We start from the raw sequence: 112,414 nt of genomic DNA on the forward strand, positions 1-112,414 counted from the left end.
GCGTTCGGCGCCGCGCGCCACGTCCACGAAGAAGGGGTTGCCCATGTCGAGGACGAGGAGGGACATGATCCGGCTGCGTCCGGCACGCAGTTGACGCGCCGACTCGCTGCGTACGTATCCGAGCCGCTCTATGACGGACAGGACCCGGCGCCGGGTCTCCTCGGAGACCATGTCGGGCCGGTTGATCACATTCGACACGGTGCCGACGGACACCCCGGCGTGCTTCGCCACGTCCTTGATGCCGACCATGTGTGCCACGTGCTCCGTCCTGCCGCGAGGGCGGCCCGCTCCGGGCCGAGTGTGTCAGGGTATGCCGCCCCGGGCACCTCCGGGGCGGCATGTCATCCGAGGTGGAACACCTCTTCGAGGGGACGCATGGCGGCATCCGGTGCGGAGCCGTCGAGCGCCTCGAAGAATTCGGCCATCTCGCGCTGCCAGCGGGCGTTGACGTCGGTCGCGTCCATGGCGGCGCGGGCGCGGTCGAAGTCCTCGGTCTCCAGATAGCCGACGAGCAGCCCGTCGTCCCGCAGGAAGAGCGAGTAGTTGCCCCACCCGGCTCCGCTGAGCGCGTCGAGCATGGCGGGCCACACATCGGCGTGGCGCTCCCGGTACTCCTCGACGCGGTCGGCGCGGACCTTCAGCAGGAAACAGACGCGCTGCACGGCTTGGCCTCTCGGAACGTGAACGCTCAGAACTTGAACTGGTCGATGTTGTCCTTGGTGAACACCGTCGGCGCGCCCAGATCGATGACGCCCTTGTCGCCGATGGTGAAGCTGCCGAGGTCACCGGCCTTGAAGGTCTCGCCCTTGGCACCCGTGATCTGCCCGGACTTCAGCGCGACGGCGGCGTGCGCGGCGAGGGCGCCGAGCTTCGCCGGGTCCCACAGCTCGAAGCCCTCGACGGTGCCGTTCTTGACGTACTGGCGCATGTCGTTGGGCGTACCGAGACCGGTCAGCTTGACCTTGCCCTTGTACTTGGAGCCCGCCAGGTACTGGGCCGCCGCCTTGATGCCGACGGTGGTGGGCGAGATGATCCCGGCGAGCTTCGGGAACTCCTGGAGAAGGCCCTGCGTCTGCTGGAAGGACTGCTGGGCGTCGTCGTTGCCGTAGGCGGTCTTGACCAGCTTCATGTCCTTGTACTGGGGCTTCTTCAGCTCGTCCTTCATGAACTCGATCCAGGTGTTCTGGTTCGTCGCCGTCTGCGCGGCGGACAGGATCGCGATCTCGCCCTTGTAGCCGAGCTGCTTGCCGAGCAGTTCCACCTGGGTGCGGCCCAGGGCCTCGGCGCTGGCCTGCGAGACGAACACGTCACGGCACTCGGGGTTGGTGTCCGAGTCGTAGGTGACGACCTTGATGCCGTTCTTCATGGCCTGCTTGAGCGCGGTGCACAGGGCGCCGGGGTCCTGCGCGGACACGGCCATCGCGTCGACCTGCTGCTGGGTGAGCGTGTTGACGTAGGAGACCTGGCCCGAGGTGTCCGTAGCGCTGTTGGGGCCCGTCTCCTTGTAGGTGGAGCCGAGGTCCTTCAGCGCCTGCTCGCCGCCCTTGTCGGCGACCGTGAAGTACGGGTTGTTGACCTGCTTGGGCAGGAAGGCGACCGTCAGGCCCTTCTTGGTGGCCGCGTTCGGGTCGGCCTTCACATCGGACGTCTTGGCGGTGTCCTCCCCCTTGGAGGAGTTCTTGGTGGTGCCGCCGCACGCGGTGGCGGCGAGGGCGAGGGAGGTCACCGCGGCGAGCGCCGCGCAGGAGCGGCGGAGAGCGGGAGAGAACATCGTCGGTCCCTTTCGAACTGTGCGTTGAGGGTGGTGGCAGGGCAGGGGGGCTACGGGTGACGCGGGTGGTGCCGTGGGGTCAGGGGACGGGAGCGGTGGCCTGGTGGCCCTCTCCCTTGACGGGGCCGCCGCCGGCCCTGCGGCCGGCGCGTGCCGTGCTGATCTGCCGGGCGACGCGCGGCCCGAGGACCGAGACGACGAGCAGGACGCCGGTGACGACGATCTGCGACTGGGCGGAGACGTTGAGCAGGCTCATAGCGTTCTGGAGGGCGCCGAGGAGGAACACTCCGGCGATGGCGCCGCCGAGCGTGCCCTTGCCGCCGTCGAAGTCGATGCCGCCGAGCAGGACGGCCGCGACGACGGACAGTTCGAGCCCGGTGGCGTTGTCGTAGCGGGCCGAGGCGTAGTGCAGGGCCCAGAAGACGCCGGTGAGCGAGGCCATCAGCCCGGTGGCGACGAACAGCCACAGCTTGTGCCGCTTGACGCGGATCCCGGCGAACCGGGCGGCCTCCTCGTTGGCGCCGATGGCGAACAGGGAGCGGCCGAACGGCGTGGCGTGCAGCACGACCACGGCGATGGCGAGCAGCACCAGGAAGGGCAGCAGGGCGTACGGGAGGAAGGTGTCCCCGATCCGGCCCGCCGCGAAGTCCAGGTACTGGGTGGGGAAGTCGGTGACCGCGTCGGAGCCGAGGACGATCTGCGCGATGCCCCGGTAGGCGGCCATGGTGCCGATGGTGACGGCGAGCGAGGGCAGCCCGAGGCGGGTCACCAGGAGGCCGTTGACCAGGCCGCAGACCACGCCGAGCAGCAGACAGATCGGGATGATCGTCTCGATGGACAGGCCCGCGTTCCACAGGGAGCCCATGACGGCGCCGGAGAGTCCGGCCGTGGAGGCGACGGACAGGTCGATCTCGCCGGAGACCACGAGCAGCGTCATCGGCAGGGCGATCAGCGCGATCGGCAGGGTGTTGCCGATGAGGAACGACAGGTTGAGCGCGTTCCCGAAGCCGTCCACGAAGGAGAACGACATCAGGAGCAGTACCACCAGGAGGACCCCGACGGCCGTGTCCCAGCGCAGTGGGAGGGAACGGCGGGCGAGCGGCGCTGAGGTGTCAGCCATGGCGGGCGTTCCTCTTCTTCAGGGCCTTGGCGACGCGCAGGGCGACGATCCGGTCGACGGCGATGGCGAGTACGAGCAGCACACCGTTGATGGCGAGGACCCAGACCGAGCTGACGCCGAGCGCGGGCAGCACGCTGTTGATCGAGGTCAGCAGGAGGGCGCCGAGCGCGGCCCCGTAGACGCTGCCGGAGCCGCCGGTGAAGACGACACCGCCGACGACGACGGCGCTGACGACGGTCAGTTCGTAGCCGGTGCCGGTCGAGGAGTCGACGTTCCCGAAGCGGGCGAGGTAGAGGGCGCCCGCGAGTCCGGCGAGCGCGCCGCAGGCCGTGTAGGCGGCGAGGATGCGCTTGCGGACGGGGATACCCGCGAGGCGCGCGGCCTCCGGGTTGGAGCCCAGCGCGTACAGCTCGCGTCCGCCGCCGAACTGCCGCAGGTAGTACGCGGTGGCGGCGACGACGGCCGCGGCGATGAGTGCGAGATAGGGCACCGCGGAGATCCCGCCGGAGCCGAAGTCGACGAAGCCGCCGGGCAGGTCGGACGCGGTGATCTGGCGGGAGCCGACCCAGATCGAGTCGATGCCCCGGATGATGTAGAGGGTGCCGAGGGTGACGACGAGGGCGGGGACCTGGCCGAGGCTGACGAGCGCGCCGTTCAGGAGGCCGCAGCCGATGCCGAGCGCGACGGCGATGACGATCGCGACGACGCCGTTGCCGCCGCCCTGGAGGTAGGTGCCCGCGGCGAAGGCGCTGATACCGAGTGTGGAGCCGACGGACAGGTCGACGTTCTTGGTGATCACCACGAGGGCCTGCCCGGTGGCGACCAGGACCAGGATGGTGGCGTTGAGGAGCAGGTCCTTGATGCCCTGCTCGGACAGGAATTCGCTGTTGCCGGCCTGGGTGACGCCGATCATCACCAGGAAGACCAGCAGGATGGCGAGTTCCCGCATCTTGAAGACCCGGTCCACGAGCCGGGTACCGCCGGCCTTCTCGGGGTCGACGGCGGGCGCCGCGGGGCGTTCGGTGACGGTCACGCGGCCCTCCCGTGGTCGCGTCCGGTGGCAGCGGCCATGACGGACTCCTCGGTGGCGTCGGCGCGGGGTATCTCGGCGGTGAGGCGGCCCTCGTGCATGACGAGGACGCGGTCGGCCATGCCGAGGATCTCGGGCAGGTCGGAGGAGATCATCAGGACGGCGACGCCGTCGGCGGCCAGGCCCGACAGGAGCCGGTGCACCTCGGCCTTGGTGCCGACGTCGATGCCGCGCGTGGGCTCGTCCACGATCAGGACCGTGGGTCCGGTGGCCAGCCACTTGGCGAGGACGACCTTCTGCTGATTACCGCCGGACAGGGTGCCGACGGCGTCCGCGATGCGGGCGTACTTGACCTGGAGGCGCACCGCCCAGTCCAGGGAGCGGCTGCGTTCGGCGCGGCGGTCCATGAGGCCCGCGCGGACGGTGCTGCGCAGCCCGGTGAGCCCGATGTTCCGCTCGATGGACATGTCCATCACGAGGCCCTGGGCGCGCCGGTCCTCGGGGACGAGGGCGAGCCCCGCGGCCATCGCGGTGCTGGGCGCGCCGTTGACGAGCGGGCGGCCGTCGACCTCGACGGTGCCGGCGTCCCAGCGGTCGACGCCGAAGACGGCCCGCGCGACCTCGCTGCGCCCGGCGCCGACGAGTCCCGCGAGCCCGACGATCTCGCCGCGCCGCACCTCGAACGACACATCCGTGAAGACGCCCTCACGGGTCAACCGGCGCACGCTCAGGGCGACTTCACCGATCTCGGTGGCCTGCTTGGGGTACAGCTCGTCCAGCTCGCGGCCGACCATGCGGCGTACGAGATCGTCCTCGGTGAGCCCGTCCAGGGGCTCGCTGGCGATCAGGGCGCCGTCGCGTAGCGTGGTGACGCGCTGGCACAGCTCGAAGATCTCCTCCAGACGGTGCGAGATGAACAGCACCGCCGCGCCCTGGGCGCGCAGGGTCCGTACGACGCCGAAGAGGCGGGCGACCTCGCTGCCGGTGAGGGCGGCGGTCGGCTCGTCCATGATCAGGACGCGGGCGTCGAACGAGAGGGCCTTGGCGATCTCGACGATCTGCTGGTCGGCGATGGACAGTCCGCGCGCGGGCTGCTCCGGGTCCAGGTCGACGCCGAGCCGCGCGAAGAGGGCGGCAGCGGCGGCGCGTACGGCCTTGTGGTCGACGCGGCCCAGGGAGCGGCGGGGCTGGCGGCCCATGAAGATGTTCTCGGCGACGGACAGGTCCGGGAAGAGCGTCGGCTCCTGGTAGATCACGGCGATTCCGGCGTCGCGGGCGTCGGCGGGGCCGTGCAGGACGGCCGGCTCGCCGTCGAGCAGGACGGTGCCGGTGTCCGGGCGGTACACGCCGGCCAGGGTCTTGATGAGTGTCGACTTGCCGGCGCCGTTCTCACCCGCGAGGGCGTGTGCCTCCCCCGCGTACAGCCGCAGGGACACGTCCCGGAGCGCGCGCACGGCGCCGAAGGATTTGCTCACCCCCCGGAGCGCGAGGACCGGAGCGGTGTCCGGTTCCGACTGGGTCATGAGGCTGCTCCCGCTGACGAAGAGATGAAATGTTTCAATCGAGTTGCCGGGAAGCTAACCGTGGGCCGGAACCACGTCAAGGGGTTCCGCTCGCCAAATTCCAGAAAGACCGCAAGTGCGGGCTGGGGTCTTGACGTCGGGGCCGAGTCGCGCAAGGGTGCCGGTTGTTCGATTGAATCGTTTTCAGAGGTGGCCTCATGCCAGACCTGTCGGCCGTGAAGTCGGCGCTCGCGACCCAGCGGATCGAGACACCCTCCTGGGCGTACGGGAACTCCGGCACCCGGTTCAAGGTGTTCACGCAGCCCGGGGTTCCGCGCGACCCACGCGAGAAGCTCGACGACGCGGCCCGTGTCCACGAGTTCACCGGCGTGGCGCCGAGCGTGGCGCTGCACATCCCGTGGGACCGATTGGAGAGCGAGGACAGTTACGGCGCGCTCGCCGCGTACGCGGCCGACCGCGGCCTGCGGCTCGGCGCGATCAACTCCAATGTGTTCCAGGACGACGACTACAAGCTGGGCTCGGTCACCAACCCCGACCCGGCGATCCGGCGCAAGGCGCTCGGGCATCTCCTGGAGTGCGTCGACGTCATGGACGCCACGGGCTCGCGCGATCTCAAGCTGTGGTTCTCGGACGGCACCAACTATCCGGGCCAGGACGACCTCCGCGACCGTCAGGACCGGCTCGCCGAGGCACTCGCCGCGGTCTACGAGCGGCTGGGTGAGGGGCAGCGGATGCTCCTGGAGTACAAGCTCTTCGAGCCCGCGTTCTACGCCACCGACGTGCCCGACTGGGGCACGGCGTACGCGCACTGCCTCAAACTCGGCCCGAAGGCGCAGGTCGTCGTGGACACCGGGCACCACGCGCCCGGCACCAACATCGAGTTCATCGTGGCGACGCTGCTGCGCGAGGGCAAGCTCGGCGCCTTCGACTTCAACTCCCGCTTCTACGCGGACGACGACCTGATGGTCGGCGCCGCCGATCCCTTCCAGCTGTTCCGGATCATGTACGAGGTGGTGCGCGGCGGCGGGTTCACCGACGACACCGCCTTCATGCTCGATCAGTGCCACAACATCGAGGCAAAGATCCCCGCGATCATCCGCTCGGTGATGAACGTCCAGGAGGCGACCGCGAAGGCGCTGCTCGTGGACGCGGACGCGCTGCGCGACGCGCAGTCGACCGGCGACGTGCTGGCCGCGAACGCGGTGGTGATGGACGCGTACAACACCGATGTCCGGCCGCTGCTCGCCGAACTGCGCGAGGAGTCGGGGCTGGCCCCCGACCCGATGGCCGCCTATCGGGCGTCGGGCTGGCAGGAGCGGATCGTGGCGGAGCGGGTCGGCGGCGAGCAGGCCGGATGGGGAGCGTGAGCGGGATGACGGGGAGCGGAACGGCAGGGAGTGACAGCGGGATGACGAAGCGTCAGAATCCAGTGCCGGGTGAGCTGTTGGACCGCTCGCACCGGCTCGGGGCGGACCCCCGCAACACCAACTACGCGGGCGGCAACACCTCCGCGAAGGGCTCCGAGCCCGACCCGGTCACAGGCACCGACATCGACCTGATGTGGGTCAAGGGCTCCGGCGGCGACCTCGGCACACTCACCGAGGCGGGTCTCGCCGTGCTGCGTCTGGACCGGCTGCGCGCCCTGAAGGACGTGTACCCGGGTGTGGCGCGTGAGGACGAAATGGTCGCGGCCTTCGACTACTGCCTGCACGGCAAGGGCGGCGCCGCTCCCTCCATCGACACGGCGATGCACGGCCTGGTGGACGCCGCGCATGTCGACCATCTGCATCCCGACTCCGGTATCGCGCTGGCCTGCGCGGCCGACGGCGAGCGGCTGACCGCCGAGTGCTTCGGCGACACCGTGGTGTGGGTGCCCTGGCGCCGCCCCGGCTTCCAACTCGGCCTGGACATCGCCGCGGTGAAGGAGGCTCACCCCGAGGCGATCGGCTGTGTGCTCGGCGGTCATGGCATCACCGCCTGGGGCGACACCTCCGCCGCGTGCGAGCGTAACGCCCTGCACATCATCCGCACCGCCGAGACGTTCCTCGCCGAGCGAGGCAGGCCGGAGCCGTTCGGCCCGGTCGTCGCGGGGTACGAGCCGCTGCCCGATGACGAGCGCCGGGCACGGGCCGCCGCGCTCGGGCCCGTGGTCCGGGGTCTCGCCTCGCAGGACAGGCCGCAGGTCGGCCACTTCACGGACTCCGACGTGGTCCTCGACTTCGTCGCGCGCGCCGAACACCCGCGCCTCGCGGCCCTCGGCACCTCCTGCCCCGACCACTTCCTGCGCACCAAGGTCAGGCCGCTGGTCCTGGATCTGCCGCCGACGGCGCCCCTGGAGGAGACGGTCGCACGGCTGCGGGAACTGCACGAGGAGTACCGGACGGAGTACGCCGCCTACTACTCGCGGCACGCCGACGCGGACTCGCCCGCGATGCGCGGCGCCGACCCGGCGATCGTCCTGGTGCCGGGCGTCGGCATGTTCAGCTTCGGCAAGGACAAGCAGACCGCGCGGGTCGCCGGTGAGTTCTACGTCAACGCGATCAACGTGATGCGGGGCGCCGAGGCCGTGTCCTCGTACGCGCCGATCGAGGAGTCGGAGAAGTTCCGTATCGAGTACTGGGCCCTGGAGGAGGCGAAGCTGCGGCGGATGCCGGCGCCGCGTCCGCTGGCCACCCGGGTGGCGCTGGTGACCGGGGCGGGCTCCGGGATCGGGCGGGCCATCGCGCACCGGCTGGTCGCGGAGGGCGCGTGTGTCGTCGTCGCCGACCGGGACGCGGCGACCGCCGAGAGTGTCGCGAAGGAACTGGGCGGCCCGGACAAGGCGGTGGCCGTCACGGTCGATGTGACGAGCGAGGACGAGATCGCGGCGGCGTTCCGTACCGCGCTGCTCGCCTTCGGCGGGGTCGACCTGGTCGTGAACAACGCCGGAATCTCCATCTCCAAGCCGCTGTTGGAGACGACCGCGCGGGACTGGGACCTCCAGCACGACATCATGGCGCGCGGTTCGTTCCTGGTGTCCCGGGAGGCCGCGCGGATCATGTGCGCCCAGGGCATGGGCGGCGACCTGGTGTACATCGCATCGAAGAACGCGGTGTTCGCCGGGCCCAACAACATCGCCTACTCTGCGACCAAGGCGGACCAGGCCCATCAAGTACGCCTGCTCGCGGCCGAGTTGGGAGAGCACGGCATCCGGGTCAACGGTGTCAACCCGGACGGTGTGGTGCGCGGCTCCGGCATCTTCGCCGGCGGCTGGGGCGCGCAGCGCGCCGCGGTGTACGGCGTGCAGGAGGACCAGCTCGGCGAGTTCTACGCCCGGCGCACCCTGCTGAAGCGCGAGGTGCTGCCGGAGCACGTGGCCAACGCGGTGTTCGCGCTGACCGGCGGCGACCTGTCGCACACGACGGGCCTGCACGTCCCGGTCGACGCGGGTGTGGCCGCCGCGTTCCTGCGATGACGGCTCAGCCACCGACCCGCACCACGAAGCCGGCCGCCGCATCGGCGGCCGGCACCTTCGCCGCCGTGGACCTCGGGGCGTCCAGCGGCCGGGTGATCGTCGGCCGGGTGGGGCCCGGGACACTGCGGCTCACCGAGGCCCACCGGTTCCGCAACCGGCCCGTACGCGTCGCCGAGGGACTGCGGTGGGACGTGCTCGGGCTGTACGCGGGTGTCCTCGACGGGCTGCGCGCGGCGGGCCAGGTCGACTCGGTCGGCGTGGACAGCTGGGCCGTCGACTACGGCCTGCTGGACGCCGACGGCGCCCTGCTCGGCAATCCGGTGCACTACCGCGACGCCCGCACCGAGGGCGTCGCCGAGCAGGTGTGGGCGACGGTCCCGGCGGCCGAGCTGTATGCCGCGACAGGCATCCAGTACGTGCCCTTCAACACCGTGTACCAGTTGGCGGCGGCTCGTGGAACCCGTCAACTGGCCGCCGCCGAAAGCCTGTTGCTGATCCCCGACCTGATCACGTACTGGCTGACCGGCGAGGCGGGCACCGAGCTGACCAACGCGTCGACGACCCAGCTGATCGACCCGCGCACCCGCGACTGGGCGCACGGCGTCGCGGCCCGACTCGGCGTCGACCTCGGCCTGTTCCCGCCGCTGCGGCAGCCGGGCGAACGGGCCGGGCTGCTGCTCCCCCGCGTCCTCCAGGAGACCGGGCTCGACGGGCCGGTCGCCGTGACGACGGTCGCCTCGCACGACACGGCGTCCGCCGTCGCCGCCGTCCCGGCCGCCGACGGTGAGCGCTTCGCGTACATCTGCACCGGCACCTGGTCCCTCGCGGGCCTGGAGCTGGACGCGCCCGTGCTGACCGAGGCGAGCCGGGCCGCCAACTTCACCAATGAGCTGGGGATCGACGGCACGGTCCGCTATCTGCGCAACATCATGGGCCTGTGGCTGCTCCAGGAGTGCCTGCGGGAGTGGGGCGAACCGGAGTTGGCGCCACTGCTGCGGGCCGCGGCGGACATACCGGCACTCCGCTCCGTCGTGGACGCCGGGGATCCCGGTTTCCTGGCACCCGGCCGCATGCCGGAACGGATCGCGGAGGCGTGCCGCGCGTCGGGACAGCCGGTGCCGGACGGCCCGGCCGAGACGACCCGGTGCATCCTCGACTCACTCGCCCTCGCGCATCGCCGCGCGGTCGAGGAGGCCCAGTCGCTCGCCGGCCACCCGGTCGACGTGGTGCACATCGTCGGCGGCGGCGCCCGTAACGCACTCCTGTGCCAACTCACCGCCGACGCCTGCGGATTGCCGGTGGTAGCGGGCCCGGCCGAGGCCGCCGCACTCGGCAACGTCCTCGTCCAGGCCCGCACCCACGGCACCCTGAGCCCGGACCGCACGACACTGAGACAACTCGTAGCCGACACCCAGGAGGTACACCGCTACGAGCCAAGGAACACCAGGACCCACTGGCAAGAGGCGGAATCCCGAATCACCTGACCAAAAAGGGCAGGCACCGAAAGAACGACCGACGCCCCGCACCCGCACACCACAAGGCCGCCGTGGACGCCACCGCGCACCCGCACACGACAAGCCCAGAAACCGGCAGCCGCCGACGCACCACCGCCCACCACAAGGCCAGAAACGGGCAGCCGACGACGCACGCCCGCCCACCACATGGGCGGGCGGGTGGGATCACCCCGCTCCGAGGAGAGGAGCCGCTACGACCCGAAGGGCGGCACCGGCCGCCGGGCACGCGGCAGCGTCCCTCGTCAGCCGACCAGAGGCACGCGGCCGACGACGCAGCGTCACACACCACACGGGCGGGCGGGTGGGATCACCCCGCACCAAGGAGACGGCACCCCAGATCTCCCGGTCAGCCCGCCGCAAGGCGTACTCTGCATCCATCCGATGACTGATGAGGAGGAACCAGCGATGCGTGTCGCCCTGTTCCTGACCTGTGTCAACGACACGCTCTATCCCGATACGGGCCGTGCCGTGGTGAAACTGCTGGCCAGACTGGGGGTCGAGGTCGAGTTCCCGAGTGCCCAGACCTGCTGCGGACAGGCCCACTACAACACGGGTTATCGGCATCAGGCGGAGCCCATGGCCCGTCATTTCTCCGATGTTTTCGGTGAATACGACGCGATCGTGACTCCGTCGGGTTCCTGCGGGGCGATGGTGCGGGAGCTGTATCCGAGGCTGGGCGAGCGGGCCCGCGCGGAGGGCCGGGGCGACACCCTGGCGACGGCACTGGCCCCGGTGGTGCCGAAGACGTACGAGTTGACGGAGTTCCTGGTGGACGTCCTGGGCGTGACGGACGTGGGCGCGTGCTACCCGCACACGGTCACGTACCACCCGACCTGTCACGGGCTGCGCTCGCTCGGCCTCGGGGACCGTCCGACGCGGCTACTGCGGGCGGTGAAGGGACTGGAACTCCTGGAGCTGCCCGGCGCCGACGAGTGCTGTGGCTTCGGCGGCACCTTCGCCATGAAGAACTCCGATGTCTCCGCCGCGATGGGCGCCGACAAGGTGCGCAACGCCGCCTCCACGGGCGCCGATGTGCTGTGCGCCGCGGACAACTCCTGCCTCATGCACATCGGCGGCACCATGACCCGGCTGCACACGGCCCAACGCCCCGTCCACATCGCGGAGATCCTGGCGAGCACGGAAGAGGAGCCCCTGGCATGAGCGGGACCTTCGTCGGGATGCCGGCGTTCCCGGTGGCCGCGCACGACGCCGTACGCGACGAGACGCTGCGCGGCAATCTGCGGCACGCCACCCACACCATCCGCGACAAGCGGGCCCGCGCGGTCGCCGAACTCGACGACTGGGACCGGCTGCGCGAGGCGGGCAAGCAGATCAAGGACCACACGCTCCGCCATCTCGACCGGTATCTCGTCCAGTTGGAGGAGTCGGTGACCCGCGCGGGCGGCGTCGTGCACTGGGCGGCCGACGCGGACGAGGCGAACCGGATCGTCACCCGCCTGGTCAAGGAGACCGGCGAGAGCGAGGTCGTGAAGGTCAAGTCGATGGCCACGCAGGAGATCGGCCTCAACGAGGCGCTGGAGGCCGAGGGCATCCACGCGTACGAGACGGACCTCGCGGAGCTGATCGTGCAGCTCGGCAAGGACCGCCCGTCGCACATCCTGGTTCCCGCGATCCACCGCAACCGTGGCGAGATCCGGGACATCTTCGCGCGCGAGATGGGCGCGTGGGGCCGCCCGGCGCCGGACGGTCTCACGGACACGCCGGCCGAGCTGGCGGAGGCCGCGCGGCTGCATCTGCGGGAGAAGTTCCTGCGCGCCAAGGTCGGCATCTCCGGCGCCAACTTCATGGTCGCCGAGACGGGCACCCTGGTCGTGGTGGAGTCCGAGGGCAACGGCCGGATGTGCCTGACGCTCCCCGAGACACTGATCTCCGTCGTCGGCATCGAGAAGATCGTGCCGACCTGGCGCGACCTGGAGGTCTTCCTCCAGACCCTCCCCCGCTCCTCGACCGCCGAGCGGATGAACCCGTACACCTCGATGTGGACCGGCACCACGGACGCCGGGACCGCCGACGGGCCGCGCGTCTTCCATCTCGTGCTCCTCGACAACGGCCGCACCGACACCCTCGCCGACGAGGTCGGCCGCCAGGCCCTGCGCTGCATCCGCTGCTCGGCGTGTCTCAATGTGTGCCCGGTGTACGAGCGGGCGGGCGGCCACGCGTACGGCTCGGTGTACCCCGGGCCCATCGGGGCGATCCTCAGCCCCCAACTCCGGGGCACGGCAAGCGAGATCGACGCGTCGCTGCCGTACGCGTCCTCACTGTGCGGCGCCTGCTACGAGGTGTGCCCGGTCGCCATCGACATCCCCGAGGTGCTGGTACGACTGCGGGAGCGGGTCGTCCAGGGCGGTCCGGTGACGCTGCACGGCGCCAAGGTCACGCTGAAGCCGGCGAAGGGCCACGCGGCCGAGCGGGCCGCGATGCGCGCCGCGGGCTGGACCTTCGACCATCCGGGCGCCCTGCGCGCGGGCCAGCGCCTGGCCTCACGTACCCGCCGCTTCCATCCGCGACGGCTGCCCGGTCCCGGCAAGGCGTGGAGCGCGACCCGCGATCTGCCGAAGGTGCCGCCCGAGTCGTTCCGCGACTGGTGGCGACGGACCGACGGCGGAAAGAAGGAGACGCGATGAGCAGCAGGGACCTGATCCTCGGCCGGGTACGCCGCGCCCTCGCCGACGCCCCGCCCGACGCGACCCCGTACGAGGAGGCGGTCGACCGGAGCTATCTGCGGGAGCACGGGCGGCGGACGCCCGCCCAGACCGTCGATCTGCTCGCCGAGAACCTGGCGGACTACCGGGCGATCGTGCACCGCGTGGACGCCGGGGAGCTGCCGATGCTGATCATGCGGCTGCTGGCCGAGCGGGGTTCGGCGTCCGTCCTCGTACCGCCGGGACTGCCGCAGGGGTGGATGGCCGCCGCCGATCCGACCCTGGTGCACGACCGGGCGGTCAGTACCGCACGGTCCCTTGACGAGGTCGACAGCGTGGTCACGGGCTGCGCGCTCGCGATCGCCGAGACCGGCACGATCGTCCTGGACGGCGGTCCCGATCAGGGCCGCCGCAGGATCACCCTGATCCCCGACCACCACATCTGTGTCGTACGGGTCCCGGACCAGGTGGTCGCTTCGGTGCCGGCCGCGATGGAGCGGATCGACCCGGTCCGGCCGCTCACCTGGATCTCGGGCCCGTCGGCGACCAGCGACATCGAACTCGACCGGGTCGAGGGCGTGCACGGTCCGCGCACCCTGGAGGTGGTGCTGGTGAGCGGCGACTGACGGACCCGGCTAGCGTGAGGTCATGATCCGGTTCGAGCAGGTGAGCAAGCGCTATCCGGACGGCACGACCGCCGTGGACGACCTCTCCTTCGAGGTCGGCGAGGGTGAGCTGGTCACACTGGTCGGCCCCTCCGGCTGCGGCAAGACGACCACCATGATGATGGTGAACCGTCTCATCGAGCCGACCGGCGGCCGGATCTTCGTGGACGGCGAGGACATCGCGAAGGTCGACCCGGTCCGGCTGCGCCGCCGTATCGGCTACGTCATCCAGCAGGTGGGCCTCTTCCCGCACCGGACCGTCCTCGACAACACCGCGACGGTGCCCTCGCTCGTCGGCTGGAAGAAGGCGAAGGCCAGGGCGCGGGCCGCCGAACTCCTCGACCTGGTCGGCCTGGACCCCAAGACGTTCGGGTCCCGCTACCCCGACCAGCTTTCCGGCGGCCAGCAGCAGCGGGTCGGTGTGGCGCGGGCGCTCGCCGCCGATCCGCCGGTGCTGCTGATGGACGAGCCGTTCGGCGCGGTCGACCCCGTGGTGCGGGAGCAGTTGCAGGACGAGTTCCTGCGGATGCAGGCCGCCGTACGCAAGACGGTTCTGCTGGTCACTCACGACATCGAGGAGGCCGTCCGGCTCGGCGACCGCATCGCCGTGTACGGGCAGGGCCGTATCGAGCAGTACGACACACCGGGCGCCGTACTCGGGAACCCGGCGACCCCGTACGTCGCCGGGTTCGTGGGCGCCGACCGGGGTCTCAAACGCCTGTCGGTGACCGAGATCGAGCCGGCCGACCTGGAGCAGCCGTCCGTCCTCCGGGTCGACGCGTCCGCCGCCGACGCCGTCGCGCGACTGCGGGAAGAGCATGCGCGCTGGGCGGTGGTCCTCGACGAGCACGGCGATCTGCACGGCTGGGTCGGCATCGACGAGGTGACCCTCGCTGGGCCCGACGGCACGGTCGGCGAACTGGCGCACCGGATGAACGCGTGGGTTCCCGTGGGGGCGCCGCTCAAGCAGGCGTTCGGGGTGATGTTGCAGCATGACGCCGGGTGGGTCGCCGTGATCGACGGCGCGCGCTTTCTCGGGGTCCTGACTCCGGCGAAGTTGCATGAGGCGTTGCGGCGGTCGGTGGACGCGGACGCACAGGGCGTTTCCCGGGACGAGGTCCGATTCGACTCGGTGTCAGATGCGTAGCTGGTCAGATCAAGCCCTTGTTCTTCAAATACGTGCGGGCCACGTCCTCCGGTAGGCGGCGCCAGCTGTCGATCTGTTCGTTCAGGGAGGCCAGGTCCTGGGTGGTGAGGACCTTGTTGAGGGTGTCGAGGGTGCTGGTGACCCGTTCGCTGCCCGCGCGGGAGCGGTTGACGACGGGGACGATGTAGTCCGCGTTCTGGAGGTGCTTGTCGTCGGCGAGCAGGACCAGGTCGAAATCCGAGAGCGTGGCGTCGGTGGTCGTGGTGAGCACCATCTGGTCCTGGCCGCGCTGCACGGCCTGCTTCGCCTGGGTGGTACCGACGCCCTTCGGGTCGATCCCGGTGATGTCGATGCCGTACACCTTCCTCAGGCCCGGCTCGCAGTAAGGGCGCTGCACGCATTCGTCGCCCGCCGCGAGCCGCACCTTGAGGCCGGACTTCCCCAGGTCGCTGAGGGTTTTGAGGTGGTGCTGCTCGGCGTAGGAGGCGGCCACGGCGAAGGCGTTCTGGTCGACGGCACGGCCCGGGTCGAGGACGGTCAGGCCCCGGGGCGTGGCGAGCTTACGCAGGGCGGTCATCGTGGTGTTCAGGTCGGGTGAGCCGACCGGCGCCGCGTGGGGTCCGTTGGTCTTGGTGTTGAGCCAGTCCGCGAAGGTGGCGGCGTACTCCGGGACGACGTCGATCTGCCCGGATTCCAGGGCGGGTTCGTAGAGTTCGCGGTTGGACACGGTCAGCAGGTCGGTGCGGTAGCCGGCCTTGCCGAGGAGCAGCGCGTACATCTGCGCGAGGACGTCACTCTCGGTGAATCCGGCGGATCCGATGGTCAGATGCTTGCTGTCGCCGGGCGGGGCGGTGACGTTGCCTCGGGTCTCCAGGGACGGTCCGGTGGCGCAGCCGCAGGCCAGGCAGAGGAGTGCGGCCAGCGGAGCCACCGCGCGGCGCTTCATCCGGCCCTGCTGCGGCGGACCAGGCCGGGTACGACCCGCTCGGTGATCTCGAAGACCGCCTCGACGAGCAGGGCGAACACGGCGACGAGGAACGCGCCCGCGACCACCTGCGGCGTACTGGCCAGATTGAACCCGGCCGTGATGATCCGGCCCAGTCCGCCGCCGCCCGCCAGCGCGGCGATGGTGGCCGTCGCGACGAGTTGCACGGCGGCGATGCGGACGCCGTTGAGTACGAGCGGCATCGCGAGGGGAAGTTCGACGCGCCACAGCATCTGCCCGCCGGTCATGCCCATCCCGCGCGCGGCACCGACCACGCTGCGGTCGACCTCGCGCATGCCGACGTACGCGTTGGTGAGCAGAGGGGGTACGGCGAACAGGACCAGGGCGACGACGGTGGGCCCTTCGCCGTACTGCCCGAGCGGGGTGAGGAGCAGCAGTACGAGGACGGCGAAGGTGGGTACGGCCCGGCCGATGTTGGAGATGTTCACGGCGAGCGCGCCGCCCTTGCCGAGATGGCCGAGGACCAGGGCGACGGGCAGGGCGATGAGGCAGCTGATGATCAGGCAGACGACGGTGAGTACGAGGTGTTGGACCAGCCGGTGCCAGATGCCGTCGTCGCCGGCCCAGTGCGCGGGGTCGGTGAGCCAGTGCCAGGCGTCGGTCACGGTCGTCACGCGCGGGCCGCCCTCGTCCAGGGGGTGAGGAGGCGCTGTACGCCGAGCAGCACCAGGTCGGCCACCACGGCGATGATCACGCACAGGACGGACGCGGTGAGGACCTGGGCCTTGAAGTAGGTGTTCATGCCCGCGTAGATGAGGTTGCCGAGCCCGCCGAAGCCGACGATCGCGCCGACGGTGACCAGGGAGACGGCGGAGACGGTGGCGATCCGCAGTCCGGCCATGGCGGCGGGCAGGGCGAGGGGCAGTTCCACGGTGAGCAGCATCCTGACGGGCCCGTATCCCATGCCGCGGGCGGCCTGCCGGGTGTCCTCGGGGACGGCGCGCAGGCCGGCGAGGATGTTCCGCACCAGCAGGGTCAGCGAGTACAGCACGAGGCCCGCGACGACGAGCGACGCGGAGAGACCGTACGCCGGCAGCAGCAGCGAGAACATCGCGAGCGAGGGGATCGTGTAGAGGATCGTCGTGATCGCGAGGACCGGTCCGGCGGCCCACCCCCAGCGGCGCGCGGCGACGGCCAGCGGTACCGCGAGGACGAGGGCGATCAGCACGGCGAGGAACGTGAGCTGGAGATGCTGGACGACGGCGTCCGCGAGGATGTTGCGGCGGGTGGTCAGATACGCGCCGCAGATCCAGTCATTGCGCGCGAGGCAGTCGTCCGGGGGCGCGGTCACCCGTCCATTGCACCGGGTGGCGACGGGGGACGGCGCGTTGTGGTGACCCGTACGGGCGGTTTCCCGGCCGGCAAGGCAGGGATGGCACCGTTGTCAGCGAGTGCCGCCCAGGCGCAGCGCCGACTCCTGCTCCGGCTCCCCGTGCCGTCCGGCCGCCCAGAGGGAGCGGACGTGGTCCAGATGGCGAGGGGCTGTGCGATGGGGTCAGGCGGGCTGTCGTCCCGGATCAGGCCGGCTGTCCGCTCGGCAGCAGGGACACGGTCCGCAGCGCGGTGCAGAAGTCCAGCGGGTGGCCGTCGGGCACGTCCGCGAGGAGTACGGGATCGACGTACCAGCCGGTGGATCCGGCATCGCCCGTGCCGGGGGTGCCGTCGCCGGCGAGCAGGGCCGCCCCGGCCGGCTGCCAAGGCCACGGAACCGGCCTCGTAAGCCCTTGATGAACCCCTTCGTGCGGGCCCAGTCATGGGGAGGGCGGGGACCCGCGTCGCCGTCGACCACGGATCCCCGCCCCCGCTCACCTCAGGGCCTCCCGCCCTGTCAGTACTCGGACTTGACGGTCACCCCCGAGAAGTCGGTGACCCCGGCGAGGCTGATGTAGTGCCAGCCCGACGCGGGGCCGTTCACGGTCAGCGTCTCGGCGTTGCCGGAGCCGGTGGACCGGCTGGTGTACGAACTCGTCGTGGCCCAGCCGCTGTTGCTGTAGTAGAGGTCGGCGTTGCCGGCGCCGCCGGTCGTGGTGACCTTGAACTGCTGGACCCCGGCCGGCAGATACACGTAAAGATAGGAGTAGTTGCCCGGCGTCCCGGACACGCCGGATCGCTGGCAGTTGCGGTCGAGTTGACGTACGTCGGCGCCGGTGCACCCGGGGAGGTTGGTGCCTCCGCCGCCGACGGTGACGCTCTGGGTGGCCGTGCCGGTGGCGCCCTTGTCGTCGGTGACGGTGAGCTTGACGGTGTAGGTGCCGGCCGTGGTGTACGTCTTCGACGGGTTGGCCGCGGTGGACGTACCGCCGTCGCCGAAGTTCCAGGAGCGTGACGCGATGGTGCCGTCGGAGTCGGTGGACGCATCGGTGAAGGAGGCGGTCAGACCACTGACGGCCGCGCTGAACGAGGCGGTCGGCGGCTGATTGCCCGGCGGGTTGGTGGAGCCCCCGCAGTTCCCGGCGGCGCAGGCCGCGAGCCAGGTGTACCAGTCGCTGTCGTAGCGCGAGCCGATGGTGCCGGTGAGATAGCTGCGGGCCGCGCTCCAGTTGCCCGCGCGGTAGTACCCGAGCACGGTCGCCATGTCATTGGGGTGCGACTGGAGCATGTACCGCACGGCGAGATAGCCCCACCGGTATATCCGGGTGGTGTCATGGCTGTACGTGGTGTCGAACAGCGTGCTCAACGCATAGGTGCGGCGCCCGGCTTCGGTGATCGCGGCGTCATAGGTGACGTTGCGGTACGAGTAGGACACGTACTCGGCGAAGCCCTCGATCCACCAGATGGTCGGCGTGGTGACATTGGCGTTGAAGTCGCCGTACATGTCGAACCGGCCGTCCAGGTAATGCGTGTACTCGTGGTTGAGATTCCAGATCTCGAATGTCGGCTGCCACTCGGCCTCGTACGCGATGAACCGTGGCTGGTTCCCGGTGGCGGACGGGTCGCCTTCGAGATACATGCCGCCGTTGTTCGTGTCGATGCCGAACATCGCGCCGGCGTAGGTCTGGTAGTCGGTGCTGGAGTTGAACGCCACGACTTCCAGCATGGTGTTGCGGTCGCCGGAGACCGGGCCGCTGTCCTTGACGATGCCGTGGAAGTAGGCGTCCTGGTTGGCGAGGCCGGCGCAGGTCGCCGAGAGCTGGGCGGCCGTCATCTCCTGTGCGCGGACCCGAAGACTGGAGCTACAGGTGTGATTGATCGGAAGCACCTCGGCCGCCAGGCGGTTCTGGAGGTCACAGGTGCCGTAGAGGGAGCAGTTGGCCTTGTCGTAGTAGTCGGTCATCTCGGCGACGCCGACCCACAGGGGGGCGGTGCGGCCGGAGATGGAGGTCTGGTTCAGCAGCCCGATGACCAGGGGGCGGACCTTGCCGAACATCGCGCTGTGCTGGAGGAAACGGCCGAGCTCACGGCCCGCGTTGGAGACGAGATAACCCTGGTCGGTGCCGAGCAGCGCGGTGTGCGAGGACGCGAAGCCGTACACCGTGTCGGTGATGCTCGGGTCGGACTGCACGGCGGTGACGAACTCGGGCACCTGGTGGCCCCGGAACAGCACCGTGTACACGTTGTTCACCGCGTTGAGCATCCACCACGACGCGTTGTACGAGCTGTCATAGCCGTTCAACAGCCGCTTCACGACGTAGAGATAGCGGGCGTTCTCCTCGGCGCTGTCGATCAGCGTGACCGCTTCGGACAGGGTCTCGCCGTTGGCGTCGCTGACGTCCTGCGCGTGGGAGCCGGCGAAGAACGCGTCCAGGCCGGACCGGATGGCCGTCTTCAGGGTCGGGCCGTAGGTGCCGACGGTCGACGCGTTGTACCAGTGCACGTAGTAGCCCGCCCGCAGATAGAGCACGAGCTGCGGCATCCCGGTGGAACTGTTGCCCGGATAGGCCGCCGAGCCGTCGCGCAGGGCGTAGGCGACGCTGACCATCTGTGCCTCACGGAAGGCGTTGTACGCGTCGCCGCCGGTGAGGTTGAAGAGGGTGTTGACGCAGTCGGTGGTCGACGCCTTGATCTGCTGGACGAGTGCGGCGCCGGTCCGGCTGGTGAAGTCGGCGGCGCTACAGGCGGCGCCCTCGGCCTTGGTCGAACTCCCGTGGGCGGACTGGCCGTTGATCGTCCGGGATGCCTTCATCGAGGGGCTGAGGCGTGGCGCCGGTAACGCCGGGTCGTCGTAGTCCCGCTTGAGCGCGTTCTTCGTCGAGGGCAGCGGGGGACGGTCCTTGGGCTTCAGTGGGGTCTTGCGGATGTGCTCGGGGTCGTCGCCGCGGGGGTCGACCACGGAGGGCGCCGGCGGCGCCTTCATCGGGGTCGCCGCACCGGACGCCTTGCCGCTGACCGAACTCAGGGGGCTCGCATGGCCCGGCGCCGCGAACACGCCGATTCCCAGACACAACGCCAGTGCCATGACGAGGAGTTTGACGACGGATGGTCGTCGTACCTTCGGTCTCACTTTCCGCCTCCAGCGGGGATGGGGGGAGCCGCGCCGAGGCGCGACCCGGTGAGGGTGTGGTCGCGCACGAGGGCTGATGAACCGGAGAGTTCGCCCTGAGTTCACCCTTGACATGCCCATGCGTGCGCCATGCGACATGTACAATGGCACACATCACATGCCGCTGGAACCCGGGATACGAGATTTCCCGGCACCCCGAGATCGAGGGGCCTGGACGGGGTGACCCGCACACGCCCGCCACCTGGGAATCGAATTAATCTCGCCGTCACATTGCGGGCACCCGGGACGAAATCCCCCGTTCACACTTGACGGATCACATACCTCGACTTCATAGTTCCTTTACGTTCATTGGGCAGGCTTTTCCGGGCTTTACCGCCACATTCAGACACAGGAGCCTGCATCGAGCAGGAAACGAGGATGTGGAAGCTGTGAAGCGCCTGCGGCCCTGTTCCGGGCGATGCGCCGCGCGTGACGGATAGCGGGCCGCGCGTGACGGACAGCGGGATGCGCATGACGGACAGCGGGATGCGTGTGACGGACGGCGAGAGATGACCGCTCCCCCGTCGGGCATTTCTTGACCATCACTCATCTTCCGCCGCAGCACGTCCATTTCGCCGTATCGCCGCCTTTCACCCGCGCGATCGGCTCTCTCCCTTTCTCGATCCCGATCTCCCTCTCCCTTTCACATGCGCCAGGTAGGAGCAGGCATGCCGTCACGCGTCACGTCACTCGGGGGGCGTCTGCTGCCCGGCCGCATACGCGAGCAGCGCGCGGTGGAGCGCGCTGCCGTCCGGGACGCCGCCAAGGAGCGTAGGCGCGACGAGCGGATCGCCGAGCGGCGGCGTGACCTGCTGGCGTCGGACTACACCGTGCGGACCCTGACGGTCGACGGGCACACCTTCTACGGCCGACAGGTGCGTAGCTTCACGGCAGCCGGCGCGTCGGCCCACAACCTGGGCCTGGTGACCGACGCGCTGGCCCACGCCGGAATCGACTACTTCCTGGTACCGGGCCGCTCACTCAACCGGCATGTAGTGGGCGTCCGCCGCACCGACCGCAAGGACCTGCTGGCCGCGTTGCGCTCGCTGTACGGATCGGCGCCCCTGTACGCGCTGAGGACGGGCGGTGACCGGCTGCCCACCGACGCCGTCCTCTACGCCGACGGCGCCCTGCCCACCACGCTCAAGCGCCAGTCCGTCATCCGCTTCGGCGAGATACTGCTCGGTCCTGACGGCCAACTGCTCTCGGATCTCACCTACGGCTGCGATGTCGAGTTCTGGCGCGACGGCCAGGCACTCCTCGACGACGAGGAGCACGGCGCCGATCACCTGAGGGCCCTGCGCCACCAGGCGCCGCCCTCCGTTCTCGCCGAGTCCCTGGTCGCACCCCGCCCGAACCCGGTGACCGACGTACTGCCCACCAAGGCGCTCACCACCGCGGTCCGCACGATCGAGGGACGCGCCCACCCGACGTACGAAGATCTCTTCCGGCCCCGGGTCGACGTCTCGGACATCCCCCTCGACGTCGTGTACACCTGGGTCGACGGCGGCGACCCCGAACTCGCCGCGCGCCGCCAGGCGTTCCGGAACTCCGGCGGGATGCCGCGCATTCACGGCCGCGAGTCGGGCGCCTCCCGCTACACCAGCCATGACGAGCTGAAGTACTCACTGCGGTCCCTGGAGACATTCGCCCCGTTCGTCCGCAACGTCTACATCGTCACGGACGGTCAGAGACCCCCCTGGCTGAACACCGACGCCGCCGGTATCCAGATCGTGGACCACAAGGACATCTTCGCCGACGTCAACGCGCTGCCGGTCTTCAACTCCCATGCGATCGGCACCCAGTTGCACCACATAGAGGGCCTGTCGGAGCGGTACCTCTACTTCAACGACGACGTGCTCCTCGGCCGCCCGGTCACCCCCGATCACTTCTTCCACTCCAACGGCATCGCGAAGCTCCCCTTCTCACCGTCCCAACTCGGCCTGGGATCCCCGCACCCCGACGAGCCCGCGCCCAACTCCGCGGGCAAGAACGTGCGGGAGCTGCTGCTCGGGACCCACGGACGGTTCACCACGAACAAGTTCATGCACACCCCGCACCCCCAACTCCGCTCGGTCATGGCCGAGTTGGAGGAGCGATTCGCGGAGGACATCGCACGCACCAGCCGGTCCCGGTTCCGGGCCGTGACCGACATCGCGATGGGTGCGTCGCTGCATCACCACTACGCGTATCTGACCGGCCGTGGCGTCCCCGGCAAGTACAAGCTGCGGTACGTCGACATCGCCCGGCCCGACGCCGAAGAGCGACTCGCCGATCTCTCCACCACACGCCGTTTCGACTTCATCTGCCTCAACGACGTCAACACCCCCGAGGACGAGAAGGAACGCGTCAGAGCCCGACTGCACGCCTTCCTTGAGTCGTACTTCCCGTTCCCCAGCCGGTACGAGCGCTGAGCGGTCAGGTCCGGTCGCCGGTCCCCAGGTCGGGGACCGGTGTGTGGCCCCCGGGGGCGGTCCGCGCACCGGTGTGCTCGTCGCGCGCGGGGGCGAGTGCGCCGGCCAGTGTGGCGGCCACGACCAGGAAGGCCAGGACGACCGTCATCGTGAGGCGCAGGCCGATATGGCCCGCGAGAAATCCGAGGGCGGGCGGGCCGACCAGGAACGCGACGTAACCGGCGGTGGCGACGGCCGCCACACGCGTCGCCGCGTCGTGCGGGTGGTCGCCCGCGGCGGACATTGTCACCGGGAATCCGAGCGACGCGCCGAGGCCCCACAGCACCGTCGCGGCCCCGGCGACCAGCGGACTGGGCGAGACGATGACCAGCGTCAGTCCGACCACGGCGACCAGCGCGCTGACGCGGACGACATGGACCCGACCGAACCGTTCCAGGAGTGGGCCGCCGGTGAATCGGCCGACGGTCATCGCCGAGGCGAAGGCAAGGAAGGTCAGGGACCCGGCGGTGGCGCTGACGTGATGTCCGTCGACCATCAGCAGCGGCAGCCAGTCGTTGGCGGCCCCTTCCGCGAAGGCCATCGCCAGGACGATCAGCCCGATGCAGACGAGCCGCCGGTCCCGCCACACCCGCGCCTGGCGACGCCAACCGCCCTTGTCCCGCTCGCTGTCGCGGTCGGCGGTGGCGTCCTTCCCGGTACCGGCCGGGATCGCCAGGACGGCCCACACCGCCGCCACCGTGATCAGTACCGCGACGGCCGACAGATGCCACCCGACCGGAAACCTGGCCGCCGTCAGCCCCATACCCAGCAGCGCGCCGAAGACCGTGCCCAGGCTGAAACACCCGTGGAGCACGGGGAGTACGGGCCGTTCGACGATCCGCTCGACGGCGGCGCCCTCGATGTTGAACGCCACCTCGGCCAGCCCGAGACCCGCGCCGAACAGCGCCAGACCACCGAACACTCCCGCGGCCAGCGACAGACTCGTGGCGCCCGCGACGACGAGCAGACCGGCCACGATCAGGGCGGCACCGGCACTGATCGCCACCCTGCCCCCGTGCCGCCGGACGACCTGGCCCGAGAGCGTGACTCCGACCATCGACCCCGTGGAGAGCCCGAACAGCACCAGACCCATGGCGCCCGTGGACACCTCAAGACCGTCCCGGACGGCGGGGGTCCGCGCCACCCAGGACGCCATGCCCGTACCGGCCGCCAGCATGAAGAGGAACAGGGCGGCACGCCAACGGCGAGTGGCAGCATCCATCACAGCGGGGCCTCAGCAGACGAGTCGGGACTACGGATCGGGAACGCGAGGGCACGGCAGCACTGGGGAATGTACGACCGTACGCCTTGAGTGTACGATCGTACGCGTGAAGGACTACTTCGCGGGAGACCCCCGTACCCAGCACGAGCGGATGCTCGCCGGAGACCTGTACATCTCGGACGACCCCGACATCGCCAAGGCGCAGCAGCGGGCGGTGCGGCTGGCGGCCGAGTACCAGACCCGCTACGCACAGGACGCCGAGGCCGCGCAGCCCGTCGTCCGGGAGCTGATCGGAAAACTGGGCGCGGGAGCCCACATCAGGCCGCCGCTGTTCGTGGACTACGGTTCCTACATCACCGTCGGCGACGACACTTTCATCAACTTCAACCTCACCGCGCTCGATGTGGCCCCCATCACCATCGGCCGTGACTGCCAGATCGGTCCGAACGTGCAGTTGCTGACGCCGACCCACCCGGTGGAGCCCCAGCCGCGCCGGGACAAACTGGAGGCGGCGAAGCCGATCACGATCGGCGACAATGTGTGGCTCGGCGGCGGAGCGATCGTGCTGGCCGGGGTGACCATCGGGGACAACAGCGTCGTCGGCGCGGGAGCGGTCGTCACCAAGGACATCCCCGCGAATGTGGTCGCCGTGGGCAATCCGGCCCGGGTCGTCCGCTCGATCTGACCCCTCCAGGAGGCAAGCACACCGTGGCGACCGGACGGACCGATCCCGAGCGGCGGGAACGCATCATCACCGCCACGCTCGACCTCATCGCGGAGGAGGGCGTCGCGGGCACCTCGCACCGCAAGGTCGCCGCTCGCGCCGGTGTGCCCCTGGGTTCGATGACGTATCACTTCGACGGGATGGACGAGTTGCTGCGGGAGGCGTTCACGCGGTTCTCCAGCGGCATCGTCGCCGTGTTCGAGGAGCGGCTCGGCGCCGCCTCGACGCCCGACGAGGCACGGGAGGCGGTCGCGGACCTCGTCCACCATCTGTCCAGCGGCAATCAACGGGAACTCGTCCTCACCCACGAGCTGTACACCCTCGCGGCCCGCAAGCCCGCGTTCCGGGAACTCACCCGGGAGTGGATGGGCCGCAGCCGCCGGGCTCTCGAATGGCACTTCGACCCGGCGACGGCACGCCAACTCGACGCGCTGATCGAAGGGTTGTCGATCCACCGCGCCCTGGAAACGAAACCCCACGACCGTGCCTTGACCCTGGAAGCCGTCACCCGCATCACCACCGCCCGCACCACCTGAGGGACGGCCCCTCCCCCTACGCCTGACCGGCGCCCGACCTGACCAGGGCGCCGGTCAGGTCCCCTCTCTCTCCTCGGAAGCGCACGCCGCCTTCCCCTCGCGCGCCGGTCCGGGCAGGATCGGGACCATGGATCAGGGGGTTGCCGCGGTGTGGGCCGCGGGGGTGGCCGGATTCGCCAGCGCGGCGGGGGTAGTTGTCGGTGCGGGGCTCGCCGGCCGGTCGGCGCAGAGACAGGTCACCGCGCAGGGATCGGTCGACAGCGCACGCCGCGTGGAGGACCACCGCCGTCAGGGCTACGCGAGGTTTCACGAGCGGATGAACGAGGCGATATTGGCCATTGACGAGTGGGAGCGAGCGATCCGGCATCCGGCGGCACCCCCGTCCGCCGACGCCGAATCCGCCGGCCACACGACATGGCACGCCGCATTCGCCTGCACCTTCGAAATACGGACGTGCGGGCCGGCCGAGGCGGCCGATTTCGCGAACTGGGTCTGTATGGCCCTCCGGGAGTCCCGCCTCGCACTCGCCGGACTCCGGTCGGCGCCCGACGCGATCACGGACCCCGACTCCCCCGCCAGCCGCGCCTGGGAAGAGAGCGGGCTCAGGGTCACCTCCTGGTACGCGATGTTCTCGGACGCGACCCGCCGCGCGGTGAACGAGGCCGGCGCCCAGGGTCGCTGACGAGGTCTGACGAGGGAGCCCGGCGCGCGGTACCCGGGTGCCGCTGATCCGGGCTGTCATAGGCTCGCGGTATGGCGAGATGGAGACGCTCACTGGCGGAAGGGTTCTGGGCCCTGGATCGGGCCCTCGGCGGTCGGCTGCCCCCGACTCGTCTCCAGAAGTGGGTGGCCCGGCATCCGGTCGGTGCCGGACTGTGCGCGGGCGTACCCTTCGCGCTCTTCCTCTTGGCGCTGTCCCCCGAGGACGAGCCCTACGACGTGGTGTTCGCCATCCTGTTCGGGCTCGCGATGAGTGTTGTCTTCGGCCTGACCGCCCTCGCCGAGCGCTTCCGTCAGCGTCGGCTCGCCCGTCCGGAGACCGGGAACGGCTCGTGACCGGCGGTCGGCCAACTCGCCCAACGCGTGGACGAGTTGTCGCCGAACAGTCGTCACGAAAGGGAACTGCGTGACGGGAGTGGCGGGGTGACGGGACGTCAGTCCTTCTTCTCGCCCAGTCGTTCGACGAGGTCCTGAGCCTTTTCCACGCCGCTGTCGATCTTGTCGCTGTACTTGCCGCCGGTCTTGTCGTCGATGAAGTCACCGGCCTTCTCAAGGCCCTCGGTGATTTTCTCGCCGTGCTCCTCCGCGATCTCCTCGGCCTTTTCCTTGAGGTTCTTCAGATGCTCCAACATGTGTTTCCTCTTCAGCGGGGGGTACGTCAGGCCCGGGACACCGTGTGCCCCGGGCCGTTCCGTTCCATGATCCCATGCTGACCGGAACCGCGGGCTCAGACGATGAGAGCCTCCCTGATCAGCTGTACCGGGTGCCAGGCGTCGCGCCAGGTGCCGTGGTAGATCTGTTGGCGGCAGGAGACACCCGTGGCGACGATCACCGTGTCCGCGGGTTCCGCCTCGACCGCGGGGAACAGTCGGTCGTCGCCGACCGTCATGGAGACGTCGTAGTGCTCCGACTCGAAGCCGAACGAGCCGGCCATTCCGCAGCAGCCCGCGTCCAGTTCGACCACGTCCACGCCGGGGATGCGGCTCAATAGCGCGATGGTGGCGGCGGTGCCGACCTCGGCCTTCTGATGGCAGTGACCGTGGTACAGCAGCCGTCGTCCGGCCGGCCAGGCGGCGTCACTCAGGCGGATACGGCCGTCGTCAATGGCCTCCACCAACAACTCCTCGACCTGCCGTACCCCCATCTGCCGGGTAACCCAATGCTGTTGTTCGTCAGTTCCTTCGTCTTCAACGCGCTGCTCTGTGTCGTGGTGTTCTTCCTGTTCGGCGGAAGGAAACTCATCGGGCGCCGGGCCGACGACATCGATGAAGCTCTCGCCGGCAATGCGGGTGATGGCGGTGCGGGAACGGGAGGTTCGGGCGCAGGGGGCGCGGGCGACCTCCCGAAGGCCCGTCCCCAACGTGGCGGGGGCGCCGAGGTCCCGGTGGGCGGTCCGGTCGCCCTTCAGACCGCGACGACGGCGACGACGGCGGCGACCACCGCGACGACCTTCTTGTCCGACCCCACGGAAGCCGACGGCGACCCGTCCGCCCTCCGTCTCAACCGGGTCCGGGTCCTCACCCTGATCGGACTCCTCAGCCTGGTCGTCGGGGCGCTGTTCTTCGACCTGAACGTGGGACTGCTCGCGCTGACCGTGACGGTCGTACTGTCGCTGCTCTCCCCCGAGTCCGCGAAGGGAGCCGTGGACCGCTGCGCCTGGTCGACCGTGCTGCTCGTCTGCGGGATCGTCACCTTCGTCAGCATGATGGAACGTATCGGGACCATCGACTGTCTCGGCGAGAGCGTCGCCGACATCGGCGCCCCGCTGCTCGGAGCGCTGCTGATCTGCTGCATCGGCGCGGTGGTCTCCGCCTTCGCGTCGACCACGGGCATCCTCGGGGCACTCATCCCGCTGGCCGTGCCGTTCCTGCTGGGCGGTGAGGTCGGCGCGGTCGGGATGGTGATCGCCCTGGCCATCTCCTCGTCGGTGGTCGACTCGTCGCCCATCTCCACCAGCGGCGCCCTGGTCACCGCCAACGCCCCGGAGGACCAACGCGATGCGGTCTTCAGGCGGTTGATGACCTGGGGGCTCAGCATGGCCGTGACAGCGCCACTGGTGACCTGGGTGATCTTCGTGGTGCCCGGCTGGCTCCGAGCAAGTCCGGTAGGCCGACGGGGGCGCCCGGCGGTCGGGCGCCCCACTCGTCCGGGTCAGTGAGCCCGCAGGGCCCGTACCGCCAGACGTGCCACCGTGCCGATCGCCGCGTCGGCCGCGGGCTGCCGAGCCGCCGCGCGGGCCGCGCGGGTGAAGACGGCGACCGCGTACCGGCCGCCGTCGGGGTACTCCACCACCCCGGCCTCGTGGCGCAACGTCGGCAGGGTGCCGGTCTTGCCGTACACCCGGACGTCGTCGTACGGGAATCCGGCGGCGAGCCGGTGCGGCCAGACCTGGAGTCCGAGGACGGCGCGCAACTCCCGTGCCCGGTCCGGTGAACACGCCTCGTCGCGCCAGAGCGCCGTGAGCAGCCGGGTCATGTCCCGGGGGGTGCTGTGGTTGGCGCGGGCCGGGTCGAGGACGCGCAGCCGGGCGAGCAGCGCCGGGTCGGACCTGAGCCGGGCCTCGTCGCCACCGCAGTCCTCGTCGACGGCGGCGATGAGATCCCGCATCGTGTGCACCGCGACCGTCCTGCGCAGGCCGATGGCGCGCATCGCGTCGTTGACCGCGGCGAGTCCGACCCGGTCGAAGAGCAGATCGGCGGCGGTGTTGTCGCTCACCGTCAGCGCCATCGCGAGGAGATCCCGCACCGACATCCGTACCGGACCGCTCAGCATCGCCAGACCGGTGGGCCCCGGGGTGCGGTCACCGGGGAGCGACTCCACCTGCGCGTCGAGGTCGAGACGTCCCTCGTCGGCGAGCCGCTGCACGGTGACCGCCAGACACAGCTTGTGCACACTGGCCGTGCTCACCGGCGTTTCCGCGCCGACCGCGACCTCGGCGCGGGTGCCGGTGCCGGCGTCGATGTCCACCGCGTGCATCCAGCCGGTGACCCCGGCATCGGCGAACACGGTCCGGATACGGGCCCGGACACCGGACATGCCCGGGTGGGCCGCCTCCGCCGCGTTCGGGCCGACCGCCTCATCCATGCCGGCCGCCTCCGCCCCGCTCATATCGTGTAGCCGTAGGCCGGGTGTGGCCGGGCGGTGCGCCGCGCCACGGCCGTCTCCATCACCGGGACCATTCCTCCTCGTTCGGTGAGCACACTCTCCACCACCTCGGCGAAAAGGCGTACCACTGGGTCGTCCTGCCGTCCCCGCAACCAGGCCGTGGACACCTGTTCCAGCAGGGGTTCGCCCTCCAGGGGGTGCCAGACCGTGCCGGGCGGCAGTTTGCGGTCCCGCGACGCGAACGTCACGGCCGTCCCGGACATGACCATGCCGTCCACGAACTCGGGGTCCTGACCGGCGATCACCGAGCCGGGTTCGAAGCCGTGCCGCCGGCAGACCGCGAGGGTCTCCGCGTGCAGGGCGGGCGCCGACTGCTGCGGGAACAGCACCAGGTCGAGGCCGCTGAGCGAGGCAAGCCACACCGGCGCACCCGTACCCGTGCCCTCGCCCTCGCCCAGATCCGGTCCGTCACCGTCGCCGTCGGGATTCCCGGGCCTCGGTCCCCGGGGCAACAGCACACCGTACGGACGGCACAGGACCTCGCCGAGGCCGAGTCCCGCCACGTCCACGGGATGCCGCACCACGCCCACGTCCAGGGTCTCCGCCCGCAGTTCGGCGAGCTGCACCTCGGCACCCAGCTCGCGCAGAGCCAGCCGTACGCCGGGCGACCGCTCCCGGAACTGGCCGACCAGGGCCGCGACGACCGCACTGCCCAGCTCCGGCGGAACGGCCGCCCGGAGCACACCCGCCGCACCGCTGCGCACCCGTGCGGCGACCCCGAGCAGGGCGTCCGCCTGGGCGATCAGGGGCCGTGCCTCGGCGAGCAGCAGCCGTCCGCCCTCGGTCAGTTCGACGCCCCGGCTGGTGCGGTCGAAGAGGCGCACGCCCAGCTCCCGTTCCAGCCGCTGGATGCGCTGCGAGAGCGAGGGCTGGGCCAGCCCGAGCCGGGCCGCCGCCCGTCCGAAGTGTCTTTCTTCTGTAACAGTGACGAAGTACCGGACATGCTTCACCAGGTCCACAGCCAGCAATGATAGCCATTCGGCTATCGGTTACGTCCACATAGGACTCTTGGCTCCGCAGCGCACCGGCCTGCTGGGGTGAACCCATGTCCGACTACACCCCAAACCCCGGGCCCCCGCACACCGACCCCGCTGATCGCGGTTACGACCCGATACCTCCCGTACGCCGTCGGCGGCGTCTGCTGCCCGCCGTGATCGCGCTGGCCGTCCTGGGCGGGGGCGGGTACGGCGCGTGGAGCCTGTTCGGTGGCTCCGACAAGAAGACCGACGAGCGGGCCGCCGCGGCCGACGCCTTCCTCAGCGCGTGGGCGGCGGGCGACGCCGACCTGGCCGGGCGGCACACCGACGCACCGGCCGCCGCGACCGCCCGGCTCACCGCGCTCGCCAAGGACGTGCCCACCGGCAAGGTGTCCTTCACCCGCGGTGACGCCACCGAGAAGGGCGACTACGCCTTCCGTGCCACATTCCGCCTCAAGGGCGGCAGCACCTGGACCTACGCGTCGTCGGCGCCGGTGATCCGCAAGGACGGGCGGTGGGTGGTCCGTTGGAGTCCGGCCGTCATGCACCCCCGTCTCACCGAGGGCAGCGCACTCGCCCTGCGCGAGGACACCGACAACCGCGGGGACGTCCAGGCCGCCGACGGCACCCCGCTGGACGGCCTCGCCCCGGCCCTGGTGGGCACCCCCGGCAAGAGCGGTCTCCAGTACCGCTACGACAAACAGCTCGCCGGGGCGCCCGCGGACTCGGTCGCCATCGTCGGCACCAGCAGCGGACGCACCCTCGCCACCCTGCACACCGCCGACGGCACCCCCGGCAAGCCGGTCCGTACGACGCTGGAACCCGGCGTTCAGCGGGCCGCCGAGAAGGCGCTGCGCGGGATGGACAAGAACGCCGCGATCGTCGCCGTACGGCCGAGCACCGGGGAGATACTCGCCGCCGCCGACAACCCGCCGACCGGCGAGAACCGTTCCCTGCGCGGCCGTTACGCGGCGGGCTCCGACTTCAAGGTGGTCACCGCGGCGGCGCTGATCAAGAAGGGGATACGGCAGAACACGCCGGTGCCGTGTCCTCGCTACGAGCGGGTGAACGGCCAGAGCTTCGAGAACCAGGACCTGTTCTCGCTTCCCGCCGGTTCGACCTTCCGGGACGGATTCGCCCGGTCCTGCAACACCGGCATCATCGGGCTGCGGGACCGGCTGGACAACAACAGCCTGACGGAGGCCGCCGGACTGTTCGGCATCGGCCCGGAGTGGAGCGTCGGCGCGACAACGTTCGACGGGTCCGTGCCGCCCACCACGAGCGAGAACGACAAGGCCGCCGCGATGATCGGGCAGGGCCGGGTCGAGGCGAGCCCACTGGTGATGGCGTCGGTCGCCGCGACCGTGAAGGACGGGACCTTCCGCCAACCGGTCCTGGTGGAGGACGCGGTGAAGAACCGCGCGAAGCCCACAGCGCCGCTCGACTCCGCCACCGCGAGCGAACTGCGGTCCCTGATGCGGGCGGTGGTCACCGAGGGGTCGGGCAAGGCGCTGCGCGGGATGTCCGGCGAGCCGGGCGCCAAGACGGGCACCGCCGAGTACGGCACCGAGTCCCCGCCGCGCACCCATGCCTGGTTCATCGGCTTCCGGGGCGATCTGGCGTTCTCGGTGCTCATCGAGGACGGCGGCTCGGGCGGCGCGGACGCGGGTCCCGTGGCCGCCGCGTTCCTCAAGGGGGCGGCGGCGAGCGGCTGATGAGGGGCCGGGTCAGTGCAGAGTCGACTCCTCCGGGGCGACCACCTGGTCGACCATGCGCTGGATCTTCGCCGTGGGCAGGGCGACCGCGAGGGCCCAGTAGTAGATGCCGAGGCTGAAGACCGCGACCGCCACCATGTCCCACCACAGCGGGAACCAGGGATGCTTGAGCGGTCCGAAGTCGCTGGCGTAGACGATGAGTCCCATGCCGATCAGATAGACAGGGAGCCACTGGGCGGCGCGCAGGTCGAGTTGGGGTTGGATCGGGTTCATCTTGAACACACGGTTCGCGATGAGGACGACATAGCCGATGAGGATCGCGATGCCCAGTTTCCAGTCGGTGGTCCAACCCGACCACAGGATCAGGAAGTTGGCGACGACGAACGCCAGCGGGGACATCCATCTGCCGCCGGGCAGCCGGTACGGCCGTTCGGTGTCCGGCAGCCGGCGCCGGAACACACCGAACGACAGGGGCGCGCCCGCATACATCAGCACGCTGGCGCTGGTGATCAGCCCGACGAGGGAGCGCCAGCTCGGGAAGGGCAGGAAGCAGATACAGCCGATGACGAAGGCGACGACGAGGCCGGCCCAGGGCACCCCGCGCCGGTTGGTCGACTCGAAGGCCGACGGCACATAGCCGTTGCGGCTGAGTCCGTAGGAGACGCGGGAGGCGCCGGTGATGTAGATCAGGCCGGTGCCGCCCGGTGAGATGACCGCGTCGAGGTAGAGGATCGTGGCCAGCCAGCCCAGGCTGATGAGGGTGGCGACCTGTGCGAACGGGCCGGTGAGTGTGTTGAAGGCGGCGGTCGCCCAGGTGCCCTGGATCTGCGAGGCGGGCAGCGCGGCGAGGAACACGACCTGGAGCAGGATGTAGATGATCACGCCGATCACGATGGAGCCGATCACGGCCCGGGGGATGTCGCGTTTCGGGTTGGCGCTCTCACCGGCCAGTTGGTCGGCCTGTTCGAAGCCGAGCAGGGCGAAGATGATGCCGCTGGTGGAGACCGCGGAGAGGATGCCCTTGGCACCGTAGGGGTCGAATCCATTGGCGGCGGTGAAGTTGCTGCCGTGGAACTGGGCGATGGCGAACACGAAGATCGTCAGCAGCGGGACGCCGACCTTCCACCAGGTCGCCACGCTGTTGGTGCGGGCCAGCAGACGGATGCTGAGGAAGTTGATGGCGGTGATCACCGCCATCAACAGGACGGCGACGATGATTCCGGACGCGGTCAGGACATGCTGGCCGCCCTGTGTCTTCAGCCAGCCGTTCGCCCAGGAGTAATGCTGGCCGTACGTGATCATCGCCAGCACCTCGATCGGTGCCACGGTGGCCGCCTGGAGCCAGGAGAACCAGCCGAACGACGCTCCGGCGGCGCCGCCGAACGCGTAGTGCGGGAAGCGGGCCGTGCCACCTGACACGGGGTACATTCCGCCCAACTCAGCGTGGACCAGGGCCAGGATGAGGATCGCGATGCCGCCGATGCCCCAGGAGATGATCGCGGCGGGCCCGGCCACACCGAGCGCGCCCTGCGCTCCGAACAGCCATCCCGAGCCGATGATCGAACCCTCCGAGGCCCAGATGAGCCCGATGAACCCGACCTCGCGCCGCAGGCCCGGACGCCCGGCGCGCGACGGGGGCGCGGGGGGCGTGGAGGGCGCCGTTTCGGAAATGCCCATGGCCCTCACCCCTCCACCAGAGGGGACGTACCATCACAAGTCTCTCAAATTGACATACTATACGCCGTCGGACCGCGCCGCCCTGCTCAGATGTTCAGCGAGCGCGGCGTTGGCCCTGGCACTGGCGACGTCGGTGGCGCCGGCGGTCGGTGAGGTCGCGGACCTGGCGCCCCAGGCCAACAGATGCCGACGGCGTGACCAAGGGTCCTGGAGGTCGCACACATCGAGCGGCTGCCCGGGGTCGATGGCGCGACGGGGCACGACGGCGAGCCCGACGCCGGCCGCCGCGAGAGCGACGACGGTGCCGAGGTGGGCGACGCTGGTGCGGTACCGCGCCACCGGAGCGTGCGGGCCGAGGTTCTTCTCGATCCACCGTCGTAGCGAGGAGTCGGCGTCGAGCCCGACAAGCGGGTGCTCGGCGACCTCGCTGTACATCAGCGCGGTACGCCCCGCGAGGATCCCGCCGGCCTGGCCGATCACCACGAGGGAGTCGTCACCGAGCGGTTCCGTGTCGAGGCCGCCGCCCATTTCCTCGTCGTCGATCACGATCCCGAGGTCCGCCTCACCGTCGGCGAGCATCCGTACGGTCCGTGGGGTGCGGCTTTCGGAGACCGCCACGTCGACGTCGGGATGCGCGGCGAGAAACGTGACCAGGGCCCGCGGCACCAGTCGGTGCAGCGCGGACCCACCGCACAGCAGGGTCAGCGGAGCGGCCGGGGACCGGGTGTAGCCGGCGACGGCGCCTTCGAGCCATGCCGTCTGCGCGAGGACCTCGCGCGCGTGGCGGGCCAGTGTCGTGCCCGCCGGGGTGGGTCGCACGCCCCGGCGGCCACGGATCAGCAGGGTCACACCGGCGTGGTGCTCCAGCGAGCGCACCCGGGCGCTGGCCGACGGCAAACTCAGATGCATCCTGCGGGCTCCCGCGGTGATCGAACCCTCCGCCACGATGTGGAGGTAGAGCCGCAGGTCGTCCAGGTCGTAGCGCACGCGTCCGAGCGTAGGGCACACACGTGACCTCAGCCTATGGCACAGCCTTAGCCTCGCTACGCCGATGACGCATTGTGGGCCCACGGGTCACGGGGCGATGCTCGGCGGGTGTCCGAGATCCTGCTCGTCCTCCTCGCCGGTGTCGCGGCCGGAGCGCTGAACGCCGTGGGCGGTGGCGGCACGTTCGTGGCGCTGCCCGCCCTGGTCGCGGTCGGCCTGTCCCCCGTGACCGCGAACGCGTCGTCGACGGTCGCCCTCGCGCCCGGGGCGCTCGCCGGTGCATGGGTCTACCGGCGCCAACTCGCCCCGGTCGGGACGACGTCCACGGGTTCACTCACCGCGATCAGCGTGGTCGGCGGTGGGCTCGGTGCCGGACTGGTCCTGTTGTTGCCCGCGGTGTCGTTCGCCGCCGCGGTGCCCTGGCTGCTCGCGTTCGCCACGCTGATCCTCGCCTTCGGGCGCCGCGTCTCGCGTGCGGTGGGCGAGGCGACGGGCCGCTCGGTCGGCATGAGTTCCCGAGCGGTGCTGATCGCCCAGTTTCCGCTCGCGGTGTACGGCGGATACTTCGGCGGTGCCGTAGGCATCATAATGCTGGCCCTGTGGAGCATCGGCCTCGGCCTCGACACCGCGGCGAGCAACCCGATGCGGATCGCCCAGCTCGCGGCCATCTGCCTGAGCGCCTCCGTACTGTTCCTCGTCGCGTCGGACGCGCTGGACTCGCCGCTCTTCCTCACCACGCTGCTGGCCGGAGCGGTGACCGGTGGCTTCGCCGGCGCCCACGTGGCGCTCCGACTTCCCGCGCGGCTGCTGCGGGGCGTGGTCCTGACCACCGCCGTGACCATGACCGTCCTGTATTTCCTGCGCGGGTGAGGGTGGCCGACATGCCCGAACATGACACCGACCCGTCCGAAGAAGACACCGGACCGCCGGCCGGACCGTACACGGACGCGACCCGGGCCAGGGTGGTGGCGTCCTACGAGGCGTGCGAGCTGGCCGAACTCGCCCGCGCCGCCGTCCCCATCGGCGCACACGAACTCAACCCCGACGGCACCGTCCGTTCCGCGGGCTCCCTACTCACCGACGCGGCACACGTACTCGCGGCAGCGCACCGGTTCTTCGAGGCCGCAGCCGTGTACGAGCGGCTGGGTGGCGCCGACTGGGAGTGCGTCGGTGACGTCCTGGACGTATCGGCGCACACGGCGCGGGAACGCTTCGCGCCCGCCGAGGCCCGCTTCCGCGCGGAGCCGCACTCCCCCATGGCCACGCGTGAGGGGAACGGGTGGCGGGCCCACCTGGCGAGGGAACCCCTGGAAGCGGCGCTCGACCTCGACGACTGGGTACGGCGCCACGCGGACGGCGACACCGACCTCGGCGTCGCACCGGTGTCGGGCGGCCTGGTCCGCCAAGCGCCCCGGTGACGGACAGGGCTCTCACTCGCCGCGGTCTTCGGCGAGGGTGTGCGCCACCAGCGCGTTGGCGTGGCCGTGCCCCAGACCGTGTTCCGTCTTGAGCCAGTTCACGATGTCCATGTGCTTGGTCAGCGGTGAGCTGCGGATGAGGTCCTTCCACTCGGCTATGGGGCGGCCGTACTTCTTCTCGATCGAGGGGAAGTAACTGGCGGGGCCCTTCACGGGTGACGTCATGGCGCGGTGTCCCAACTGAACGGTTTCGGGTACTGAACGGTTTCGGGTACTGGACGGTTTGATACTGCATCGGAACTGGACGGTTCGGTACCGCGCATCGGACTGGACGGTGACCGCTCACCCACCCGGACCGGCACGGCTCAGGGGCCCGTGACCCGTGGGTCGGCGAATACCGCGCCACGTCGAATCCGAGTACGTCACTTCCGCCTGTCGCAGTTCCATCCGGTCAACGTATCTTTCGCGTCCCGCACGTCATGAGGCCGGTCGGCCGAGGGCGAGGGCGATGATCGCGTGCCAGTCCACGGGTGGAGCGGCGCCCGCGGTGCCGGGTCGGTGTCTGGGCACCAGGACGCGCAGGGCGCGCGGGCGGATGGTGCAGGTGACGGGCGTCGGCAGGTTGAGCGCTTCGCCGTCGACGGCGACCGGGATGGTCTCCGCGTCGGAGGCGAGGGTGATCCGGGGAGCCGTCAGGACGTGCAGGGCCGCCGCGCGGCTGCCACGCAGGGCGACCTCCGCCGCCTGGGCCGCGGTGGTCACCCGGACCGCGACGACCCCGAGGGTCCCGCGATCGAGCCGGGGTCTGCGGCCACCGGCCGTCATCGGTTCGGGGCGCGCATAGGGGTTGTTGCTGACCAGTACCGCTTGCTGGGTCTCCAGCCGGGTGCGGTCCGTACGGGCATGGAGCGCGGAGCCGGAGTATCCGAGCAGGAGGTCGGGCAGGACGTCCAGTGCGGTGTCGGCCTTGGCGTCGCGGTATTCGGGGCGCTGCACGATCTGCGCGTAGACCCCGAACGAGACCGTGTTGACGAAGGCCCGCCCGTCGACCATGCCCAGGTCGACACGGAGTTCCTCGCCGTCGGTCAGCGCGTCCAGGCAGCGGGACGGGTCGTCGCGGTCCAGTCCCAGGTCCATGGCGAAGTGGTTCCTGGTGCCCGCGGAGACGACCAGGAAGGGCACTCCGTGCTCGGCCGCCACCTGGGCGACCCGGGCCTGGGTGCCGTCGCCGCCCGCGACCCCGAGCAGATCCGCGCCGCCGGCCACGGCCTGGCGTGCGATCTCCGCGACGTCCGTCTCGACCGAGGTGTCCAGGAGCACCACCCGCGCGCCCAGTGCCTCGGCCTTCTCCACCAGCCCGAAGCGGCCGACCTTTCCGCCGCCGGACTTCGGGTTCATGATCAGTACGGGGTGCCCGGGGGGCGCCGACGCGACAGCCCGTATGCCGTGCTGCCGTACCCGGCCGAGTGCCGCCCGCATGCACGCCACCGCCGCGGCCAGCAGGAGGACCGAGATCAGGGCGGCCGACCACAGGTTCGCCCAGGCGTAGAGGACGACGACGCCCGCCGGCGCCGCCAGTGCCAGCAGGGCGGCGGCGACGCGTACCGCGCCACGGCGCGAGAGCACCCACCAGATCCCGGCCGCCGTGACCGCGAGGCCCGCCATCCCGGCGGGCAGGATCAGCAGACCGCCGAGCCCGCTCACGGCCAGCAGCGCCACCACGGCGGCCAGTACGCAGACGAGTGCGAGGCGGGCGAGGAAGCGGGCCTGCGCCTGCGCGCGGGAATCCGTCGAACCCACCACGCCCGCTCCTTCCGCCACGACCGGCGATGCCCCCACACCGCATGATGCGCTGCGGGGCCCGCCCCGGGCCGCCGACCTGCGCGGATGTACGCCTTACGGACGGGACTCACCGGTCATACGGACGGGACCTCACTCGGCGAGGGGCCGGTCACACGGCTGGGTCCGGGTCCGGATCCGGGTCCTCATCGGTCGAGAGGGTGGGACGGTGCGGCCTGAAGGCGTCGGAGACCCATGTACTCGACGTCGGCGAAGGCCGCGACGACCAGTGCTCCGACGACCATGAAGGTGGTACCGAGGCCGGTGAGCGGTACGACGCCCGTGAAGGTGAGGACGAGCATCGCGACACAGGACAGGGTGTTGCCGATGACGACGGTCGCGCCGAGGCGCGGCGGGATACGGGGATAGCCGGCGATGAGGGCGAGCGCGGCGGCGCCGCCGAGCATGGCGATCCCGAACGGGATCGACCACGTCGTCGGCAGTCCGAGCGGGTCGCTGAGCCACTCGCCGCCGACGAGCATGATCAAGCCGAAGGCGGCGGTGCACCAACTGTCGACGCGCAGGCTGGTGCGGAGCAGGTCGGACGCGGCGGTGCCGGTGGCCTGGTGCTGGGCGGTCGTGGCGGTGACGGACATACGGGCCTCCTTGATCACGGGGGTCCCGGGTGGGTCCACCGGGGTCCCGGGCCGGGGATCGCGTGCCCGGCCCTGGGGAGACGGTGACATCGCCGGGGTCACGGGCTCAATGACCTCCGAGGTCATGGTCCAGGTGATCAAGGGCCGGTTATTCTCGCGGACATGGATGCGCAAGGGCCGTCGCGGGTGGGTGCTCTGCTACGGGACTGGCGTCGGCGCCGCAGGTTCAGCCAACTCGACCTCGCCCTTCTGGCGGACACCTCCGCGCGCCATCTGTCCTGCGTGGAGACCGGCCGCGCACATCCGAGCCGAACGATGCTGCTCCGTCTGTCGGCCGCCCTCGACATTCCGCTGCGGGAGCGCAACACCTTGCTGCTGGCCGCCGGCTACGCGCCCGCGTACCGGGAGAGCAGTCTCGACGACGCTTACATGGCGTCGGTCCGTTCCGCGCTCGACGCGATGCTGACGGCGCACGAGCCGTATCCCGCCGTCGTGATCGACCGCTGCTGGAACATACTCACCGGCAACCGGGCCATGGCCCTGCTCATGGACGGCATACCGCCGGGTCTCCTCGATCCGCGGCCGAACGTGTACCGGCTGACCCTGCACCCCGACGGGCTGGCGTCACGGCTGGCGAATCTCGGCGAGGTCCGTGCGCTCGCCCTCGAACGGCTGCTCCGCCAGGTCAACGCCACCGGGGACGAGGAGCTGCGGGCGCTGTACGAGGAAGTGCGCGGCTACCCGGTCCACGACGACCGGGAGAAGGTCCCCGAAGATTCGGAGCGGGCCGAAGCCGACGTACCGGCGGTGGCGCCGAGCCCGATCGAGGTGCCGCTGAGAATCACCACACCGATCGGCGAGCTGTCGATGTTCAGCACGATGGCGACCTTCGGCGCCCCGGCCGATGTGACGCTGTCGGAACTGGCGATCGAGCTGTTCTACCCGCTGGACGAGTTCACGACGAAGGTCCTGCACATGCTCGCCGCGGCGCCCGGCCCGGAGGGGCCGGGCGGAGATCCGGTCCTGTGACGGGCGTGACGGGCGTGACGGGCGTGAAGCGCGTCACGGCCGGGGCCACGGCCGGCCGGCGAGGCGTTCGATGTCCATGTTGAAGCGCCGCAGGTAGGACGCGAAGGCGGCGATGTCCTCGTCCGCCCAGTCGGCCATGACACGGTTCAGGCTGTCCACCATGTGCTCGCGTTCCACGTCGAGAATGCGCGCGCCCTCGTCCGTGATGCGGAACTTACGGGCCATGCCCCCCTCGGGGTCCGGGATGCGCTCCACCAGGCCCGCGCGCATGGCCGCCGCGGTCTGCCGGTTGAGGGTGGACGCGTCGAGGTTGAACGCCTCGCTGAGTTCCCCGATGGACATGGGGCCCTGGATACGGATGCGGCTCAGCAGGATGTAGGCGCTGCGCTCCAGGGTGCTGCCCTGGGGCCGGCCCCCTTGGTGATGCGCGAGACCGTGCCGGCTGAGCAGCATCTGCTCGTACTCCAGATCATGGGTGGGCCTGGCCATGCGTGTGCTGCCTCCTACGTCGCGCCATGGGGCGCCGCCGTGCGGTCGCCGGCGCCCTGTGCCTATCCTCCCACAGCCATATGCATCCCCCACATAATATGTACGTTACATAGCGCGTGTACGATGCACATCGATACTTCGTGACGCACCTCGTTACTTCGCACAGACACTCCGAGGAGTCCCCTGATGGACGCCCCCCAGCCGTCGGCCCGTGCCGGCGGCGTGGTCGCCACACTGGCATTCGCCGGTACCACCGCAGCGATCATGCAGACCTTGGTCACTCCGCTCATCGCGGAGCTGCCAAAGATCCTGAACACCACGTCATCGAACGCCACTTGGGTGATCACCGTCACGCTCCTCGTGGCCGCGGTCTGTGTGCCGGTCACCGGGCGCCTCGGCGATCTGCTCGGCAAGCGCCGCATGCTGATCGCGTGTTCGGTCCCGCTCATCGCGGGCTCCGTGGTGTGCGCGCTCTCGTCCTCGGTCGTCCCGATGATCGTCGGGCGCGGCCTCCAGGGCATGGGGATGGGCATGGTGCCGCTGGGCATCGCCCTCCTGCGGGACGTGGTGCCACAGGAGAAGCTCAGCTCCTCGATCGCCCTGGTCAGCGCCTCCATGGGCATCGGTGGCGGTCTCGGTCTGCCCATCGCCGCCGCCGTCGCCCAGTACACCGACTGGCGTGTGCTGTTCTGGGGCTCCGCCGTGCTGGCCGTCGTGATCGCCGCACTGATCTGGTTCCTCATCCCGGATGTCCCGGCGAGCGCGAAGGGTCAGCGTTTCGACGTGCCCGGCGCGGTCGGCCTCGGTATCGGCCTGGTCTGTCTGCTGCTAGCCGTCTCCAAGGGAGCGGACTGGGGCTGGGGTTCGGCGACGACGCTGGTCCTGTTCGTCGGCGCCGCGGTCGTCCTGCTGAGCTGGGGCTGGTGGGAGACCCGCACCCGGGACCCGCTGATCGACCTGCGCACCACCGCTCGGCCGCGTGTGCTGTTCACCAACGTCGCCTCGGTCTTCGTCGGCTTCGGTATGTACGCCAGCATGCTGGTCATGCCGCAGTTGCTCCAGTTCCCCGAGGCCACCGGCTACGGCCTGGGACAGTCGATGCTCGCGGCGGGTCTGTGGATGGCTCCCGGCGGCATCATGATGATGGTCGTCTCCCCGCTCGGCGGGAAGCTCACGGACGCCCGGGGCCCGAAGTTCACGCTGATCTGCGGGATCCTGGTGATGGCCGCCGGATACGGGCTGTCGCTCGCCCTGATGAGTTCCGCGTGGGGCATCATGCTGGTCACCATGGTCATCAGCAGCGGTGTCGGCCTCGCCTACGGTGCGATGCCCGCGCTCATCATGAGTTCCGTGCCGCGCTCGGAGACCGCCGCCGCGAACGGCTTCAACACCCTCATGCGGTCGCTGGGCACCTCGATCGGTGCCGCGGTCGTCGGCGTGGTCCTCGCCCAGATGACCACCACCATGGGCGGCTTCAGTTTCGCCTCGGAGGCCGGTTTCCGTACCGCTCTGACGGTGGGTGGCTGTGTCGCGGTCGTCGCCGCGCTGATCGCGGCCGTCATCCCGGCGGTACGCACCACCACCGGCACCGACGCGGACTTCGAGCCCGCCCCGAAGGACAAAGCGACAGCGAAGGCCACGAGCTGACGTCCCCGATCGTCATGTGTGAAGCCCCGGGAGTGTCACAACGACCCTCCGGGGCTTCACACATGACGCGACGTCAACTACGTAGGGAGAACGCGCCTAACTCGCCCGCCACATGAGCGGCTTGACCTTCTCGCCCTCACCCTCGCTCTCTCCCTCGAAGGACACCATCGCCGGGTGGTCGCCCTTCGGGAGGAGGTGGATGGTGCAGAGGCTGAGCGTGGAGTTCGGCTGGAGGCGCGTGTTGGGGATGCTGCCTCGGCACTTGTCGATGCCCTCGCCTTCGCCGGGGCGAGAGAAGGACAGGTCGAGCAGGGACAGCGGTCGTACATCGAGGCCCCCGGCGCTGCGTACGCCCACGCCGTCGTCCATGACGGGGAGAAGCTTCCGCGTACCGGCGTTGCGGTACTCGATGGTCACGTACCACGGGACCATCTTGTTCTGTGTGTCGCTCAGTTCGTAGTCGCCCAGGTCGGCGAGGCTTCCCGCGCGCACACTCTTCGGGGTGACGCGGATGGGGACGGCTTCGCCCTTGGTGGTGACGTCCTCCGACGACGAGTCGGCGGTCGTGCCCGCGGGCAGCAGGTCGCCGTCGTCGCCCTTGCCGTCGCCGACCTTCCACAGGAGGGTGTCGCCGCCCTCGTCCGCGTAGGCGACGGTGGCGGCCTGTCCCTTGGGCAGCATCACGAGTTGGCACACGGTGGCCGAGCCGCCCGCGGCGACGGAGGCGGGAGCGGCCTTGTCACAGTTGTCCGGCAGGCCCGAACTCGATGCGGTGGCAAGGGGGTTGGAGTTCCAGAGGGAGATCGCCTTGCCCGGTGTGCCGTCCGCGAGGGTGACCGTGAAGTTCGACTCCGGATCCGGTCGACTCAGGCCCGCCGAACCGGTGTTGGTGTACCGGACGGTCAGGTAGTGCGGGACCATGCCCTTGAGGTCGCCGTCCAGCTGTACGTGTTCCAGATCTGCGGCCGTACCCCGCGCGAGGCGCTCGGGCGCGATCTTCAGCCGATACGTTCCGTCCGGCCCGGTCCATGTCGCCTGTCGTACGGCCGACTCGACCCGTAGTGCCTCGGCCGCGGCCGGCTTGCCCGACCCCTTGCCCGAACCGCCACCCGTGTCCCCGCCCGAGCCACCGGCCCCCGAGCCGCACGCCGTCACCGCCAACGCGAGCACTCCAACTCCCGCGAATCCCATCGTCATTCCGCGCCTACGCATCCGCACCCCCGTGCCACTTCCCTGTTCTTCTGTTCATCGTTACGTTCGCAACGCGATCACTTTACGTGCACGCCGGCGCCGCCCTGGAAGAGCCTGTCGAGGTGGTGGGTCAGGACACCGGCGGCGGAGTCCGGGCCGCGCTGCCCGGTGAGGACACTGGTCCCCAGCCCGGCCGCCATGGCGAGCAGACTGATCGCCTCCGTCCGTACGTCCATGCCGGGTTCGGTGAGACCGGCGTCCCTGGCCTTGAGGAGCAGGTCGGTCAGGACGTCCTCGGCGGCATCGGGCCTCTTGAGGAAGGGCTGCGCGGCGAGCGCCTCGTCCGTCACGGCGAGGAGGGCGTACGAGGTGTAGACGAGATGGAAGGTACGGCTCTCCTCGTCGCTGGGCAACGACGTCCACAGCAGCGCCTCAATCGTCTCGCGGGGCCCCGGATCGTCCCCGGCGGCGCGCAGCCGGACGGCGACCCGCTCACCGAACTCCTCGGCCAGTTGCTGGAGCCCGTAGAGCAGCAGCTTCTCCTTGGTCTCGAAGTAGTACTGCACCAACCGGAGGGACACCCCTGCCTCCGCCGCCACATCGCGCATCCCCACTGCGTGCAGTCCGCGCCGCCCCGCGACCCTGATCAGGGCCTGGGCGATCTCGGTGCGCCGTTCGTCATGGTCCACGCGCTTGGGCATCGGCCGCTCTCCGCCTGTCGGTACGTCCGGTCCACCCTGGCCGGACAGCTTGATGATACGCCCGTACCATCAACATGGTACGTTCGTATCATCAAAACGCCCCACTCCAGGAGGTGGCCCACCGTGCCCGAAGCCACGACCCCTGACCGCGCCGCGGCCGACATCGGCCGCTATGTCAACGACACCTTGCGCGACCGGTACTTCGCGGCCTGCGACGCGGTCTACGCGCTGGGCGCCCCCATCCGTGCGGAACTCGACGTGGAAACGACCTTCGGGACGACACACGTCTACCGGTACGGCCCCGCGGACCCCGCCGCCGCGTCCCGCACCCCGGTCGTCCTGGTGCACGGAGCGGGCAGTTGCTCCGCCATGTGGTACCCGAACACCGCCGCGCTCAGCGCCGAACGCCCCGTCTACGCGATCGACACCCCCGGCGACCCGGGCCGCAGTGTGCAGCGCGCTCCCATCCACCAGCCCGAACGTGCCGCCCAGTGGCTGGACGAGACACTCGCCGGCCTCGGTCTCGACCGCGTCCACCTCATCGGCTCCTCCTACGGCGGCTGGCTCGTGCTGAACCAGGCACATCGCGGACCCGAACGCCTGGCCTCGGTCACACCGCTCGACCCCGGCGGGCTGGAGAAAGTGGGGCTGCGCTTCTACGTCTGGATCTTCGCCGGCCTCTTCGCCACCTTCGCCCCCAAGGCCCTGCGCCCGCGCCTGGCGGCCTGGCTGGAGCAACCGGTGCTCGTCGTACCGGAGTTGCGCACGATGATCAGGTCCGCCGTCCGCGCCTTCCGCATCCGCCGCCCGGCTCCGCTACCGCTCACCGACGACGAACTGCGCACCATCCGCACACCACTGCACCTCCTGTTCGGCAAGCGGAGCCTTCTCGTGCACCCGCAGCGGCAGATGGAGCGCGTTCCGCGGCTGATTCCTGGCGTCCGCGCCGAGATCGTCGCCCAGACGGGCCACGGCCCGCAGATCGACCACGCCGACTACGTCAACGACCGGATGCTGAAGTTCCTGGACACGATCGACGGCACGACACAGCAGTCCGGGAGCACCTCGGACAAACCCTGAACACCGACTCCGGAACTCGGCCACCACTGCTCGCGTACCCCCGACACATATCCGACTCCTGTGCCGTGATCACCGCGCGCGGACCTGCTGATCGCTCGCCGTCCCGCGAAGGCGCGGGCAGCCCGGAGTCGCTGTGTCTGTCCGGTACGGGTGTGCCGGTCTACGGTTCCGTCGCGGTGGCGGAGATCCCCTGTCTGGTCAAGCGGAACGACCCGAAGCGGCAGGCCCTCCAGCCGAGCCAGGGTCTGTTCCCCAAGCCGGCGCTGTCCGGCGGCGGAAACATTCCGGCGCAGGTGGCGCTCGGCATCCTCGCCCAGGAGTCGAACTTCAAGCAGGCGTCCTGGCACTCGGTGAACGGCACGGCGGGCAATCCGCTCCACGCCGACTGGTTCGGCAACGGTGCGAGCATCCACACCTACCCGGACCGTGGCAAATCGGATTGCGGTTACGGTATCGGCCAGGTCACCACCGGCATGTCCGACATGCATCCGGAGCAGTTCAACGCGACCGAGGCCGGGGCGATCGCCACCGACTACACGGCGAACCTCGCGGCCGGTACGGAGATCCTCGCCGAGAAGTGGAACCAGCTCGGCGCGCTGGGGATGACCGCCAACAGCGGCGTCTACACCGACCCGAACAACAAGCGGGGCCTCGGCTACTTCAACAACCCGGCCAACCCGAGCTATTCGCCGGACCGGGACGGCAGCGCGGTGCCGCTTCCGGGTTCTCGGCGAAGCCCTCGTCCTGCCGCCGGACGAGACCGCCGTACATCCTTCGATGCAGCCCTACCATGCGGCCATGACGATCACATATGAGTGGCGCGGTGACTTCGACAACGCGTCCGTCAACGCGCTGCACGCGGAGGCGTTCGATCACGCCCCGATGCCCATCGACTGGCACACACAGGTGCGTCGTCACAGCCTCGGCTGGGTCACCGCTCACCAGGACGGCAGGCTCGTCGGGTTTGTCAACGTCGCCTGGGACGGCGGCGTCCATGCCTTCCTTCTCGACACGATGGTCGCGCGGGACCTGCGTAAGGCCGGTGTCGGGACCGAACTGGTGAGCACCGCGACGCAAGGAGCCCGATCGGCGAACTGTGAGTGGCTGCACGTCGATTTCGATGAGCATCTGCGCCCTTTCTACTTCGACGCCTGTGGCTTCGAAGCGACGGACGCGGGACTCATCGCCCTCCGCTGAACCCAGGCCCTCGTGACCCGGCTCAGCCCGCGAACGCCGTGGCCGGCAGGCCCACCGCGTCCACACGGTCGAAGGCGAAGACGGATCCGGCGGGGTCGTCGTCGGCGAGGTCGAGTCCTTCGCGGGCCGACGTGACGTACAGGACGTCGAGACCGGGGCCGCCGAACGTGCAGGACGACGGCTGATGCACCGGCAGCGGCAGTTCACCGAGCACGTCCCCGTCCGGAGAGATCCGCACGACGCGGTCGCCGCCCCACAGCGCCACCCAGAGACATCCCGCCGCGTCGACGGTGAGTCCGTCCGGCATACCCGCGTGACCGGGCGTCCGGAACAGTGTGCGCCGCCGGGTGAGTCCGCTGCCCTCGGGGTCGGCGTCGAAGGCGTAGATCTCGCCCGCCATGGAGTCGGCGAGGTAGAAGGTGTGTCCGTCCGGGCTCCAGCCGAGCCCGTTGGGCAGGGTCAGTCCCTCCAGGACGACGCGGCTCGTCCAGTCGGGCATCAGGACGTGCAGCGCTCCCTTGCCGTGGTGGAAGTCCATCGTGGTGCTGCCGGCCCAAAGGCGCCCGTACTGGTCGCATTTCGCGTCGTTCATGCGCTCACTGTCCAACAGGATCGCTCGCCGTACGGTCATGCTTCCCTCGGTGTCGACGGACGCGAATCCCTCGGACGTCGCGGCGACGAACCCTCCGCCGCGTCGTGGTACGGCGGCGCCGACCTGCGTCGGCAGCGCGAGACTGCTGGTCCGACCGGTGACCGGGTCGCCGGTGTGGAGGTGTCCGGCGGGGATGTCCACCCAGTGCAGACGGCGGGCCCCGGCATCCCATACGGGTCCTTCGGCGACCCGGGCCTTGCCGGGGAACACGATCTGGGGTCCCGTGGACGCGGCGGCGGCACTCATTCGGGAAGCACCACAGCGGCGTTGGCGAGCAGTCCGCCGTCGACGGGCAGCGAGACACCGGTGATGAAGCTCGCGCGGTCACCGGCCAGGAAGGCGATCGCTTCGGCGACCTCGTCGGGGCGCGCCACCCGTCCCATCGGGTGCATCCGCCCCCAGGACTCGACCAGTGTCCGCGTGCCCTCGTCGCTGCCGTCGGAGAAGGCGCGGGCCGATGCCCGCAGCATCGGGGTGTCCACCGAAGCGGGGCAGACCGTGTTGGCTCTGATCCCGTTCTTCGCCTCGTCGATCGCGATCGATCGTGCGAGCGCGGTGAGCGCGCCTTTGCTGGTGGTGTAGGCGGCGACGGCGGCCTGGGTGACGAATGCCTGGACGGACGAGACGATCACGATCGAGCCCGCTCCACGGGAACGCAGGTGCGGCACAGCGTATTTGACGGCGTGAAAGGTGCCGGTGAGATTGACCGCGAGTACCTCGTTCCATTCATCGGCGCTCGTCTCCGCCGCCGTACCGTAGCGCTGGATTCCGGCAGCGGCGACGAGGATGTCGAGTCCGCCGTGCTGGCTGACGACGTCCGCGACGAGTCGGGCGACGGCGGTCTCGTCGGTGACGTCGACCTCGGCGTCTTCGACACCCGGAACCGGGGTGTCGGTGCCCTGCTTCGGTGGGACACCGGCGGCCACGACCGTCGCACCGCGCGCCGACAGCAACTGGGCTGTCGCGCGTCCGATGCCGCTCAGTCCACCGGTGACCAGCGCGACCTTGCCGTCGAACTCCGCCACTGTCCACTCCCCTTGCTCTGTTCACGGACCTCGGGCCGAGCGGGCGCGGAGGCGGCTGGGATGCGCGGTTCCGGTGGGACGGTCACCGCTTCGGACGGGCCGGGCGGTTGCGTTCCGGTGGCGCGGACGTCACTCTAAAACAACGTTGTCTCAACCGCTAGGGTGAGCGCGTTCAGCACGCTCGGGCCGCTCCGGGCGGACGTGTGACGGGCAGTTGTGCCGAGCAGTGGGGAGAAGAGCGCGTGACCGCAGAGTGGATCCGTTGGCCCGCCAATGTCCTGGCCCGGTACGGCGGCCGACCCGTGGCGTTCGGCGGCGACTACAACCCCGAGCAGTGGGACGAGAGCGTGTGGCCCGAGGACGCGCGCCTGATGCGCGAGGCCGGGGTCAACCTCGTCACGGTCGGTGTCTTCTCCTGGTCGACGCTGCAACCGGCGCCCGACCGTTGGAACTTCGGCTGGCTCGACCGCGTACTCGACCTGCTGCACACGCACGACATCGCGGTCGATCTCGCCACGGCCACCGCGTCACCCCCGCCGTGGCTCACCACTCGGTTTCCGGAGGTCATGGCTGTCGACCGGGACGGGCGGACGATGGCGCAGGGTGGACGTCAGGCATGGTCGCCCTCGTCCGAGGTCTACCGCGAGCAATCACTGGTGCTGGTCGAGAAGTTGGCGGAACGCTACGGCGAACACCCCGCTCTCGCGCTGTGGCACGTCTCCAACGAACTCGGCGGTCACAACTCGCGGTGCTACGACGAGGCCAGTGCCGTGGCCTTCCGGAGCTGGCTCAAGGAGCGGTACAAAGACTCACTCGACGAGTTGAACGCCGCGTGGACGACGAGCGCCTGGAGCCAGACCTACTCGGCGTGGGAGCAGATCCAGCCGCCGCGGGTGACGTTCACCGACTCGAACCCCACCCAGGTGCTGGACTTCGACCGGTTCAGCTCCGATCAACTGCGGGCACAACTACGGGCGGAGACCGCCGTGTTGCGGCGGATCACGCCGACGGTGCCGATCACCACGAATCTGGTGTTGTTCGACGCGGGCAAGAACATGAACTACAGCTCGTGGACCGACGACATGGATCTCATCGCGAGCGACCACTATTTGCGACCGGCCCCGGACGCCCATGTCGAGCTGGCGTTCTCGGCCGACCGGGCGCGCGGTCTGGCGCGGGGGAACTCATGGCTGCTGATGGAGACGGCCGTGGGTGCCACGAGCTGGCGTCCCGTCAATCCCGCGAAGCGGCCGGGACAGCTCCGGCGGGACGTGCTCTCGCATCTCGCGCGTGGATCCGACGGGATCTGCTTCTTCCAGTGGCGGGCCGCGCAGGCGGGCGCCGAACGGTTCCATTCCGCGATGCTTCCGCACGCCGGGCCCGACAGCCGGATGTTCCGCGAAGTGTCCTCGCTCGGCCGCGAGTTGGCGTCCTGTTCCGACGCGCTCGGAAGCAGGGTGGTCGCGGACTGCGCGGTGCTGTTCTCCGAGGAGGCGTGGTGGGCGGCCGACCGCGATTCCCATCCGCACAACGGCCTCTCGTACATGGAGAGCGCCCTTGATTGGTACAGGAGTCTGCGCGCCGCGGGCATCACCGCCGATGTCGTACCTCCGTCGGCCGATCTGTCGGAGTACCGGCTGATCATCGTGCCCATGCTCTACCTGGTGTCCGACCAGGACGCGGCCCGTATCGCCGCCGCCGCCCAGGCGGGGGCGACCGTCCTGGTCACGTACTTCTCCGGCATCGTCGATCCGCTCGACCGGGTGCGGCTCGGCGGGTATCCGGGGGCGTTCCGTGAACTCCTCGGCGTACGGGTGGAGGAGTTCGCGCCGCTCCTTGAAGCGGACCACGTGGAGGTCGAAGGGGTGACGGGGCCCGCCCGGGTCTCGACCTGGCACGAGGAGATCGACCTCACGGACGCGGAGGCCATGGCCCGATATGTCGGCGGCGACTTCGCGGGCGCGCCGGCGGTCACCCGCGCGGCCCGGGGCGAGGGCGAAGCCTGGTACGTGGGCGTGGAGTTGGACGAGGAGGCCCGTACGCGTCTGGTGGGTGTGCTCGCGCAGCGGTCCGGGGTGACGGCCGTGCCGCGCGACGGCGGACTCGACGTGGTGACGCGCCGCTCGGCCGATCACGACTACGTCTTCCTCATCAACCACGGCGACACCGAGACCACCGTGCCCGGATCGGGAACCGACCTGCTGGACGGGTCCGTTCACCGGGGAGAGGTCACTGTCCCCGGAGGCGGGGCACGGATCGTCAAGCGGGCCCGCTGACAGGGGGCGGAGTACGAACAGAGGGTGAGGAACAGGTGGCGGAGTACGATCGATCGGCAGCAGTCGTCGGCTGGAGACCACGGTGGCGCGCAACCCCACGATGAACGACGTCGCTCGCGAAGCACGGGTCAGCCTGAAGACCGTCTCGCGTCACGTCAACGGGGCGACGAACATCGATCCCGAACTCGCGGCACGGATCGGTGCGGCGATCGTGAAGCTGGGATACCGCCGCAATCTCTCGGCGGCGAGTATCCGGCCCGGTCGGACGAGCAAGACCATCGGCCTGGTCATCAGCGACCTCGCGAACCCCTACTACTCGTCGCTCGCCCGAGCCGTAGAGAGTGTGGCCGACGCGGCGGGCTATCTCGTCACCATCGCCAGTTCCAACGAGGAAGGGCCGCGCCACGACCGTCTGATGGACCGGCTCATGGAGCAGCGGGTGGACGGCGTGATCGTCGTCCCGCCCCGGCATGCCGCCCGCGACTGGTCCGAGGTCGCGCTGCCCATCCCTCCGCTGGTCTTCCTGGACCGGCCCGCGTCGTTCGCCGACGCCGACACCGTGCTCGCCGACAACGCGGGCGGGGCCCGTGCGGCCACGCTCGCGCTGTCCGGCGCCGGTGCGCGGCGCATCGCCTTTGTCGGTGACTCGCCCGACATCCACACGATGCGCGAACGGCACGCCGGATACGCCACGGCGCTCGCCGAGGCCGGGCTGGGCGCCGGCGACTCGCTCACGATCACGACGGCGCACACCCGGGAGCAGGCGGAACGCGCGGTCGGCGCGTTGCTGCGTGACGACGCGGCGGACGCCGTGTTCGCGGCCAACAACCGTGCCACGATCGGTGCGTTGCTCGCGTTCCAGGAGGCGGGTCGACGGCTGCCCCTCGTCGGCTTCGACGACTTCGAGACGTCGTTGCTCGGCAACCCCCCGGTGTCGGTGGTGAGTCAGGACGTCGAGCTGATGGGGCGCACCGCCGCCGAGTCGGTACTCGCCCGCCTGGGCGGCGACACATCGGCCTTCGCCACGCATGTGTTGCCCACGCGGCTCATCCTCAGGGGATCCGAGAAGCCGGAGCAGTGACCCCCGGTATCACCCGGACCCCCGACGTCACCGGACGCCCGGCAGACCTCCCGTATTGTCGTCGCGCTCGTCCAACCCCAGTCCGTTCAGGACGCCTTGCAGGTACCCGATCGCGTGGGCCCGGCCCCGGCTGCAGTACGCCTCGGACGATATGTCGCCCCAGGTGTCCAGGTCCCCGATCATGGCCGGTACGTGGTCGTCGATGAGGAATCCGTCGAACCCGGAGTCGTGGAGCCGGCGGATCACGCGGGCCGGGTTGAAGTTGCCCTCGCCGAGGAAGCATTCGCTGAAGGCCGGCACCGTGCCCTGGACGTCCCGGAAATGGACGTAGAAGATGGCCGGTCCCAGAAGATCGATGACCTTGTTGACGCTCTCCTCACCGTCCATCTCCGACACCGTTCCCAGGCAGAGGTTCAGCCCCCATGACGGGCTGCCGCCCGCTTGCCCGTGGGCCCGCCCGATGGCGTCCGGGGAGGTGAAGATCCGCGCTATGCCGCCCAGGGGCTCGGCCGTGGGCGGATCGTCGGGGTGCAGTGCGAGCCGCACCCCGACCTCTTCGGCGACGGGCAGCACGGCGTCGAGGAAGTACTGATGGTTCGCCCACATCTGCTCGGCCGTGATCGGCTCGTCCACCGGATGGTCCGGGGTCAGCCGGTACCCGGCGAGCGCGTTGCCGGCGCCGATGTCCGCCAGGTCGAAGGCGGTGACCTTGGCGCCGCCGCGTCCCGCGGCGGCCATGTCGGTGCGCCAGACGTAGGTGGCGAGGAAGTTGTAGCCGAGCAGGTCGATTCCGACGGCGGCGAGGTTGCGGATGGTCCTGCGGTAGTTCTCGATCTGCTCGTCGCGGCCCGGCAGACCGCGTTGGATCTTCCAGAAGTGGGCGAGCGGAACGTTTTCGAGGCCGTCGATCCTCAGTCCGTCGGCGTCACAGCGGTCCCGGAGCGCCCGCAGTTCGGCCAGGCTCCAGAAGCCGTCGACTCCGGGCAGCAGGTCCGGGGTGTGCAACTGCACGCCGGACAGGCCGAGTTGATGGGCGAAGGTCGCTATCCGTGCGTCGTACGTGTCGACATGGCCGAGGGAGATGCGTACGGTCATGCCTGGCCGACCCGTGGTCGCCGCCGGACGGACCCGTCGGTCTCGAACTCCATGACATCGCCTTTCTTCGGATGGGAGAAACGGCCGGACAACGCGACGCCTTCGGGCGTGCCGGTGTGGATGACATCGCCCGGTGCGAGGGCGGTGCTCTTGATCATGGTGATCCGTTCCTGGTGAGGGCCCTCAGCCGGCCATCAGGCCGCCGTCCACGACCAGTTCGGTGCCGGTGATGAACGCGGCCTCGTCGGAGGCGAGGTAGACGGCCGCCGCCGCGACCTCGGCGGGTGTGCCGAGGCGCCCCATCGGCTGTCTGGCGACCAGGTGGGCGCGGGCCTGTTCCGGGTCGTCGGCCGCCGCGAGGAGCCGCCCCACCCAGGGCGAGTCGACGGTCCCGGGACAGATGCTGTTGCACCGCACACCGGTGCCCGCGTACTGCACGGCGACCTGGCGGGTGAAGGCGATCACCGCGCCCTTGCTGGCGCAGTACGCGGCACGGTCCTTCAGCCCGACAAGACCGGCCACGGACGCGGTGTTGATGACGACCCCGTACCGCTGGGCGAGCATGTGCGGCAGCGCGAACTTCGTACCGAGGAACACACCACGGCTGTTGACCGCGAAGGTGTGCTCCCATTCCTCGACGGTGCAGGCGATCGCGTCGGTCGTCGAGGACGCTCCGGCGTTGTTGCACAGGACATGCAGTGCGCCGGTCTCGGAGACCGTACGGGACACCGCCGCCGCGAAGGAGTCGGGATCGGTCACGTCCACCGCGAGAGGGGTGCTGCCGTCCGGCACACCGGCGGGGTCGAGATCCGCCGCGTACACCGTCGCCCCTTCGTCCAGGAATCGGCGGGTCATCTCATGACCGATGCCCGAACCCGCGCCTGTGACGAGTACCGTCCGCCCGTCGAATCTGCTCACGTGGTGACGTCCCTTTCCGGAACCATGTGTCCGTGTGTCGTGTGTGTCGTGTGTGTCGTGTGTCCGTGTGGTCAGTCGGTGAAGTAGCCCGGGTACTCGGAGCGCAGCTCGGGGCCGCGTTCCAGGGCGCGTCGGGCGTGCCGGCTGATCAGGGCGCGACCGGCCGGGAGATCCGCCTCCTCCAGCGCGTCCACGATCAGCCGGTGCTCGTCGATCAGTTCACGCATCGCGGGGGCGCCGGGCAGGGACAGCCGCCGGAGCCGGTCGAGTTGCAGCTTCATCCGCTGTACGGCCTGCCACGCTCCGGGGTAGCCGCTGAGCGTGAAGATCTCGGTGTGCAGCGCCTCGTCGGCGGTGAAGAAGGCGTCGTAGTCCTCGGTGCGGTAGCAGTGTTCCTGCCGTTCCAGCAGTTCGCGCAGGACGGTGACGTCCGGCTTCGGACCGGCGCAGACGACCTCGAAGGCCGCGACCTCCAGGCTCTCGCGGACGAAGCGCGCCTCTTCCACGTCCCGCAGACGGATCAACCCCACGCGGGTGCCCACTTGGGGCACGACATGCACGAGTCCCGCGTCGACCAGCCGCGCGAGTGCCTCGCGTACCGGAGTGCGGCTGACGTGCAGTCGCGTGGCGAGATCCGTCTCGGACAGCGAGGCTCCGGGGGCGAGCCTCAGTTCACGGATCGCGGAGACCAACTCGTCGTAGACGCGGTCGGACGTCCGTGCCCGCACGCCGTCCCGGGTGATCGGGGACAGCCTCGGATCGCCCTGGACCGGTGCCCGGTCGGGGCCGGGTGAGGGAGGAGGGGGAGGAGGGGGATTCACGAAATGATCGTTGCATGCCAGGCACTTGTATGCAAGTATCCCGCCGTTACCACGACCCCCCATGGATCGATCGTCGCGTCCCGGCGCATCCGCCCATCGCGCCCGCTCCCCCGGACTCGGCAACGGACCGTGCGGCTCGCGATCGGGAACGCACCGAAGCAGTTCAACGGCGTCAAGAGCAGCCGTACAAACAGGAATTGAGAGGCAGTCATGGTCATGCGCAGGGCGAGACTCGCCGGGGCGGCCCTTCTGGCCGCCGCCGGCATCATGCTGACCGGGTGCGGTGGCGGTAACACCGAGGCAAGCGACACCAGCGGCCCGGCGAACATCACCTTCTGGGGATGGGCGGAGGGTTACGAGAAGTCCGTCGAGCTCTGGAACAAGTCACACCCCGACATCCAGGTGAAATACGAGAGCATCACCAACGGTGGCGCGGGCGGCTACGACAAGATGTTCACGGCCGCGAAGGCGGGCAAGGCTCCGTGCCTGGCGCAGATCGGCTACGAGAGCTTTTCAAGTTTCCTGGCCGCAGGGGTCCTTCAGGACATCAGCGAGCATGTGAAGCCGCAGCGGGACGAGTTCGCCGACTGGGTGTGGGGCAATGTCGGCGTCAACGGCAAGGCGTACGGTGTGCCGGTCGACACCGCGCCGATGGCCATGTTCTACCGCGCCGATCTCTTCAAGGACGCGAAGATCGCCGTCCCGAAGACCTGGGACGAGTTCACCGCTGCCGCCGCGAAGGTGAAGGCCGCTGATCCGTCGGCGCGCATCATGAACCTCCCCACCGACCCGTACCTCTACGCCGGGTTCGCCTGGCAGGGCGACGCTCCCTGGTTCGGGGTCAAGGGTGACGCGTGGTCCGTCTCGCTCGACAGTTCCGCCAACACCACGGTCGCCGACTACTGGCAGGGGCTCTTCGACAAGCAACTCGTCTCCTCCTACCCGGCGTTCGACGCGGCGCTGTACTCCGCGTGGAGCAAGGGCGAGGTCTGGTCCGAGGTCGGTCCTGTCTGGTCGGCGTCCCTCATCAGGGACAACGCCGGCGGCTCCGCGGGCAAGTGGGCTGTCGCGCCCATGCCCCGGTGGGGCAGCACGGACGCGGTCGGCAACTCGGGTGGTTCTGCCACGGCCGTGATGAAGGACTGCGACCGGCCGAAGGAGGCCACCGAGTTCGCTCTGTGGATGTCGACCCATGACGATTCGGTGTCCAACCTGATCGCATCGGCCGCCATCCTTCCGGCCTCCAAGTCCGGGCTCGCCAACAGCGCGCTGGACGCTCCGCAGAGCTACTACGGCGACCAGCCCATCTACCAGACGTTCCGTGAGGAAGCGGCCAAGGTGAACGACAGCTGGCGGTGGGGGCCGGTCATGTCGACCACGGCCACGGCGCTCGGTGACGGTCTGGGCAAGGTGCACACCAAGAAGTCGACCTTCGCGGACGCACTCGCGGGTGCCCAGAAGGGCACGGTCGACGCGCTGCGCGCCCAGGGATTCTCGGTGAGCAAGTAGCACGTAGCTCCTCGCGGGGGCCGTGAGCCGCACGACCCCCGCGCATCGGCAGCTCCGTACGCACTTCCCCGAACACACATCCCCGCACCCGCATTTCCGCACCCGCAACTCCGCACCGCCACAAAAGAGGTGACCGTGTCTCCCGTGACGATTCGGCGGCGCCGAATCCGCGAGCTTCGGCGAGCCGCGCCATTCGTTCTGCCGTTCCTCCTGCTCTTCGTCGTCGTCTACCTGGTACCCACCGCGTACTCCGTCGGCCAGAGCCTCTTCACCGTGAAACGCTCCGGACTCGGCCTCGGCGGGTCCGAGACCGTCTTCGCGGGCTTCGACAACTACGTCCGGGTCTTCCAGGACGGGGACTTCATCGCGTCCCTCGGCCGGGTGGCCTTCGTCGGTGTCGTCCAGGTGCCCGTGATGCTCGGTATCGCGCTGGTCCTCGCCCTGCTCATCGATTCCGCGACGTCGAAGGGGCGCAAGTTCTTCCGTATCGCCTACTTCGTGCCCTACGGGCTGCCCGGGGTGATCGCGGGCCTGGTGTGGTCGTTCCTGTACGCGCCCACGCTGAGCCCGATCACCAGAGGGTTCGGGGCGATCGGCATCGACGTCAGTTTCGTCAGCGACGGTGCCCTGCCGTTCTCGATCGCCAACATCCTGACGTGGGCCTGGACCGGCTACAACACGATCCTGATCTACGCGGCTCTGCAAGCCGTCCCCGAGGAGACGATGGAGGCCGCCGCCCTCGACGGCTGCTCGGGCTGGAAGGCCGCGCTGCTCATCAAGGTGCCGCAGATCCGCCCGGCCCTACTGCTCACCCTGGTCTTCTCGATCATCGGCACATTCCAGCTCTACAACGAGCCGGCCACCATGAAAGCGGTGGCGCCGAATCTGTCGTCCACCTACACACCGATCATGGCCGCCCTCCGTTCCCTGTCGGCCAACGACTTCAACTACGCCGCCGCGCAGTCCGTGGTCCTCGGCGCGCTGATCTGTGTCGTGTCCGTCTTTGTCTTCCGCGCATCGGCCAGGAGCGTCGACTGATGACCACCAGCACGCAATCGCCCCCGCGTACCGCACCCGTGGCCGAGGAGAAGAAGCAACGGCGCCCCCGGGCCCACCCGTTGACGACGGTGAATCCCGCCTCGCGCCTGTTCGTGCTGGCCGTGATGTCCCTGTTCGCGCTCTACTTCCTGCTTCCGGTGTGGTGGTTGGTCGTCTCCGCCACCAAGGGCAGCGGGGAGATCTTCTCGGGCAACGGCTTCTGGTTCGGCGAGCACTTCGCCCTGGTGGAGAACATCCAGACCCTGTTCCAGGCCCAGGGTGGTATCTACTCCCGCTGGTTGCTCAACTCGCTGCTGTACGCGGTGGGCGGCGGGATCGTGTCCACGCTCCTGGCGTCCCTGTGCGGGTACGCGCTCGCGAAGTTCCCCTTCCCGGGGCGCGAGGCGGTGTTCGGCACGGTCCTCGCCGCCGTACTGCTGCCCGCACCCGTCCTCGCCATCCCGCTCTACCTCGTGTTCAGCTACACCGGGACCATCAACACCTTCTGGGCCGTGTTCATCCCGAGCATCGTCAGCCCCTTCGGTGTGTATCTCAGCCGGATCTACGCGGCGTCGTCGATTCCGGACGCGCTGATCGAGTCCGGGCGTATCGACGGGGCCGGTGAACTGCGCATCTTCGCGATGTGCGCACGGCTGATGGCACCCGCCATGGTCACGATCTTCCTGTTCCAGTTCGTCGCGATCTGGACGAACTTCCTGCTGCCCTCACTCATGCTCGCGGACACCACGCTGCAACCGGTGACCGTGGGCCTCGTCGGCTGGCGTGAACTCCAGGGCTATCCCATCAGCTACACCACCGTCGTCACCGGCGCGCTCGTCTCGGTGGTGCCGGTCGTCGCCATGTTCATCTCGTTGCAGTCGTTCTGGAGCAAGGGCCTCGTCACGGGAGCCGTCAAGTAGCTCACCCGCATCAACGAATGGATGATTCATGAACATCCTGACGCGAACATGGGCGTGCCTGTGTGCCGCGGTGCTCCTCGCGGCACCGGCCACCGCCGCACAGGCGGCCGACCCACCACCCACCGACCCCCGCGCCACCAACCTCGCGGCCACCAACCTCCTCGCCGCCGACATGGACACCGGCTTCGACAGCGGCACCAGCCCGCTGACCCTGACGAACACGGGGACAGGAGGGACCCAGCAGATCGTGAGCGTCGGAGGCGACAACGCGCTCGAACTGCGCGACGCGTCCCTGGGCACGAACCTCTCCAGCTACTTCTACAAGCGGTTCTCCACCGGCGCGCTCAAGGACCGCGTCAACGCGGTCTACGGCCAACCGGTCGGCAGCCCCGCCCAGCAGTTCGTCCTCCAGTACGACCTCAAGCGCAGCGCGAAGAGCGACAAGCCGGTGGCGAAGGACATCTACGCGCAGATCCAGTTCGGCAACTTCGACAACAACCTCGTACCGCGGTTTCCCGTTCCGGCCGTGAGTGTCACGACCACGCCCGCCTACAAGGACACCTCCGGGAACCTGTCGAGGATCGATGACACGGTCATCCAGGAGTACCGCTTCACGATCGTGCCCAACGGCGGTCAGCGGCTGATATCGACGGTCGAACTCGGTTTCTCGGTACGGGTCGACACCGGTGGCACCGACGAGGCGATCACCGTCGACAACCTCGACATCCACGAGGACGGCGGCGGTATCTCCGACACGGAGCCGCCGACCGCGCCGACCGCGCTCACCCGCGCCGCCGCATCCGGCAACAGCGTCTCCCTCAGCTGGACGGCGTCGACGGACAACATCGGCGTGACCGGGTACGACGTGTTCCGTGACGGCTACCAGGTCGCGTCGGTCACCGGGTCCACCACGTCGGCGGTCGTCGGCGGTCTGATGCCCGACACGAAGTACACCTTCACCGTGCGGGCGAGGGACGCGAGCAACAACGTCAGCGCGGCGAGCGCACCTCTCGACGCCTCGACCGGACCGTATGTGCCGGAGAAGCCAGCCCCTTATCCCGGCACCGAGCAGACCAGGACGCAGTGGCTGTGGGGCAAGGCCAAGGCCATGAAGGAGGAGAGCGGCGCCGTCAACGTGGCCGCATACACGGCCCAGTTGGCGGACGGCGAGAACGCGGCGACGAACCTCGCCAAGCTCGACGCGCAGTTCCAGCTCTACGACTACGAGCAGTACAAGACCATGGCGAAGATGTACTCGTACCTCATGGTCGGTGAGAAGTTCGACGCCACCATGCTGGCGCACGTGCGTAGTTACTTCGGCTCGTACGCGTATCAGAAGCTCCCGCAGACCGAGAATCTGCGGATGAGCAACTACGCCACGGGATACCTCGTCGGCCAGTACTTCCCCGATCTCGCCGACCTGAACGGTAATTCCGGGGCGCAGTTGAAGGCAGCCAACAAGGCCAACATCCTGGAGATGGTGAACGCGGGTGTGCGGCGCGGTTGGGCCGAGTACCAGAGCCCCGAGTACACCTTCATGACGTACTTCTGCCTCAACGCCATCTACCAGTGGGCCGACGACGAACAACTCCGTAACCAGGTGAAGATGGCCATGGACGTGATGTGGTTCGAGTGGGCGAACGACTGGATCGACGGCTACATGATCTCGTCGGAGAGCCGCGCCAAGGGCGACTCTGCGGCGGTCAACGATCCCACCTGGCGGCCCGCGGACCACTCGACGCTCGCCTGGACGTACTTCGGCGCCCACCGCGCGCAGTTGGGGGTCGGTGAATCGGACAACCCGGCGCCCTCGGCGTATCGCCCGAACCTTGAGTACGGCGCTCTCGTCGCCTGGCAGGGGACGCGTTACTCACCGCCCGCGCTCGCGGTGAAGATCGGCCGGAAGACCGACAAGTCGTACACCTCGCACAAGACGAATCTCCAGAACTCCAGCGGGCGCGCGATGGACATCTACCGCACGACCTATGTACGGCCCACCTGGGGCCTGGGGACCGAGGTCCAGTACCGTCGGGTCGACAACTGGATCGAGGATCTGCCGGTCGTGCTGCGCTGGCAGTCCAACGCGGCGAACCCGCTGTTCCGGCTGTCGGTCGACCAGGGCACCGCTTCGATCGGTTCCTACAACCAGCCCGCCAACCAGCGGGTGATGCAGAGCGGTCCCACCGCCGTGGGTGTCTACAAGTCATCGGGTGACCAGACGTCGAACTACGTCAACGCGCTGTTCCCGACGAACGGTTCGATCCTGGAACGGCGTCAGGCCGACGGTTGGACGGTCGCGAACACGGGGTCGATGTACTTCGCCTACAGGATGGCGAAGCCCGGCACCTGGTACCACCAGACGCCGAACGACCCGGCGAACAAGGTGAAGACGACAACGCAGAACCACCCGACCGCCAGCCTCAGTTACAGCTACGACATCCTGCGCAGCCAGGCCGACACCAACGGTTGGGTGCTGGAGACGGCGGACGCCTCCGCGTACGCCGACTTCGACGCGTTCGTGACCGCCCTCACCAGAACCAGCAGCCTGGACCTGAGCCACTTGGAGGACGCGAACCCGCGCATCGTCTACCACAGCTTGAAGGGCGACGACCTCGACATCACCTTCGACTCGGCGTCGGCGGCACCTGCCGCGACGCACCTCGTGAACGGCGAGGCTGTCGCCTACGACTCCTACAAGCTGTTCGACACCCCGTGGCTCCAACAGGACAAGCTGGGCTCCACGTTCAAGGCGACGGTGGACGGCCAGTCCGTCGTCTATGACTTCGACCAGTGGACCGTGACCGCCACGGCCCACAAGGCGAGGGCGGGGCGCGACTGGGATCAGCGGAGGGACCAGCGGGCCGTCCGGCGCGGCCGGTAGACGTAGCCCTTCATGAACGGGTGCGGGCCCTCGGCGACCAACGCGCCGCGGGCCCGCACCCAGTTACCCGAGGAGTGCCACGATCTTCCGCGCGGCGTCCGACGAACTCGTCAGCCGGGCCCAGGAGCCGTCCCGGAAGGAGAGCGTGAAGTCGGACTCGGCCATGCTGAACCGCTTGACCTCCGCGCCGACGATCTCGTCCCGGGACAACGACCAGAGAACAGCCTCGGATCCCGGCACCGTCTCGCCGCTGCCCCATGACACGTACCGATTGCCCCGCGCCACGTACTCGTGCGACGTGATGCGCACGAGCCCGCCGGACCCGGCCACTTCGATCTCGGTCACCGTGCGCCAGGGCCGCCGGGAGGGATCGAGCTGCCAGGGCAGCGTACGAGCCGTCTCGCCCACGCCCGCCCAGAGGACGGGGAAGTCGTCGACCTCGTTCTCACGGTCCTCCAACTTCCCCCGCTTGTCGGGCGTCTGGGAGCTGATGGCGTAGATCGGCAGCAACAGGAGCCCGGTGAGAACGGCGAGGGCGTACCGGCCGAGCCTGCCGAAGAACCCCCGCACCGCGAAGGCCGGTCCAGGGGGCCAGCCGGGCAGGTCGCGCTCTATGTCGCGGCGCTCGTGGTCACGGAAGGAGCGCCGATTCTCGACCGAGGCGGCGCTGCCACTCGCGAACTCGACCCGAAAGCACGCCGGTTCCTCGTCCATGCCCGTCCTTCCCCCCGTCACTCCGGCCCTGTCACTCCGGTATCACTCCGGCGGGGTCCACTATGCCAAGTGAGGCCGACCGCGAGGGATGTGCGGGGTCAGCGGACCCTTCCCCGTGGCTTCAGCGGTCCCGGCGGGAGGGCCGGGGCGGGGAGCGGGGCACCGTCGTAGCCGACCACCTCGCCGAAGCGTGAGCCGGACATCCAGTCCGATCGGGCCTGGGCGATGTCCTCCTGGGTACGGCCGATGAAGTTCCACCACATGATCAACTCTTCCTCGAAGGGCTCGCCGCCGAGGAGCATCAGGCCCGCGTCGGACGCGGCGCGCAGGGGCAGTTCGGTGCGGCCACAGCCGAGGTAGAGCATCGAACCCGGGAGTACGGGCACACCGTCGACATGGGCCTCGCCGGACATGGACAGGACCGCGTACTCGAAGTCCGGCACCAGCGGGAGGCGGACATCGGCGCCCGCTGCCAGGGCGAGATCGGCACCCACGATGGGTGTGTACGTCGTACCGGGCGATGTCGTGCCGTCGATCGAGCCGAGGACGAGTGTCGCGGTGAGGCCGGGCGCCGTCACGGTCGGCAGCTCCGCGTGGTGCTCGAAGTGCGGTTCGACATGCCGGTCCGCGTCGGGCAGCGCGACCCACAACTGCGCGCCGTGCAGCAGCCGGGCGTGCGCCTTGGGGCTCTCCTCGGAGTGGCTGATGGCCCGCCCTGACGTCATCAGACCGAGCTGCCGGGGCCGGATGGTGCGGAGGCTGCCGGTGGAGTCGCGGTGCAGGACCTCGCCCTCGTGCAGCCAGCTGACGGTCTGGAGGCCCATGTGCGGATGCGGCGGCACCTGCATTCCGGGCTCGTCGGCGATGTCGTCGGGCCCGTAGTGATCGACGAAGCACCACGCGCCGACCATGCGCCGACCGAGGTTGGGCAGCAGACGGCGGACTTCGGTGGACTCCCCCAGCTTGACGTGCCGGGGGCTGAGAAGCTCACGCACCGGCTCGGCGACGACGAACCCACGGCCACCGCACTGCGCCGGCACCGCCTCGCGATCAAGATTGCTCATGCCGGACAACCTAGCCCCGTCGGGGACATCCCGTCAGGCCCGGCCACCCCGCGCGGACGGTGGAATATTCGTGCCCCCGGGTCGGTTGCGGCGGGCGAGGAGGTTGGAGTGAACGAGACCTACGGCGAGACATACAGCCGGGAATATTTCGAGCACGGGACGGCCGCGGAGCGCTGGGAGCGTGCGCGGATGTTCTTCGACGCCAAGGAGTACGTGACGGCGGCGGGCGTCCTGGAAGGGCTGACCGACGAGGTGCCGGAGCAGGTCGCTCCCCGGCTGCTGCTGGCGCGGGCGTACTACCACTCGGCCCAACTCCGGCGTGCCGAGGAGCAGTTGCTCCTCGTTCTGGAGCGGGACCCGGTGGAGAGCTACGCGCGCCTGATGCTCGGCCGCACGCTGGAGCGGCAGGGCCGGGACGCGGACGCGGCGCCGCATCTGCGGATGGCGGCGGCTCTCTCGGGTGAGTTCACGCCTACCGGTGCCTCTACCGGCGGCTGAGGTCACAGCTCAGCGGTCCGTACCGCGGAGGTGAGTCCGACCGCCGCCGCCAGCGCGCACACGGCGCCGCAGGCCGTGAAGAACACCCCGGTCCCCCAAGCGGCGGCGACCAGGCCGGTGACCGGATAGAGCAAGGGACTGAGCCCCAGGGTGCCCAGGGTCGTCACGGAGGTGACGCGGCCCAGGTACCGGGGCTCGGTCCTCTGCTGCACCAGCGCGTGCCCGATCGCACCGCAGACCCCGCTCGCCGCGCCGACCACCGCGCCCAGGGCCATCGCGGCGCCCGGTGTGCCGGCCTGGCCAAGTGCCGTGACCAGGATCCCGGTCACCACCAAGGACCCGGCGAGTGCGGCGCCGGCGTGCGGGACGCGGCGTGCGGCGGTGAGGGCGAGCCCGGTCACGGCGCCGCCGACACTGAACGCGGTGAGGACCCCACCGAGCGCGGTCGGACCCCACGCCCGCTCGTCGGCGAGGAGGACGAGCCCGGCGGCGAGCGGCCCACTGAAGCACATCTCGCCGAGCGCGACGACCAGCACGAGACGGCTGAGGCGGCGGTGCCGGCGCAGGTGCCGGAGTCCGTCGCGGAGATCCGCCCAGGGGCCGGGCGCCCCCTTTCGTGGGGCGATTTCGGGTACACCAGGTGAGTTGTCGGGTACGTCGGGTGCGTCGGGTGCGGCTTCCGGTACGTCAGGTGAGGCGGTGGGCCGGACCCGTACCGCCGTCAGCAGCCCCAGCGAGGCCACGAACAGCAGCGCCACCACCCCGAAGGCGGCGCCGGGCCCGCGCGCCGCGAGCACGGACGCGGCGATCAGCGGCCCCACCGCGTTACTCAGCCGCACGGCCAGGGAGCGCATGCCCTGCACCCGGGCGAGCTGTCCGCTGCCGGTCAGCCGGGGCGGTACCGCGCCGACCGCCGGCATGAACACCGCGTCGACCACCCCGAACACGAACGCCAGCACACACAGCGGCAGCAGCCGGGGGCCCTGCGCGTAGGTGAGCACGGCGACGGCGAGTACCACCGCGCAGCGCACCAGATCGCTGGCGATGAGAACACGGCGTGGCCCGAACCGGTCGGCGAGGACACCGCCGCCGAGCATCAGGACGGCCCGGGGTATCGCCCCGACGGCGAGCACGACCCCGACCGTGGCGGGACCGGCGACCTGGGCGACGGCCCAGGACAGCGTCAGATAGTAGGCGACGTCACCCGTCACGGACGCCGTGTAGGCGCCGAGCCAGCGCAGTACGTTCAGGTCCCGGTACGCGGCCCGCTCCCGCCCGCGCACCAGGGCGCCGCCGTCCCCCCGCACCGCTCAGGTCCCGTCGGTGAGCAGGGGGTACGCCTGCACGCGTACTGTCACCGGTTCGGCGTCCCCGGACGCCTCGCGTTCCCGGTAGCGGTCGACAACGGCGAGCAACTCGGTCTTCATCCGGCCGAGTTCGGCGGGTGTCAGGCGCAGGGTGTGGTCGGCGAAGGCGGACACCGCGAACCAGTCGTCGGCCATCACCGGCACGGTCTCGGCGGCGACCCGGCGCAGGGCCTCGCCGTGCGCCATCGCCACCGCCTGGACATAGGCCCGGCTGTCCGCCGCGTCCGTCGGGTCCGCCGGGTCGGTGCGCGCCGGGTCGTGCCACGAGGTGCGGTGCCGGGCCCGCCACCAGCGGTCGCGCCGGTTGCCCCGGGCGGTGTCCTCCTCGATGAGCCCGCCGGCCGCCAGCCGCCGCAGGTGATAGCTGGCCGCACCGGAGTCCAGGTCGAAGTGGTCGGCGAGCCGCCGGACGGTCGCCGGGCCGTGCTCCCGCAGCCGGTTGAGCAGCGCGAGTCGCGTCGGGTGCGCGAGGACACGGAGAGCCGCGGTGTGGAGGGTGATGTCGCCCATGGGTTCGTCGGGTGCGTCGGTCATGGCCCGCATCCTAGATTCAGAAGAGTTCTTCGCGAAAGGATGTTCGCGAACACTTCTTCGCGAATATGCCTTCGGGATCTCGGCTCACGGCAGGCTTGCCGATGGTGGTGCCGGCCGTTTCCCGGCCGGGGTCACGCCCCCTGGGGGGTGTTCGCGAGGCGGGTCAGCCACTCCGTCAGGAGCGTCGTCTCGGCCGGGGTGAGGTCCGTGCCCTGTTGTTGGCGCAACATCGCGGCCAGCCGGGCCGCCGTGGACGCGACGCGCACCTCTTCGGTCCCCGCACCGTCCACGGCCACCGGGGCGAGATGCGGGACCAAAGCCTCCGGGGTGAAGACGACCGCGTGCACGGCGTCCCGTACCCGCATGGACATGGTCCTGTCCGTGAACGTCGCCGGACGGGCCACCAGCATCAGCGCGACTCCGACATTGGCCGACATGACCATCTGGGCGGCCAGTTCGGGAGCGAGGCGCACCTTGCCCTGCGCGGCGGCCCGCTCCAGGTCCCGGGTGAGGATCTGGTGGGACTCCAGGGCCGCCGCCGGGGGTGTGCGCATCGCCGGGGAGTTCATCAGCCGGTACAGATTCGGGTTCGCGAGGGCGAACTCCACATGACTGTCCCAGCCGTCCCGCAGATCCTGCACGGGGTCGGCGCCCGGCCGGTGCTCCCGCTTCGTCGCCAGGTACTTGTCGAACCCGAAGTCGACTACGGCCGACAACAGCCCTTCCTTGTCCCCGAAGTGCCGGTACAGGGCGGGGGCCCCGACCTGAGCGGCCTCGCACACGGCCCGGGTCGACACATCCCCGTCGGGTGACTCGGCGACCAGGTCGGCGGCCACTTCCAGGATCCGTGATCGCGTGCTCATGGACCGGACGCTATCAAGGGCGCCGCGGCGGCAGCACCGACCGGGTGCGGGGCGAGGAGGTCGTCCAGGCCGATGCGGGTGAGGAACTCGGCGCGGATGTGGTCGGCGACGGCGCTGACGGTCTCACTGCCGTCGTCGGCCGGGTCGACGTGGACCCGGAACGGCCGCTTGCCGTGCGGGGTGCCGACGACCTCGACGATCGCGTCGGCGACCTGGGAGACATCGGCGTCGGCGGGTGCGAGATCGGCCAGCCGCTGGGAAATCTGGTCCATGAGCCCGGCGTACAGGGCCTCGTAGTCCGGGACGACGGTCTGGTCACAGGGGTGTCCGCCGGTGGCGAAGTGTTTGGTGCCGGAGGTGAAGGAGCCCGGGACGACGATGGTGGTCTCGATGTCGAAGCGGGCCAGCTCCGCCGCGTACGAGACGGCGAGGGCATCCATCGCGGACTTGGCGGCGAAGTAGGGGGCCAGGTAGGGCGGGGTGCCGCCTCTGGTGGAGGTCGAGCCGACCCACAGGACCAGTCCGTGCCGCTGGGCGCGCAGGTGGGGCAGGGCGGCACGGTTGACTCGCTGGGTGCCGAGGACGTTGGTGTCGTAGACGGCGGCCAGTTCCTCGGGGGTGAACGCCTCGGTGGGGCCGGTGACCATGTGCCCCGCGTTGTGCACGAGGACGTCCAGCCGGCCGGCCTCTGCCAGCACGGTGTCCACGGCGGCGTCGGCGGACTCCTGGGACAGCACGTCGAGTTCGACCGTGCGCAGGTCCACGGCGTGTTCGGTGGCGTATGTCGTGGCGTCGGCGACCCGGCCGGCGTTGCGTCCGGTGGTGTCGCGCATCGCGGCGTAGACGGTGTGCCCGGCGCGGGCCAGGGCACGGGCGGACAGCGCGCCGAAGCCGGAACCGGCACCGGTGATCAGGACGACGGACATGACGGAACTCCTTAGTGGCGGCAGAGGGAAAGCGCCGGTACGGCAGGTACGGCAGGTACGTACGACTGAGGGCGGCAGGGGGGCAGGGTTACGCGATGCCGCCGTTGGCCCGGAGGACCTGGCCGTTGACCCAGCGGGCCGGTCCGGCGAGGAAGGACACGACCTCGGCGATGTCCCGCGGTGTGCCGAGACGCTCCAGCGGAGCCTGCGCGGCCAACTTCGCTACGGTCGCCTCGTCCTTGCCGTCCAGGAACAGGGCGGTGGCCGTGGGCCCGGGGGCCACGGCGTTGACCGTGATGTCCCGGCCGCGCAGTTCACGGGCGAGGACCAGGGTCATGGCCTCGACGGCGCCCTTGGTCGCGGCGTACCCGCTGTAGCCGGGGAGGGCCAGCGCCACCACGGAGCTGGAGAAGTTGATGATCGTGCCGCCGTCCCGCACGCGGCGCGCGGCCTGCTGGTCGACGACGAACGTGCCGCGGATGTTGGTGCGGTGCATACGGTCCAGGGCGTCGAGGTCGGTGTCGACCAGCGGCGCCAGGGTCATGACTCCGGCGGCGTGGACGACGACGTCGACCCCTCCGAAGGCGCGCTCCGCGGCGTCGAAGACCTCCGCCATCGCGGTCTCGTCGGCGACATCGCCCTGCTGGGCGATCGCCTCGCCGCCCGCTGCGGTGATCGCCGCCACCGCGGCGTCGGCCTCGGTCTTGTTGCCCGCGTAGTTCACGACGACGGCGAACCCGTCGGCGGCGAGGCGCTCGGCGCTCCCCCGCCCGATGCCCCGGGACCCTCCGGTGACGACGGCGACGCGGCGCGGTGTGGTCGGCTGCTCGGTGCTCGGCTGCTCACTCATGGCACGGCTCCCTGTCTCCTGGGGCGCGATCGCCGCTCCCCGACAAGAACAACGCTAACATCATTGCGTTAGCGTTGCTACCCCTGGGCGTAGCAACGCTACGCCCAGGGTGAAGGGTGCTACCGGGTGAATCCCACGGTGGGTCCCGCGCCGCCTTACCCGCGATACGTCTCCAACAGCCGCAGCCAGACCTCGCTGATCGTCGGATACGCCGGAACCGCGTGCCACAGGCGGTCGATCGGGACCTCACCCGCGACCGCGACCGTCGCCGAGTGCAGGAGTTCGCCGACGCCGGGGCCCACGAAGGTGACGCCGAGGACGATCTCGCGGTCCAGGTCGACGATCATGCGGGCCCGGCCCCGGTAGCCGTCGACGTAGAGACCCGAGCCCGCGACGTGCGCGAGGTCGTAGTCGACGGCGCGGACCCGGTGGCCCGCCGCCTCGGCCTCGGCCAGCGACAGGCCCACGGCGGCGGCCTCCGGATCGGTGAACACGACCTGCGGCACGGCCGCGTGGTCGGCGGTCGCCGCGTGCGCGCCCCAGCGGTCCGTCTCCAGGAGCGGCACTCCCTGGGCCCGCGCCGCGATGGCGGCGCTCGCGATCCGCGCCTGGTACTTGCCCTGGTGGGTGAGCAGCGCGCGATGGTTGACGTCGCCGACCGCGTACAGCCAGCGAAGGCCCTCGACCTGGCAGGTGTCGTCCACGGTGAGCCAGGAGCCGGGTTTCAGGCCGATCGTGTCGAGGCCGAGGTCGTCGGTGTGCGGGGCACGGCCGGTCGCGAACAGGACCTCGTCCGCCTCGATTCGCTCACCGCCGTCCAGCGTGACGGTGACGGTCGCCCCGTCGCGTACCGCCGAGGTCGCCGAGGTGCCGAAACGGACATCGACTCCCGCCTCGCGGAGGGCGTCGGCGACCAGTTCGCCGGCGAACGACTCCATGCGCGGCAGCAGCCGGTCGCCGCGCACCAGCAGGGTGACCTGGGAGCCGAGTGCCTGCCAGGCGGTCGCCATCTCGACGCCGACCACGCCGCCGCCGATCACCACGAGGCGCCCCGGCACCCGGTCCGCGCTGGTGGCGTCCCGGCTGGTCCACGGCTTGGCGTCGGCGACACCCGGCAGGTCGGGCACGACCGCGCGGGTGCCGGTGCACACGGCGACCGCGTGCCGTGCGGTCAGCACCTGGATCTCACCGTCCGTGCCGGTCACGGTGACCCGGCGCGGTCCGTCGAGCCTGCCCTGCCCCCGGTAGAGCCGGGCGCCCGTGGCGTCGAGCCAGGCGACCTGCCCGTCGTCCTTCCAGTGCGCGGTCTGCTCGTCCCGGTGGGCGAGGACCGCGCGCGCGTCGAGCGGCCCCTGCGCCGCCTGGACGAGGCCCGGCGTGCGACGCGCGTCCGCGCGCGCGATGGCGGACCGCAGCAGCGCCTTACTGGGCATGCACGCCCAGTAGGAGCACTCACCGCCGACCAGTTCGCTCTCCACCACCGCCGTGCTCAGCCCCGCCGCCCGGGTCCGCTCGGCGACGTTCTCCCCCACCGGGCCCGCGCCCAGCACCACCACGTCGTACTCGATCGTTTCCGTCATGGGATCAGTCTGGTCGTAGGTGTGCGGCGTGGCCACACGGGTACGCGCGCGGGACACCCCGCGGAACCCGCCGCGTGGAATACGCGGCGTGGAATACGCGGTGTCCCGGTGCCGTTGTGCCCATCGGCGTCACCGGACCAATAACCGGACACCAGGAAGAGGGATGCGGGACATGACCAGCACCGTGGAGCTGACCAAGGAGAACTTCGACCAGACGGTCACGGAGAACGATTTCCTGCTGATCGACTTCTGGGCGTCCTGGTGCGGGCCGTGCCGGCAGTTCGCGCCCGTGTACGAGAAGGCCGCCGAGGCCAACCCGGACCTGGTCTTCGGCAAGATCGACACGGAGGCGCAGCCGGAGCTGGCCCAGGCGTTCGGTATCCAGTCGATCCCGACCCTGATGATCGTGCGGGACCAGGTCGCCGTGTTCGCGCAGCCGGGCGCCCTTCCCGAGTCCGCTCTGGTGGATGTCATCGGGCAGGCCCGGAAGCTGGACATGGACGACGTCCGCAAGTCCATCGCGGAGGCCGAGGCCAAGGGAGAGGGCCCGCAGAGCGCCTGAGCGGAGTCTGCGGCGCCTGAGCGGCGCCTGAGCCACAAGACCGCTGCCGGTACGGCCGACGCCCCGTAGTGATCCGCGGAGCGCCGGCCGTCAGGCGTCAGGCGTCAGCGTGAGGCGGTCAGAACGGGTAACCCGCCACATCCCCCCGTACCGTCGTCCACCGCACGTCCGTGAACGCCTCCAGGTTGGCCTCGCCACCGAACCGCGCGCCCGTGCCGGAGGCGGCGACCCCGCCGAACGGCGCCACCGCCTCGTCGTTCACCGTCTGGTCGTTGATGTGCGCGATGCCGGTGGGTATCCGGTCGGCGAGCGCCAACCCGCGCGCGGCGTCCCGCGTGACGATGCCGAGCGACAGCCCGTACTCGCCCGCCGATGCGAGGGCCGCCGCCTCGTCCTCGGTGGTGAAGGACCGTACGGGCGCGACCGGTCCGAACACCTCCCGCGCGTACGCGGGCGTGTCGTCGTCCGCGCCCGCGATGACGGTCGGCCGGTAGAAGGGGCCCTCGTGTGTGCCGCCCGCCGCGAGTTTCGCGCCGCGTGCCGTACTGGACTCCACCAGGCCGTGGATCTTGGCGAGTTGACCGGCGTCGATGATCGGACCGAGGTGGACCTGGGCGCGGTGCGGGTCGCCGACGGCCAGCGAGTCGGCCTTGGCGGCGAGCCGTTCGACGTACTCGTCGTAGAGCGAGGCGTGCACGAGGTGGCGGCCGGTCGTCATGCAGATCTGACCCTGGTGGAAGAAGGAGCCCCACGCCGCCGTGGAGATCACGGCGTCGATATCGGCGTCCTCCAGGACGACGAGCGCCGAGTTCCCGCCGAGTTCCAGGTGCGCGCGCTTGAGATGACGGCCCGCCGCCTCGCCGACCGCGCGGCCCGCCGCCGTCGAGCCGGTGAACGAGATCACGGGGGTACGCGGGTCGGCGACGAGGGCCTGACCCACGTCCGCGCCGCCCGGCAGGACGTGCAGCAGCCCCTCGGGCAGCCCGGCCGCCGCGAACACCGCCGCGAGCGCCAGTCCTCCGCAGACCGCCGTACGCGGGTCCGGCTTGAGGACGACGGCGTTGCCGAGGGCCAGCGCGGGTGCCACCGAGCGGATGGACAGGATCAGCGGGGCGTTGAACGGGGCGATGACCCCGACCACACCGACCGGGACACGGCGCGTGTACGAGAGGCGGGGCGCCTCGCTGGGCAGCACCTGTCCGACGGGGCGGGACGCCAGCGCGGCGGCCTCATAGCACTCCTGGGCGGCGACATGCAGTTCGAAGTCCGCCTTGCCGGGTATCGAGCCGGACTCGCGGACCAGCCATTCCCGCAGTTCGTCGGCGTGCGCCGTGAACAGGTCGCCGGCCCTGCGCAGCACGGCGGCCCGCTCGAAGTGCGGCAGGCGCGCCCAGCCGGGCCGCGCCCCGGCGCCGGCCTCCGCGGCGGCCGTGACGTCCGGCGGGGACGCGAGCGTGACCGTGCCCAGTGTGTCGCCGGTGGCGGGCTCGGTGACGGCGTACTCACCGCCCGACAGCGGGCGGGACTGCCAGTTCTGCGGGTCGAGCAGGGCCATGCCGGATCTCCGATCGGTCACGTGCCCACGTCCCCTGAATTGGTTGCACGTCCCCCGAATTGGTTGAGCGCGCAACAGCCTAGTCACGGCGCCACATATCTTCGACCGCTTGTACGAGAACGCCCCCACCGGTATCGGGGCCCGCGTCCGTCCGCCTCAGCTCGACTCCCGCCGGACCACATTCGCGCCCAGGAGTTCCCTGACGAGCGGTGCGGTGCCGGGGTCGCGGACCACCCGGTCGACGAGTTCCGCCAGTTCCTGTCCGGAGGGCAACTCGATGCGTACGGTGCTCAGTCGGGGACGCAGCAGCCGCCCGAGCATGAGGTCGTCGGCACCGACCACAGCGGTCTCGTCCGGCACTCGGACACCTTCGTCCTGGAGGGCCCGCATCAGCAGCATCGCGTACTCGTCGTTGTACGCGAACACGGCGTCCAGGCCGAGGGAGCGCCAGCGGCCCGCGAGCCGGGCGGCGGCCGACTCCTCGTAGGCGAGGGGCAGTTCGACGACCGTGGCACCCAGCCCCTCGGCCGACTCCCGTACGCCGTCCGCGCGGGGGCGTGCGAACTCGTCGAGCCCGGACTCCTCGGGGATCACCACACCGATCCGGCGGCGGCCCGGTCTCGCGAGATGGGTGCCCGCGCTGCGGCCCACCTCGCGCTGGTCCATCAGCATCGCGTGCGCGCCGTCGACCTGGGCGGGGCCGAAGGTGACGACCGCTCTGGCGCCCGACCGCTTCAGCACGGCGACGCCCTCCGGGCCGAGTTCGCGGGCGCCGGGCGCCAGGACCGCCACGGGACGCAGCTCCGCCCAGGCGCGTGCCGCCTCGTCACCGGTGAGCCCGACCCGGCCGTACTGCACGACCGTGTAGTCCAACCTGCCAAGCGCCCACTGGAGTTCACTGAGGAAGCGGCTGTAGAGGGGACCGACGGGCACGTTCGGGGTGGGCATGAGGACCATACGGCTGTGTCCGGCGCGCAGACTGCGGGCCGCCGCGTGCGGCACGTACCCGAGTTCCTTCGCCGCTTCGTGGACCCGAAGCCGGGTGGGCTCGCTGATGCGGACGGCACTGGTGTTGTTCAGGACGTACGAGACGGTGGCCCGGGAAACGCCCGCGAGCCGGGCGACGTCGGCGCTGGTCGGCACGGGGCCCTGGGGCCGGGCGGGCGACCAAGGGGCGGGACCGGGGGCCGGGGGCGAAGGCGGTCGCACGGACGCCGGCGGTTCCGGGTGCGACGGCTCGCGCGCCTGGGGCGAGGGCCGCGGGGGTGGCGGGGGCTGCGGGGCCTGCCGTGACGGTGGCGGGGCGGGCTCTCGCGGGGAGGGCTCCCGCAGGGCGGGACGGGACTGCGCACGCGACGACGCGGGCTCTCGCGGCACCGGAATTCCGGCCTCTCGCGGTAAGGACTGCGCGGGCTCCCGCATGACGGGCTGCTCGGGTATCTGCACCATGACGCAGCGCATCCTTCCATGGCTCGGCACGGCGTTTTCGGCCTACCTGGAACCGGCCATGGTCATCTCGGTATTGACGCTGCTTATGATGCAAACCATTGGTGCGCAAAGGCAGTTCACGGCGCGGCGGACCTGCGGCGACACCGGCGGCCCCCTCCATGGCCTGGCCGATTTTCGATGTATCAGTGACCTCGGAGCGGCGAATGAGTCGGCGCCGCACGGGAGGTGGGGACACCCGGCGCACCGTAGGGTGTGACCATGGGCGAGCCGTCGATGGTGGGGCTGATGGGACGCGTGACCGGCACGGTCGGGCCCGGTCTGGTCGGTGAGGTGATCGTCCGGATCCGTGGCGGCGCCGAGCACTTCCTCGCCTACCCGGCGTCCGGTCAGGAGCGGATCGAGACCGGCACCGTGGTCATGATCGTGGAGCATCTGCCCCCGCGTACGGTGTATGTGGCGCAGGCGTACGACGGTTGACCCATAAGTGGCCTGGACCGCAGGGTTATTGACGGGCCGTCATCGCAGCTGGCGGGCCATTCGCGTCAAGATTGCGGCAAGGATCCGTCAACGCCTTCTCGCGGGCCCCGCCCAGGAGCACACTCCCGACCGTTCGGTGCCGAAAGGGCACCAGGCAAAGGGGGCGTATGCCGATGTTCGTCGGCGTCGTGGCGGGGGCAGTGGTCCTCGCGCTGATCGTTGTGATCACCTTGTTCAAGCTGATGTGGCGGGTGGCCGAACCCAACGAGGCTCTGATCATCTCCGGTTCCAAACACCGTACCGAGGGCCTTGAGGAGGGCATGGGCTTCCGTATCGTGACGGGGCGCGGGACGCTCGTCCTGCCGGGCGTCCAGGCGGTGCGCAAGCTGTCGCTCGACCTCAACGAGACCGAACTGTCCGTGGACTGCGTGACACACCAGGGCATCCCGCTCAAGGTGCGGGGCGTCGTCATCTTCAAGGTGGGCGACGACTTCGTGTCGATCGCCAACGCGGGGCGCCGCTTCCTCGACCAGCAGAAGCTGATGGCGGAACGGGTGCACAACGTCTTCGCCGGTCATCTGCGGTCCATCGTGGGCGGGTTGACGGTCGAGGACATGATCCGGGACCGCGAGAAGCTGACCGGTCAGACCCGGGCGGCCTGCGGCACCGAGATGGAGAAGCTCGGGCTGATCGTGGACTCCTTGCAGATCCACGAGATCGAGGACCCCACGGGGTACATCAAGAACCTGGCGATGCCGCACGCGGCGGCCGTGCAGCGGGACGCCAGGATCGCGCAGGCGGAGGCCAACCGGCTGGCGACGGAGGCGGAACAGGCCGCGTCCGCGCGGATGGCGGAGGCCACCCGGGACAGCGAGATCCTTCAGGCGGGCTACCAGGCGGAGCGCGACAAGGCCGGCGCCAAGTCCCGGCAGGCGGGACCGCTCGCCGACGCGGCGGCCCGGCAGGAGGTCGTCGTCCAGGAGACCCGGGTCGCCGAACTGGAGGCCCAGCGGCGCGAACAGCAACTCCAGGCCGATGTACGCAAACCGGCCGACGCGTCGGCGTACGAGAAGCGGACCCTGGCGGAGGCCGAGCGCGACGCCCGGATCTCCGCCGCGCAGGCCCAGGCCAAGGAGACCGAACTGGCCGCGAGCGCCGAGGCGACCCGGGTGAAGACGGCCGCCGCCGCCGAGGCCGAGGCGACCGAGGCACGCGGCGCGGCGGCGGCGACCGCGACCCGGGCGACCGGTGAGGCGGAGGCGTCGGCGGCGCGGACGAAGGGTCTCGCGACGGCCGAGGCGACCCGGGCCCAGGGTCTCGCGGAGGCCGAGACGATCAAGGCGCGGGCAGCGGCGCTCGCCGAGAACCAGGAGGCCGTGGTCGCGCAGCAACTCGCCGAGAACTGGCCGGAGATCGTCGCGGCGGGCGCGGGCGCCTTCAGCAGCGTCGACCACATGGTCCTGCTGAACGGCGCCGACGGACTCTCCGAGCTGTTCGCGAAGGCACTCACCATGGGCGGTACGGGACTGGGCCTGGCCCGGCAGTTGCTGGCCTCGATGAACGAGACGGACGGCACCGGCGGCGCCGGGACGGTCAACGGCTTCCCCGGGGCGGCCCGTACCCAGAAGGTGCCCGTCCAGGACGAGGGGAGCACCGGCACCGTCTGAGCCGAATGGTCCCGGTGACCCCGCGGTTCCCGGGAGATCCACAGGGGGCGGTGGCCGGTGTGATCGGCCACCGCTCTACCGTGACCGCGTGACTGCCTATCGCGAGGACCCGCCCGCCACCGAGACCCCGGGCCGCAGCGGCCCGACCGCCACCACCGAGGCCGAGCCGCACACCGTCGGCCGGGTGCGTACGGCGTACGCACCCGAGCACGACGGCGATCCCGATCCCGGCGAGATCGTCTGGACGTGGGTACCGTTCGAGGAGAACGACGGTCGCGGCAAGGACCGGCCCGTGCTCGTCGTCGCCCGCGAGACGGCCGGCACCCTGCTGGCCGTACAGCTGTCGAGCAGGCGGCACGATCACGACCGGGAGTGGGTGCCGATCGGCAGCGGGCCATGGGACCGAGAGGGCAGAGACTCATGGGTGGATCTGGACCGGGTGCTGCGGCTGCACGAGGACGGCATGCGCCGGGAGGCGTGCGCGCTGGACCGGATGCGGTTCAACCTGGTGGTCCTGCGGCTGCGGGAGCGCTACGGCTGGACCTGACGGTCACCCGTACGCGCGCCCGCGCACACCCCGGACGAACAGAGGTTCGACGTCCGATGGGCGCTCTTGTGCGGTTCGCGAGGAACGTCTTGGGTGGGAGGAGTGCCGTCCCGGGCCACCCCCGGCCCGGTCGGCCCATGGTTCTCCACTCGAGGATCAGGAGGATCCCGACATGACCGAGGGAGACGACTGTACGCGGTCCGGATCGCTGCCCACGGATGCCGATGTGGAGGCACTCGTCCACGGCATCTGCTTCAAGACCGGGCCACCCCGCACCGTCGGAGTCGAGCTGGAATGGCTTGTCCACACCCCCCGCGCGACGCACGACCCCGTATCACCCGCCCGCTTCGAAGCGGCCTGTGCCGCACTGCGGGAACTGCCCCTGAGTTCGGCGCTCACCTTCGAACCCGGCGGCCAGCTGGAACTGAGTTCCGCGCCCGCCGGCTCCCTGATGGAGTGCGTGTCGGCCGTCTCCGCCGACCTCGCCGCCGTACGCGGCGCCCTCCGCTCCCACCACCTCGTCCTCACCGGGCTCGGCACGGACCCCTGGCGTCCGCCGTCCCGGCTGCTGCGCGAGCGGCGCTACGACGCGATGGAGACCTATCTCGACCGAACGGGCCCGGCGGGCCGCCGGATGATGTGCTCGTCGGCGTCCGTTCAGGTGTGTCTGGACGCCGGGTACGAGGAGCCGGGGCCGCTCGGACTCGGCCACCGCTGGCGGCTGTCCCATCTGCTGGGGCCCGTCCTGGTCGCGGCGTTCGCGAACTCGCCGCTGTGCGACGGTCACCCGACCGGCTGGCGCTCCACCCGTCAGGCCCTGTGGGCCGCGCTGGAGCCCGGCCGCTCCGCCGCGCCGCCGCTGGACGCGGAGCCCCGCGCGGCGTGGGCCCGGCACGTCCTGGACGCCCCGGTGATGTGCGTACGCACCGAGGACGGGCCCTGGCTGGTCCCCCGGGACCTGTCGTTCCGTGACTGGATCAGGAGTGGCGTGCCCCGGCCGCCGACCCGTGACGACCTCGACTACCACGTCAGCACCCTGTTCCCGCCGGTGCGGCCCCGCGGCCATCTGGAACTCCGGATGATCGACGCCCAACCGGGTGATGACGGCTGGATCGTGCCGCTCGCCGTGACGACCGCGCTGTTCGACGACGCCCAGGCCGCCGAGACCGCGTACCGGTGCGTCAAGTCGCTGGCCGAGCGTGCGGGCCCGCTGCCCGCGCCCTGCAACGAACTGTGGCTGTCCGCCGCGCAACTCGCCCTCACCGAACCAGAGTTGCGGGACGCGGCGGTGACCTGCTTCGCCGCCGCGCTCGAAGCGCTGCCCCGGATCGGCGCGAGCCCTGAGGTACGGGACGCGGTGGCCGCGTACACCGAGCGGTACGTCGCCCGTGGCCGGTGCCCCGCCGACGAGCTGATCGAACGATTCACCGCGCACGGGAAGGACCTTCTCCCATGACCGAGCCCGCGACCACGACCACCGATCCGGAGACGCTCCGGACCCTCGCGAGGTCGGCGCTGCTCACCGCGCGCGACCGGACCGCCCTGCTCACGGACTGTGTCGAGGACACCGAACTGACCGCGCAGGTCTCGCCGTTGATGTCGCCGCTGGTGTGGGACCTCGCGCACATCGGCAACCAGGAGGAGCAGTGGCTGCTGCGGGCGGTCGCGGGACGTGACGCGATACGGCCCGAGATCGACCCGCTGTACGACGCGTTCGAGCACCCGCGCGCCGAGCGGCCCTCGCTGCCGCTGCTGCCGCCGGCCGAGGCGCGCCGCTATGCCGCCGACGTACGCGGCCGGGCCCTGGACGTGCTCGACGCGCATCCGTTCCACGGGTCGCCGCTGACCGACGCGGGCTTCGCGTTCGGCATGATCGCGCAGCACGAGCAGCAGCACGACGAGACAATGCTGATCACGCACCAGCTCCGCACCGGTCCCCTCGCGCTGACAGCGCCGGACCCGGACCCGGCGCCCCCGTTCACCGGACCCGCCGAAGTCCTCGTCCCCGGCGGCCGGTTCACCATGGGCACCTCGATGGAACCATGGGCGCTGGACAACGAACGCCCGGCGCATCACCGGCTCGTCCCACCGTTCGTGATCGACACGACACCGGTGACCAACGCCGCGTACCAGGCGTTCATCGAGGACGGCGGGTACGACGACGAGCGCTGGTGGGATCCGCGCGGCTGGGAGCACATCCACGCGCACGAGATCACCGCGCCGCTGTTCTGGCGCCGGGACGGCGGGCAGTGGCTGCGCCGCCGGTTCGGCGCGACCGAGCCGGTGGTGCCGGACGAACCGGTGCTGCACGTCGGCTGGTTCGAGGCCGACGCGTACGCGCGCTGGGCGGGCCGCAGGCTGCCGACCGAGACCGAGTGGGAGAAGGCCGCCCGGTTCGATCCGGCGACCGGCCGCTCGACGCGCTATCCGTGGGGCGACGCCGACCCGACGCCCGAGCACGCCAATCTGGGCCAGCGGCATCTGCGTCCCGCTGCGGCGGGCAGCTATCCGAAGGGCGCCTCCCCGCTGGGCGTACGGCAGTTGATCGGGGACGTCTGGGAGTGGACGTCGAGCGATCTGCTGCCCTATCCGGGGTTCATCGCGTTCCCGTACCGCGAGTACTCGGAGGTCTTCTTCGGCGGTGACTACAAGGTGCTGCGCGGCGGCTCGTTCGCCGTCGGGACGGTGGCCTGCCGGGGGACGTTCCGCAACTGGGACCATCCCGTACGGCGGCAGATCTTCTCCGGGTTCCGTACCGCCCGCGATGTCACGCCCGCCGACGGCGTAGGTCCGGAGGGCATCTGATGTGCCGTCATGTCGCCTATCTGGGGCCGGAGATCGCGCTCGGCGAGATCCTGGTGGAACCGCCGCACGCCCTGTACCGCCAGTCCTGGGCGCCCCGGCAGCAGCGCCACGGCACGGTCAACGCCGACGGGTTCGGCGTCGGCTGGTACGCGGACGGGGATCCGGTGCCCGCGCGCTACCGGCGCCCCGGGCCCATCTGGGGTGACCAGTCCTTCGCCGATCTGGCCAGGGTGATCCGCACTCGGGCGCTGCTCGCCGCCGTACGGGACGCGACACTGACGGGCGCGGACGGTGAGGCCGCCGCCGCGCCGTTCTCGTCGGGCCCGTGGCTGTTCAGCCACAACGGCGCCGTCGCGGGCTGGCCGCACTCCCTCGCCGGACTGTCCGCCGCGCTGCCGCCGGCGGCGCTGCTCTCCATGGAGGCCCGGTCCGACTCCGCCCTCGTATGGGCGCTGGTGCTGCACCGGCTCACGGCCGGCGACACGGCAGGCGAGGCGCTCTCCGACACCGTCACGGAGATAGCCGCGGCGGCACCCGGTTCGCGGCTCAATCTGCTGCTGACCGACGGCGTCACTGTCGCGGCGACGGCCTGGGGCGACACGCTCTGGTACCTCGCCGCCCCCGGAGGCGGCACGGTCGTCGCCTCCGAACCGTACGACGACGACGCGCGCTGGCGGCGGGTGCCCGACCGCACCCTGCTCACCGCCGAGCGCGCCGATGTCCTGCTGACCCCGCTCAAGGAGCACGCCGCGTGAGCCCGTTCCACATCACCCGCATCCTGCCCGAGGACGCCGCAGGCGCCGCCCTGCGCGCCGATGTCCTGGGCGGACTCCACCGCACCCCCAAGTCGCTGCCGCCGAAGTGGTTCTACGACGCGCGCGGCAGTGAACTCTTCGATGAGATCACCGAACTCCCCGAGTACTACCCCACGCGCGCGGAGCGCGAGATCCTGCTCGACCGGTCCGCCGAGATCGCCGCCGCGACCCGGGCGCGCACCCTGGTCGAGCTGGGCTCCGGGTCGTCCGACAAGACCCGGCACCTCCTGGACGAGCTGTCGGGGCTGCGGATGTACGTTCCCGTGGACGTCAGCGAGAGCGCCCTCGTGCACGCCGGTGAGGCGCTGATCGCGGAGCGCCCGGCGCTCGATGTGCACGCCCTGATCGCCGACTTCACGCGCGGAATCACGCTCCCGGACACTCCGGGTCCCCGGCTGATCGCGTTCCTCGGCGGCACGATCGGCAATCTGCTGCCCGCCGAACGGGCGACGTTCCTGTCGTCGGTACGGTCCCTGATGTCCCCCGGCGACGCGCTGCTCCTCGGCACCGACCTGGTCAAGGACGAGTCGGTGCTGGTCTCCGCGTACGACGACGCGGCGGGCGTGACGGCGGCGTTCAACAAGAACGTGCTCACCGTCGTCAACCGTGAACTCGGCGCCGACTTCGACCCGGACGACTTCGCGCATGTCGCCCTGTGGGACCGGGACCACGAGTGGATCGAGATGCGGCTGCGCGCCCGCACCGCGCTGACCGTGAAGGTCCACGCCCTGGACCTCGCCGTCGACTTCGCGGCCGGCGAGGACCTGCGCACGGAGATCTCGGCGAAGTTCCGCGAGGACGGCGTACGGAAGGAACTCGCGGCGGCGGATCTGGACCGCACCCACTGGTGGACGGACCGAAAGGGACGGTTCGCGCTGTCGCTGAGTGTGGCGCGGTAGGGATGGCCCGGTAGGGATAGGCACGGTAGGGATGGCCCGGTAGGGGCTGCGAAAAGGGCGCCGTGCCGGTCACGGCGCCCGTGGCGGTCGGCTCAGGACCCGCTCAGCGCGCTGGTGATGCGTTCCGACGCGTCCTTCGCCTCGGCCTTCGGGTCGCCGCCCGCCAGCACCTTCGACATGTACTTCTTGATGGGGTTGTCCGCCTCGACGGACGCCCAGTCGGGCGAGTTGGGCGTCGCGCGGCCGTGCGCGGCGCCCTCCGCCATCGCCGCGACGCCCGGCTCACCGGCGACGGCGGGCGCGAGCGTCGTCTTGTTCGGTACGTAGTCCATGGTTCTGGCGAGGTCGGTCTGCCACTTCTCGCCGGCCAGCGCCTCGATGACGGCGACGGCTCCCCTGCGGTCGCCGGTGTTCTCGGGGACGACGAGGTCGGAGCCGCCGGTGAAGACGGCGCAGGGCCGGTTCGCGGATCTGCCGGGGATCGGGAAGAAGCCGAGCTTGCCCTTGAGGTCGGGGTTCTTCTGCTCGATGGTCCGGGCGGCGCCGGGCACCGCGATGATCTGGCTGACGTCACCGCGAGCGAACACCTCGGCCTGGGGCGGGTGTTCCTCGTCTGCGTCCTTGGGTCCGTCACCGAGCGCTTGGAGGCGGGCGTAGAAGTCCATGCCGCGCAGGGCCGCCGCCGAGTCGAGGGTGCCCTCCCAGCCGCCGGCCCGGTCGCTGGCGAGGTCGCCGCCCTCGTCCCAGATGAAGCCGGCGAGGGTGTACCAGTCCTGGCCCGCGAGGTAGATGCCCTGGGTGCCGCTCTCGTTGAGGGACTTGGTCAGGGAGAGCCATTCGTCGCGGGTCGTCGGGTGCTTCTTGACGCCGGCGCGGGCGAACAGGTCCTTGTTGTAGATGACGACACGGTTGGCCGCGTACCAGGGGATGCCGTACTGGCGGTTGTTGAAGCGGCCTGGTTCGGCGAGCCCTGGCAGCCACTCCTCCATGCCGAGGTCGCGCGCGGACTCCAGGGTGAGTTCGAGGAGGCCGCCCTGGTCGACGTACTGCGCGACCTGGGTGTTGCCGACCTCGATGACATCGGGTCCGCCGTCGGTGCCTTCGAGCGCGGCGGCGACCTTCTCGCCGATGCCGGTCCACTCCTGGATGTGGATGTCGAGCCGCAGGTTGGTGTGTTCCTCCTCGAACGCGGTCCGGAAGCGGTCGAGGAACGCGTCGGACGCGCTGCCCTTCATCAGCCAGACGGTCACCGTGCGCCGCCCGTTGTCCCCTCCTGGCAACAGACCGCAGCCTGTGGCGAGGGCGGCGGTGGAGCCCAGGGCGAGGGTGAGAAGGGTACGGCGGCGGGGCATCACGTGGTTCGCTTTCTGCCTGCGGACAGGGCGGATCGAACCCGACGTGGGGGGAGGGGCACTTCGGTCGGTGCCCCTACGGGTGGGCTAGGAGTTTGGTATGTACCAACGCGCAGGTCAAGAGGCTGAGCGCGGTCCGGGCGATTACGGTGGAGTCACATCCCGCGACGAGGCGGAGAGGAGACCCCTCCATGTCCGACCACACCTACCGGGTCACCGAGATCGTCGGCACCTCCCACGAAGGCATCGACCAGGCGATTCGCAACGGAATCGGCCGGGCGTCGCAGACGCTGAGGAACCTGGACTGGTTCGAGGTGACCCAGGTGCGCGGCCAGATCGAGAACGGGCAGATCGAGCACTATCAGGTCGGCCTCAAGGTGGGCTTCCGCATCGACGAAGGGGACTGAGCGTCACGTACGCCCCTCGCGTTCCTGGGCGTCCTTGAGGGCGGCCGACGCGGTGGCCCAGCGGGCTCTGACGACCCGGAACCCGGCCCGTTCGACCTCGTCGCACACGAGGTCGTCGTCGTCCACCAGGACCCGGATCTCGCGGTCGCGTGCCAGCCGCCGCAGGATCTCCGGCTTGGTGCGCCGCGCGGGCCGCCGGTCGTCATTGCGCCGCATCCAGATCCGGCCGTCCGGCAGTTCCCGCGCGGCGAGCCAGGCGACGGTGTCCGCGCGGCACCGCTCAGGACGGCCCGTCAGATACGCGATCTCGCACTCCCGCGCGTACTCCAGCGCCAGGGCGACGCCCTCGGTCAGCGGCGGGTCGTCGGGTGCCGCGGCGAAGAAGGCGTTCCAGTCACGCGGCGAACGCTCCAGGAACCGCTGGCGGTGCGCGGTGTCCGCGAGCGTCCCGTCCAGATCGAACACGGCCAGTGGCCTGGTCTTTTCCGTCACGGGGACCACCCTATGCGGGGGCGCGCGCCGGGGTGCGGGAATCTTGGCGCGGCCCGGACGTTGAAGGAGGCGTGAGTGCTCTGATCGCATCGACCCGGCTGTCGTTCCTGGACCGTTCGCGCACCCGTGAGGGCCATGACGCCCCGGAGGCGCTGCGGGACACCGTGGCGATGGCGCGCGAGGTCGAGCGGTTGGGCTATCACCGGTTCTGGGTGGCGGAGCACCATGGGGTGCCCGGTGTCGCGGGGTCGGCGCCGACGGTGCTCGCCGCCGCGGTCGCGGCGGCCACCCGGACGATCCGCGTGGGCACCGGCGGCGTGATGCTGCCGAACCATCAACCTCTCGTCGTGGCCGAGCAGTTCGGCGTACTGGAGTCGCTGTTCCCGGGCCGGATCGACATGGGGCTCGGCCGCTCGGTGGGGTTCACGGACGGGGTGCGCAAGGCGCTGGGCCGGGACAAGGACGACGCGGAGGACTTCGCGGGGCAACTCACCGACCTGCTCGGCTGGTTCCGGGGCACCTCGCCGACCCGGGTGCACGCGCGCCCGCCGGAGGGGCTGACCGTGCCGCCGTTCGTGCTGGCCACCGGCGAGGGAGCGCTGATCGCGGCCGAGGCGGGCCTCCCGCTGGTCGTCGGCGACTTCAGGGGCCGCGAGCGGATGCTCCGCGCGATCGACCGCTACCGGGAGGCGTTCCGCCCCTCGGAGTGGGCCGCCGAGCCGTATGTGACCGTGTCGGGCACCGTGGCCGTCGCCGCGACCGAGGAGGAAGCCCGCCGTGTCCTCGTACCGGAGGCATGGTCGATGGCGTACTCACGCACGCACGGCACCTTCCCGCCGCTGCTGCCCGCCGAGCGCGTCGAAGCGCTGGGGGCGGCGGGACGGATGACGGAGAAGGAGCGCGGTTTCTACGAGTCCGGGCTGCGGGACCAGGTGCACGGCACCGAGGAGCAGGTGACCGAGGCACTGGAGACGCTGCTCAAGGAGAGCGGGGCACAGGAGATCCTGGTCACCACCAGCACCTATGACCGTGCGGCCCTGCTGGACTCCCTGCGGAGGCTGGCTCGGGTCGCGGGTCGGGTCGCGGACTAGAGTCGTGGGGTTCACGCATCCGGCGACCTCGGCCCCGGCGGCGATGACCAGGGCGGACGCGCTTCGGGCCACCCGGCGGGGGTCGCCCGCGACGGACAGCCGGACGGCGCCCATATCTCGCACGGGCGCTCGGCGGCTGACCGACGCGGGTGACCTCCGGTCAGTGGACGGCGGTGGGCGCGCGTCCCGGACCCCGCAGTGGCCGGAGTCGGGGACGGCGGGCCGGGGACGGAATCCGGTTCGGGGCGGGATGCGGGGCCCGTATGCCGGTCACCGATGTCTCGGCGGCGGCCGTGAGGTCGCGCCGGTGCCCCGCGGCCGTGAGCGCGGGTCTGACCTCGACGTCGGCGACGAGTCCGCGCGCGGTCGCGACCCGCCACAGCGAGGCGCCGAGATGGTCCTCGCCGACGAACGCGGGCGCGGTGCTCAGGCTCTCGCCCTGTGCGCGGTAGGCCAGCCGGACCGGCTGCACCGGTACGCCCGCGTCAAGGGCCGCCTGGAACACGGCCCGCCGGAAGGGGCCCTGGGCCCGGCCGCACCAGGTGCTGCCCTCGGGGAAGGCGGCGACGGCCGCGCCACCCCGCAGCGCCGACGCGATCACCGCCACCGTCCCGGGCAGGGCACGCAGCCGGTCACGGTCGATGAACAGACTGCCGCCCAGCTCGGCGAGCGCCCCGGCGACCGGCCACGCCCTGATCTCCGTCTTGGCGAGCATCCGGGCGGGCCGGACCACCGCGAGCAGCGGGATGTCCAGCCACGAGATGTGGTTGGCGACGAGCAGCACACCCCCGTCCGGCACGGCGGTACCGCTGATCCGCACCCGTACCCCCATGGCACGGACCAGGGTCCGGCACCAGCGCCGCACGAGCCGGTCCCGCCGCGCGGGGGCGCAGCGGGCGACCAACGGCACCAGCGCGATCCCGGCGACCAGGACCACCAGGAACACCAGCAGCCGCAGCACGGCACGCGGTACGGCGCTGCGGAAACCGGCGGTAGCCGCGCACGCCTGCGGGGTGCAGGGTGCGCTGGGCAGCCAGACGCTCACCAGGCCGGGACGAGCGAGAGGAAGTGCCGCAGGTAGCGGGGGTTGACGCGGCGCATCGACAGCAGGACGTACAGGTCGGCGACGCCGAACTCCGGGTCGTGCGCCGCGGGGCCGCACACCCAGGCGCCGAGCCGCAGATAGCCGCGCAGCAGGGCGGGCAGCTCGGTGCGTCCCGCGGGCCGTACGACGCCCTCGTCGGTCCAGGGGCGCAGGGGCCGTACGCGGTACTCCTCGGGTGCGAGGTGCTTGTCCTGGACGCGGTCCCAGGTGGCGGCGGCGAGGGTGCCGCCGTCGGCGAGCGGTACGGAGCAGCAGCCCGCCAGCCATTCGTGGCCGCCCGCGATCATGTACCGGGCGATGCCGGCCCAGATCAGGCCGATCACGGCGCCGTCGCGGTGGTCGGGGTGCACGCAGGAGCGGCCGACCTCGACCAGGTTCGGGCGGATCGCGTCGAGCCCGGTGATGTCGAACTCGGTCTCGGAGTAGATCCGGCCGGCGTCGGCGGCGCGCTCGGGCGGCAGCAGCCGGTAGGTCCCGACGACCTGCCCGGTGACGTTGTCCCGGACCAGGAGGTGGTCGCAGTACGCGTCGAACGGGTCGATGTCGTGGCCCGGCACCGAGGTGGTGAGCAGGGCGCCCATCTCGCCGGCGAAGACGTCGTGGCGCAGCCGCTGGGCGGCCCGTACGTCGGCCTCGTCGTGGGCCAGGGTCACGGTGTAGCGGGTCTCGGTGGCTGCCGGGGGTGTGGGCGCGGGGGGCGCCGCCGGGGTGGGGAGGGTGGGGACGGTCATGGGACTCTCCTGGTCCAGGCATGAGCGGGGCACGAGCACGAGGGGCCGTGGGGAGATCGGCCTTGGTTACCGTTGTGCCGGTGTCCGCTGGCGCGGACGTGACTCAGGAGGAGCTTGGCGGTGTGGGGCTGTTGAATGGCTGGGGCGGGGCTCTTCCGGGCGAGCTAGTGGCGACCTGCCCCCCGGGCTGCTCTCAGCCATTCCCTGTTCATTGATGTGATCGAGAAGAGTGGGATGCCCTTGGGGCAGGCTGTGGCGCATTCACCGGTGAGGGTGCAGCCACCGAAGCCCTCCTCGTCCATCTGGGCGACCATGTCGAGGACCCGGGTCTCGCGTTCGGGTGCGCCCTGCGGCAGGACATTCAGATGGTTGACCTTCGCCGAGGTGAACAGCATCGCCGCACCGTTCGGGCAGGCGGCCACGCACGCGCCGCAGCCGATGCACTCGGCGTGCTCGAAGGCGAAGTCGGCGTCCGGCTTGGGTACCGCCGTGGCGTGCGCCTCGGGCGCGGCGCCGGTCGGCGCGGTGATGTAGCCGCCCGCCTGGATGATCCGGTCGAAGGCCGAGCGGTCCACGACCAGGTCCTTCACGACCGGGAACGCCGAGGCCCGCCATGGCTCGATGTCGATCGTGTCGCCGTCCCGGAAGGACCGCATGTGGAGCTGGCAGGTGGTGGTGCGTTCGGGCCCGTGGGCGTCGCCGTTGATGACGAGGCTGCACGCGCCGCAGATGCCCTCGCGGCAGTCGTGGTCGAAGGCGACGGGGTCCTCACCCGTGAGGATCAGTTCCTCGTTGAGGGTGTCGAGCATCTCCAGGAACGACATGTCGGAGGAGATGCCGTCCACCTCGTACGTGGACATCGCGCCGTCGGCGTCGGCGTTCTTCTGGCGCCAGACGCGCAGGGTGAGCTTCATGCGTAGCTCCGCTGAGTGGGGTGGACGTACTCGAAGACGAGGTCTTCCTTGTGCAGGGTGGGGGCGGCGCCGGTGCCGGTGAACTCCCAGGCCGCCGCGTACGAGAACAGGTCGTCGTGGCGTTCGGCCTCGCCGTCCGGGGTCTGGGACTCCTCGCGGAAGTGGCCGCCGCAGGACTCGGCGCGGTGCAGTGCGTCGAGGCACATCAGCTCGGCGAGTTCCAGGTAGTCGACGACACGGTTGGCCTTCTCCAGGGACTGGTTGAACTCCTCACCGGTGCCGGGGACCTTGATGCGGCGCCAGAACTCCTCGCGGATCTGCGGGATGCGCTCCAGGGCCTTGCGCAGCCCGGTCTCGCTGCGGGCCATGCCGCAGAACTCCCACATCAGCTCGCCGAGTTCGCGGTGGAAGGAGTCGGGCGTACGGTCTCCGTCGACGGCGAGGAGGAGCCGCAGGCGGTCCTCGGTGTCGGCCACGGCCTCCTGGACGGCGGGGTGTTCACCGGTGACGGCGGTGTGGTGCGGGTTGCGGGCCAGGTAGTCGTTGATGGTGGACGGCAGTACGAAGTAGCCGTCGGCGAGGCCCTGCATCAGCGCGGACGCGCCGAGCCGGTTCGCGCCGTGGTCGGAGAAGTTGGCCTCGCCGATCGCGAACAGGCCGGGCACGGTGGTCTGGAGGTCGTAGTCGACCCAGAGTCCGCCCATCGTGTAGTGCACGGCGGGGTAGATCCGCATCGGCACCTCGTACGGGTTCTCGGCGGTGATCCGCTCGTACATGTCGAAGAGGTTGCCGTACTGCTCCTCGACCTTCGCCTTGCCCAGCCGGGTGATCGCGTCCGCGAAGTCGAGGTACACGCCCTGTCCGCCGGGTCCGACGCCGCGACCCTCGTCGCAGACGTTCTTCGCGGCGCGCGATGCGATGTCGCGGGGTACGAGGTTGCCGAAGGAGGGGTAGATCCGCTCCAGGTAGTAGTCCCGCTCGTCCTCGGGGATCTGGTTCGCGGGGCGGGTGTCGCCCTTGGCCTTCGGGACCCAGATCCGGCCGTCGTTGCGCAGGGATTCACTCATCAGCGTGAGCTTGGACTGGTGGTCGCCGGTGCGTGGGATGCAGGTGGGGTGGATCTGGGTGAAGCAGGGGTTCGCGAACAGGGCGCCGCGCCGGTGCGCGCGCCACACCGCCGTCGCGTTGGAGTTCATGGCGTTGGTCGACAGGTAGAAGACGTTGCCGTAGCCGCCGGACGCGAGGACCACGGCGTCGGCGAAGTACGTGTCGATCTTCCCGGTGATCAGATCGCGGGCGACGATGCCCCGGGCCCGGCCGTCGACCACGATCAGGTCGAGCATCTCGGTGCGGGCGTGCATCTCGACGTTGCCCGCGGCGATCTGCCGTGACAGTGCCTGGTACGCGCCGAGGAGGAGCTGCTGACCCGTCTGGCCACGGGCGTAGAAGGTACGGGAGACCTGGACGCCGCCGAAGGAGCGGGTGTCGAGCAGGCCGCCGTACTCGCGGGCGAAGGGCACACCCTGGGCGACGCACTGGTCGATGATCTCGACGGAGATCTGCGCGAGGCGGTGGACGTTGGACTCGCGGGCGCGGAAGTCACCGCCCTTGACGGTGTCGTAGAACAGTCGGTGCACCGAGTCGCCGTCGTTGCGGTAGTTCTTGGCGGCGTTGATGCCGCCCTGCGCGGCGATGGAGTGGGCGCGGCGCGGGGAGTCCTGGTAGCAGAACTGGACGACGTGGTAGCCCTGTTCGGCGAGGGTCGCGCCCGCCGAGCCGCCGGCCAGACCGGTGCCGACGACGATGACGGTGTGTTTACGGCGGTTGGCCGGGTTGACCAGCTTCGCCTCGAAGCGGCGGGTGTCCCACCGCTCGTGGACGGGCCCCTGGGGCGCCTTGGCGTCGGCGATCGGCGCACCGGTCACGTACTCGGCATAGTTCATGTCAGCTCACCAATCCGGTCATGACGCCGACGGGCACGGCGACGAAGCCGGCCGTCAGCAGCAGCGCGAGGACGTTCGCGACGGTCTTCAGGGCGCGGTCCCGGCCTCGGCTGCCCGCGCCGAGGGTCTGCGCGGCGCTCCAGAACCCGTGCCGGACGTGCAGCCCGAGGGCGAGCATCGCGGCGATGTAGAAGACGTTGCCGTACCAGGTGGAGAAGGTGTCCACGACGTTCTGGTACGGGCGGCCCTGCTCGAAGCCGCCGGGGTGGGCGGTTCCGGTGGTCAGGTCGAGGATGTGCCAGACGATGAACAGGGCGAGGATGATCCCGCCCCAGCGCATGGTCCGGGTGGCATAGCTGGCGCGCGGCTTCTTGTGCACGTACTTGCTGGGGCGCGCCCTGAGGTCGCGGCGGCTGAGCTGGTACGCGGAGACGGCGTGGGCGACGACGGCGACGACGAGGACCACGCGGATGATCCACAGGGCCCACTCGTAGTGCAGCAGCGGCTCACCGATGGTGCGCAGCCAGTGGGCGTACTCGTTGAAGGAACTGGAGCCGAAGAAGATCTTCAGGTTCCCGAACATGTGGGCGACCAGGTACGCCAGCATGATCAGGCCGCTGACGGCCATCACGGTCTTCTTGCCGACGGACGAGTCCCAGAGGTGACGCGTCATGGACGGCCGTCGGTCCGTCCGCGTTGCCAGTGCCATGTCCCGCACGGTAGGCCGGGGACGCCCGATCGGTCCAAGACATGGACCGGCTCATTTCCATAGGCCCTACCTATCGTGGCTGTAAGGTGGCCGTATGCAGTTGCAGCAGCTCCAGTACTTCGTCGCGGTCGCCGAGACCCGGCACTTCACTCGGGCCGCCGAGCACGTGCATGTCGCGCAGCCCTCGCTCTCGCAGCAGATCCGATCCCTTGAGCGGGAGTTGGGGGCCGACCTCTTCCTGCGGGCCCGGGGGAACATCACGCTGACGGACGCCGGTGAGGCGCTGCTTCCGCTGGCCCGGCGGATCCTCGCCGACGCGGACACGGCCCGGCACGAAGTGCAGGAGCTGGCCCAGCTGCGGCGCGGGCGGGTCCGGCTCGGGGCCACCCCGAGCGTCTGCACGGGGCTGCTCCCCGATGTGCTGCGCGCCTTCCACGACCGGTATCCCGGCATTCAGCTCCTGATCGAGGAGGGCGGCTCGCACGATCTGGTACGGGAGTTGGCGCGCGGCGCGCTCGATCTGGCGCTCGTGGTGCTGCCGCTGCCGACGCCGTCGCCCGCGCTGACCACCGTGGAGGTGCTGCGGGAGGACCTGGTGGTGGTGTCCTCGCCCGACGCGGCGGCGCCGGGACGGGGCAGGACGGTGCGGATCTCCGACCTGGAGGGCGAGCGCCTGGTGATGTTCCGGCACGGGTACGACCTGCGGGAGCTGACCGTGGCCGCGTGCCGTGCCGAGGGCTTCGAACCGGACTTCGCCGTCGAGGGCGGTGAGATGGACGCGGTGCTCGGGTTCGTACGGGCGGGGTTGGGCGTGGCCGTGGTCCCCCGCATGGTCGCCACGCGCGCGGGACGCGGTCTGCGGGTCACGCCCCTGGCCCGCCCCGGCCTCCACCGGACCATCGCCCTGGCCCACCGCAGCGACGTGGCCCCACCACGGGCGGCACGCGAATTCCAACGCATGCTCTTGCTCTTGCAGAGGGCCGACCAGTGACCTGAGGCCCCGCTGCGCGGGGCATCGCGGGGCCGAGCCCCCTCCCCCTCACCGGCGGACGCCCGCCGTCCCGACGGACCGGAACCGGCTGCGCCGCCGCCCCAAGGCCGTCGCGGACACCGCCGGGCCCTCGCCGTCGTGGTCACTCGCCGCTGCGGCGGAAAGAGGGAGCGCCGGAGCGCTCCCCTCCACACCGCAGGGGCCGAGCCTCCTTCGTCAGCCCGTCGCGTCGGCCAGCGCCAGCTCGTGGAGGCGTTCCGGTGGGCCCGGTCGGGCGTAGTACCAGCCCTGGGCCGTGTCGCAGCCCAGGTCGCGGAGTTGTTCGGCCTGGGCTCCGGTCTCCACGCCCTCGACCGTGACCGCGAGGTCCAGGCTGTGGGCGAGCGAGACGATGCCCTCGACGATCTTCAGGTCGACCGGATCCGCGGGGAACTGCTGCATGCCCTGTGTGAAGGAGCGGTCCAGCTTGAGGACACTCACCGGGAGCCGGCGCAGATTGGCCAGGTTCGAGTACCCCGTACCGAAGTCGTCCAGGGCGATGTCGACGCCCATCTCGGCGAGCCGGCGCAACGGCTTGAGCAGATCGTCGTCGGCACCGATCAGCGCGGACTCGGTGACCTCCAGGCACAGCGCGCCGGGGGCGAGCCCGACCCGCTCCAGGATCTCGACCGTGTCGGAGACGAGCCCGGGGTGCGTGAGCTGGCACGGCGACAGGTTCACATTGATCCGCAGCGGCCCGGCGGGGTCGGTGCCGTAGCGCTCCTGCCAGAGGCACGCCTGCCGTACGGACTCCTCCAGGACCCAGCGGCCGAGCGGCACGATGAGCCCGGTGCGTTCGGCGAGCGGGATGAACCGGTCGGGCCCGAGCACCCCGTGCTGCGGATGCGACCAGCGCACCAGCGCCTCGGCCCCGCTCACACTGCCGTCGCCGAGATGCACCAGCGGCTGGTACTCGATGAAGAACTCACCGCGCTCCAGGGCCGCCGGCAGCGCCGTGGTGAGGCCGTGCCGGGTGATCGTACGGGCGTCGACCTCGGCGTCGGCCATCTCGTAGCGATTCCCGCCCGCCGACTTGGCCCGGTACATGGTGATGTCGGCGCTGCGCAGCACCTCCGCGGCGCCGCGCTCCCCGGCCGGGCCCTCCACGATGCCGATACTGCCGCGCACGGTGAGTTCCCGGCCGTCGAGCCTGATCGGTGTCGACAGGGCGTTCAGGATCCGCCCGGCGAGTTCATCGACCTCGGACGCGGTGTCCGGTCCGGTGGTGAGGGCCACGAACTCGTCGCCGCCGAGCCGGGCGACCATCTCGCCGGGTGCGGTGGCGCATGCCTGGAGGCGGTCGGCGACCTCGACCAGGAGCCGGTCCCCGATGGCGTGGCCGAGGCTGTCATTGATGGTCTTGAAACCGTCGAGGTCGAGGTAGCAGAGCCCGAAGCGCATCCCGTCGCCCCCGGACAGCGCCTTCTCCAGCCGCTCGAAGAACAGGGTCCGGTTGGGCAGCCCGGTGAGCGCGTCATGGGTGGCCTCGTAGCGCAGCCGCAGATTGAGCAGGCGCCGCTCGGTGGTGTCCTCGATGAGCGCGAGTTGGTACTGCGGCCGGCCGTCCGTGTCCCGCAGCAGGGACACCGTCAGGTTGGTCCACAGCGCGGTCCCGTCGGGGCGCTGGAACGCCTTCTCGATGCGGTAGTGCTCGCGGTCGCCGCGGATGAGTTCGTTGTAGAGCTGCCAGACCTGCGGCGGGTCGTCGGGGTGGGTCCACTCGACGATCTTGCGTCCGCGCACCGTGCGCTCACCGCCGCCGAACATCCGTACCAGCGCGTCGTTCACTTCGAGGACGGTGCCGTCGAGCGCGGCGATCCCGATCCCTATCGCGGCGCCCTCGAAGACGGCGCGGAACCGGGCCTCGCTGGCGTGCAGGGCGTCGGCCACAAAGGTGTGGGCGTTGAGCGCGGCCCGCGAGATGGCCTCCTGCTCGATAAGGGTGCGTTCGCGCAGGGCCTGGGCGAAGCCGGCCGCCGCCGCGTGCTGGAGCCGGGCGGAGCGGGCCTGCAACTCCTCCTGGGAGCCGTCGCCGCCGCAGTAGAGCACGAGATACGCCTCGACCACGTCGAGGGTGCGGCTCAGCGCCTCCGGGTCGGTGCAGTGCCCTTCGACGAGCGCGGCGCCGACGCCCTTGCCCTCGCCGGCGTCGAAGGCGCGGGCCCGCAGCGCGTCCCGCAACCGCCGTGCCAGCGGCAGCAGTTGCCCCTCCAACTCGGGGCGGGTCACCGCGGTCGCCGTCACCGGGTAGATCGCCCGGCTCCAGATGGTGGCGAACCTGCGGAGTCTGTCCTCCGGCCCGTCCGGCTCCGCGGTCACGCCTTGCGCCCCACGCCCACGAACCCGGAGGAGGAGTACGGATCCTCCTCCTCGGGAGCGGTGTCGGGTCGCCAGCGCGACATCGGCACGAGCCCGGGTTCCACCATGTCGTATCCCTCGAAGAACCGCGCGATCTCTTCGCGCGTGCGCATGATCAGTGGGTTGCGTATGTTTTTGTAGACATTGACGGTGCCCGCGGCCTGCTCCTGTTGGACCGGAATCCCCTCGTAGGCCGCGTGCGTGACGATGAACAGGCTTCCCGGTGCCAGCGCGTCCCGCAGCTCTGCGACAGCAGCGTACGGATCGTCCGCGTCCTCGACGAAGTGCAGGACCGCGACAAGGAGCAGTGCCACGGGCCGGTCGAGGTCGATCAGCCGGTCGACCTGTTCGGCCGTCAGGATCTCACGGGGCTTGCGCAGATCGCCCATGAGAACGTCAGCTTCTTCGTTTCCGTTCAGGACGGCCTGGCTGTGCGCTACGGCCACCGGGTCGTGATCGACGTAGACGACGTGGGCGCCGGGGCTCGCGGCCTGGGCGACCTCGTGGACGTTGCCGAATGTGGGGATTCCTGAGCCGATGTCCAGGAATTGGGTGACACCCTCGTCCACCGCGAACCGGACGGCACGGCGCATGAAGGCACGATTCGCCTGCATGATTTTCGGGAGCCCCGGAAGGAACTCCATGGCTTTGCGGGCCGCTTCCCTGTCGACCTCGAAGTTGTGCGAACCGCCCAGGTAGTAGTCGTAGATGCGGGACACGCTCGGCACCGAGATGTCGATGCCCGGTGGAGCCCAGGTGGGTCGGTCCATCACACTCTCCTAGGCGTAGGCGATCCGGTGTTCGAGCTGAGGCTACTGATCGCCCGCCAACGGAGCGAGCCAAAACGGAAATTGGCGGTCCGTTCTCGGTCACTGCCAGCGGCACGTGCCGATGGAACAAAGATGGGAACTACGTAAAAACAACCTGAAGCGTTCCGAAGCATTGCGAAGTCTTCCGAAGAGAACCGAAAGAGCCGGTCCGTTCCTTCCGTAGCGGTGCGGAAGGAACGGACCGGCCGGTCCGTCAGCCCGGGGCCGGGCGGTCGGGAAAACGCGTCGGGACTACTTCGTCACGCCGATCGGCTTACCGGTGGGCGAGATCGCGTACCACGTGCCGCCCACGCCCTGGCCGTTGGTGTCGCCGGGGGCCTTGTCGTTCGCGAAGGTGTAGATCGGCCAGCAGTTGACGGTCATCTGCTTGACGCCGTCGGGGCGCGTGAAGCTCATCAAGCCCTTCTTCTGGACGCCCTTGGTGTCGTTCTTGTCGACGGGTGCGACCGCCGGCCACTTCTCGATGCAGTCGCCGGTGCAGTTGGACTTGATCGGCCACGCCGAGTCCTTCATGAACCGGTAGACCGTCATCCCGTTCTTGTCGACGACGATCTCACCGAGCTTCGGATCGTTACGGGTCGACAGGCCCGGCAGGTCGGCGGCGGCCTTGGCCTTCCGGCCGTCGGGCGACGAGGCGAACCAAGTGCCGCCCACACCCTGCCCGTTGGCGTCGCCGGGAGCGGTGTCCTTCGCGTACCGGTACATCGGCCAGCCGTCGAGGGTGAGTTGCTTGGTGCCGTCGGTCCTGGTGACCTCGCCGAGCAGGGTCTTGTCGACCCCCGGGGCGGCCTCCGCGCCGTCGGCGGGCACCGCGGGCCAGGCCGTGGCGCAGTCCCCGTCACAGTTGGACTTCGGGGGCTGGGCCGTGTCCTTGTCGAATCGGTAGAGGGTGAATCCGGCGTTGTCCGTGACGACCTTGCCGAGTTCCTTGCTGTCCCAGACCGCGAGTTGACCCGCGGCCTTCGTCTTGCCCGTGGCAGCCGCCGCGTCCTTTCCGTCGGCGCCCGCACCCGCCGTGGCCGCCGCGTCGCCGCTGCCCGAGCCGTAACCACCCGCCGCCGGGGCGGCGTTGCCCACGTTCTGTCCGTTCGTGGACTGGTCGCCGCCGTTCTCCTGACCGCACGCCGTCGTCAGCGCCAGCACGGCCGCAGCTGACGCCACGAGTGAAGCGCTCCGCCAGGTCTTCATGGTGAACTCCTGCTTCCCGCTGAGGGGTTGTGCGGCGCGGAGTGCGCCGCTCGTGGCCCTAGGTACGGCCCGGGGTGGGCCCGGTGTTCAACCGGCCGCCGGATTTCTTTCCGCGCGGGTGGGCGAAGACCGGTCCCGTGCGGCGGTCCGGCGCACACCGCCGGGGTTCCGGCACGGGATCCGCGTACGCCGACTCCAAACCTCTGACCTGCCAGGTCCGCCCGTTCGGGGCATTCGCGCCCGGCCCGCGCGTACCGGGGTCACGGGTCGCCCATGCTCTGGGTCGTGTACGGATACAGACGGACCCGTTCCGCCCTTCTGATACGTGTCCTGGCGCCTCTGGCGCTCGCTTGGACGCTCGGTTCCCCCACCGTCGCCGGGGCCGTGGCCCCCGCCGACAGCTGTGCCTACGCCTCGATCGACGGCGGCGCCGGATCCGGCGGCGCGACAGCGGTCTCCGGCGACGGGGTCATCTGCTCGGCGGGTCCGGTGACGCCCCTGCCCAAGCCGCCCAAGCCGCCCAAGCCACGGCCGGGGCCCGTCCCGCCGCCCGAACCGGCGCCGCCGCCACCTCCGCCGCCTGCGCCGCCTTCCCCGCCGCCACCTCCGACGCCCCCTCCCGCTCGCCCGGCACCGCCTCCGCCGCCCCCGGCACCCGCGCCCGAGCCGCCGAAACCGTCACCGAAACCCACGCCAAAGGTCCGGCCCAGCGTGCAGCCGGTGAGCTATCCCAAGTACCGGCCCACGGCCCGTCGCACGCCGCCACGCAGCGGCCCGTCCCTGGTTTCCCTGACCCTTCTCATCACGGCGCCCGCGGTGCTCGCCGTCGCCGCGCTGCGCCCGCGCTGACCCGCTCGGAGGTTCCCATGCCGGAATGGCTTGTTCTTGTCCTGGCGATGGTCGCCGTGTGCGCCGTCGTGCTGACCGTGACCGTCCTGCACAGCCGCAGGGTCGGGGAGGACGACGACCCGTCCGAGACCCCGGACGTCATCGAGTACATCACCATGATGATCGGCGTCGTGTACGCCATCGTCCTCGGTCTGGCGATCGCCGGGGTCTGGGAGGCCCGCAGCGCCGCGCAGGACCATGTACGCGCCGAGGCGCAGGCCCTGCACGAGGTCCATGAACGGGTCCGGCCCTACCCCGTCGAGGTGCGCGACCGCATCCGGGCCGATGTCGACGCCTATGTCCGCCAGGTCGTCACGACCGAGTGGGACACGATGGTCGACCACGGCCGTCTCACCGACCGGGGCGGCGAACTGCTGGAGAAGGTCCGCCACGACGTCACCGACTACCAGCCGAAGACCGACTTCGAGGCGCAGGCGTACCAGCCGCTCCTCGACCAGGTGACGGCGGCCGACGAGGCCCGTAACGCCCGCGCGGACTCCACGGGCGCGACGATGCCGGGCGTGGTCTGGTTCGGCCTGATCACCGGAGCGCTGGTGACGATCGGCATGGTCTTCGCGCTCCAGATCAGGCGCACCGCGAGAGAGCTGCTGCTCGCGGGGATCTTCTCGGCGCTCATCGCCTTCCTGCTGTTCCTGATCTGGGACTTCGACACCCCGTACACCCGCGGGCTCTCCGCGGGCGCCGAGCCCTTCCTGATCCTTTTCCCGCACATCGGGGGCTGAGGAACACCGGGTCCAGGGGCCGGGCGCGCGGTAACAGGAGTGCGCCGGTTCCGAATACGGGAGTGCGCCGGGCGGGCGCCCGGCGCACTCTGGTGGCATGAGCTGGCACGCACCGATCGTCGTAGGACCGCCCGCCCCCGACGGCGGGCGGCGCGTCACCGTCCGCGGCGAGTCCGTCGGCGTCGCCCGAAACGACCGTGACCTGGTGGAGTTCCTGCGCCGCGCGGGACTCGGCGACGCGGACATGGCGCTGGACGACCCGCATCTCGTGGAGTGGCGCGGTGCGGCCTCGCATCTGTGGGGCGCCGGAGACCCCGCCGACACGAATGCCACCGACGCGAATTCCACCGGCATGGACGGCGAAGCCCCGGAAGGCGGTTCGGGTTCCGGACGACCGGGCGCTTCCTGAGGCGCCACGCCGTGGCCGTCCCCCGTGCGGCGCACCCGGTTGCCCCATTCGCGCGACCCCGATCGCGGTTCCGCGCACCCGTACCTAGCGTTTCGGACATCGAGGCGCATGACCGACACGAGCGGAACGGATCCGCGGCTGCTCCTCGGAGACCGGAGGATTCACCATGCGCGCGATACGCGTCGCTTCGGCCGTTGTGATGGGCGTCACGACCATAGCCCTCACCGCCCCGGCCGCTTCCGCCCTCATCACCGGGGACCACGACTCCGACCCGTTCCAGGTCGGCGCCGAGCCCCGGACGATCGCCGCGGGCGGCCGGGTCATGCTCAACGCCACCGGCTGCGAGGGCGACACCACCGTGACGGCCGGTGTCTTCGACACCGTCACCCTCCGCAAGGGCGGTCGGCCCGCGCCGGCCACCATCGACCGGGACGCACGGCAGGGCGCCTCGTACTCGGTGGCGTTCCGCTGCTCGAAAGGCTCCACCCGTAACGTCGACCTGACCATCGCTCAGGGCCGCCAGGAGGGCGAGGACCGTCAGGAGAATGGCCGCGACCGCCAGGAGAACGGGCGCGACCGTCAGGAGAACGGGCGCGACCGTGAGGAGTTCGGCCGCGAAGGCGAGCACGAGTCGCAGCGGCACGGGGTACGCGCCGGGATCGGTGGCACCGTCGCCGGGTTCGACCTCCAGAAGATCGGTCTGGGCGCCGCGCTCATCACAGGCGCGATCAGCACCTCGTACTACCTGTCGCGCCGGCGCGGGACTGACGACGAGTCCTGAACCTCCCGTCCCCGCACCCCCGCCCGCACCCCCTCCGCACATCCCTACGTGACAGCGCCTCGCCCCGGTACCACCCGGGTCCGGGGCGAAGCGCTGTCACGTGCCGGGGAACACGCCCGGGCCGGGCGCGCTCACACCCGGTTGTCGGCGCGTCGGCGCATCCAGAACACGCCGCCGCCGAGCGCCGCCGCGGCCACGAGTCCGCCGCCGATGGCCATGTCGGTGCGGGTCGCGCCGGTCTCGGTGCTGCCGCCGATGCCGCCGCGCACCCCACCGACGACGGTGAAGGCGTTGGGCCGCGTCAGCCGGCGACCGTTGCAGTCGGCGGTGATCTCGTGGGAGCCCGCGCGTGCGTCGCGGTCGATGGTGACCGTGGCCGTCGCGATGTTGTTGCCGAGCCGGCCCGTACCGCTCAGCCGGGTCCGCTGGAACGCCGGGGACTCGACGGTGCCGTTGTCGCACCCGCCGCCTTCGACGGTGACCGCGAGCTGGCCGCCCTGCGGGACCACGTTGGGCGTTGCCACGATGTTGTTCAGGTCGGTGGCCCCGCCGGCGGCGGCGGTCGGCGCGGCGAGCCCGACCGCGGCGACCGCGGCGGCCGAGACCGCCAGGGCGCGATAAGTACGCATGGGTTGTCCTCCGCGGAAGACGCCCCGGGGAACATCCCCGGTCGATCGGCGAGAACGCCTCCCAGACTGACCCTCAGTTGGCAGCTGGAGAGCCGCATGTCGAGGTTCGTCCGTACTGGTGAGAGGACACGCCGAAAGGAATGCGGGACCGCCCTCATAGCCGCAGGTCACCGACCGTCAGAAATTTCCTTGTCGTGGCGCCTCGTATGGCGCACGGCCTCGGTGCCCGCCACCCGTTCGCCGCTGCGCTGTCGCTGACTACGCGCGCTGCGTTTAGCGTTTCGGATACGCATCAAGGCGTGACCGGCCCATGTGCCGATCGTGTCGAGAGGGGATAGGGAATGTCTTCGTCCCAGCCGGCCGAAGAGGAGGAACGGCAGAGGAAGCGCGCGCCATGGGGCGTGATAGCGCTTGTTCTGCTGACTGGCCTCGCACTCATACGCAATGGATCGGGCGAGTTCGACGTGGGCCCTCCGCAGCCCGCTTCGGCGGCGGCGGCCGACACCAGGGCACCGGCCGACGGCACCGTCACTGAGCAGGAGACGCTGCCGTTCTCGGTGGCCGACCGGGTCGCCATCCCGGCCATCCAGGTGGACGCGCCGATCACACCCGTAGGACTCGACGCGGACGGCTGGGTGGACGCCCCGCCGCCCGAGGACCCGAATCTCGCCGGCTGGTTCAGCGGATCGGCGTCACCGGGCGAGAAGGGCACGGCTGTCGTCGTGGGTCATGTGGACAACAAACGGGGCCCCGCCGTGTTCTACGGTCTCGGCGCCCTCCAAAAGGGAAACAAGATCGAGGTCCGCCGCAAGGACCAGAAGATCGCGGTGTTCGAGATCTACGGCATCGAGGTCTTCCAGAAGCAGAATTTCCCGGGCGACCGTGTCTACGGAAACACCGGGCATTCCGAGCTTCGGGTCATCACGTGTGGTGGCGGATTCTCCCAGCAGAGCGGTTACGACGGAAACGTCGTGGTGTTCGCCCGCCTGGTCGACGTCCAGTGAGAGGACGTCATGACCGGGCGGGCGAAAGCCCATTTCTGATGTTTCCGCTCGGACATCTCCGCTTGGAAATCTCTGCTTAGAAATCTTTGCGCTGCGGCAGCGTCAGGTGATAGCCCTCGTCGATGAGTTTCGGCAGCCAGGTGCGCAGGGCCGCGACGGTCTGGGAGCGGTTGCCGCCCGCGTCGTGCGACAGGACGATGACCCCGGGCCCGGCGCCCCGGACGACGGCCCGGGTGATCGCTTCGGTGCCAGGGGTGTCCCAGTCGACGGTGTCCACGGTCCAGGCGAGGGGTTCCATGCCGAGGTCGGAGCCGATCTGGAAGACCGCGCGGTTCCAGGCGCCGTAGGGGGCGCGGAACCAGAGCGGGCGCTCGCGGATAGTCTTCTCGACGATGTCGCTGGTGCGGCTGATCTCGGAGCGGATCCCTGACTGGGACATCGACGTCAGCAGCGGATGGCTCCAGGTGTGATTGCCGATCACATGCCCCTCGTCGGCCATCTCCCGCAGCAGGTCGCCGTTCGAGCCGACCTTTTCCCCGCAGACGAAGAACATGGCGCGGACCTTGTAGCGGCGCAGGGTGCGCAGGATGTCCGGGGTGTACGCGGGATCGGGGCCGTCGTCGAAGGTGAGCACCATGCCGCGCCCCGCACCGTTGAGCTGCAGGATCGGCGCCTTGCGCACCTTTGGCTTGGCCGGCTTACGGCGCGGCAGGTCGTATCCGGTGAGGGGCTGGAGCCGGTAGCTGGAGGGATTCAGGGGCTTGGCGGCGTGGGAGCCGCCGGCCGGTCCGCCGGTCGGCGAGGGGCTGCCGCCCCCGAGGGGGGTGCCGGGGGTGCGTGCCGGGTCGGCGCCGAGACAGCCCGCGGTGGCCGCGAGGCCCAGGAGTGCGGCGCCGCGCAGCAGCGCCCGGCGCGCTGGTGTCGTCCGATCGTCTTTCATGAATAATCCGTCGCATGGGCCCTGAGTCGTGTGGTTCACCAACACCGGAGAGGCGCCCGAAAATACCCGATGGAACCAGTGGTGGCCGCGCTCAGCGACGACGGACGAGCGGGAACGGCAGTGTTTCACGGATCGTCAGCCCGGTGAGGAGCATCACGAGCCTGTCGACGCCGATGCCGAGTCCGCCGGTGGGCGGCATGGCGTATTCGAGGGAGTCGAGGAAGTCCTCGTCGAGTTCCATCGCCTCCGGGTCTCCCCCGGCGGCCCGCAGGGACTGCGCGGTGAGGCGGCGGCGCTGTTCGACGGGGTCGGTCAACTCGGAGTAGGCGGTGCCGAGTTCGGTGCCGAAGGCGACGAGGTCCCAGCGTTCGGCGAGGCGTGGGTCTGCGCGGTGCTGCCGGGTGAGCGGGGACACCTCGGTCGGGAAGTCCTTGTAGAAGGTGGGCGGCCCGGTCTTCTCCTCGACCAGGCGCTCGTACATCTCCAGGACGAGTTCGCCGTGTCCGACGTCCTGCGGATACGGGACGCCGGCCCGGTCGCACAGGCGGCGCAGGTCCGCCTCGGGCGTGTCGGCGTCGATCTCCTCGCCGAGCGCGTCGGACAGCGCGCCGTACACGGTCCGTACGGGCCAGGGACCGGAGATGTCGTGCTCGGTGAACCGTCCGTCGGGGCCGGCCCTGCGGATGACCGGGGAGCCGAGGGCGGCGGTGGCCGCGCCCTGGATCAGCTCGCGGGTGAGGTCGAGCATCACGTCGTAGTCGGCGAACGCCTGGTACGCCTCCAGCATCGTGAACTCGGGGTTGTGCTTGGTCGAGACACCCTCGTTGCGGAAGGTCCTGCCCAGCTCGAAGACCTTCTCCAGACCGCCGACGCACAGGCGCTTGAGGTACAGCTCGGGGGCGATCCGCAGATACAGGTCGAGGTCGTAGGCGTTGATGTGGGTGGTGAAGGGGCGGGCGTTGGCGCCGCCGTGGATCTGCTGGAGGATCGGCGTCTCGACCTCCAGATAGCCGCGCGCCACGAGCCCCTGGCGCAGCGCCTGGACGGTGGCGGAGCGGGCGCGGACCACGGCGCGGGCGTCCATTGATGTGACCAGGTCGAGGGCGCGGCGGCGCACCTTGGCCTCGGGGTCGGTCAGGCCCCGGTACTTGTCGGGCAGCGGGCGCAGGCACTTCCCTGCGAGCCACCACGAGGTGACGAACAGGGTCGGCTCACCCAGCGCGCTGGTGCCGGTCTCGCCGGTGGCGACGATGTGGTCGCCGATGTCGGTGTCCGCGGTGAAGCGGGTGAGCGCGGCATCGGAGTCCTGCCGGGTGAACGCGATCTGGAGATCCCCCGACCAGTCACGCAGTACGGCGAAGACCAGGCCGCCGAAGTCCCGTACGAGCATGACGCGGCCGGTGACGGTGGCCTGTTCGCCGGTGCGGGTGTCGGGGGCGAGGCCGGGGTGTGCGGCGCGGAGCGCGGCGAGGGTGTGGGTGCGGGGCGGCAGGTCCACCGGGTAGGGGTCGGTGCCTTCGGCGCGCAGGGTGTCGAGTTTCCGGTGCCGCAGGCGGATCTGCTCGGGCAGGGCGGCGGTCGGGTCCGTGCCGGCGGTGCCCGCGGGTTCGGCGAGGCCGGGTGCGGGCAGCGGGGGAAGGTGTGCGGTGCCCGCGGGGCGGGTGACGGGCCGGGCGTGGCCCTTGCCCCAGAGCTTGCGCAGGGACGGTACGGGGACGAACCCCTCGGCGATGCCGGAGGCCAGGCTGATCCGGGCGAGGGAGCCCGCGTCGCCGTAGCAGATGAAGCGGGGGTACCACTCGGGGTGGAACTTGGCGTTGGACCGGTACAGGGCCTCCAGTTGCCACCAGCGTGAGAAGAAGAGCAGCAGGCCGCGCCAGAGCCGCAGGATCGGTCCCGCACCGATCCGGGCGCCCTCCTCGAACACGGAGCGGAACACGGCGAAGTTGAGCGAGATCCGCCGTACGCCGAGGGACCGGGCGGCGGCGCACAGGTCGGCGACCATGAACTCCATGACACCGTTGGGGGCGGTGCGGTCGCGGCGCATCACGTCGAGGGACACACCGTCGGGGCCCCACGGCACGAAGGACAGCAGGGCGAGCAGGCGCCCTTCGGCGTCGAGGGCCTCGACCAGCAGACAGTCGCCGTCCTCGGGGTCGCCGAGCCGGTCCAGGGCCATCGAGAAGCCGCGTTCGGTCTCGGTGTCCCGCCAGGCGTCGGCCTTGTCGACGATGTCCTCCATCTCGGCGTCGGTGAGCTGGGCGTGACGGCGGATCCGGCAGCCGGCGCCGGTACGGCGGACCCGGCCGACGGCCTGTCGGGTGCCGCGCATGTCCCGGCCGTCGAGGTCGAAGTCGGCGACGTACACGATGGCCTCGTCGCCGAGTTCGAGTGCGCCGAGTCCGGCGCGCGCGTACGCCTTGGCGCCGTCCTCGGAGGCGCCCATCACGGCGGGCGCCCAGGCGTGGACGCGGGCGACGTCGAGCCAGGCGTCGATGGCGTGCGGCCATGCCTCGCGGTCGCCGACGGGGTCACCGCTGGCGAGGCAGACCCCGGCCTCGACGCGGTAGGTGACGGCGGCCTTGCCGGAGGGCGAGAAGACGACGGCCTTGTCGCGGCGCGTTGCGAAGTAGCCGAGGGAGTCCTGGGCTCCGTAGGCCCGCAGCAGGGCGCGGATGCGGGGTTCCTCGTCGCCGTGCAGGGCGGCTTCCATGCGTTGCGAGCGGAAGAGGGTCGCGGCGGCGTTCAGCAGGGCGAGCGCGCCGAACAGACCGAGGAAGAACATCAGCGCGCGGGGCGGGTGGCCGGAGAACGAGGTGCTTGAGACAAGACCGCCGCAGACCCGGTCGGCGGCCCACAGCAGCCGGTCGCCCTCGATGAGGGTGCCGGGGAACAGCTCCACGAGTCCCCAGCCCACCAGGATCGCGACGGTGAGGCCGAGCGCGAGGACGATCAGGGCCCTGAGCAGCGCGCCGCGCCGGGAGGTCGCGTAGAACTCCTTGCGGGCGGCGATCAGCAGGACGAGTCCGATGCCGCAGACGAACAGCGAGGACACGGCGTCGCCGTAGTAGCCGACGAGGATGCCGAACGCGTCGGTGGCGACGATCAGGGACAGATAGACGACGACCAGCCACCAGGCGGCCTTCTTACGGGCGCCGGTGGCGGCGGCGAGGAGCAGCAGGAAGACGGCGTACGCGAGGTTCGCGCTGACCGGCACGGTGATCGTGTCGAGGAAGTCCCGGACCGGCTCGGCCACGCGGCGCAGCGGGGCGAAGACGGCGAGCAGCGCGCAGAACAGACCGAGGGCGCCGAAGAAGATCGCGAACGCCTCGGGCACCCGGCCGAGGACGCCGTCACGGGCGCGTATCGGTCCCCGCACCTCCACGCTGGCGGTCATGTTCCCGACTCTAGGAAGGGTGGGGCCGCGCCGCCCGTCGAGCGGTGGCTCGGTTGACCCACGCGGGCCCCTGGACCGGGTAGGGGAGACGTCCGCTAGCCTCACGGCTGTGAGCGAACAGCAGCCCCATCAGTTCGAACGGGGCACCGACGGCCCCAAGGTGATCGTCGTCGGTGTGGACGGTTCGGACTCCTCCCTGCGGGCCGCGGCCTACGCGGGTGGTCTGGCGCGCCGCCAGCGGGCCCTGCTCGCGGTGGTCTATGTGCGGCCCGTGATGGCCGCGGGCGCGGCGCTGGGCGTGCCGGTCGCGGACGCGACCGACGAGATCGCCGAGGGTCTGATCCACGAGATCAGGCTGGCGACGGAGCAGGTGAAGGACATATTCGATGTGCGGTGGGAGTTCCACACCTTCCGTGGTGACCCCTACAACGGTCTGGTGACGGCCGCCGACGAGTTGAAGGCGGACGCCGTCGTGGTCGGCGCGTCCGAGCAGGCGGGGCACCGCATCGTCGGCTCGGTGGCGATCCGCCTGGTGAAGGCGGGCCGCTGGCCGGTGACGGTGGTGCCGTAACTAACGGCCCATCTTGAGACCGTCGCCGGCCGCGCCCTGGCTCAGGACGATCTCGCTGATGCGGTCGCGTACGTCCCCGGGCGCCGCGTCGGCGTCGGCGGCGAGGTTGAACACGCGTCCCTCGGTCGTGTCGAACCACGTCGGGACGAACTCCGTCTTCTTCACCACCCAGCGGGTGCCCGGCTCGGCGGGCGGCGCGAAGGTGAAGCGGCCGATGGTGCCCTGGTTGCCGCGGGATTCCCAGGCGCCCTTGTCGTTGACCATGTCACCGGCGATCTGGTCACCCATGCCATAGATGATCCAGGTGCCGTTGACCTTCTCGTACGCCTGCGGGACATGGGCGTGGGTGCCGAGGATCAGGTCGATGTCTGGGCGGCCGTCGGTCTGGGACGCCGTCAGCTCGCGGCCCATCGTGAGCTGGTCCTCGTCGGGTTCGTCCTGCCACTCGGTGCCCCAGTGCAGGGAGACGACGACCACGTCGGCGCCCGCCTTCCGGGCCGCCTGCGCGTCGGCGAGGACCTTGTCGTGGTCGATCATGTTGACCGACCAGGGCTTGTCGCCGGGCACCGCGCGGTTGGTGCTGTTGGTGTACGCGAGATGGGCGATCTTGGCGCTGCCGCCGCGCAGCCAGGTCGTCCGCTTGGACTCGGCGGCGTTCCGGGCCGAGCCCGCGTGCCGGACGCCCGCGCGGTCCAGGGCGTCCAGGGTGCGGCGGACACCGTCGATGCCGTCGTCGAGGGTGTGGTTGGACGCCGTGGAGCAGGAGTCGTAGCCGGTGGCCGCCAGGCCCGCGGCCACCTGCGGCGGGGATTTGAAGTTCGGGTAGCCGGAGTAGTCGCCGTCCGCGCCGTAGGTCGTCTCCATATGGCAGATCGCCACATCCGCCCCGGCGACGACCGATTTGACGCCTTCGAACATGGGGCGGAAGTCGTAGCCGTCGCCGTCCGCGTCGGACTCGGCCCGCCGGATGACTGAGTCGTGCGGCAGGACATCACCGGCGGCGGCGAGCGTGAACCCGCGCGGTCCCGAGGGAGCCGGCGACGCGGGGCCCGGGCCCGCCGCGCCCCGTGGGGCGTGTCCGGCGGACGGGGCGTGCCCACGCGCCGTCGGCCGCTCCCCCGGCGACGCCTGCTTCCCCGGCGGGGCATGTTCCCGCGCCGGGGGCCCGCTCTCTTGTCCGGCACAAGCCCCGGCGGCCGATCCCAGCAGAAGCACGGCCAGGGCCGTGACGGTCTGTCGTGTGCGCGTGGCCATCGGCCGTCTCCCCATCACTTCGCGTTATGCGGATTTTCAGACCTTATGAATCCATAAGCATGCAAAGGGGATGTCAAGGGGCCATGCCGCGCCGGTCACCCGATGAGACGCGGCGACCCGGGAGGGGCTCAGGAGGTGTGATGTGACGGAACTCACGTTTCGTTCGAGCCTTGTTCCGGTGCGTGACGATCATCCTCACCTCGGGGGCTATGCGTGCCCTGGGCGCCACGGAGGGTGATGGAGACCTGTATTCCGGTGCGTCTGATGCGACAGGAGGGCCTTTCGGCGGCACACGAGGCGCCCGAGCAGAGATCGAACCCCGCTCGACTCCGCCCGATCCGGTGCGAGTTGGGCACCCGGGTGGCCGGATTTCGCCGGGGGTGGTTCGGGCTTCGCGGTCACATTCCGCCACCGACGGCCGTAATGTGAGGGCTCGGTCGGCCGGGTACCGGGTCTCCCAAGCCCCACGGACCACAGCAATGACCTGCCGTCCCACGGGTGAACGGCCCCGGAGGGCGCGGGCGAAAGCACACAGTCAAGTTGAGCAAAGCCGGACCCATCACCGTGTCTCACGGTGAAGGCTCGTCGTCGGGACCCGGCGAAGGGTCCCGGAGGGGCGCGTACGTCCGAAAGAAGGTGGAGCGGTGCTGCCCGACAAAGCGAACGGTACGAGTGGCCACGAGCTGGTGGTCCCCATGGCCTGGCTCTACGCCGAGTACATCGCGGACGAAGTGCTCCGCACCGGCGACCTCGTCCCGTCCAGCACGCTCGAATTCCGGGCCGGCCGCCAGACGCTGGCCCTCACCGCCTATCTGTCGGACCTGAAGAACGAACTCTCCGGTATCCGTGTCGTCTCGCAGTTCGACGAGTGGCTGTCGCTCACGGCGTACGGGCATCCGTGGCAGGAGTGGGTGCGCGAGCGATTCGCGAGCCTCACCGAGGACGAGCGCGAGCGGGGCTCGGTCAATCCGGATCTGCGGCTCGCCCGTGCCGCCTGGCAGTGGCTGGAGCACACCGAACTGCTCGCCACCGATCTGGACACGGGGCTGCACTGGCACCGGAGCGGACTGTCCGTCGACGAGAGCGAACAGGTGTGGATCCCGGCCTGGCAGCTCGGGGTGCCGCTCGGACACCTGGCGATCCACCTCTTCTGACCCACGCACCTCTTCTTTGCCGTGAATTCGCACGGGCCTTGAGCAGATCCAGAAGCTGTTCCGTATTCGAGTGCGGCACACAGACTTCGATTCCGAGGATCGCCCATGAGCCCGCAGCAGCGGCACCGGGACGTCGCCGCCTATGCGCTCGGCGTCCTGGAACCGGCCGACACCTTCCGCTTCGAGGAACACCTCGCGGACTGCGTCCTGTGCGCGGTCCGGCTGACCGACTTCGCGCGGGTCGCCTCGGTGCTCTCCCCCTACGCCGGACCCCGGGCCACCGAGCCGCTGCCGCTGGGGCACCCTTCGGCCGACCTCCTCGACCGACTGCTCGACGAGGTCGCGGCGTTAAGGGCACGGCTGCGGGGCAAACGGCTGCGGCTGATCGCGGTCGCCGCCGCGCTGATCATCGCCGCCCCGGCCGGAGCGGTCGCCCTTCAGGGGACCGCTGACCCGGCGGGCGTGTCCACGGTGTCCGAGACCTCGGGGACCGTGACCGACCCGGCGACCGGGGTGACCGCCGCCGTGTCCCTGGTCGACCGGGCCTGGGGCACGGACATCGGGCTGCGGCTGGGGCGCGTGGCCGGGCCGCAGATCTGCGAACTGGTGGCGGTGGGCAGGGACGGCAGCGAAGAGACCGTGACGACCTGGTCCGTGCCGGTCGGCGGCTACGGCAACCCGGGTGTCGAGGGCCATGAGGCACCGCTGATCACGCGGGGTGCCACCTCACTCGCGCGCGCCGACATCGACCACTTCGTGATCCGCACGACCAGCGGCCGACACCTGGTCACCGTCGACCGGTGAGACACATCCCGGCCCCTACTTCAGCAGGCGTGACATCCGCCGGTCCGCCAGCGGCTTGCCGCCCGTCTGGCATGTCGGGCAGTACTGGAGGGACGAGTCGCTGAAGGACACCTCACGGATGGTGTCGCCGCACACGGGACACGGTTCGCCCGCACGGCCGTGCACCCGCAGCCCGCTCTTCTTCTCCGCCTTGAGCCGCCCGGCGGCGACCCCCTGGGACCGCGCCACCGCTTCGGTGAGCGTCGTGCGCGTCGCCTCGTACAGGGTGTGGAGTTCGTCGGGGGTGAGCGACGAGGCCAGCTTGAACGGGGACATCTTCGCGGCGTGCAGGATCTCGTCGCTGTAGGCGTTGCCGATACCCGCGATCAGGCTCTGGTCGCGCAGCGCGCCCTTGAGCTGTCGTCGCTCACCGTCGAGGAGCCGGGTGAACGCCGCCTCGTCGAAGGTGTCGTCCAGCGGATCGGGACCGAGCCGGGCGACGCCCGGAACCTCGGCCGGGTCCCGCACCACGTACACGGCCAGCCGCTTCTGCGTACCCGCCTCCGTGAGGTCGAAGCCCTCCCCGGTCTCCAGGGCGACCCGCAGGGCGAGCGGGCCCTTGCCGGGGCGCGGCGGCCCGTCGGGCAGCCGGTCCTTCCAGTGCAGCCAGCCCGCGCGGGCGAGATGCGTGACCAGGTGCAGTCCGCCGGCGTCGAGGTCCAGGAACTTTCCGTACCGGCCGATGCGGACGACCTCGCGCCCTTCGAGTGCGGTCGGCGGCGGGTCGTACGTCTTCAGCACACTGATGGCGACGGGCAGCACCCGCACGATCTCGTGGCCGACCAGATGCTCGGTCAGGAAGCCCCTGAGCGCTTCGACCTCGGGCAGTTCAGGCATACCCCCAGCGTCACACGGCCGTTCCCCGGACGCCCTTCGGAGGTGTAGCAGGCTCCACCCCGCATACGGGACCCTGCGGGATCGTCCCGCCCCACCCCCCGTACCTAGCGTTTCTCCTGCCGGAACCACGGCCGCGACCACGGCCGGAACCACGGGAGGAACACCAGCCATGACACCAGTACGGCGTGGAGCGGTCGCGCGTTTCGCGGGCGACGGGCGGGCCGCTGACGGGGCGCCGCCGGACGGGGTCGCGCTGCGGATGCGGTCCGTGACCAAGACCTACGGCAAGGGCGCCGGCGCGGTCACCGCGCTCAGGGAGGTCTCGCTCGATGTGCCGGCCGGGTCCTTCACCGCCGTGATGGGCCCCTCGGGCTCCGGCAAGAGCACCTTCCTGCACTGTCTCGCCGGGATCGACCGGCCCACGTCGGGTCAGGTCTTCCTCGGCGGCACCGAACTGTCCGGGCTGGTGGAGGCTGCGCTGACGGCGGCCCGGCGGGAGCGGATCGGGTATGTCTTCCAGGCGTACAACCTGCTGTCGGCGCTGTCCGTGCGGCAGAACGTGACCCTGGTCCCCCGGCTCGCGGGCACGCCCGTGGACGAGTCCTGGCTGACGGAGATCTTCGACCGGGTCGGGATGCGCGAGCACATCGACCGCAGGCCGCATCAGCTCTCCGGGGGCCAGCAGCAGCGCGTGGCCATCGCCCGCGCCCTGGTCACCCGCCCCGACGCGCTGCTCGCCGACGAACCGACCGGCGCCCTGGACACCCGTACGGGGCAGGAGGTCCTGCGGCTGTTCCGGCACCTCGTCGACGAGGTGGGCCAGACCGTCCTGATGGTCACCCATGACCCGGTCGCCGCCTCCTACGCCGACTCCGTCGTGTTCCTCGCGGACGGGCGTATCGCAGGACGTCTCGAACGGCCGACGCCCGAGCAGATCGCCGACCGTATGACGCACCTCGGTGAGTGGTGAGGCGCGCCATGCGGAACGAGAAGCGGAACCAGAAGCAGAACAATGAGCGGAACAGGGACCGGAACAGGAAGCCGGGCGCGCCCCGGTCGCGCCGTCTGTTCGATGTGTCCTGGGCCACCGTCAAGCACCGCAAGGGCGGCTTCGTCGCCGCGTTCGTCGCCTTGTTCTGCGGCTCCGCCGTCGTCACGGCCTGCGGGATCCTGCTGATGTCCGGACTGGTGTCGTGTGTCGAGCCGGAGCGGTACGCGGGCGCCACCGTGATGGTCGGCGGCCGGCAGTCGCTGCCCGTGAAGGAGGACTTCGACCCGTTCCACGCGGAGCGGGCCCCCCTGCCCGCCGCGACGGCCGACCGGGTCGCCGAAGTACCGGGCGTCAAGTCCGTGGTGCCGGAGCGCACGGTCGGGATGACCCTCACGGACGACCGGGGCGCCGCCGTGCCCCTTGGCCGTCCGCTGTACGGGCACGGCTGGTCGTCGGCCGCGCTGGCGCCGTTCCGGCTGACCGAGGGGCACGCGCCCGGCGGTGACCGGGATGCCGTACTCGACGTCGACCTCGCGCGCGGCGCGGGACTCGGCGTCGGGGACACCGCGCGGCTCACGGTGGGCACGACGTCCACCTCGTACCGGATCACCGGTCTGGTGTCGGCGCCACGGATCGAGCGGCAGTCGGCGGTGTTCGTCACCGACGCCCGCGCGGGTCAACTGGCGCCGCGGCCCGACCGGGTCACGGCGATCGGCGTGTTCGGCGACCCCGGGACGGACCCGGACGAGCTGGCGGCACGGATCGGCCGGGCCGTCCCGGACACGGCCGTCTACACCGGACGGGACGTCGGCGACCTGGAGTTCCTCGACGTCGGGCAGTCCCGGGGCTTCCTCGTCGGGCTGTCCGCGTCCTTCGGCGGCACCGCGCTCGCCGTCGTGATCTTCGTGGTGTCGTCGACGCTCGGCCTGGCGATCCATCAGCGGCGCAGGGAACTGGCGATGCTACGGGCCGTCGCGGCGACGCCCCGGCAGATCCACCGGCTCATCGGCGGCGAGATCCTGCTGGTCGGGACGGCCGGTGCGCTGCTCGGCGCGGTGCCCGGGTTCCTGGTCGCCGACGGGCTGCGCGCGGCGTTCGCGCGGGCCGGGGTGCTCCCGGCGGACTTCGAGCTGTCGTCGCATCCGCTGCCCGCGCTCGCCTCCGTGCTGCTGTGCGTGGCCGGGGCCCGCCTCGCCGGGTACATCGCGGCGTTCCGGGTGGCCCGTATCCGGCCGGTGGAGGCGCTGAGCGAGTCGCAGGCCGAGCCGCGGGGGCTGGGGCGGACCCGACGGTCCTTCGGCTGGGTCCTGATCCTGCTCGGGGTCGGCTCGGCCGTGGCGGTGCCGCTTCTCGTGCCCGGACAGCTCGCGCTCGCCGGGGCCGGCGGATCGCTGCTGCTGCTGATGGTCGGCTTCGGGCTGATCGGTCCGCTCGCGGTGAAGCTCGCGGCACGGGCGATGGGCCCGTTCCTGCGGCGGTCCCGGGTGAGCGGCTATCTGGCCGCCGCCAACAGCACAGCCAACGCACGGCGGTTGAGCGCCGCCGTGGTTCCGCTGGCGCTCGCCGCCGCCATGGCGCTGATGCAACTCTCCATCCTGTCCACCGTCGAGGCCGAGGCGAAGCGGCAGGCCGCGAGCGGAGTCGTCGCGGACCATGTCCTGACCGGCGACGGCACCGGGCTCTCGCCCGAACTCGCCGCCGCGGTACGGAAGATCCCGGGTGTGGACACGGTCACGCCGGTGGCACGCTCACGGGTGATGCTCCACTACAAGGAGATCGACCAGTACCGGACCGAGCCGTTCAGCGCCCAGGGAGTGGACCCGGCGCGGCTGGACCGGACGCTCGACCTCGACGTGCGGGACGGCGGACTCGGTGAACTGCGGGGCGACACGGTCGCGTTGAGCTGGACGGCGGCGGGCACCGCGCGCCTCGGCGTCGGGGACACCACCGATGTGTACCTCGGCGACGGCGTACGCAAGAAGCTCCGTGTCGTGGCCGTGTACGGCAACGGTCTGGGCTTCGGCGATGTGACCGTGCCGCACGACCTGATGACCCGGCACACGACGTCCGGCCTCGACTCGGCGCTCCTGGTGACCGCCACGGGCACCGGTGACGACGCACGTGTCACGACGGCACTCGACCGCCTGGCGCGCGACACACCGACCCTGACCGTACGGGGCTCCGACGACTTCGCGGCGGCTCAGGAGGCCGACATCACCCAGCAGTCGTGGACGAACCTCATCGCCAACGCGGTGCTCCTGCTGTACGTCCTGATCGCCGTGGTGAACACCCTGGTGATGGCGACCACGGGCCGTGGACGGGAGTTCGCGATGCTGCGGCTGATCGGCACAAGCACTCGGCAGACCCGGCGGATGATGTCGATGGAGTCAGGGGTGGTGATCGTCACGGCGGTCGTGGTCGGGGTGCTGATCGCCCTGCCGCCGGCGGTCGGCGCGAGCCTCGCGACGACCGGGCGCGCGGTGCCGCATGTGGAGCCGCTGGTGTGGGCGGGGGTCGCCGTGTTCGTCGCGGTCCTCGGACGGCTGTCGATCAGCGTGCCCACCCGGGCGGCGCTGCGGGCCCGGCCCGTCGACGCGGTGAGCACCGGGGAGTGAGCCGACCGGGCCGGACCCGGCGGGTGTCAGCCGGCGTGCTTCTTGTTGAGGTACGCGAGGACCGCGAGGACCCGTCGGTGTCCGCTGTCGCTGGGCGGCAGGTCCAGCTTGGCGAAGACATTGCCGATGTGTTTGCTGACGGCGCGCTCGGTCACCACCAGGAGGGTCGCGATGGTGGAGTTGTCGCGCCCCTCCGCCATCAGGTGCAGCACCTCGCGCTCGCGTGGGGTCAGCGAGTCGAGGGGGTCGTCGCGGCGCCGTGCCATGAGTTCCGTGACGACCTCCGGGTCCAGCGCGGTCCCGCCGGCGGCGACCCGCTCCAGGGCGTCCAGGAACTCGTCGACGCGCCCCACCCGGTCCTTCAGCAGATAGCCGACGCCGCTCGCGCCGCCGCCGAGGAGTTCGGCGGCGTACGTCTCCTCCACGTACTGCGAGAGCACCAGGACCGGCAGGCCGGGGATCTCGCGGCGCGCGGCGAGTGCGGCGCGCAGGCCCTCGTCGCGGAATCCCGGCGGCATCCGGACATCGAGTACGGCGGCGTCCGGGCGGTGGTCGAGCAGCGCGGGCAGCACTTCGGGGCCGCTGGACGCGACGGCCACCACCTCATGGCCCACCGAGGTCAGCAGGAGCACCATGCCCTCTCTGAGCAGGGTGTTGTCCTCGGCGATCACCACACGCACGGCAGCTCCACTTCGATCACGGTCGGGCCCCCGTCGGGGCTGGTCACGTCCACGGTGCCGTCGAAGGCCGCGATCCGGCGCCGCATCCCGAGCAGCCCACTGCCCGCCGACTCGTCCGCACCGCCCCGCCCCTCGTCCCGTACCGTGATGCTCAACGCGCGGTCCAGCCGCGCGAGTTCCACCCGGGCGCGCGGACTTCCGCTGTGCTTGGCGGCGTTGGTCAGCGCCTCGGCGACGACGAAGTAGGCCGCCGCCTCGACACCCGCCGGGGCGCGTGCGCCGCCCTCCAGGCCGCTCTCGGCGACCTCGACGTCCAGGGCGCTGCCCGCCGCGAGCGCGCGGACCGCGCCGACGAGTCCCCGGTCGGTGAGGATCGGCGGATGGATGCCGCGTACGACATGGCGCAGTTCGGTGAGGGCTTCCTCGGCCTGGTCCTGGGCGTCGTCGAGCAGCTTGCGCGCCATGTCGGGGTTGGTGTCGTAGGCGCGGCGGGCCAGGCCGACGCGCATCGACAGGGCGACCAGGCGGGCCTGCGTACCGTCGTGCAAGTCCCGTTCGATACGGCGGAGTTCGGCGCCGTGCGCGGCGACGGCGCCCTCGCGCGTGACGGTCAGTTCCGCGACGCGCGCGGCGAGGTCGGCGCTGCGGCGGGCCTCCGGTGAGGGTTCCAGGAGGGTGCGTGACCAGAAGACGCTGAGGTCGGCGAGCCGGCCGACCAGCGGCAGTACGACGGCCCGGCGGCGCAGCAGCCCGCACCACACACCGTCGACGAACAGGCCGACGGACCAGACGACCAGCGAGAAGTACGCGAGGAAGAGCCCGTAGAGAAAGTGGGCGAAGAGCCAGCGCAGATCGCGGTACGTGCCCGGGTCCCTGAGCGCGGTCCGGATGCGTTCCTGGAGACCGCCGGTGAGCGGTGCGTACGCCTCGGGGACCGGCACCCCGGTCGCGTCGGCGATCTGGCGGCGTTTGACGCCGGCGATCCGGCGTAGCAGCAGGACCGTTTCGGGCAGCGCGCCCGCGCCGATCACGATGATCGTGGCGACCGCCGTGAACAGCAGCACCGCGAGGAAGAGGTACGACGTGATCGCCAGCAGCGCCGACACCATCAGCAGCCGTGTCGCCGTCCCCGCCCGCTCCACCGTCTCACGCATGCTGACGAGGCTAAGCGACCGGTCCGGGGGGCGGAGGCGAGTGGGCTCCCCCGGGAGGGTGTAGCGCGCTACACCATGGGTCGGGTGGCGTCCCCCATCGATGGTCCGGACCGTGGCAGGGAGGATTGATCCCGGTCAGGGCACCTGCCGCGACCGGATCACGACCACGACACCCCTGAAAGGGGACCCTCGATGAAGGCCCTGCTCTGGCTGCTGCTTCTCGCCGCCGTCGCCGTCAACATCTCCACCA

The 112,414-nt window shown here is 70.5% G+C and carries 106 protein-coding genes (1 of these 106 cut by a window edge); 50 read left to right on the top strand and 56 right to left on the bottom strand.

Annotated features, from left to right (window positions below):
- The 6 genes from ACFVT5_RS31640 to ACFVT5_RS31665 all read right to left on the bottom strand — a co-directional run.
- A partial coding sequence (locus ACFVT5_RS31640; RefSeq protein WP_389895063.1) for a LacI family DNA-binding transcriptional regulator occupies positions 1–258 on the bottom strand: 258 nt, incomplete at its 3' end.
- A gap of 83 nt (positions 259–341) precedes the next feature.
- A complete protein-coding gene (locus tag ACFVT5_RS31645; protein WP_389895065.1) occupies positions 342–662 on the bottom strand; it encodes an L-rhamnose mutarotase in 321 nt (106 codons plus the stop codon).
- Positions 663–688: 26 nt separating this feature from the next.
- A complete protein-coding gene (gene rhaS / locus ACFVT5_RS31650) occupies positions 689–1,771 on the bottom strand; it encodes a rhamnose ABC transporter substrate-binding protein (protein ID WP_389895067.1) in 1,083 nt (360 codons plus the stop codon).
- A 79-nt stretch (positions 1,772–1,850) separates the two neighbouring features.
- A complete protein-coding gene (locus ACFVT5_RS31655) occupies positions 1,851–2,891 on the bottom strand; it encodes an ABC transporter permease (protein ID WP_389895069.1) in 1,041 nt (346 codons plus the stop codon).
- Positions 2,884–3,924, bottom strand: coding sequence for an ABC transporter permease (locus ACFVT5_RS31660; protein ID WP_389895071.1), 1,041 nt, complete (start codon positions 3,922–3,924; stop codon positions 2,884–2,886). Before ACFVT5_RS31660 ends, ACFVT5_RS31655 begins: the two co-directional genes overlap by 8 nt.
- The gene (locus ACFVT5_RS31665; RefSeq protein ID WP_389895073.1) at positions 3,921–5,444 is read right to left on the bottom strand and encodes a sugar ABC transporter ATP-binding protein; all 1,524 of its coding nucleotides are present in this window, start codon (positions 5,442–5,444) and stop codon (positions 3,921–3,923) included. Before ACFVT5_RS31665 ends, ACFVT5_RS31660 begins: the two co-directional genes overlap by 4 nt.
- Positions 5,445–5,641: 197 nt before the next feature.
- On the opposite strand from ACFVT5_RS31665, the gene rhaI reads away from it, so the two are divergent.
- The 7 genes from rhaI to ACFVT5_RS31700 all read left to right on the top strand — a co-directional run bounded on the left by rhaI (position 5,642) and on the right by ACFVT5_RS31700 (position 14,887).
- Positions 5,642–6,811, top strand: a complete 1,170-nt coding sequence (rhaI, locus tag ACFVT5_RS31670; protein ID WP_389895075.1) for an L-rhamnose isomerase — start codon at positions 5,642–5,644, stop codon at positions 6,809–6,811.
- Between the two features lie 41 nt (positions 6,812–6,852).
- Complete coding sequence (locus tag ACFVT5_RS31675) at positions 6,853–8,898, top strand: bifunctional aldolase/short-chain dehydrogenase (RefSeq protein WP_389895077.1); 2,046 nt, start codon at positions 6,853–6,855, stop codon at positions 8,896–8,898.
- Positions 8,895–10,382 (top strand): rhamnulokinase family protein, encoded by a 1,488-nt coding sequence (locus tag ACFVT5_RS31680; RefSeq protein ID WP_389895079.1) that lies wholly within the window; start codon positions 8,895–8,897, stop codon positions 10,380–10,382. Before ACFVT5_RS31675 ends, ACFVT5_RS31680 begins: the two co-directional genes overlap by 4 nt.
- Positions 10,383–10,817: 435 nt before the next feature.
- On the top strand, positions 10,818–11,573 hold the full coding sequence (locus ACFVT5_RS31685; protein WP_389895081.1) for a (Fe-S)-binding protein: 756 nt from the start codon (positions 10,818–10,820) through the stop codon (positions 11,571–11,573).
- Positions 11,570–13,057, top strand: a complete 1,488-nt coding sequence (locus tag ACFVT5_RS31690; protein ID WP_389895083.1) for a LutB/LldF family L-lactate oxidation iron-sulfur protein — start codon at positions 11,570–11,572, stop codon at positions 13,055–13,057. The genes ACFVT5_RS31685 and ACFVT5_RS31690 overlap by 4 nt, the downstream gene beginning before the upstream one ends.
- Positions 13,054–13,701, top strand: a complete 648-nt coding sequence (locus tag ACFVT5_RS31695; RefSeq protein WP_389895085.1) for a lactate utilization protein C — start codon at positions 13,054–13,056, stop codon at positions 13,699–13,701. The genes ACFVT5_RS31690 and ACFVT5_RS31695 overlap by 4 nt, the downstream gene beginning before the upstream one ends.
- A gap of 22 nt (positions 13,702–13,723) precedes the next feature.
- Entirely contained in the window at positions 13,724–14,887 is a 1,164-nt protein-coding gene (locus ACFVT5_RS31700) for an ABC transporter ATP-binding protein (protein ID WP_389895087.1), read from the top strand.
- Positions 14,888–14,891: 4 nt separating this feature from the next.
- On the opposite strand, the gene ACFVT5_RS31705 is transcribed toward ACFVT5_RS31700, so the two are convergent.
- The 4 genes from ACFVT5_RS31705 to ACFVT5_RS31720 form a co-directional block, all read right to left on the bottom strand.
- Positions 14,892–15,833 (bottom strand): ABC transporter substrate-binding protein, encoded by a 942-nt coding sequence (locus tag ACFVT5_RS31705; RefSeq protein ID WP_389895089.1) that lies wholly within the window; start codon positions 15,831–15,833, stop codon positions 14,892–14,894.
- Positions 15,830–16,507: an ABC transporter permease gene (locus tag ACFVT5_RS31710; RefSeq protein WP_389895091.1), complete on the bottom strand. Its 678-nt coding sequence runs from the start codon at positions 16,505–16,507 to the stop codon at positions 15,830–15,832. The genes ACFVT5_RS31705 and ACFVT5_RS31710 overlap by 4 nt, the downstream gene beginning before the upstream one ends.
- Positions 16,504–17,184 carry an ABC transporter permease gene (locus tag ACFVT5_RS31715; RefSeq protein WP_389895093.1) on the bottom strand — a complete coding sequence of 227 codons (681 nt, stop codon included), beginning with the start codon at positions 17,182–17,184 and terminating at the stop codon, positions 16,504–16,506. The genes ACFVT5_RS31710 and ACFVT5_RS31715 overlap by 4 nt, the downstream gene beginning before the upstream one ends.
- Positions 17,185–17,721: 537 nt before the next feature.
- The gene (locus ACFVT5_RS31720; RefSeq protein WP_389895095.1) at positions 17,722–20,289 is read right to left on the bottom strand and encodes a collagenase; all 2,568 of its coding nucleotides are present in this window, start codon (positions 20,287–20,289) and stop codon (positions 17,722–17,724) included.
- Positions 20,290–21,041: 752 nt separating this feature from the next.
- Here ACFVT5_RS31720 and ACFVT5_RS31725 point away from each other — a divergent pair.
- Entirely contained in the window at positions 21,042–22,787 is a 1,746-nt protein-coding gene (locus ACFVT5_RS31725) for a stealth family protein (protein WP_389895097.1), read from the top strand.
- Between the two features lie 4 nt (positions 22,788–22,791).
- Here ACFVT5_RS31725 and ACFVT5_RS31730 read toward each other — a convergent pair whose 3' ends face one another.
- Positions 22,792–24,048: an MFS transporter gene (locus tag ACFVT5_RS31730; protein WP_389895099.1), complete on the bottom strand. Its 1,257-nt coding sequence runs from the start codon at positions 24,046–24,048 to the stop codon at positions 22,792–22,794.
- A 106-nt stretch (positions 24,049–24,154) separates the two neighbouring features.
- Here ACFVT5_RS31730 and ACFVT5_RS31735 point away from each other — a divergent pair, with 106 nt between their 5' ends.
- The 4 genes from ACFVT5_RS31735 to ACFVT5_RS31750 all read left to right on the top strand — a co-directional run bounded on the left by ACFVT5_RS31735 (position 24,155) and on the right by ACFVT5_RS31750 (position 26,364).
- Positions 24,155–24,733: a sugar O-acetyltransferase gene (locus ACFVT5_RS31735; protein ID WP_389895100.1), complete on the top strand. Its 579-nt coding sequence runs from the start codon at positions 24,155–24,157 to the stop codon at positions 24,731–24,733.
- 23 nt (positions 24,734–24,756) lie between these two features.
- Positions 24,757–25,308, top strand: coding sequence for a TetR/AcrR family transcriptional regulator (locus tag ACFVT5_RS31740; RefSeq protein WP_389895102.1), 552 nt, complete (start codon positions 24,757–24,759; stop codon positions 25,306–25,308).
- Between the two features lie 127 nt (positions 25,309–25,435).
- Positions 25,436–25,990, top strand: a complete 555-nt coding sequence (locus ACFVT5_RS31745) for a hypothetical protein (RefSeq protein ID WP_389895103.1) — start codon at positions 25,436–25,438, stop codon at positions 25,988–25,990.
- Between the two features lie 71 nt (positions 25,991–26,061).
- Positions 26,062–26,364: a hypothetical protein gene (locus ACFVT5_RS31750; protein ID WP_389895105.1), complete on the top strand. Its 303-nt coding sequence runs from the start codon at positions 26,062–26,064 to the stop codon at positions 26,362–26,364.
- A 98-nt stretch (positions 26,365–26,462) separates the two neighbouring features.
- Here ACFVT5_RS31750 and ACFVT5_RS31755 read toward each other — a convergent pair whose 3' ends face one another.
- Complete coding sequence (locus ACFVT5_RS31755) at positions 26,463–26,660, bottom strand: antitoxin (protein WP_389895107.1); 198 nt, start codon at positions 26,658–26,660, stop codon at positions 26,463–26,465.
- A 95-nt stretch (positions 26,661–26,755) separates the two neighbouring features.
- Positions 26,756–27,142 carry a hypothetical protein gene (locus tag ACFVT5_RS31760; protein WP_389895109.1) on the bottom strand — a complete coding sequence of 129 codons (387 nt, stop codon included), beginning with the start codon at positions 27,140–27,142 and terminating at the stop codon, positions 26,756–26,758.
- A gap of 45 nt (positions 27,143–27,187) precedes the next feature.
- Here ACFVT5_RS31760 and ACFVT5_RS31765 point away from each other — a divergent pair, with 45 nt between their 5' ends.
- Complete coding sequence (locus ACFVT5_RS31765; RefSeq protein WP_389895111.1) at positions 27,188–28,186, top strand: SLC13 family permease; 999 nt, start codon at positions 27,188–27,190, stop codon at positions 28,184–28,186.
- On the opposite strand, the gene ACFVT5_RS31770 is transcribed toward ACFVT5_RS31765, so the two are convergent.
- Positions 28,180–29,064, bottom strand: coding sequence for a serine hydrolase (locus tag ACFVT5_RS31770; RefSeq protein ID WP_389895635.1), 885 nt, complete (start codon positions 29,062–29,064; stop codon positions 28,180–28,182). The two genes, ACFVT5_RS31765 and ACFVT5_RS31770, sit on opposite strands and share 7 nt — an antisense overlap.
- A gap of 68 nt (positions 29,065–29,132) precedes the next feature.
- Complete coding sequence (locus tag ACFVT5_RS31775) at positions 29,133–30,152, bottom strand: LysR family transcriptional regulator (protein WP_389895113.1); 1,020 nt, start codon at positions 30,150–30,152, stop codon at positions 29,133–29,135.
- Between the two features lie 86 nt (positions 30,153–30,238).
- Between ACFVT5_RS31775 and ACFVT5_RS31780 the strand changes: the two genes are divergently transcribed.
- On the top strand, positions 30,239–31,885 hold the full coding sequence (locus ACFVT5_RS31780; protein ID WP_389895115.1) for a penicillin-binding transpeptidase domain-containing protein: 1,647 nt from the start codon (positions 30,239–30,241) through the stop codon (positions 31,883–31,885).
- 12 nt (positions 31,886–31,897) lie between these two features.
- On the opposite strand, the gene ACFVT5_RS31785 is transcribed toward ACFVT5_RS31780, so the two are convergent.
- Together ACFVT5_RS31785 and ACFVT5_RS31790 are read right to left on the bottom strand one after the other, a co-directional pair.
- The gene (locus tag ACFVT5_RS31785) at positions 31,898–33,562 is read right to left on the bottom strand and encodes an APC family permease (protein WP_389895117.1); all 1,665 of its coding nucleotides are present in this window, start codon (positions 33,560–33,562) and stop codon (positions 31,898–31,900) included.
- A 57-nt stretch (positions 33,563–33,619) separates the two neighbouring features.
- Entirely contained in the window at positions 33,620–34,549 is a 930-nt protein-coding gene (locus ACFVT5_RS31790; RefSeq protein WP_389895119.1) for a LysR family transcriptional regulator, read from the bottom strand.
- Between the two features lie 108 nt (positions 34,550–34,657).
- On the opposite strand from ACFVT5_RS31790, the gene ACFVT5_RS31795 reads away from it, so the two are divergent.
- Positions 34,658–35,419 carry a sulfite exporter TauE/SafE family protein gene (locus tag ACFVT5_RS31795; protein WP_389895121.1) on the top strand — a complete coding sequence of 254 codons (762 nt, stop codon included), beginning with the start codon at positions 34,658–34,660 and terminating at the stop codon, positions 35,417–35,419.
- 11 nt (positions 35,420–35,430) lie between these two features.
- Entirely contained in the window at positions 35,431–35,967 is a 537-nt protein-coding gene (locus ACFVT5_RS31800; RefSeq protein WP_389895122.1) for a hypothetical protein, read from the top strand.
- A 12-nt stretch (positions 35,968–35,979) separates the two neighbouring features.
- Here the strand turns inward: ACFVT5_RS31800 and ACFVT5_RS31805 are convergent, their stop codons facing one another.
- From ACFVT5_RS31805 to ACFVT5_RS31815, 3 genes are all read right to left on the bottom strand, one after another.
- Positions 35,980–36,192, bottom strand: a complete 213-nt coding sequence (locus ACFVT5_RS31805; protein WP_389895124.1) for a DUF4287 domain-containing protein — start codon at positions 36,190–36,192, stop codon at positions 35,980–35,982.
- 252 nt (positions 36,193–36,444) lie between these two features.
- Positions 36,445–37,767 carry a diacylglycerol/lipid kinase family protein gene (locus ACFVT5_RS31810; RefSeq protein ID WP_389895126.1) on the bottom strand — a complete coding sequence of 441 codons (1,323 nt, stop codon included), beginning with the start codon at positions 37,765–37,767 and terminating at the stop codon, positions 36,445–36,447.
- Positions 37,768–37,952: 185 nt separating this feature from the next.
- The gene (locus ACFVT5_RS31815; protein WP_389895128.1) at positions 37,953–38,402 is read right to left on the bottom strand and encodes a hypothetical protein; all 450 of its coding nucleotides are present in this window, start codon (positions 38,400–38,402) and stop codon (positions 37,953–37,955) included.
- Between the two features lie 162 nt (positions 38,403–38,564).
- Between ACFVT5_RS31815 and ACFVT5_RS31820 the strand changes: the two genes are divergently transcribed.
- The gene (locus ACFVT5_RS31820; protein WP_389895130.1) at positions 38,565–39,431 is read left to right on the top strand and encodes a helix-turn-helix domain-containing protein; all 867 of its coding nucleotides are present in this window, start codon (positions 38,565–38,567) and stop codon (positions 39,429–39,431) included.
- A gap of 33 nt (positions 39,432–39,464) precedes the next feature.
- Here ACFVT5_RS31820 and ACFVT5_RS31825 read toward each other — a convergent pair whose 3' ends face one another.
- Complete coding sequence (locus ACFVT5_RS31825) at positions 39,465–39,920, bottom strand: MarR family winged helix-turn-helix transcriptional regulator (protein ID WP_389895132.1); 456 nt, start codon at positions 39,918–39,920, stop codon at positions 39,465–39,467.
- Between the two features lie 186 nt (positions 39,921–40,106).
- Between ACFVT5_RS31825 and ACFVT5_RS31830 the strand changes: the two genes are divergently transcribed.
- Positions 40,107–41,567, top strand: a complete 1,461-nt coding sequence (locus ACFVT5_RS31830) for an MFS transporter (protein ID WP_389895134.1) — start codon at positions 40,107–40,109, stop codon at positions 41,565–41,567.
- 96 nt (positions 41,568–41,663) lie between these two features.
- On the opposite strand, the gene ACFVT5_RS31835 is transcribed toward ACFVT5_RS31830, so the two are convergent.
- Positions 41,664–42,779, bottom strand: a complete 1,116-nt coding sequence (locus ACFVT5_RS31835) for a hypothetical protein (protein ID WP_389895136.1) — start codon at positions 42,777–42,779, stop codon at positions 41,664–41,666.
- 56 nt (positions 42,780–42,835) lie between these two features.
- Positions 42,836–43,459 (bottom strand): TetR/AcrR family transcriptional regulator, encoded by a 624-nt coding sequence (locus ACFVT5_RS31840; protein ID WP_389895138.1) that lies wholly within the window; start codon positions 43,457–43,459, stop codon positions 42,836–42,838.
- 123 nt (positions 43,460–43,582) lie between these two features.
- Between ACFVT5_RS31840 and ACFVT5_RS31845 the strand changes: the two genes are divergently transcribed.
- From ACFVT5_RS31845 to ACFVT5_RS31855, 3 genes are all read left to right on the top strand, one after another.
- Positions 43,583–44,539, top strand: coding sequence for an alpha/beta fold hydrolase (locus ACFVT5_RS31845; RefSeq protein ID WP_389895140.1), 957 nt, complete (start codon positions 43,583–43,585; stop codon positions 44,537–44,539).
- A 65-nt stretch (positions 44,540–44,604) separates the two neighbouring features.
- On the top strand, positions 44,605–45,354 hold the full coding sequence (locus ACFVT5_RS31850; protein WP_389895142.1) for a hypothetical protein: 750 nt from the start codon (positions 44,605–44,607) through the stop codon (positions 45,352–45,354).
- Entirely contained in the window at positions 45,338–45,736 is a 399-nt protein-coding gene (locus ACFVT5_RS31855; protein ID WP_389895144.1) for a GNAT family N-acetyltransferase, read from the top strand. Before ACFVT5_RS31850 ends, ACFVT5_RS31855 begins: the two co-directional genes overlap by 17 nt.
- Positions 45,737–45,758: 22 nt before the next feature.
- On the opposite strand, the gene ACFVT5_RS31860 is transcribed toward ACFVT5_RS31855, so the two are convergent.
- Positions 45,759–46,634 carry an SMP-30/gluconolactonase/LRE family protein gene (locus tag ACFVT5_RS31860; RefSeq protein WP_389895146.1) on the bottom strand — a complete coding sequence of 292 codons (876 nt, stop codon included), beginning with the start codon at positions 46,632–46,634 and terminating at the stop codon, positions 45,759–45,761.
- Positions 46,631–47,413 (bottom strand): SDR family NAD(P)-dependent oxidoreductase, encoded by a 783-nt coding sequence (locus tag ACFVT5_RS31865; RefSeq protein WP_389895147.1) that lies wholly within the window; start codon positions 47,411–47,413, stop codon positions 46,631–46,633. The genes ACFVT5_RS31860 and ACFVT5_RS31865 overlap by 4 nt, the downstream gene beginning before the upstream one ends.
- A 242-nt stretch (positions 47,414–47,655) precedes the next feature.
- On the opposite strand from ACFVT5_RS31865, the gene ACFVT5_RS31870 reads away from it, so the two are divergent.
- On the top strand, positions 47,656–49,689 hold the full coding sequence (locus ACFVT5_RS31870; protein ID WP_389895149.1) for a beta-galactosidase: 2,034 nt from the start codon (positions 47,656–47,658) through the stop codon (positions 49,687–49,689).
- 82 nt (positions 49,690–49,771) lie between these two features.
- Positions 49,772–50,770, top strand: a complete 999-nt coding sequence (locus tag ACFVT5_RS31875) for a LacI family DNA-binding transcriptional regulator (RefSeq protein ID WP_389895151.1) — start codon at positions 49,772–49,774, stop codon at positions 50,768–50,770.
- Between the two features lie 27 nt (positions 50,771–50,797).
- Here ACFVT5_RS31875 and ACFVT5_RS31880 read toward each other — a convergent pair whose 3' ends face one another.
- The 4 genes from ACFVT5_RS31880 to ACFVT5_RS31895 form a co-directional block, all read right to left on the bottom strand.
- Positions 50,798–51,865, bottom strand: coding sequence for a mannonate dehydratase (locus ACFVT5_RS31880; RefSeq protein ID WP_389895153.1), 1,068 nt, complete (start codon positions 51,863–51,865; stop codon positions 50,798–50,800).
- Entirely contained in the window at positions 51,862–52,023 is a 162-nt protein-coding gene (locus ACFVT5_RS31885) for a fumarylacetoacetate hydrolase family protein (RefSeq protein ID WP_389895155.1), read from the bottom strand. Before ACFVT5_RS31885 ends, ACFVT5_RS31880 begins: the two co-directional genes overlap by 4 nt.
- Before the next feature lie 25 nt (positions 52,024–52,048).
- Positions 52,049–52,783, bottom strand: a complete 735-nt coding sequence (locus ACFVT5_RS31890) for an SDR family NAD(P)-dependent oxidoreductase (protein ID WP_389895157.1) — start codon at positions 52,781–52,783, stop codon at positions 52,049–52,051.
- 71 nt (positions 52,784–52,854) lie between these two features.
- Positions 52,855–53,511 carry a GntR family transcriptional regulator gene (locus ACFVT5_RS31895; protein WP_389895159.1) on the bottom strand — a complete coding sequence of 219 codons (657 nt, stop codon included), beginning with the start codon at positions 53,509–53,511 and terminating at the stop codon, positions 52,855–52,857.
- 309 nt (positions 53,512–53,820) lie between these two features.
- On the opposite strand from ACFVT5_RS31895, the gene ACFVT5_RS31900 reads away from it, so the two are divergent.
- The 4 genes from ACFVT5_RS31900 (at position 53,821) to ACFVT5_RS31915 (ending at position 59,952) form a co-directional block, all read left to right on the top strand.
- A complete protein-coding gene (locus ACFVT5_RS31900) occupies positions 53,821–55,113 on the top strand; it encodes an ABC transporter substrate-binding protein (RefSeq protein ID WP_389895161.1) in 1,293 nt (430 codons plus the stop codon).
- Between the two features lie 144 nt (positions 55,114–55,257).
- The gene (locus ACFVT5_RS31905) at positions 55,258–56,151 is read left to right on the top strand and encodes a carbohydrate ABC transporter permease (protein WP_389895163.1); all 894 of its coding nucleotides are present in this window, start codon (positions 55,258–55,260) and stop codon (positions 56,149–56,151) included.
- On the top strand, positions 56,151–57,071 hold the full coding sequence (locus ACFVT5_RS31910; protein ID WP_389895165.1) for a carbohydrate ABC transporter permease: 921 nt from the start codon (positions 56,151–56,153) through the stop codon (positions 57,069–57,071). The genes ACFVT5_RS31905 and ACFVT5_RS31910 overlap by 1 nt, the downstream gene beginning before the upstream one ends.
- 28 nt (positions 57,072–57,099) lie before the next feature.
- Positions 57,100–59,952, top strand: a complete 2,853-nt coding sequence (locus tag ACFVT5_RS31915; RefSeq protein ID WP_389895167.1) for a fibronectin type III domain-containing protein — start codon at positions 57,100–57,102, stop codon at positions 59,950–59,952.
- 63 nt (positions 59,953–60,015) lie between these two features.
- On the opposite strand, the gene ACFVT5_RS31920 is transcribed toward ACFVT5_RS31915, so the two are convergent.
- Positions 60,016–60,666 carry a hypothetical protein gene (locus ACFVT5_RS31920; protein WP_389895169.1) on the bottom strand — a complete coding sequence of 217 codons (651 nt, stop codon included), beginning with the start codon at positions 60,664–60,666 and terminating at the stop codon, positions 60,016–60,018.
- Between the two features lie 98 nt (positions 60,667–60,764).
- Complete coding sequence (locus ACFVT5_RS31925) at positions 60,765–61,730, bottom strand: pirin family protein (protein ID WP_389895171.1); 966 nt, start codon at positions 61,728–61,730, stop codon at positions 60,765–60,767.
- Between the two features lie 189 nt (positions 61,731–61,919).
- Between ACFVT5_RS31925 and ACFVT5_RS31930 the strand changes: the two genes are divergently transcribed.
- Positions 61,920–62,228, top strand: a complete 309-nt coding sequence (locus ACFVT5_RS31930) for a tetratricopeptide repeat protein (protein ID WP_389895637.1) — start codon at positions 61,920–61,922, stop codon at positions 62,226–62,228.
- A 2-nt stretch (positions 62,229–62,230) separates the two neighbouring features.
- Here ACFVT5_RS31930 and ACFVT5_RS31935 read toward each other — a convergent pair whose 3' ends face one another.
- From ACFVT5_RS31935 to ACFVT5_RS31960, 6 genes are all read right to left on the bottom strand, one after another.
- Entirely contained in the window at positions 62,231–63,535 is a 1,305-nt protein-coding gene (locus tag ACFVT5_RS31935) for an MFS transporter (RefSeq protein ID WP_389895173.1), read from the bottom strand.
- Between the two features lie 3 nt (positions 63,536–63,538).
- Positions 63,539–64,129 (bottom strand): ArsR/SmtB family transcription factor, encoded by a 591-nt coding sequence (locus ACFVT5_RS31940; protein WP_389895175.1) that lies wholly within the window; start codon positions 64,127–64,129, stop codon positions 63,539–63,541.
- Between the two features lie 131 nt (positions 64,130–64,260).
- Entirely contained in the window at positions 64,261–64,992 is a 732-nt protein-coding gene (locus tag ACFVT5_RS31945) for a TetR/AcrR family transcriptional regulator (RefSeq protein WP_389895177.1), read from the bottom strand.
- Positions 64,989–65,918, bottom strand: coding sequence for an SDR family oxidoreductase (locus tag ACFVT5_RS31950; protein WP_389895179.1), 930 nt, complete (start codon positions 65,916–65,918; stop codon positions 64,989–64,991). The genes ACFVT5_RS31945 and ACFVT5_RS31950 overlap by 4 nt, the downstream gene beginning before the upstream one ends.
- 88 nt (positions 65,919–66,006) lie before the next feature.
- Positions 66,007–66,768: an SDR family oxidoreductase gene (locus ACFVT5_RS31955; RefSeq protein WP_389895181.1), complete on the bottom strand. Its 762-nt coding sequence runs from the start codon at positions 66,766–66,768 to the stop codon at positions 66,007–66,009.
- A 155-nt stretch (positions 66,769–66,923) separates the two neighbouring features.
- Complete coding sequence (locus tag ACFVT5_RS31960; RefSeq protein ID WP_389895183.1) at positions 66,924–68,348, bottom strand: dihydrolipoyl dehydrogenase family protein; 1,425 nt, start codon at positions 68,346–68,348, stop codon at positions 66,924–66,926.
- Between the two features lie 172 nt (positions 68,349–68,520).
- Between ACFVT5_RS31960 and trxA the strand changes: the two genes are divergently transcribed.
- A complete protein-coding gene (trxA, locus tag ACFVT5_RS31965; RefSeq protein ID WP_389895185.1) occupies positions 68,521–68,910 on the top strand; it encodes a thioredoxin in 390 nt (129 codons plus the stop codon).
- Positions 68,911–69,028: 118 nt separating this feature from the next.
- Here trxA and ACFVT5_RS31970 read toward each other — a convergent pair whose 3' ends face one another.
- Together ACFVT5_RS31970 and ACFVT5_RS31975 are read right to left on the bottom strand one after the other, a co-directional pair.
- Positions 69,029–70,465, bottom strand: coding sequence for an aldehyde dehydrogenase family protein (locus ACFVT5_RS31970; RefSeq protein ID WP_389895639.1), 1,437 nt, complete (start codon positions 70,463–70,465; stop codon positions 69,029–69,031).
- Between the two features lie 156 nt (positions 70,466–70,621).
- On the bottom strand, positions 70,622–71,608 hold the full coding sequence (locus ACFVT5_RS31975; RefSeq protein ID WP_389895187.1) for a LacI family DNA-binding transcriptional regulator: 987 nt from the start codon (positions 71,606–71,608) through the stop codon (positions 70,622–70,624).
- 564 nt (positions 71,609–72,172) lie between these two features.
- Here ACFVT5_RS31975 and ACFVT5_RS31980 point away from each other — a divergent pair.
- From ACFVT5_RS31980 to egtD, 7 genes are all read left to right on the top strand, one after another.
- Entirely contained in the window at positions 72,173–72,391 is a 219-nt protein-coding gene (locus ACFVT5_RS31980) for a hypothetical protein (RefSeq protein ID WP_389895189.1), read from the top strand.
- A gap of 167 nt (positions 72,392–72,558) precedes the next feature.
- Positions 72,559–74,058, top strand: coding sequence for a flotillin family protein (locus ACFVT5_RS31985; protein ID WP_389895191.1), 1,500 nt, complete (start codon positions 72,559–72,561; stop codon positions 74,056–74,058).
- Positions 74,059–74,146: 88 nt separating this feature from the next.
- Positions 74,147–74,605, top strand: coding sequence for a type II toxin-antitoxin system PemK/MazF family toxin (locus ACFVT5_RS31990; protein ID WP_389895193.1), 459 nt, complete (start codon positions 74,147–74,149; stop codon positions 74,603–74,605).
- Positions 74,606–74,777: 172 nt separating this feature from the next.
- On the top strand, positions 74,778–76,061 hold the full coding sequence (gene egtA, locus ACFVT5_RS31995) for an ergothioneine biosynthesis glutamate--cysteine ligase EgtA (protein ID WP_389895195.1): 1,284 nt from the start codon (positions 74,778–74,780) through the stop codon (positions 76,059–76,061).
- On the top strand, positions 76,058–77,410 hold the full coding sequence (gene egtB, locus ACFVT5_RS32000; RefSeq protein WP_389895197.1) for an ergothioneine biosynthesis protein EgtB: 1,353 nt from the start codon (positions 76,058–76,060) through the stop codon (positions 77,408–77,410). The genes egtA and egtB overlap by 4 nt, the downstream gene beginning before the upstream one ends.
- Positions 77,410–78,165: an ergothioneine biosynthesis protein EgtC gene (egtC, locus tag ACFVT5_RS32005; RefSeq protein ID WP_389895199.1), complete on the top strand. Its 756-nt coding sequence runs from the start codon at positions 77,410–77,412 to the stop codon at positions 78,163–78,165. Before egtB ends, egtC begins: the two co-directional genes overlap by 1 nt.
- Positions 78,162–79,124 carry an L-histidine N(alpha)-methyltransferase gene (egtD, locus tag ACFVT5_RS32010; protein WP_389895201.1) on the top strand — a complete coding sequence of 321 codons (963 nt, stop codon included), beginning with the start codon at positions 78,162–78,164 and terminating at the stop codon, positions 79,122–79,124. The genes egtC and egtD overlap by 4 nt, the downstream gene beginning before the upstream one ends.
- 92 nt (positions 79,125–79,216) lie before the next feature.
- Here the strand turns inward: egtD and ACFVT5_RS32015 are convergent, their stop codons facing one another.
- Positions 79,217–80,476: an extracellular solute-binding protein gene (locus ACFVT5_RS32015; protein ID WP_389895203.1), complete on the bottom strand. Its 1,260-nt coding sequence runs from the start codon at positions 80,474–80,476 to the stop codon at positions 79,217–79,219.
- Positions 80,477–80,667: 191 nt separating this feature from the next.
- On the opposite strand from ACFVT5_RS32015, the gene ACFVT5_RS32020 reads away from it, so the two are divergent.
- Complete coding sequence (locus ACFVT5_RS32020; protein WP_389895205.1) at positions 80,668–80,883, top strand: dodecin; 216 nt, start codon at positions 80,668–80,670, stop codon at positions 80,881–80,883.
- A gap of 3 nt (positions 80,884–80,886) precedes the next feature.
- Here ACFVT5_RS32020 and ACFVT5_RS32025 read toward each other — a convergent pair whose 3' ends face one another.
- Positions 80,887–81,375, bottom strand: coding sequence for a hypothetical protein (locus ACFVT5_RS32025; protein ID WP_389895207.1), 489 nt, complete (start codon positions 81,373–81,375; stop codon positions 80,887–80,889).
- Positions 81,376–81,446: 71 nt separating this feature from the next.
- Between ACFVT5_RS32025 and ACFVT5_RS32030 the strand changes: the two genes are divergently transcribed.
- Positions 81,447–82,466 (top strand): LLM class flavin-dependent oxidoreductase, encoded by a 1,020-nt coding sequence (locus ACFVT5_RS32030; RefSeq protein ID WP_389895209.1) that lies wholly within the window; start codon positions 81,447–81,449, stop codon positions 82,464–82,466.
- Positions 82,467–82,626: 160 nt separating this feature from the next.
- On the opposite strand, the gene ACFVT5_RS32035 is transcribed toward ACFVT5_RS32030, so the two are convergent.
- From ACFVT5_RS32035 to ACFVT5_RS32055, 5 genes are all read right to left on the bottom strand, one after another.
- Positions 82,627–83,511 carry a lysophospholipid acyltransferase family protein gene (locus ACFVT5_RS32035; protein WP_389895211.1) on the bottom strand — a complete coding sequence of 295 codons (885 nt, stop codon included), beginning with the start codon at positions 83,509–83,511 and terminating at the stop codon, positions 82,627–82,629.
- On the bottom strand, positions 83,508–84,302 hold the full coding sequence (locus ACFVT5_RS32040) for a GNAT family N-acetyltransferase (RefSeq protein WP_389895213.1): 795 nt from the start codon (positions 84,300–84,302) through the stop codon (positions 83,508–83,510). The genes ACFVT5_RS32035 and ACFVT5_RS32040 overlap by 4 nt, the downstream gene beginning before the upstream one ends.
- Before the next feature lie 164 nt (positions 84,303–84,466).
- Entirely contained in the window at positions 84,467–85,216 is a 750-nt protein-coding gene (locus ACFVT5_RS32045; protein WP_389895215.1) for a succinate dehydrogenase/fumarate reductase iron-sulfur subunit, read from the bottom strand.
- On the bottom strand, positions 85,213–87,159 hold the full coding sequence (locus ACFVT5_RS32050; RefSeq protein ID WP_389895217.1) for a fumarate reductase/succinate dehydrogenase flavoprotein subunit: 1,947 nt from the start codon (positions 87,157–87,159) through the stop codon (positions 85,213–85,215). The genes ACFVT5_RS32045 and ACFVT5_RS32050 overlap by 4 nt, the downstream gene beginning before the upstream one ends.
- 1 nt (position 87,160) lies before the next feature.
- Positions 87,161–87,868, bottom strand: coding sequence for a succinate dehydrogenase (locus tag ACFVT5_RS32055; RefSeq protein ID WP_389895219.1), 708 nt, complete (start codon positions 87,866–87,868; stop codon positions 87,161–87,163).
- A gap of 94 nt (positions 87,869–87,962) precedes the next feature.
- Between ACFVT5_RS32055 and ACFVT5_RS32060 the strand changes: the two genes are divergently transcribed.
- Positions 87,963–88,859, top strand: coding sequence for a LysR family transcriptional regulator (locus ACFVT5_RS32060; RefSeq protein WP_389895221.1), 897 nt, complete (start codon positions 87,963–87,965; stop codon positions 88,857–88,859).
- A gap of 216 nt (positions 88,860–89,075) precedes the next feature.
- On the opposite strand, the gene ACFVT5_RS32065 is transcribed toward ACFVT5_RS32060, so the two are convergent.
- The 3 genes from ACFVT5_RS32065 to ACFVT5_RS32075 form a co-directional block, all read right to left on the bottom strand.
- Positions 89,076–91,217 carry a putative bifunctional diguanylate cyclase/phosphodiesterase gene (locus tag ACFVT5_RS32065; protein ID WP_389895223.1) on the bottom strand — a complete coding sequence of 714 codons (2,142 nt, stop codon included), beginning with the start codon at positions 91,215–91,217 and terminating at the stop codon, positions 89,076–89,078.
- Positions 91,214–92,026 (bottom strand): SAM-dependent methyltransferase, encoded by an 813-nt coding sequence (locus ACFVT5_RS32070; protein WP_389895225.1) that lies wholly within the window; start codon positions 92,024–92,026, stop codon positions 91,214–91,216. Before ACFVT5_RS32070 ends, ACFVT5_RS32065 begins: the two co-directional genes overlap by 4 nt.
- Positions 92,027–92,317: 291 nt before the next feature.
- Complete coding sequence (locus tag ACFVT5_RS32075) at positions 92,318–93,274, bottom strand: SCO0930 family lipoprotein (protein ID WP_389895227.1); 957 nt, start codon at positions 93,272–93,274, stop codon at positions 92,318–92,320.
- Between the two features lie 720 nt (positions 93,275–93,994).
- Between ACFVT5_RS32075 and ACFVT5_RS32080 the strand changes: the two genes are divergently transcribed.
- The 4 genes from ACFVT5_RS32080 to ACFVT5_RS32095 all read left to right on the top strand — a co-directional run bounded on the left by ACFVT5_RS32080 (position 93,995) and on the right by ACFVT5_RS32095 (position 96,095).
- Entirely contained in the window at positions 93,995–94,123 is a 129-nt protein-coding gene (locus ACFVT5_RS32080) for a hypothetical protein (protein ID WP_389895229.1), read from the top strand.
- A 17-nt stretch (positions 94,124–94,140) separates the two neighbouring features.
- Positions 94,141–94,905 carry a hypothetical protein gene (locus ACFVT5_RS32085; RefSeq protein WP_389895231.1) on the top strand — a complete coding sequence of 255 codons (765 nt, stop codon included), beginning with the start codon at positions 94,141–94,143 and terminating at the stop codon, positions 94,903–94,905.
- 97 nt (positions 94,906–95,002) lie between these two features.
- Positions 95,003–95,314 (top strand): hypothetical protein, encoded by a 312-nt coding sequence (locus ACFVT5_RS32090; protein WP_389895233.1) that lies wholly within the window; start codon positions 95,003–95,005, stop codon positions 95,312–95,314.
- A gap of 166 nt (positions 95,315–95,480) precedes the next feature.
- Entirely contained in the window at positions 95,481–96,095 is a 615-nt protein-coding gene (locus ACFVT5_RS32095; protein ID WP_389895235.1) for a hypothetical protein, read from the top strand.
- A gap of 131 nt (positions 96,096–96,226) precedes the next feature.
- Here the strand turns inward: ACFVT5_RS32095 and ACFVT5_RS32100 are convergent, their stop codons facing one another.
- Complete coding sequence (locus tag ACFVT5_RS32100) at positions 96,227–96,724, bottom strand: hypothetical protein (RefSeq protein WP_389895237.1); 498 nt, start codon at positions 96,722–96,724, stop codon at positions 96,227–96,229.
- Positions 96,725–97,065: 341 nt separating this feature from the next.
- On the opposite strand from ACFVT5_RS32100, the gene ACFVT5_RS32105 reads away from it, so the two are divergent.
- Positions 97,066–97,728, top strand: coding sequence for a class F sortase (locus ACFVT5_RS32105; RefSeq protein ID WP_389895238.1), 663 nt, complete (start codon positions 97,066–97,068; stop codon positions 97,726–97,728).
- Between the two features lie 76 nt (positions 97,729–97,804).
- Here ACFVT5_RS32105 and ACFVT5_RS32110 read toward each other — a convergent pair whose 3' ends face one another.
- Positions 97,805–98,668, bottom strand: coding sequence for a polysaccharide deacetylase family protein (locus ACFVT5_RS32110; protein ID WP_389895240.1), 864 nt, complete (start codon positions 98,666–98,668; stop codon positions 97,805–97,807).
- Between the two features lie 91 nt (positions 98,669–98,759).
- Complete coding sequence (gene lysX / locus ACFVT5_RS32115; protein ID WP_389895242.1) at positions 98,760–102,065, bottom strand: bifunctional lysylphosphatidylglycerol synthetase/lysine--tRNA ligase LysX; 3,306 nt, start codon at positions 102,063–102,065, stop codon at positions 98,760–98,762.
- Between the two features lie 109 nt (positions 102,066–102,174).
- Here lysX and ACFVT5_RS32120 point away from each other — a divergent pair, with 109 nt between their 5' ends.
- Complete coding sequence (locus ACFVT5_RS32120) at positions 102,175–102,636, top strand: universal stress protein (RefSeq protein WP_389895244.1); 462 nt, start codon at positions 102,175–102,177, stop codon at positions 102,634–102,636.
- Here the strand turns inward: ACFVT5_RS32120 and ACFVT5_RS32125 are convergent, their stop codons facing one another.
- Complete coding sequence (locus tag ACFVT5_RS32125) at positions 102,637–103,890, bottom strand: CapA family protein (RefSeq protein ID WP_389895246.1); 1,254 nt, start codon at positions 103,888–103,890, stop codon at positions 102,637–102,639.
- 695 nt (positions 103,891–104,585) lie between these two features.
- On the opposite strand from ACFVT5_RS32125, the gene ACFVT5_RS32130 reads away from it, so the two are divergent.
- Together ACFVT5_RS32130 and ACFVT5_RS32135 are read left to right on the top strand one after the other, a co-directional pair.
- Complete coding sequence (locus tag ACFVT5_RS32130; protein ID WP_389895642.1) at positions 104,586–105,044, top strand: hypothetical protein; 459 nt, start codon at positions 104,586–104,588, stop codon at positions 105,042–105,044.
- 105 nt (positions 105,045–105,149) lie between these two features.
- Positions 105,150–105,848 carry an anti-sigma factor family protein gene (locus ACFVT5_RS32135; RefSeq protein WP_389895248.1) on the top strand — a complete coding sequence of 233 codons (699 nt, stop codon included), beginning with the start codon at positions 105,150–105,152 and terminating at the stop codon, positions 105,846–105,848.
- Positions 105,849–105,863: 15 nt separating this feature from the next.
- On the opposite strand, the gene ACFVT5_RS32140 is transcribed toward ACFVT5_RS32135, so the two are convergent.
- Complete coding sequence (locus tag ACFVT5_RS32140; RefSeq protein WP_389895250.1) at positions 105,864–106,724, bottom strand: Fpg/Nei family DNA glycosylase; 861 nt, start codon at positions 106,722–106,724, stop codon at positions 105,864–105,866.
- A 169-nt stretch (positions 106,725–106,893) separates the two neighbouring features.
- On the opposite strand from ACFVT5_RS32140, the gene ACFVT5_RS32145 reads away from it, so the two are divergent.
- Together ACFVT5_RS32145 and ACFVT5_RS32150 are read left to right on the top strand one after the other, a co-directional pair.
- Positions 106,894–107,694, top strand: a complete 801-nt coding sequence (locus ACFVT5_RS32145; RefSeq protein ID WP_389895252.1) for an ABC transporter ATP-binding protein — start codon at positions 106,894–106,896, stop codon at positions 107,692–107,694.
- Between the two features lie 8 nt (positions 107,695–107,702).
- Entirely contained in the window at positions 107,703–110,330 is a 2,628-nt protein-coding gene (locus ACFVT5_RS32150; protein WP_389895254.1) for an ABC transporter permease, read from the top strand.
- Between the two features lie 26 nt (positions 110,331–110,356).
- Here the strand turns inward: ACFVT5_RS32150 and ACFVT5_RS32155 are convergent, their stop codons facing one another.
- Positions 110,357–111,010: a response regulator gene (locus tag ACFVT5_RS32155; protein ID WP_389895256.1), complete on the bottom strand. Its 654-nt coding sequence runs from the start codon at positions 111,008–111,010 to the stop codon at positions 110,357–110,359.
- Positions 110,998–112,164: a sensor histidine kinase gene (locus ACFVT5_RS32160; protein WP_389895258.1), complete on the bottom strand. Its 1,167-nt coding sequence runs from the start codon at positions 112,162–112,164 to the stop codon at positions 110,998–111,000. The genes ACFVT5_RS32155 and ACFVT5_RS32160 overlap by 13 nt, the downstream gene beginning before the upstream one ends.
- A 192-nt stretch (positions 112,165–112,356) precedes the next feature.
- Between ACFVT5_RS32160 and ACFVT5_RS32165 the strand changes: the two genes are divergently transcribed.
- A protein-coding gene (locus tag ACFVT5_RS32165; protein WP_389895260.1) for a hypothetical protein crosses the window boundary here: on the top strand, positions 112,357–112,414 show its 5' end (the start). Its footprint extends 107 nt past the window's final position; 58 of the gene's 165 nt are visible here — the first part of the coding sequence; the start codon lies at positions 112,357–112,359; its stop codon lies beyond the right edge, outside the window.

This window comes from Streptomyces sp. NPDC058001 (genome assembly GCF_042886315.1).
Classification (GTDB): Bacteria; Actinomycetota; Actinomycetes; order Streptomycetales; family Streptomycetaceae; genus Streptomyces.

Excerpts from the sequence above, each read along its gene's own strand:
- ACFVT5_RS31655 (WP_389895069.1), bottom strand. The coding sequence starts at position 2,891 with ATGGCTGACACCTCAGCGCCGCTCGCCCGCCGTTCCCTCCCACTGCGC.
- ACFVT5_RS31725 (WP_389895097.1), top strand. The coding sequence starts at position 21,042 with ATGCCGTCACGCGTCACGTCACTCGGGGGGCGTCTGCTGCCCGGCCGC.
- ACFVT5_RS31800 (WP_389895122.1), top strand. The coding sequence starts at position 35,431 with ATGCCCGAACATGACACCGACCCGTCCGAAGAAGACACCGGACCGCCG.
- ACFVT5_RS32130 (WP_389895642.1), top strand. The coding sequence starts at position 104,586 with ATGGCCTGGCTCTACGCCGAGTACATCGCGGACGAAGTGCTCCGCACC.
- ACFVT5_RS31765 (WP_389895111.1), top strand. The coding sequence starts at position 27,188 with ATGCTGTTGTTCGTCAGTTCCTTCGTCTTCAACGCGCTGCTCTGTGTC.
- ACFVT5_RS32075 (WP_389895227.1), bottom strand. The coding sequence starts at position 93,274 with ATGAAGACCTGGCGGAGCGCTTCACTCGTGGCGTCAGCTGCGGCCGTG.
- ACFVT5_RS31925 (WP_389895171.1), bottom strand. The coding sequence starts at position 61,730 with ATGAGCAATCTTGATCGCGAGGCGGTGCCGGCGCAGTGCGGTGGCCGT.
- egtB (WP_389895197.1), top strand. The coding sequence starts at position 76,058 with ATGACCGAGCCCGCGACCACGACCACCGATCCGGAGACGCTCCGGACC.
- ACFVT5_RS32160 (WP_389895258.1), bottom strand. The coding sequence starts at position 112,164 with ATGCGTGAGACGGTGGAGCGGGCGGGGACGGCGACACGGCTGCTGATG.
- ACFVT5_RS31815 (WP_389895128.1), bottom strand. The coding sequence starts at position 38,402 with ATGTCCGTCACCGCCACGACCGCCCAGCACCAGGCCACCGGCACCGCC.
- ACFVT5_RS31785 (WP_389895117.1), bottom strand. The coding sequence starts at position 33,562 with ATGGGCATTTCCGAAACGGCGCCCTCCACGCCCCCCGCGCCCCCGTCG.
- lysX (WP_389895242.1), bottom strand. The coding sequence starts at position 102,065 with ATGACCGCCAGCGTGGAGGTGCGGGGACCGATACGCGCCCGTGACGGC.
- ACFVT5_RS31920 (WP_389895169.1), bottom strand. The coding sequence starts at position 60,666 with ATGGACGAGGAACCGGCGTGCTTTCGGGTCGAGTTCGCGAGTGGCAGC.
- ACFVT5_RS32040 (WP_389895213.1), bottom strand. The coding sequence starts at position 84,302 with ATGACCGTCCCCACCCTCCCCACCCCGGCGGCGCCCCCCGCGCCCACA.
- ACFVT5_RS31705 (WP_389895089.1), bottom strand. The coding sequence starts at position 15,833 with ATGAAGCGCCGCGCGGTGGCTCCGCTGGCCGCACTCCTCTGCCTGGCC.
- ACFVT5_RS31665 (WP_389895073.1), bottom strand. The coding sequence starts at position 5,444 with ATGACCCAGTCGGAACCGGACACCGCTCCGGTCCTCGCGCTCCGGGGG.
- ACFVT5_RS31730 (WP_389895099.1), bottom strand. The coding sequence starts at position 24,048 with ATGGATGCTGCCACTCGCCGTTGGCGTGCCGCCCTGTTCCTCTTCATG.
- ACFVT5_RS31835 (WP_389895136.1), bottom strand. The coding sequence starts at position 42,779 with ATGCGTAGGCGCGGAATGACGATGGGATTCGCGGGAGTTGGAGTGCTC.
- ACFVT5_RS32110 (WP_389895240.1), bottom strand. The coding sequence starts at position 98,668 with ATGAAAGACGATCGGACGACACCAGCGCGCCGGGCGCTGCTGCGCGGC.
- ACFVT5_RS31985 (WP_389895191.1), top strand. The coding sequence starts at position 72,559 with ATGCCGATGTTCGTCGGCGTCGTGGCGGGGGCAGTGGTCCTCGCGCTG.
- ACFVT5_RS31970 (WP_389895639.1), bottom strand. The coding sequence starts at position 70,465 with ATGGCCCTGCTCGACCCGCAGAACTGGCAGTCCCGCCCGCTGTCGGGC.
- ACFVT5_RS32135 (WP_389895248.1), top strand. The coding sequence starts at position 105,150 with ATGAGCCCGCAGCAGCGGCACCGGGACGTCGCCGCCTATGCGCTCGGC.
- ACFVT5_RS31685 (WP_389895081.1), top strand. The coding sequence starts at position 10,818 with ATGCGTGTCGCCCTGTTCCTGACCTGTGTCAACGACACGCTCTATCCC.
- ACFVT5_RS31745 (WP_389895103.1), top strand. The coding sequence starts at position 25,436 with ATGGATCAGGGGGTTGCCGCGGTGTGGGCCGCGGGGGTGGCCGGATTC.
- ACFVT5_RS31910 (WP_389895165.1), top strand. The coding sequence starts at position 56,151 with ATGACCACCAGCACGCAATCGCCCCCGCGTACCGCACCCGTGGCCGAG.
- ACFVT5_RS31960 (WP_389895183.1), bottom strand. The coding sequence starts at position 68,348 with ATGACGGAAACGATCGAGTACGACGTGGTGGTGCTGGGCGCGGGCCCG.
- ACFVT5_RS31955 (WP_389895181.1), bottom strand. The coding sequence starts at position 66,768 with ATGAGTGAGCAGCCGAGCACCGAGCAGCCGACCACACCGCGCCGCGTC.
- ACFVT5_RS31940 (WP_389895175.1), bottom strand. The coding sequence starts at position 64,129 with ATGACCGACGCACCCGACGAACCCATGGGCGACATCACCCTCCACACC.
- trxA (WP_389895185.1), top strand. The coding sequence starts at position 68,521 with ATGACCAGCACCGTGGAGCTGACCAAGGAGAACTTCGACCAGACGGTC.
- ACFVT5_RS31885 (WP_389895155.1), bottom strand. The coding sequence starts at position 52,023 with ATGATCAAGAGCACCGCCCTCGCACCGGGCGATGTCATCCACACCGGC.
- ACFVT5_RS32090 (WP_389895233.1), top strand. The coding sequence starts at position 95,003 with ATGAGCTGGCACGCACCGATCGTCGTAGGACCGCCCGCCCCCGACGGC.
- ACFVT5_RS31825 (WP_389895132.1), bottom strand. The coding sequence starts at position 39,920 with ATGGCCAGGCCCACCCATGATCTGGAGTACGAGCAGATGCTGCTCAGC.
- ACFVT5_RS32125 (WP_389895246.1), bottom strand. The coding sequence starts at position 103,890 with ATGGCCACGCGCACACGACAGACCGTCACGGCCCTGGCCGTGCTTCTG.
- ACFVT5_RS31860 (WP_389895146.1), bottom strand. The coding sequence starts at position 46,634 with ATGAGTGCCGCCGCCGCGTCCACGGGACCCCAGATCGTGTTCCCCGGC.
- ACFVT5_RS31755 (WP_389895107.1), bottom strand. The coding sequence starts at position 26,660 with ATGTTGGAGCATCTGAAGAACCTCAAGGAAAAGGCCGAGGAGATCGCG.
- ACFVT5_RS32020 (WP_389895205.1), top strand. The coding sequence starts at position 80,668 with ATGTCCGACCACACCTACCGGGTCACCGAGATCGTCGGCACCTCCCAC.
- ACFVT5_RS32095 (WP_389895235.1), top strand. The coding sequence starts at position 95,481 with ATGCGCGCGATACGCGTCGCTTCGGCCGTTGTGATGGGCGTCACGACC.
- ACFVT5_RS31880 (WP_389895153.1), bottom strand. The coding sequence starts at position 51,865 with ATGACCGTACGCATCTCCCTCGGCCATGTCGACACGTACGACGCACGG.
- ACFVT5_RS32140 (WP_389895250.1), bottom strand. The coding sequence starts at position 106,724 with ATGCCTGAACTGCCCGAGGTCGAAGCGCTCAGGGGCTTCCTGACCGAG.
- ACFVT5_RS31855 (WP_389895144.1), top strand. The coding sequence starts at position 45,338 with ATGACGATCACATATGAGTGGCGCGGTGACTTCGACAACGCGTCCGTC.
- ACFVT5_RS32055 (WP_389895219.1), bottom strand. The coding sequence starts at position 87,868 with ATGGCACTGGCAACGCGGACGGACCGACGGCCGTCCATGACGCGTCAC.
- rhaS (WP_389895067.1), bottom strand. The coding sequence starts at position 1,771 with ATGTTCTCTCCCGCTCTCCGCCGCTCCTGCGCGGCGCTCGCCGCGGTG.
- ACFVT5_RS31675 (WP_389895077.1), top strand. The coding sequence starts at position 6,853 with ATGACGAAGCGTCAGAATCCAGTGCCGGGTGAGCTGTTGGACCGCTCG.
- ACFVT5_RS32105 (WP_389895238.1), top strand. The coding sequence starts at position 97,066 with ATGTCTTCGTCCCAGCCGGCCGAAGAGGAGGAACGGCAGAGGAAGCGC.
- ACFVT5_RS32050 (WP_389895217.1), bottom strand. The coding sequence starts at position 87,159 with ATGAACTATGCCGAGTACGTGACCGGTGCGCCGATCGCCGACGCCAAG.
- ACFVT5_RS31830 (WP_389895134.1), top strand. The coding sequence starts at position 40,107 with ATGGACGCCCCCCAGCCGTCGGCCCGTGCCGGCGGCGTGGTCGCCACA.
- ACFVT5_RS31680 (WP_389895079.1), top strand. The coding sequence starts at position 8,895 with ATGACGGCTCAGCCACCGACCCGCACCACGAAGCCGGCCGCCGCATCG.
- ACFVT5_RS31820 (WP_389895130.1), top strand. The coding sequence starts at position 38,565 with ATGGATGCGCAAGGGCCGTCGCGGGTGGGTGCTCTGCTACGGGACTGG.
- ACFVT5_RS32100 (WP_389895237.1), bottom strand. The coding sequence starts at position 96,724 with ATGCGTACTTATCGCGCCCTGGCGGTCTCGGCCGCCGCGGTCGCCGCG.
- ACFVT5_RS31930 (WP_389895637.1), top strand. The coding sequence starts at position 61,920 with ATGTTCTTCGACGCCAAGGAGTACGTGACGGCGGCGGGCGTCCTGGAA.
- ACFVT5_RS31720 (WP_389895095.1), bottom strand. The coding sequence starts at position 20,289 with ATGGCACTGGCGTTGTGTCTGGGAATCGGCGTGTTCGCGGCGCCGGGC.
- ACFVT5_RS31840 (WP_389895138.1), bottom strand. The coding sequence starts at position 43,459 with ATGCCCAAGCGCGTGGACCATGACGAACGGCGCACCGAGATCGCCCAG.
- ACFVT5_RS31945 (WP_389895177.1), bottom strand. The coding sequence starts at position 64,992 with ATGAGCACGCGATCACGGATCCTGGAAGTGGCCGCCGACCTGGTCGCC.
- ACFVT5_RS32015 (WP_389895203.1), bottom strand. The coding sequence starts at position 80,476 with ATGCCCCGCCGCCGTACCCTTCTCACCCTCGCCCTGGGCTCCACCGCC.
- ACFVT5_RS31805 (WP_389895124.1), bottom strand. The coding sequence starts at position 36,192 with ATGACGTCACCCGTGAAGGGCCCCGCCAGTTACTTCCCCTCGATCGAG.
- ACFVT5_RS32045 (WP_389895215.1), bottom strand. The coding sequence starts at position 85,216 with ATGAAGCTCACCCTGCGCGTCTGGCGCCAGAAGAACGCCGACGCCGAC.
- ACFVT5_RS31695 (WP_389895085.1), top strand. The coding sequence starts at position 13,054 with ATGAGCAGCAGGGACCTGATCCTCGGCCGGGTACGCCGCGCCCTCGCC.
- ACFVT5_RS31770 (WP_389895635.1), bottom strand. The coding sequence starts at position 29,064 with ATGTCCGGTGTCCGGGCCCGTATCCGGACCGTGTTCGCCGATGCCGGG.
- ACFVT5_RS31690 (WP_389895083.1), top strand. The coding sequence starts at position 11,570 with ATGAGCGGGACCTTCGTCGGGATGCCGGCGTTCCCGGTGGCCGCGCAC.
- ACFVT5_RS31750 (WP_389895105.1), top strand. The coding sequence starts at position 26,062 with ATGGCGAGATGGAGACGCTCACTGGCGGAAGGGTTCTGGGCCCTGGAT.
- ACFVT5_RS32085 (WP_389895231.1), top strand. The coding sequence starts at position 94,141 with ATGCCGGAATGGCTTGTTCTTGTCCTGGCGATGGTCGCCGTGTGCGCC.
- ACFVT5_RS31900 (WP_389895161.1), top strand. The coding sequence starts at position 53,821 with ATGCGCAGGGCGAGACTCGCCGGGGCGGCCCTTCTGGCCGCCGCCGGC.
- ACFVT5_RS31700 (WP_389895087.1), top strand. The coding sequence starts at position 13,724 with ATGATCCGGTTCGAGCAGGTGAGCAAGCGCTATCCGGACGGCACGACC.
- rhaI (WP_389895075.1), top strand. The coding sequence starts at position 5,642 with ATGCCAGACCTGTCGGCCGTGAAGTCGGCGCTCGCGACCCAGCGGATC.
- egtC (WP_389895199.1), top strand. The coding sequence starts at position 77,410 with ATGTGCCGTCATGTCGCCTATCTGGGGCCGGAGATCGCGCTCGGCGAG.
- egtA (WP_389895195.1), top strand. The coding sequence starts at position 74,778 with ATGACCGAGGGAGACGACTGTACGCGGTCCGGATCGCTGCCCACGGAT.
- ACFVT5_RS31950 (WP_389895179.1), bottom strand. The coding sequence starts at position 65,918 with ATGTCCGTCGTCCTGATCACCGGTGCCGGTTCCGGCTTCGGCGCGCTG.
- ACFVT5_RS32150 (WP_389895254.1), top strand. The coding sequence starts at position 107,703 with ATGCGGAACGAGAAGCGGAACCAGAAGCAGAACAATGAGCGGAACAGG.
- ACFVT5_RS32060 (WP_389895221.1), top strand. The coding sequence starts at position 87,963 with ATGCAGTTGCAGCAGCTCCAGTACTTCGTCGCGGTCGCCGAGACCCGG.
- ACFVT5_RS32070 (WP_389895225.1), bottom strand. The coding sequence starts at position 92,026 with ATGGACCGACCCACCTGGGCTCCACCGGGCATCGACATCTCGGTGCCG.
- ACFVT5_RS31980 (WP_389895189.1), top strand. The coding sequence starts at position 72,173 with ATGGGCGAGCCGTCGATGGTGGGGCTGATGGGACGCGTGACCGGCACG.
- ACFVT5_RS32145 (WP_389895252.1), top strand. The coding sequence starts at position 106,894 with ATGACACCAGTACGGCGTGGAGCGGTCGCGCGTTTCGCGGGCGACGGG.
- ACFVT5_RS31780 (WP_389895115.1), top strand. The coding sequence starts at position 30,239 with ATGTCCGACTACACCCCAAACCCCGGGCCCCCGCACACCGACCCCGCT.
- ACFVT5_RS31915 (WP_389895167.1), top strand. The coding sequence starts at position 57,100 with ATGAACATCCTGACGCGAACATGGGCGTGCCTGTGTGCCGCGGTGCTC.